102 protein-coding genes and 3 tRNA genes (2 of these 105 cut by a window edge) are annotated in these 115,343 nt (G+C 43.1%); 48 read left to right on the forward strand and 57 right to left on the reverse strand.

Translation table 11 applies throughout. The features are described 5' to 3' along the window. A protein-coding gene (locus LU276_RS06900; RefSeq protein WP_284673128.1) for a heavy metal translocating P-type ATPase crosses the window boundary here: on the reverse strand, window positions 1–2,289 show its 5' portion. It extends 291 nt beyond the left edge of the window; only the first 2,289 of its 2,580 coding nucleotides appear in the window; its start codon is at window positions 2,287–2,289; its stop codon lies beyond the left edge, outside the window. 295 nt (window positions 2,290–2,584) lie between these two features. Between LU276_RS06900 and mrcB the strand changes: the two genes are divergently transcribed. From mrcB to LU276_RS06925, 5 genes are all read left to right on the forward strand, one after another. Continuing rightward, on the forward strand, window positions 2,585–4,993 hold the full coding sequence (mrcB, locus tag LU276_RS06905) for a penicillin-binding protein 1B (protein ID WP_284673129.1): 2,409 nt from the start codon (window positions 2,585–2,587) through the stop codon (window positions 4,991–4,993). 158 nt (window positions 4,994–5,151) lie between these two features. Continuing rightward, a complete protein-coding gene (gene prmA, locus LU276_RS06910; RefSeq protein ID WP_284673130.1) occupies window positions 5,152–6,108 on the forward strand; it encodes a 50S ribosomal protein L11 methyltransferase in 957 nt (318 codons plus the stop codon). Between the two features lie 194 nt (window positions 6,109–6,302). After that, window positions 6,303–7,610 (forward strand): NCS2 family permease, encoded by a 1,308-nt coding sequence (locus LU276_RS06915; protein WP_284673131.1) that lies wholly within the window; start codon window positions 6,303–6,305, stop codon window positions 7,608–7,610. 266 nt (window positions 7,611–7,876) lie between these two features. After that, on the forward strand, window positions 7,877–9,475 hold the full coding sequence (gene purH / locus LU276_RS06920; RefSeq protein ID WP_284673132.1) for a bifunctional phosphoribosylaminoimidazolecarboxamide formyltransferase/IMP cyclohydrolase: 1,599 nt from the start codon (window positions 7,877–7,879) through the stop codon (window positions 9,473–9,475). Window positions 9,476–9,733: 258 nt separating this feature from the next. After that, window positions 9,734–10,048, forward strand: coding sequence for a CopG family transcriptional regulator (locus LU276_RS06925; RefSeq protein WP_284673133.1), 315 nt, complete (start codon window positions 9,734–9,736; stop codon window positions 10,046–10,048). Between the two features lie 60 nt (window positions 10,049–10,108). Here LU276_RS06925 and sppA read toward each other — a convergent pair whose 3' ends face one another. From sppA to LU276_RS06965, 8 genes are all read right to left on the reverse strand, one after another. Beyond that, on the reverse strand, window positions 10,109–11,134 hold the full coding sequence (sppA, locus tag LU276_RS06930) for a signal peptide peptidase SppA (protein ID WP_284673134.1): 1,026 nt from the start codon (window positions 11,132–11,134) through the stop codon (window positions 10,109–10,111). A 162-nt stretch (window positions 11,135–11,296) separates the two neighbouring features. Next, on the reverse strand, window positions 11,297–13,711 hold the full coding sequence (locus LU276_RS06935) for a ComEC/Rec2 family competence protein (protein WP_284673135.1): 2,415 nt from the start codon (window positions 13,709–13,711) through the stop codon (window positions 11,297–11,299). A 28-nt stretch (window positions 13,712–13,739) separates the two neighbouring features. Next, window positions 13,740–14,474, reverse strand: a complete 735-nt coding sequence (gene ispD, locus LU276_RS06940; protein WP_284673136.1) for a 2-C-methyl-D-erythritol 4-phosphate cytidylyltransferase — start codon at window positions 14,472–14,474, stop codon at window positions 13,740–13,742. 141 nt (window positions 14,475–14,615) lie between these two features. Then, the gene (locus LU276_RS06945) at window positions 14,616–15,017 is read right to left on the reverse strand and encodes an FtsB family cell division protein (protein ID WP_284673137.1); all 402 of its coding nucleotides are present in this window, start codon (window positions 15,015–15,017) and stop codon (window positions 14,616–14,618) included. Window positions 15,018–15,053: 36 nt separating this feature from the next. Beyond that, a complete protein-coding gene (eno, locus tag LU276_RS06950) occupies window positions 15,054–16,370 on the reverse strand; it encodes a phosphopyruvate hydratase (RefSeq protein ID WP_284673138.1) in 1,317 nt (438 codons plus the stop codon). A 102-nt stretch (window positions 16,371–16,472) separates the two neighbouring features. Beyond that, window positions 16,473–17,336 carry a 3-deoxy-8-phosphooctulonate synthase gene (kdsA, locus tag LU276_RS06955; protein WP_284673139.1) on the reverse strand — a complete coding sequence of 288 codons (864 nt, stop codon included), beginning with the start codon at window positions 17,334–17,336 and terminating at the stop codon, window positions 16,473–16,475. A 129-nt stretch (window positions 17,337–17,465) separates the two neighbouring features. Then, window positions 17,466–19,094, reverse strand: coding sequence for a CTP synthase (locus LU276_RS06960; RefSeq protein WP_284673140.1), 1,629 nt, complete (start codon window positions 19,092–19,094; stop codon window positions 17,466–17,468). A gap of 154 nt (window positions 19,095–19,248) precedes the next feature. Beyond that, window positions 19,249–19,818 (reverse strand): DNA-3-methyladenine glycosylase I, encoded by a 570-nt coding sequence (locus LU276_RS06965; RefSeq protein ID WP_373627752.1) that lies wholly within the window; start codon window positions 19,816–19,818, stop codon window positions 19,249–19,251. A 184-nt stretch (window positions 19,819–20,002) separates the two neighbouring features. Here LU276_RS06965 and LU276_RS06970 point away from each other — a divergent pair, with 184 nt between their 5' ends. The 7 genes from LU276_RS06970 to LU276_RS07000 all read left to right on the forward strand — a co-directional run bounded on the left by LU276_RS06970 (window position 20,003) and on the right by LU276_RS07000 (window position 23,280). Then, the gene (locus LU276_RS06970; protein WP_284673142.1) at window positions 20,003–20,317 is read left to right on the forward strand and encodes a rhodanese-like domain-containing protein; all 315 of its coding nucleotides are present in this window, start codon (window positions 20,003–20,005) and stop codon (window positions 20,315–20,317) included. A 158-nt stretch (window positions 20,318–20,475) separates the two neighbouring features. Beyond that, window positions 20,476–20,552 (forward strand) — tRNA-Pro (locus LU276_RS06975). Between the two features lie 70 nt (window positions 20,553–20,622). After that, window positions 20,623–20,699 (forward strand) — tRNA-Arg (locus LU276_RS06980). A gap of 27 nt (window positions 20,700–20,726) precedes the next feature. Next, window positions 20,727–20,802, forward strand: a tRNA-His gene (locus LU276_RS06985). A 222-nt stretch (window positions 20,803–21,024) separates the two neighbouring features. Continuing rightward, on the forward strand, window positions 21,025–21,834 hold the full coding sequence (locus LU276_RS06990) for a thiazole synthase (protein WP_284673143.1): 810 nt from the start codon (window positions 21,025–21,027) through the stop codon (window positions 21,832–21,834). After that, on the forward strand, window positions 21,831–21,956 hold the full coding sequence (locus tag LU276_RS06995) for a hypothetical protein (RefSeq protein WP_284673144.1): 126 nt from the start codon (window positions 21,831–21,833) through the stop codon (window positions 21,954–21,956). Before LU276_RS06990 ends, LU276_RS06995 begins: the two co-directional genes overlap by 4 nt. Beyond that, on the forward strand, window positions 21,934–23,280 hold the full coding sequence (locus LU276_RS07000) for a wax ester/triacylglycerol synthase family O-acyltransferase (RefSeq protein WP_284673145.1): 1,347 nt from the start codon (window positions 21,934–21,936) through the stop codon (window positions 23,278–23,280). Before LU276_RS06995 ends, LU276_RS07000 begins: the two co-directional genes overlap by 23 nt. A gap of 206 nt (window positions 23,281–23,486) precedes the next feature. On the opposite strand, the gene LU276_RS07005 is transcribed toward LU276_RS07000, so the two are convergent. Beyond that, the gene (locus tag LU276_RS07005) at window positions 23,487–24,320 is read right to left on the reverse strand and encodes an inositol monophosphatase family protein (RefSeq protein ID WP_284673146.1); all 834 of its coding nucleotides are present in this window, start codon (window positions 24,318–24,320) and stop codon (window positions 23,487–23,489) included. Window positions 24,321–24,524: 204 nt separating this feature from the next. After that, a complete protein-coding gene (locus LU276_RS07010; RefSeq protein WP_284673147.1) occupies window positions 24,525–26,618 on the reverse strand; it encodes a 1-deoxy-D-xylulose-5-phosphate synthase in 2,094 nt (697 codons plus the stop codon). A gap of 303 nt (window positions 26,619–26,921) precedes the next feature. Between LU276_RS07010 and ribA the strand changes: the two genes are divergently transcribed. The 3 genes from ribA to LU276_RS07025 all read left to right on the forward strand — a co-directional run bounded on the left by ribA (window position 26,922) and on the right by LU276_RS07025 (window position 29,254). Beyond that, a complete protein-coding gene (ribA, locus tag LU276_RS07015) occupies window positions 26,922–27,521 on the forward strand; it encodes a GTP cyclohydrolase II (RefSeq protein ID WP_284673148.1) in 600 nt (199 codons plus the stop codon). Window positions 27,522–27,592: 71 nt separating this feature from the next. Then, window positions 27,593–28,579, forward strand: a complete 987-nt coding sequence (gene hemF / locus LU276_RS07020; RefSeq protein WP_284673149.1) for an oxygen-dependent coproporphyrinogen oxidase — start codon at window positions 27,593–27,595, stop codon at window positions 28,577–28,579. A 228-nt stretch (window positions 28,580–28,807) separates the two neighbouring features. After that, a complete protein-coding gene (locus LU276_RS07025; RefSeq protein WP_284673150.1) occupies window positions 28,808–29,254 on the forward strand; it encodes a c-type cytochrome in 447 nt (148 codons plus the stop codon). Between the two features lie 86 nt (window positions 29,255–29,340). On the opposite strand, the gene LU276_RS07030 is transcribed toward LU276_RS07025, so the two are convergent. From LU276_RS07030 to accD, 4 genes are all read right to left on the reverse strand, one after another. After that, window positions 29,341–29,850, reverse strand: a complete 510-nt coding sequence (locus tag LU276_RS07030; RefSeq protein WP_284673151.1) for a DUF2726 domain-containing protein — start codon at window positions 29,848–29,850, stop codon at window positions 29,341–29,343. Window positions 29,851–30,005: 155 nt separating this feature from the next. Continuing rightward, entirely contained in the window at window positions 30,006–30,947 is a 942-nt protein-coding gene (locus LU276_RS07035) for an SPOR domain-containing protein (RefSeq protein WP_284673152.1), read from the reverse strand. Window positions 30,948–31,115: 168 nt separating this feature from the next. Continuing rightward, window positions 31,116–32,465 (reverse strand): bifunctional tetrahydrofolate synthase/dihydrofolate synthase, encoded by a 1,350-nt coding sequence (gene folC, locus LU276_RS07040; protein WP_284673153.1) that lies wholly within the window; start codon window positions 32,463–32,465, stop codon window positions 31,116–31,118. A 506-nt stretch (window positions 32,466–32,971) separates the two neighbouring features. Beyond that, entirely contained in the window at window positions 32,972–33,877 is a 906-nt protein-coding gene (gene accD, locus LU276_RS07045) for an acetyl-CoA carboxylase, carboxyltransferase subunit beta (RefSeq protein ID WP_284673154.1), read from the reverse strand. 332 nt (window positions 33,878–34,209) lie between these two features. On the opposite strand from accD, the gene LU276_RS07050 reads away from it, so the two are divergent. From LU276_RS07050 to LU276_RS07065, 4 genes are all read left to right on the forward strand, one after another. Next, window positions 34,210–34,326 (forward strand): 3-hydroxyacyl-CoA dehydrogenase NAD-binding domain-containing protein, encoded by a 117-nt coding sequence (locus LU276_RS07050; protein ID WP_284673155.1) that lies wholly within the window; start codon window positions 34,210–34,212, stop codon window positions 34,324–34,326. Between the two features lie 73 nt (window positions 34,327–34,399). After that, window positions 34,400–34,759, forward strand: a complete 360-nt coding sequence (locus tag LU276_RS07055; RefSeq protein ID WP_284673156.1) for a beta/alpha barrel domain-containing protein — start codon at window positions 34,400–34,402, stop codon at window positions 34,757–34,759. Further along, on the forward strand, window positions 34,669–35,394 hold the full coding sequence (locus tag LU276_RS07060; protein ID WP_284673157.1) for an oxidoreductase: 726 nt from the start codon (window positions 34,669–34,671) through the stop codon (window positions 35,392–35,394). Before LU276_RS07055 ends, LU276_RS07060 begins: the two co-directional genes overlap by 91 nt. Window positions 35,395–35,615: 221 nt before the next feature. Further along, window positions 35,616–35,891 (forward strand): hypothetical protein, encoded by a 276-nt coding sequence (locus LU276_RS07065; RefSeq protein ID WP_284673158.1) that lies wholly within the window; start codon window positions 35,616–35,618, stop codon window positions 35,889–35,891. Between the two features lie 100 nt (window positions 35,892–35,991). Here LU276_RS07065 and trpA read toward each other — a convergent pair whose 3' ends face one another. The 3 genes from trpA to LU276_RS07080 form a co-directional block, all read right to left on the reverse strand. Continuing rightward, a complete protein-coding gene (gene trpA / locus LU276_RS07070) occupies window positions 35,992–36,807 on the reverse strand; it encodes a tryptophan synthase subunit alpha (protein ID WP_284673159.1) in 816 nt (271 codons plus the stop codon). A 169-nt stretch (window positions 36,808–36,976) separates the two neighbouring features. Further along, window positions 36,977–38,176, reverse strand: coding sequence for a tryptophan synthase subunit beta (trpB, locus tag LU276_RS07075; protein WP_284673160.1), 1,200 nt, complete (start codon window positions 38,174–38,176; stop codon window positions 36,977–36,979). Between the two features lie 190 nt (window positions 38,177–38,366). Then, the gene (locus LU276_RS07080) at window positions 38,367–39,119 is read right to left on the reverse strand and encodes an SDR family NAD(P)-dependent oxidoreductase (RefSeq protein WP_284673161.1); all 753 of its coding nucleotides are present in this window, start codon (window positions 39,117–39,119) and stop codon (window positions 38,367–38,369) included. Between the two features lie 81 nt (window positions 39,120–39,200). On the opposite strand from LU276_RS07080, the gene LU276_RS07085 reads away from it, so the two are divergent. Continuing rightward, window positions 39,201–39,473, forward strand: a complete 273-nt coding sequence (locus LU276_RS07085; protein ID WP_284673162.1) for a hypothetical protein — start codon at window positions 39,201–39,203, stop codon at window positions 39,471–39,473. A gap of 432 nt (window positions 39,474–39,905) precedes the next feature. On the opposite strand, the gene LU276_RS07090 is transcribed toward LU276_RS07085, so the two are convergent. Together LU276_RS07090 and LU276_RS07095 are read right to left on the reverse strand one after the other, a co-directional pair. After that, window positions 39,906–40,562, reverse strand: coding sequence for a phosphoribosylanthranilate isomerase (locus LU276_RS07090; RefSeq protein ID WP_284673163.1), 657 nt, complete (start codon window positions 40,560–40,562; stop codon window positions 39,906–39,908). A 54-nt stretch (window positions 40,563–40,616) separates the two neighbouring features. Next, complete coding sequence (locus LU276_RS07095) at window positions 40,617–41,255, reverse strand: DUF4230 domain-containing protein (RefSeq protein ID WP_284673164.1); 639 nt, start codon at window positions 41,253–41,255, stop codon at window positions 40,617–40,619. A gap of 174 nt (window positions 41,256–41,429) precedes the next feature. Between LU276_RS07095 and LU276_RS07100 the strand changes: the two genes are divergently transcribed. Then, entirely contained in the window at window positions 41,430–43,157 is a 1,728-nt protein-coding gene (locus LU276_RS07100; RefSeq protein ID WP_284673165.1) for a proline--tRNA ligase, read from the forward strand. 104 nt (window positions 43,158–43,261) lie between these two features. Here LU276_RS07100 and LU276_RS07105 read toward each other — a convergent pair whose 3' ends face one another. The 4 genes from LU276_RS07105 to serS all read right to left on the reverse strand — a co-directional run bounded on the left by LU276_RS07105 (window position 43,262) and on the right by serS (window position 49,805). Continuing rightward, window positions 43,262–44,341: a type I glyceraldehyde-3-phosphate dehydrogenase gene (locus tag LU276_RS07105; protein WP_284673166.1), complete on the reverse strand. Its 1,080-nt coding sequence runs from the start codon at window positions 44,339–44,341 to the stop codon at window positions 43,262–43,264. Next, complete coding sequence (locus tag LU276_RS07110) at window positions 44,334–46,193, reverse strand: AAA family ATPase (RefSeq protein ID WP_284673167.1); 1,860 nt, start codon at window positions 46,191–46,193, stop codon at window positions 44,334–44,336. Before LU276_RS07110 ends, LU276_RS07105 begins: the two co-directional genes overlap by 8 nt. A 231-nt stretch (window positions 46,194–46,424) precedes the next feature. Continuing rightward, a complete protein-coding gene (tkt, locus tag LU276_RS07115) occupies window positions 46,425–48,425 on the reverse strand; it encodes a transketolase (RefSeq protein ID WP_284673168.1) in 2,001 nt (666 codons plus the stop codon). A 120-nt stretch (window positions 48,426–48,545) separates the two neighbouring features. Next, window positions 48,546–49,805, reverse strand: coding sequence for a serine--tRNA ligase (gene serS, locus LU276_RS07120; protein ID WP_284673169.1), 1,260 nt, complete (start codon window positions 49,803–49,805; stop codon window positions 48,546–48,548). A 269-nt stretch (window positions 49,806–50,074) separates the two neighbouring features. On the opposite strand from serS, the gene LU276_RS07125 reads away from it, so the two are divergent. After that, a complete protein-coding gene (locus tag LU276_RS07125; RefSeq protein WP_284673170.1) occupies window positions 50,075–50,728 on the forward strand; it encodes a YcxB family protein in 654 nt (217 codons plus the stop codon). 263 nt (window positions 50,729–50,991) lie between these two features. Continuing rightward, a complete protein-coding gene (locus LU276_RS07130) occupies window positions 50,992–51,462 on the forward strand; it encodes a Dps family protein (protein ID WP_284673171.1) in 471 nt (156 codons plus the stop codon). Between the two features lie 188 nt (window positions 51,463–51,650). Here the strand turns inward: LU276_RS07130 and gloA are convergent, their stop codons facing one another. The 11 genes from gloA to LU276_RS07185 form a co-directional block, all read right to left on the reverse strand. Beyond that, entirely contained in the window at window positions 51,651–52,181 is a 531-nt protein-coding gene (gene gloA / locus LU276_RS07135; protein ID WP_284674610.1) for a lactoylglutathione lyase, read from the reverse strand. Between the two features lie 52 nt (window positions 52,182–52,233). After that, a complete protein-coding gene (locus LU276_RS07140; RefSeq protein ID WP_284673172.1) occupies window positions 52,234–52,857 on the reverse strand; it encodes a carbonic anhydrase in 624 nt (207 codons plus the stop codon). Window positions 52,858–52,884: 27 nt separating this feature from the next. Then, entirely contained in the window at window positions 52,885–53,823 is a 939-nt protein-coding gene (locus LU276_RS07145; protein ID WP_284673173.1) for a hypothetical protein, read from the reverse strand. Between the two features lie 43 nt (window positions 53,824–53,866). Next, a complete protein-coding gene (aroB, locus tag LU276_RS07150) occupies window positions 53,867–54,988 on the reverse strand; it encodes a 3-dehydroquinate synthase (protein ID WP_284674611.1) in 1,122 nt (373 codons plus the stop codon). 142 nt (window positions 54,989–55,130) lie between these two features. Further along, the gene (locus tag LU276_RS07155) at window positions 55,131–55,661 is read right to left on the reverse strand and encodes a shikimate kinase (protein ID WP_418001292.1); all 531 of its coding nucleotides are present in this window, start codon (window positions 55,659–55,661) and stop codon (window positions 55,131–55,133) included. A 223-nt stretch (window positions 55,662–55,884) separates the two neighbouring features. Further along, window positions 55,885–57,189, reverse strand: a complete 1,305-nt coding sequence (locus LU276_RS07160; protein WP_284673175.1) for a type IV pilus secretin PilQ — start codon at window positions 57,187–57,189, stop codon at window positions 55,885–55,887. Between the two features lie 49 nt (window positions 57,190–57,238). Continuing rightward, window positions 57,239–57,934, reverse strand: a complete 696-nt coding sequence (locus tag LU276_RS07165; protein ID WP_284673176.1) for a pilus assembly protein PilP — start codon at window positions 57,932–57,934, stop codon at window positions 57,239–57,241. Further along, window positions 57,924–58,562: a type IV pilus inner membrane component PilO gene (locus LU276_RS07170; protein WP_284673177.1), complete on the reverse strand. Its 639-nt coding sequence runs from the start codon at window positions 58,560–58,562 to the stop codon at window positions 57,924–57,926. The genes LU276_RS07165 and LU276_RS07170 overlap by 11 nt, the downstream gene beginning before the upstream one ends. Continuing rightward, on the reverse strand, window positions 58,559–59,170 hold the full coding sequence (locus LU276_RS07175; protein WP_284673178.1) for a PilN domain-containing protein: 612 nt from the start codon (window positions 59,168–59,170) through the stop codon (window positions 58,559–58,561). The genes LU276_RS07170 and LU276_RS07175 overlap by 4 nt, the downstream gene beginning before the upstream one ends. Then, on the reverse strand, window positions 59,170–60,462 hold the full coding sequence (pilM, locus tag LU276_RS07180; protein WP_284673179.1) for a type IV pilus biogenesis protein PilM: 1,293 nt from the start codon (window positions 60,460–60,462) through the stop codon (window positions 59,170–59,172). Before pilM ends, LU276_RS07175 begins: the two co-directional genes overlap by 1 nt. A gap of 62 nt (window positions 60,463–60,524) precedes the next feature. Next, on the reverse strand, window positions 60,525–60,800 hold the full coding sequence (locus LU276_RS07185; RefSeq protein ID WP_284673180.1) for a hypothetical protein: 276 nt from the start codon (window positions 60,798–60,800) through the stop codon (window positions 60,525–60,527). A 298-nt stretch (window positions 60,801–61,098) separates the two neighbouring features. Here LU276_RS07185 and LU276_RS07190 point away from each other — a divergent pair, with 298 nt between their 5' ends. The 3 genes from LU276_RS07190 to LU276_RS07200 all read left to right on the forward strand — a co-directional run bounded on the left by LU276_RS07190 (window position 61,099) and on the right by LU276_RS07200 (window position 65,247). Beyond that, on the forward strand, window positions 61,099–62,757 hold the full coding sequence (locus LU276_RS07190; protein WP_284674612.1) for an NAD+ synthase: 1,659 nt from the start codon (window positions 61,099–61,101) through the stop codon (window positions 62,755–62,757). Between the two features lie 303 nt (window positions 62,758–63,060). After that, a complete protein-coding gene (locus tag LU276_RS07195; RefSeq protein ID WP_284673181.1) occupies window positions 63,061–64,404 on the forward strand; it encodes a serine hydrolase domain-containing protein in 1,344 nt (447 codons plus the stop codon). A gap of 87 nt (window positions 64,405–64,491) precedes the next feature. Then, window positions 64,492–65,247: an SDR family NAD(P)-dependent oxidoreductase gene (locus LU276_RS07200; RefSeq protein WP_284673182.1), complete on the forward strand. Its 756-nt coding sequence runs from the start codon at window positions 64,492–64,494 to the stop codon at window positions 65,245–65,247. Window positions 65,248–65,412: 165 nt separating this feature from the next. Here the strand turns inward: LU276_RS07200 and LU276_RS07205 are convergent, their stop codons facing one another. Both LU276_RS07205 and LU276_RS07210 read right to left on the reverse strand, forming a co-directional pair. Next, complete coding sequence (locus LU276_RS07205; RefSeq protein ID WP_284673183.1) at window positions 65,413–66,402, reverse strand: malate dehydrogenase; 990 nt, start codon at window positions 66,400–66,402, stop codon at window positions 65,413–65,415. A gap of 188 nt (window positions 66,403–66,590) precedes the next feature. Then, on the reverse strand, window positions 66,591–68,609 hold the full coding sequence (locus tag LU276_RS07210; protein ID WP_284673184.1) for a lytic transglycosylase domain-containing protein: 2,019 nt from the start codon (window positions 68,607–68,609) through the stop codon (window positions 66,591–66,593). A gap of 378 nt (window positions 68,610–68,987) precedes the next feature. Between LU276_RS07210 and miaB the strand changes: the two genes are divergently transcribed. Both miaB and LU276_RS07220 read left to right on the forward strand, forming a co-directional pair. Then, the gene (gene miaB / locus LU276_RS07215; RefSeq protein WP_284673185.1) at window positions 68,988–70,436 is read left to right on the forward strand and encodes a tRNA (N6-isopentenyl adenosine(37)-C2)-methylthiotransferase MiaB; all 1,449 of its coding nucleotides are present in this window, start codon (window positions 68,988–68,990) and stop codon (window positions 70,434–70,436) included. Between the two features lie 183 nt (window positions 70,437–70,619). Further along, window positions 70,620–70,868: a DUF2789 domain-containing protein gene (locus LU276_RS07220; protein ID WP_284673186.1), complete on the forward strand. Its 249-nt coding sequence runs from the start codon at window positions 70,620–70,622 to the stop codon at window positions 70,866–70,868. 101 nt (window positions 70,869–70,969) lie between these two features. Here the strand turns inward: LU276_RS07220 and ribF are convergent, their stop codons facing one another. Together ribF and LU276_RS07230 are read right to left on the reverse strand one after the other, a co-directional pair. Next, the gene (gene ribF, locus LU276_RS07225; protein ID WP_284673187.1) at window positions 70,970–71,944 is read right to left on the reverse strand and encodes a bifunctional riboflavin kinase/FMN adenylyltransferase; all 975 of its coding nucleotides are present in this window, start codon (window positions 71,942–71,944) and stop codon (window positions 70,970–70,972) included. A gap of 169 nt (window positions 71,945–72,113) precedes the next feature. Further along, window positions 72,114–72,746 carry a UPF0149 family protein gene (locus LU276_RS07230; RefSeq protein WP_284673188.1) on the reverse strand — a complete coding sequence of 211 codons (633 nt, stop codon included), beginning with the start codon at window positions 72,744–72,746 and terminating at the stop codon, window positions 72,114–72,116. A 222-nt stretch (window positions 72,747–72,968) separates the two neighbouring features. Between LU276_RS07230 and LU276_RS07235 the strand changes: the two genes are divergently transcribed. The 6 genes from LU276_RS07235 to LU276_RS07260 all read left to right on the forward strand — a co-directional run bounded on the left by LU276_RS07235 (window position 72,969) and on the right by LU276_RS07260 (window position 78,485). Next, window positions 72,969–73,322 carry a hypothetical protein gene (locus LU276_RS07235; protein WP_284673189.1) on the forward strand — a complete coding sequence of 118 codons (354 nt, stop codon included), beginning with the start codon at window positions 72,969–72,971 and terminating at the stop codon, window positions 73,320–73,322. A 39-nt stretch (window positions 73,323–73,361) separates the two neighbouring features. After that, window positions 73,362–73,712 carry a cell division protein ZapA gene (locus LU276_RS07240; RefSeq protein WP_284673190.1) on the forward strand — a complete coding sequence of 117 codons (351 nt, stop codon included), beginning with the start codon at window positions 73,362–73,364 and terminating at the stop codon, window positions 73,710–73,712. Between the two features lie 123 nt (window positions 73,713–73,835). Next, on the forward strand, window positions 73,836–74,843 hold the full coding sequence (locus LU276_RS07245; RefSeq protein ID WP_373627698.1) for a TAXI family TRAP transporter solute-binding subunit: 1,008 nt from the start codon (window positions 73,836–73,838) through the stop codon (window positions 74,841–74,843). Continuing rightward, window positions 74,843–75,355 (forward strand): DUF1850 domain-containing protein, encoded by a 513-nt coding sequence (locus LU276_RS07250; RefSeq protein WP_284673191.1) that lies wholly within the window; start codon window positions 74,843–74,845, stop codon window positions 75,353–75,355. The genes LU276_RS07245 and LU276_RS07250 overlap by 1 nt, the downstream gene beginning before the upstream one ends. Before the next feature lie 131 nt (window positions 75,356–75,486). Beyond that, a complete protein-coding gene (locus LU276_RS07255; protein WP_284673192.1) occupies window positions 75,487–77,454 on the forward strand; it encodes a TRAP transporter permease in 1,968 nt (655 codons plus the stop codon). A gap of 251 nt (window positions 77,455–77,705) precedes the next feature. Beyond that, complete coding sequence (locus LU276_RS07260; protein ID WP_284673193.1) at window positions 77,706–78,485, forward strand: glutaminyl-peptide cyclotransferase; 780 nt, start codon at window positions 77,706–77,708, stop codon at window positions 78,483–78,485. A gap of 46 nt (window positions 78,486–78,531) precedes the next feature. On the opposite strand, the gene clpB is transcribed toward LU276_RS07260, so the two are convergent. After that, window positions 78,532–81,105, reverse strand: a complete 2,574-nt coding sequence (gene clpB, locus LU276_RS07265; protein ID WP_284673194.1) for an ATP-dependent chaperone ClpB — start codon at window positions 81,103–81,105, stop codon at window positions 78,532–78,534. 224 nt (window positions 81,106–81,329) lie between these two features. On the opposite strand from clpB, the gene LU276_RS07270 reads away from it, so the two are divergent. Then, on the forward strand, window positions 81,330–81,884 hold the full coding sequence (locus LU276_RS07270; RefSeq protein ID WP_284673195.1) for a carboxymuconolactone decarboxylase family protein: 555 nt from the start codon (window positions 81,330–81,332) through the stop codon (window positions 81,882–81,884). A 179-nt stretch (window positions 81,885–82,063) separates the two neighbouring features. On the opposite strand, the gene LU276_RS07275 is transcribed toward LU276_RS07270, so the two are convergent. The 6 genes from LU276_RS07275 to LU276_RS07300 all read right to left on the reverse strand — a co-directional run bounded on the left by LU276_RS07275 (window position 82,064) and on the right by LU276_RS07300 (window position 87,720). Beyond that, window positions 82,064–82,342 (reverse strand): hypothetical protein, encoded by a 279-nt coding sequence (locus tag LU276_RS07275; RefSeq protein ID WP_284673196.1) that lies wholly within the window; start codon window positions 82,340–82,342, stop codon window positions 82,064–82,066. A 10-nt stretch (window positions 82,343–82,352) separates the two neighbouring features. Then, window positions 82,353–83,147 carry an ABC transporter ATP-binding protein gene (locus LU276_RS07280; RefSeq protein ID WP_284673197.1) on the reverse strand — a complete coding sequence of 265 codons (795 nt, stop codon included), beginning with the start codon at window positions 83,145–83,147 and terminating at the stop codon, window positions 82,353–82,355. A 15-nt stretch (window positions 83,148–83,162) separates the two neighbouring features. Further along, entirely contained in the window at window positions 83,163–84,074 is a 912-nt protein-coding gene (locus LU276_RS07285) for an ABC transporter permease (protein WP_284673198.1), read from the reverse strand. A gap of 118 nt (window positions 84,075–84,192) precedes the next feature. After that, on the reverse strand, window positions 84,193–85,203 hold the full coding sequence (locus LU276_RS07290; RefSeq protein WP_284673199.1) for an ABC transporter substrate-binding protein: 1,011 nt from the start codon (window positions 85,201–85,203) through the stop codon (window positions 84,193–84,195). Window positions 85,204–85,538: 335 nt separating this feature from the next. Next, complete coding sequence (locus tag LU276_RS07295) at window positions 85,539–86,570, reverse strand: ABC transporter substrate-binding protein (protein WP_284673200.1); 1,032 nt, start codon at window positions 86,568–86,570, stop codon at window positions 85,539–85,541. Between the two features lie 292 nt (window positions 86,571–86,862). After that, window positions 86,863–87,720 carry a hypothetical protein gene (locus LU276_RS07300; protein ID WP_284673201.1) on the reverse strand — a complete coding sequence of 286 codons (858 nt, stop codon included), beginning with the start codon at window positions 87,718–87,720 and terminating at the stop codon, window positions 86,863–86,865. Between the two features lie 227 nt (window positions 87,721–87,947). Between LU276_RS07300 and LU276_RS07305 the strand changes: the two genes are divergently transcribed. Then, window positions 87,948–88,754, forward strand: coding sequence for a methyltransferase domain-containing protein (locus LU276_RS07305; protein ID WP_284673202.1), 807 nt, complete (start codon window positions 87,948–87,950; stop codon window positions 88,752–88,754). Between the two features lie 14 nt (window positions 88,755–88,768). Here the strand turns inward: LU276_RS07305 and LU276_RS07310 are convergent, their stop codons facing one another. The 10 genes from LU276_RS07310 to ruvB form a co-directional block, all read right to left on the reverse strand. Continuing rightward, window positions 88,769–89,488, reverse strand: a complete 720-nt coding sequence (locus tag LU276_RS07310; RefSeq protein WP_284673203.1) for a 16S rRNA (uracil(1498)-N(3))-methyltransferase — start codon at window positions 89,486–89,488, stop codon at window positions 88,769–88,771. Between the two features lie 9 nt (window positions 89,489–89,497). Then, window positions 89,498–90,874, reverse strand: a complete 1,377-nt coding sequence (locus tag LU276_RS07315; RefSeq protein WP_284673204.1) for a 3-deoxy-D-manno-octulosonic acid transferase — start codon at window positions 90,872–90,874, stop codon at window positions 89,498–89,500. A 114-nt stretch (window positions 90,875–90,988) separates the two neighbouring features. After that, window positions 90,989–93,559, reverse strand: a complete 2,571-nt coding sequence (gene pepN, locus LU276_RS07320; protein ID WP_284673205.1) for an aminopeptidase N — start codon at window positions 93,557–93,559, stop codon at window positions 90,989–90,991. Window positions 93,560–93,826: 267 nt separating this feature from the next. Continuing rightward, window positions 93,827–94,561 (reverse strand): hypothetical protein, encoded by a 735-nt coding sequence (locus tag LU276_RS07325; RefSeq protein ID WP_284673206.1) that lies wholly within the window; start codon window positions 94,559–94,561, stop codon window positions 93,827–93,829. Between the two features lie 332 nt (window positions 94,562–94,893). Next, complete coding sequence (locus tag LU276_RS07330) at window positions 94,894–95,703, reverse strand: hypothetical protein (protein WP_284673207.1); 810 nt, start codon at window positions 95,701–95,703, stop codon at window positions 94,894–94,896. Then, the gene (locus tag LU276_RS07335) at window positions 95,700–96,803 is read right to left on the reverse strand and encodes a PilW family protein (RefSeq protein WP_284673208.1); all 1,104 of its coding nucleotides are present in this window, start codon (window positions 96,801–96,803) and stop codon (window positions 95,700–95,702) included. The genes LU276_RS07330 and LU276_RS07335 overlap by 4 nt, the downstream gene beginning before the upstream one ends. Continuing rightward, a complete protein-coding gene (locus tag LU276_RS07340) occupies window positions 96,779–97,387 on the reverse strand; it encodes a type IV pilus modification PilV family protein (protein WP_284673209.1) in 609 nt (202 codons plus the stop codon). Before LU276_RS07340 ends, LU276_RS07335 begins: the two co-directional genes overlap by 25 nt. Beyond that, window positions 97,359–98,120 carry a ComF family protein gene (locus LU276_RS07345; RefSeq protein ID WP_284673210.1) on the reverse strand — a complete coding sequence of 254 codons (762 nt, stop codon included), beginning with the start codon at window positions 98,118–98,120 and terminating at the stop codon, window positions 97,359–97,361. Before LU276_RS07345 ends, LU276_RS07340 begins: the two co-directional genes overlap by 29 nt. Before the next feature lie 5 nt (window positions 98,121–98,125). Continuing rightward, the gene (locus LU276_RS07350) at window positions 98,126–99,358 is read right to left on the reverse strand and encodes a phospholipase A (RefSeq protein WP_284673211.1); all 1,233 of its coding nucleotides are present in this window, start codon (window positions 99,356–99,358) and stop codon (window positions 98,126–98,128) included. Between the two features lie 403 nt (window positions 99,359–99,761). After that, window positions 99,762–100,748 carry a Holliday junction branch migration DNA helicase RuvB gene (gene ruvB, locus LU276_RS07355; RefSeq protein ID WP_284673212.1) on the reverse strand — a complete coding sequence of 329 codons (987 nt, stop codon included), beginning with the start codon at window positions 100,746–100,748 and terminating at the stop codon, window positions 99,762–99,764. 428 nt (window positions 100,749–101,176) lie between these two features. Here ruvB and LU276_RS07360 point away from each other — a divergent pair, with 428 nt between their 5' ends. The 12 genes from LU276_RS07360 (at window position 101,177) to LU276_RS07415 (ending at window position 114,954) form a co-directional block, all read left to right on the forward strand. After that, window positions 101,177–101,665 (forward strand): MCR_0457 family protein, encoded by a 489-nt coding sequence (locus LU276_RS07360; protein ID WP_284673213.1) that lies wholly within the window; start codon window positions 101,177–101,179, stop codon window positions 101,663–101,665. A 207-nt stretch (window positions 101,666–101,872) separates the two neighbouring features. Continuing rightward, window positions 101,873–102,877 carry a porphobilinogen synthase gene (gene hemB / locus LU276_RS07365; RefSeq protein ID WP_284673214.1) on the forward strand — a complete coding sequence of 335 codons (1,005 nt, stop codon included), beginning with the start codon at window positions 101,873–101,875 and terminating at the stop codon, window positions 102,875–102,877. A gap of 155 nt (window positions 102,878–103,032) precedes the next feature. After that, entirely contained in the window at window positions 103,033–105,366 is a 2,334-nt protein-coding gene (locus LU276_RS07370) for an NADP-dependent malic enzyme (protein ID WP_284673215.1), read from the forward strand. Window positions 105,367–105,461: 95 nt separating this feature from the next. Beyond that, window positions 105,462–106,634 (forward strand): tRNA nucleotidyltransferase/poly(A) polymerase-related protein, encoded by a 1,173-nt coding sequence (locus tag LU276_RS07375; RefSeq protein WP_284673216.1) that lies wholly within the window; start codon window positions 105,462–105,464, stop codon window positions 106,632–106,634. Next, window positions 106,627–107,400: a pteridine reductase gene (locus tag LU276_RS07380; protein ID WP_284673217.1), complete on the forward strand. Its 774-nt coding sequence runs from the start codon at window positions 106,627–106,629 to the stop codon at window positions 107,398–107,400. The genes LU276_RS07375 and LU276_RS07380 overlap by 8 nt, the downstream gene beginning before the upstream one ends. A 381-nt stretch (window positions 107,401–107,781) precedes the next feature. Next, window positions 107,782–109,167, forward strand: a complete 1,386-nt coding sequence (locus LU276_RS07385) for an APC family permease (RefSeq protein WP_284673218.1) — start codon at window positions 107,782–107,784, stop codon at window positions 109,165–109,167. Window positions 109,168–109,419: 252 nt separating this feature from the next. Further along, complete coding sequence (locus LU276_RS07390) at window positions 109,420–110,313, forward strand: LysR family transcriptional regulator (protein WP_284673219.1); 894 nt, start codon at window positions 109,420–109,422, stop codon at window positions 110,311–110,313. A 267-nt stretch (window positions 110,314–110,580) separates the two neighbouring features. Next, window positions 110,581–112,803 carry an NADP-dependent isocitrate dehydrogenase gene (locus LU276_RS07395; protein WP_284673220.1) on the forward strand — a complete coding sequence of 741 codons (2,223 nt, stop codon included), beginning with the start codon at window positions 110,581–110,583 and terminating at the stop codon, window positions 112,801–112,803. 66 nt (window positions 112,804–112,869) lie between these two features. Next, window positions 112,870–113,355 (forward strand): protein disulfide oxidoreductase, encoded by a 486-nt coding sequence (locus LU276_RS07400; RefSeq protein ID WP_284673221.1) that lies wholly within the window; start codon window positions 112,870–112,872, stop codon window positions 113,353–113,355. Between the two features lie 99 nt (window positions 113,356–113,454). Next, window positions 113,455–114,093, forward strand: coding sequence for a guanylate kinase (gene gmk, locus LU276_RS07405; RefSeq protein WP_284673222.1), 639 nt, complete (start codon window positions 113,455–113,457; stop codon window positions 114,091–114,093). A gap of 100 nt (window positions 114,094–114,193) precedes the next feature. Next, window positions 114,194–114,322 (forward strand): hypothetical protein, encoded by a 129-nt coding sequence (locus tag LU276_RS07410; RefSeq protein ID WP_284673223.1) that lies wholly within the window; start codon window positions 114,194–114,196, stop codon window positions 114,320–114,322. A gap of 8 nt (window positions 114,323–114,330) precedes the next feature. Continuing rightward, window positions 114,331–114,954 (forward strand): trimeric intracellular cation channel family protein, encoded by a 624-nt coding sequence (locus tag LU276_RS07415; RefSeq protein ID WP_284673224.1) that lies wholly within the window; start codon window positions 114,331–114,333, stop codon window positions 114,952–114,954. Between the two features lie 87 nt (window positions 114,955–115,041). Here the strand turns inward: LU276_RS07415 and hemH are convergent, their stop codons facing one another. Continuing rightward, window positions 115,042–115,343: the 3' portion of a ferrochelatase gene (gene hemH, locus LU276_RS07420; RefSeq protein WP_284673225.1), read on the reverse strand. 664 nt of this gene lie beyond the right edge of the window; 302 of the gene's 966 nt are visible here — the last part of the coding sequence; its start codon lies off the right edge, out of view; the stop codon is at window positions 115,042–115,044.

Here is a 115,343-nt window from a genome sequence, read left to right on the forward strand (position 1 = left end):
GGGTGCATCATTAATGCCATCACCCACCATGAGTACCGTATATCCTGACGCTTGCAACTGCTTGATGTGACTGACTTTATCTTGCGGTGTCAATCCAAAATACGCCTGCTCAATTCCCAACGATTTTGCCACCTCCACAGCACTTGGATTGGGGTCGCCTGTGAGCATGATGGGTGTGATATTTTGGCGTTTTAGCTCATCAATCATTGCATGAGCATCTTGTCTGATGGTGTCATTAAAATAAAATCTTGCCACCGTTTGCCACTCACCCTGAATCATACAGGATAACAACACCGACATATTCGCCTGATATTTTCCAAGATTTTCTATCAACATGGTGGGCAGTATGCCTTGTGGTTGCACAAACTGTTGATGACCAATGCGGTAACACACACCATCAATCCACCCCTCCACACCACCTGCCGTGTGGTGGATGCCATCTTTGACACTTGGCAAATGCAGTCCGTGAGCTGCTGTTAGTATAGCCCACGCTACAGGGTGCTTTGAGCCAATCTCAAGAGCGGCGGCGATTTTTAGAGCATCCGTCTTATCAATGACGCTAACCGTCTCCAAAAGGTTCGCCTGCCCAAGCGTTAGCGTGCCTGTCTTATCAAAACAAGCATGGCTTACTTCCGATAAGGTCTGAATGGTATGCCCACGAGTCGCCAAAAAACCAAGCGATGCCAAACGATTGGTTGATACCGTCAAGGCTATCGGTGTGGCAAGACTTAAGGCACAGGGGCAGGTTGCCACCAACACCGCCACTGTCGCCCATAACGCCTCATGCTTATCAATAAACCACCACACCGCAAACACAAGACATGACAACACCAACACTCGTGCCACAAACCATCTTGCCATCTTATCCGCATCTTGAGCGATTTTTGGTTTTTCGCTCATGGCTCGATTCATCAGTCTGTCAATCAAAGAGATTTGGCTGTCATCAACCTTAGCCGTAACAAGCATGATAAAAGGCTGGCTATCATTTTGAGCACCCCCCACAACCACATCGCCACGCTCCTTGACAATCAAATCACTCTCACCTGTTAGCAAACTCTGTGATACCGTCGCCGTCTCTGACAACAAAATACCATCGGTAACAATCTGCGACCCTGCATCAATACAGATGACATCGCCAATCTCCACCGACTGAGCAAGCAGTCTATCTTGGACTTCGCTTATCACTAGCTCTTGATTTGCCTGATGTTGTCGCCACCATGTATCAATGATGGATTTTTTATCATCTTGGCTTAGCGTGTCATCTTTAGTTAACTTAGCGACAAGATCGTTGTCATTAGTAATTTTTTGCACCAAAATGGGATTGATTACCACCAAATCAGATGCCATGTTTGATGCTTTTAGGCGAGCGTTATGTTCAATATAACGACCAGCCAACAAAAAGAAAATAAACATCGATACCGAGTCAAAATATGCTTCGCCTGTTCCTGTTAAGGTTGCATAGACACTGGCAGCAAAAGTGGTGATGAGTGCAATACAAACAGGCACATCCATGTTTACTTGGCGAGCCTTGATGGCATTATATGCCGATGCAAAAAACGGCACGCCTGAATAGAATAACACAGGTATGGTAACAAATAACGCCACATACCGCAGGAAATCTCGATGCTCCAACAAGATGCCTGTATATGCCCCAAAATACATACCAATGGAAAACATCATTGCCTGCATTGCCCCAAGTGCCGAGATTGCCAGACGAATCAGCATTTGCTTGTTTTGGCGTTTTAACATGGCTTCATGCGTATCTTGTCGATACGGCTTAGCATCATAGCCTACCGAGTGTACCGCCCTTAATATCTCACCAATACTACACCGATGCTCGTCCCAACTGACTCGCATACGCTGCTGAGTCAGATTGACCTGACACATTCGCACGCCATCTATCGCTCTTAAACGGGTCTCGATAAGCCAAGTGCACGCCGAACAGCGTAAGTTCGCCACCGATAATTCTGCGGTATTACCACCATCTTCTTGATAGACAAATTGTGCCTTAATATCATCATGATTATACGCATCAAAATTCATCACATCAGGCAGGCTAGCAGTTGGGCTAATCTCACGGCGGTCTAGATAGTACTGTTCAAGCTGTAAATCCACAATGCTTTGCGAGGCAAGCTGACAGCCCAAACAACACATCGGACGAGCTTTATTGAAAATCGTGGTATAAAAAGGCTCTTTTGGTAACACTTCACCACAATGAAAGCACGCATCTGTAGGAGGCAGGAGTAAAGACTGAGAAATTTCATCATCAATCTTATTATCGATGGTCATAATCATTCCAAAACAATCTGAAAAATCAGCCTAAAAGACATTCAAAAGCAATAAAAATCACCCTTAAGGCAAACAAAATCTATTTAAAGCCTTGTATCATTATAGCACAGTTATTGCACATTCTTGATGAGACAAAGTTGGTGAATTTTGTACATACACCGGTACGATGTTTAGAAGAGTTAGGCAAAAACCATCATGCACGCCATCAATCATTTTAATCAACAATCAATTAGTACTTGATAAAATATCAACAAATCGCTAGTATGTTTATCTCATTGATTATAAAGGTCTGTTTATGCTCACTAAGCCCCCCCATCTTCCACACAGCCATTTGGACAACCACACTCCAAAACAACAGCAAGGCTCGGTTTTAGGCTTTATCGTGCTAGTGGTCGTACTCGCCGCCATGATTTTACTTGGGCTTTATGTATTTTATTTAAACAGTGTCATCATCAATAAATTTGAAAATCGTCGCTGGGATATTCCTGCAACGGTTTATTCTCGCCCACTTGAACTCTCACCCAATGCACCACTTAGTCAGACCGACCTTGACAGCTGGTTAAAACTACTCAACTATACCAAAAACAGCACCAAACAAGGTGGTTATCAACAGCAAGGGGCAACCTACACGATTTACACTCGTGGTTTTGATTATGGCGATGGCGATATAGAACCTAAGCAGACCATCAAAATCAGCTTTTCTAATGGGAAAATTACCAGTCTTCAGACCAGTCACCCCACCACCAAAGGCATGCTACGCCTAGAGCCTGTCAATGTGGGCGGTATTTACCCCCAAAACAATGAAGACCGTATCTTACTTGACAAAGACAGCTTGCCCAAGCACTTAATTGATGCACTTATCGCTACCGAAGATCGTAACTTTTATGAGCATCATGGGATATCCTTGCGTGGTACAGCTCGTGCAATTTTATCCAATCTGACAGGTGGTCAAAGACAAGGTGGCTCAACCATCACACAGCAACTTGTCAAGAATTTTTATCTAAATTCAGAACGCAGTTTAAAGCGAAAAGCCAATGAAGCCATTATGGCACTACTGCTTGAACTGCATTATGACAAAAATGAGATTTTACTAGCCTATCTTAATGAGATTAACTTAGGACAAAATGGCAATCGCTCAGTAAACGGTTTTGGGATTGCCTCACAGTTTTATTTTAACAAGCCTCTTTCTGAGTTGCGTTTAGACCAATACGCTTTATTGGTTGGCATTGCCAAAGGCTCTAGTTATTACAACCCAAAAAAACACCCAAAGCGTGCCACCGACAGACGAAACACCGTCTTGCATAATATGCTCACCATAGGAAAAATCAGCCAAAGTGAGTATGATAATGCCATCCAAAAACCCTTAGATGTGGTAAAAACTCCGATTATCGCCAAAAGTCGTTTTCCTGATTTTTTTGATGCCATTTCTCGAGAGTTAAAAGCATATTATAAAGAAGAGGACCTACAAAACAGAGGGCTTCGCATCATCTCAACGCTTGACCCCATCGCCCAAAATCATGCCAATAACGCCGTCATCAATGGCACAAAAAACCCCTTACAAGCCGCCTTGGTCAGTGCCAATCCTAACACAGGTGAGGTGGTTGCGTTGGTAGGTGGGCGTGGTGATTTTACAGGTTTTAACCGTGCCATTGACGCTAAGCGACAAGTCGGCTCATTATTAAAACCTGTCATCTACCTAACCGCTCTGCAATCGGGACGCTACAACTTAGCCAGCAGTGTCGATGATAGCCCTACTAACTACAACATTGATGGGCAGTCTTGGACACCAAGAAACTATGGTGGCATCTCACACGGAGCAACGCCACTAACCAAAGCCCTTGCCCACTCGTACAATCAAGCAGCGGTCAATCTTGGCATGGAATTTGGATTGCATAATTTTCAAAAACAACTACAAGCACTAGGCATCAACCAAAGTTTACCACCCTACCCATCAATACTACTTGGAGCGGTAGATTTGACCGCCATGGACATACTGGGTGTGTATCAGATTTTCGCTACAGGTGGTGTTAGTACACCATTACACACCATCAATAAAGTCATTGATGATAAAGGCGTCATACTCCAAAACAGCGATCAACGCACCCAAATTCGCCTATCGCCTGAAGCCACTTATCTAACCAACTATGCCATGCAACAGGTATTCATTCAAGGCACGGCAAAGGCGGGTAATTTTAACAGCTCTTTAAATCTGGCAGGCAAAACAGGCACAACCAATGACGGTCGTGATGCGTGGTTTGCAGGATATAGTGGTAATTATGTCTCGGTAGTCTGGGTTGGACTTGATAACAACAAACCCTTGGGATTGACAGGTAGCTCTCACGCCCTACCCATTTGGCGACGCTTCATGCAGTCGCTCAACCATACACCCGTCCAACTTGACCAGCCTAGCGGTATCGAATGGCAATGGTTGGATAATGGCACAGGTCTTTTGTCCCAAGAATACTGTCAGCACGCCGTACGACTACCCATCATCCGCCAGTACACACCTGCTCAATACGCCAATTGCGTCATTGATGGATTTGGTAATGATGTGGCATATGTTGAAAATGGCTGGATAGATACAGACATGATTCATCAAGAGTATCACGATGGCTATGGCGAAGAGAGTGTCGCACCCCAAGAACATCGGCACGCACCAAATGAACAAATAGACTTAATAGAGAACGAGAGTATGGCATACTAAGCCAACCACCTTGTGATATATCCATCATGATGTCTCAATGCCGAACAACATCGTGATACAAATGGCAATACCGCAAGCGACAAAGCCTGCCATATCTGCTATAATAACCAAAATCTATCACAAACTTAGCTCTCACTCATCAATTTAAGGCGAAAATTATGTCATGGCAACAACTACACCTGCAATGTTCACAAGATAAAGTTGAGCTTGCCGAAGCTTTATTTTATGAAGAAGGGGCGGTTTCTATCATCCTAGAAGATGCAGGAGATGAGCCTTTATTTGAACCATTACCTGGTGAAGAGCCATTATGGGGAGATGTGGTCATGACGGCGATTTTTGACACCAACTCTGACGACCGTTTTGCTGGCACAGACTTTGAAGGCATGGCAAGTCGCATCGCTGCCGAAGTAGGTGCAACTCGTTTTTGGACAACTCGTCTTGATGATAAAGATTGGTCTCGTGAATGGATGGTTCATTATCAACCTGTTCAATGTGCAGGCAACCTATGGATTGTTCCTGAATGGCTAGACGCTCCTGACCCAACCGCCATCAATCTCATCTTAGACCCTGGTCTTGCCTTTGGGACAGGTTATCATGCCACCACTCGCCTATGCTTAGATTGGTTGTCAGCACAGGATTTAACCGATAAAATCGTCATTGACTACGGTTGTGGCTCAGGTGTGCTAGGTGTAGCGGCACTACTGCTTGGGGCAAAAGCAGTATTTGCGGTGGACATTGACCCACAAGCAATCTTAGCCACCACTCAAAACGCTAAACTAAATGGCGTGGCTGATAGACTCACCGTCTTTTTGCCAACCGAATTTAGCGACTATCAAAAAAGCCATCAGCTACAAGCAGATACCATTACTGCCAATATCCTAGCCAAGCCCCTCATTGAGTTTGCACCATATTTTAACTCACTCCTAAAAAATGGCGGTAGCATTGTGTTGGCAGGTCTAATCTCCAATCAGACCCAATCAGTCATTGATGCTTATACACCATATTTTACGCTTGATGATGCCTTTAATTATAAACATGCAGACGATCATCATTGGCACCGATTATCTGGCATTAAAAAACAACACCACCTTACGCATCATCATATTGGCTTTTAATCTGGGCATTAAAAGCCAAATTTTTTTCTCTAATACAGGCTTAAGATAAGCAAAAGCACACCTAATGACCACCTGCTCAACTTATTGTATTTTTAATTTGTCTTTATCTTGCCAATCTGTTACAATTCATCAGAAAAACAAAACATTTTGTTTTTCATTGGTTCTTTTAATTCGTCTTATCTGCTGGACTACCAATGAAAACTTTTTTAGATAACTTCTTTCATCTTACCGAAAAAAACACCACCGCCAAGACCGAGCTCATCGCAGGCATCACCACATTTTTTACCATGGTGTACATTGTCTTTGTCAATCCGTCCATCTTGGGCGTGACAGGCATGGATACACAGGTCGTCTTTGTTACCACCTGCTTAATCGCTGCCTTTGGTACGATTGGTATCGGTCTATTTAGCAACCTACCCATTGCTCTTGCCCCTGCGATGGGGTTAAATGCCTTTTTTGCTTTTGTTGTCGTCTCAAAACTTGGCTACTCATGGCAAACAGGCATGGGAGCAATCTTTTGGGGGTCGGTAGGATTATTCTTACTCACCATTTTTGGGGTGCGTTATTGGCTGATGGCAAGCATTCCTTTGAGTCTGCGTGTTGGTATCAGTGCAGGCATCGGGCTATTCATTGCACTCATCGGCTTTAAAAACATGGGGTTGATCGTACCAAATGAAGCAACACTTGTTACTGTGGGTAATCTACATTCACCAACACTCCTAATGGGCGTACTTGGCTTTTTTATCATCGTGGCAATGGCTGCCAAAGGTCGTCATTCTGGCGTACTTGTCTCCATTGTGATTGTTACCGCCCTTGCACTCATCTTTGATGATCGTGTTCAGTTTACAGGGCAGATTCTATCCCTACCACCTGCCTTAACCCCTGTGGTCGGACAAGTGGATATCGTAGGGGCGTTAGATGTGGCATTACTCGGGATTATCTTCTCGTTTATGCTCGTCAACTTATTTGATTCATCAGGTACGCTGATTGCTGTTACTGACAAGGCGGGTTTTGCCGATAAGGACGGCAAATTCCCCAAAATGAAACAGGCTTTATTGGTGGACAGCACCAGTGCCGTAGTTGGTTCATATATGGGTACATCTGCCATCAGTACTTATATTGAAAGTGGTGCTGGTGTATCAGTGGGTGGTCGTACAGGGCTGACAGCTGTCGTGGTAGGTGTTTTGTTTTTACTCACCATTTTCTTCTCGCCTTTGGCAAGCATCGTTCCTGCCTATGCCACCGCAGGCTCACTGGTCTTCGTTGGCATCTTAATGGCAAGCAGTCTTATTAAAGTGCGTTGGGAAGACTTGACCGAAGCCACGCCTGCCTTTATTACGGCAGCGATGATGCCATTTACCTACTCCATCACCGAAGGGATTGCTTTTGGATTTATTAGCTACTGTGTCATGAAAATCGCCACAAATCGTTATAAAGAAATCAATGCACCTGTTGCTGTGGTTTCCTTGCTATTTATCATCAAATTTATCTGGGTAGGCTAAGTTAGCCAAGAACAGTCGCAAGCAAAAAGTCCAGCCATCATTGACTGGACTTTTTTTATTAACAGGCAAACAAGCCCATCTAGCACACAATAAAAACATGGCATAAAACACAGAAAATTGCATATAAGCACTCATCACCCCTTTATAAAACCCCGTCAAAATGCTATTATTAAATCTCGTATATGCTTAAGCAGTAATTGGCATATTAAGCCAGATATTCAACTGGGTGTTTAACTGGATGTTCAACCATTTTTATAAGGTGAGTTATGAGTTTTAAGCGTTTTGCACTGCTGTCAGTGTCAGATAAATCAGGAATTATCGACTTTGCCAAAGGACTGATTGATGCAGGCTTTGGCATTTTGTCTACTGGGGGTACATTTAAACTATTAACCGAATCAGGCATCAATGCCATTGAAGTCTCATCGCACACAGGATTTAGCGAGATGATGGATGGTCGTGTCAAAACCTTACACCCAAAGATTCATGGGGGGATATTGGGTCGTCGTGGTATTGATGATGAAGTCATGACCGCTCATGGCATTGACCGCATAGATATTGTCGCTGTCAATCTCTACCCATTTGCCGCTACGGTTGCCAAGCCTGATGTCAAAATGTCTGACGCCATTGAAAACATTGATATCGGCGGCCCTGCAATGGTGCGTTCTGCTGCCAAAAACCACGCTCATGTCGGCATCATCACCAATCCTGCCGACTATGCTCGCATCTTAAATGAAATTAACAACACGGGCAATATCAGCTACGCCACTCGTTTTGATTTGGCGGTAAAAGCCTTTGAACATACCGCAAATTATGATGGCATGATTGCTTCATTTTTTGGGGCAAGATTAAACAGCACCGCCACCCACCCAAGTGAGGACGCCACACCAACGGCTGATTTTGCTCGCACCTTTAACACGCAATTAAACAAAGCCCAAGATCTACGCTATGGCGAAAATCCACATCAAAAAGCCGCCTTCTATGTTGAAGCAAACGCCAAAGAAGCATCGGTCGCCACCGCCAAACAACTACAAGGCAAAGAGCTATCTTATAACAACATCGCTGATACCGATGCAGCTCTTGAATGCGTCAAATCATTCGTCAAGCCTGCTTGCGTCATTGTTAAGCACGCCAACCCTTGTGGCGTAGCACTATCAACCGATGGCATCTTAACAGCATACAACCTTGCCTATGAGACCGATCCAGAATCTGCCTTTGGTGGTATCATCGCCTTTAACCGTGAACTAGATGTTGATACCGCTCGCACCATTGTTGAGCGTCAATTTGTTGAGGTTATTATTGCCCCTGCCATCGCTGATGGCGTACTTGACATCACAGGCACCAAGAAAAATGTGCGTGTGTTGGTTTGTGGTGAATTGCCAGAACCTACTGAGCGTACTGCACAGCTTGACTACAAGCGTGTCAATGGCGGTCTGTTGATTCAAGACCAAGATTTGGGCATGATTACTAAGAATGATTTGCGTGTTGTTACCGAGCGAGCACCAACAGAAGCCGAGCTTGACGACCTTATCTTTGCTTGGAAAGTGGCAAAATATGTTAAATCCAACGCCATCGTTTATGCCAAGAACCGTCAAACTGTCGGTATTGGTGCAGGTCAAATGAGTCGTGTCAATTCTGCTCGCATCGCTGCCATCAAGGCTGAACACGCAGGGCTTGCTGTTGAAGGTGCGGTCATGGCATCAGATGCTTTCTTCCCCTTCCGAGATGGCATTGATAATGCCGCTGCTGCTGGCATCAAGTGCATCATTCAGCCAGGTGGCTCAATGCGTGATGATGAAACCATCGCCGCCGCTAACGAACACGGCATCGTCATGGTATTTACTGGTATGCGTCATTTCCGCCACTGATTGATTATTTATCATCAGTCAATAACAAAATAAAAGTTCCGTCATACTGGCGGAATTTTTATTTTATTTTGTATGACAGTAATAGTCAAGCACCTAAAATAACAATCCAACTCATAAAATCATCTGTATACGCATTATAAAGTTAGTTTAAAATATTGGCACAAGTTTTCTTGTATAAGGAAAATTAAGGTGTTTTTGTCATCATTTTATGATAGAATGTAGCAATTTATTCCATCAAAACAAAATCAAGAAGACCCTATGATTTCCCCAAAGATTAAAAACAAATTTTCCAATCACCCAGAAGTCGTCATGCGTCCCGTGCATTTGCGACTGTCTGAAGAAATCATCAGTCATCTAGAAGAGACGGCTGGTACACATGGTTTTAATCGCATTCAAGGCTTAATTCGTCTATACATTCGTCAAGGGCTAGACCGTGATAACTGTAATTACAACTTAGCGGATGATGTGCTATTTATTGAAAAGTTACGCAAAAAAGGCGTCAGCCAAAAAATCATCGATGAAGCACTGGCTGATGTCAATAAAAACTGCGACTTAGACCAATCCATCACTTAGGCCATAAATCAATAAAAAACGCACTTTAATAAGTGCGTTTTTTATTGATGGCGGTGCTTGTTATTGCAACTGTGCATCTTGTCCCAAAATACCAATCTTAATTCCCTGCCCCAGACCTTTACCCATCTGCACCCCAAAACGGTCAAAAAACTGCTTAACAGGGTCAATATAGCTATAATTCACCGATTCCAGTTTTAGCTGTTTTTCTAGTTGCGACATACCACCAATCTTATCTGCCAAACCCAGCTCAACAGACTGCTTACCCGTCCAAAATAGCCCTGTAAATATCTGATTTTGCTCAGGGTTTTTTAGGCGATCTCCACGACCCTTTTTAACCGCTTCAATGAAATTTTGATGCGTATCATTTAGCAGACTCTGCACATGGGTACGCTCAATCTCATTCATCGGTCTTGACATGGATAAGATATCCTTGTATTCGCCCGCGGTTAAAGTACGATCAGCAATGCCCGCCTTATCCAACAGTCGCTCAATATTATACCCAGACATGATCACACCGATAGAGCCAACCAAACTAGATGGATTTACCCAAATCTCATCGGCCGCCGATGCGATATAATACGCTCCTGATGCACCTGTATCACCAATGATGGCGTAAAGTTTTTTATCAGGATACTCTGCTTTTAGCTCCATTGCCATCTGCCATACTTCATCAGACTGCACAGGCGAACCACCAGGCGAATTAATAGCCAGTGCCACCGCTTTGGCATTGGTATTCTCAAATGCTTCTTGCAAGGCAGCATTGATATGATGTGCACTGGTTTCACTATTTGGCATGATCGCCCCTTGTACATCAACCACCGCTAAATGTGGCTCACCAATACCCATTGGCACACCTGCTTTAGTGTTAGTTGTTGTACAGCCCCTACCCAAAAATAACACAAAAAACACCACATAAGCAAAAGTTAATAATTTAAAAAATATGCTCCAACGACGAGCTCTCTTTTGCTCTTCAATGCCCGCCATCATGGTTTTTTCGATGAGTTGCCATTCAGGTGATGTGGGCGATGACTTAGGGGTATTTGCTGAAGATGAGGGCGACTGATGAGGATTAGGTGGCCAAACCATGATGTTTTTTTCCTATAAATATATATTGATAGGCGATAACCGCCATTGTTTTGTGATATAAATGTTGTGATAATAAAGCACCCATTGTAACTCAAAAGCCTTAAATATCCTAGTATCTAGTAGATTTTAAACAAGCAACATTCGTTCATTCTACATACCCACCTAATCATCAAATAGCATATCAATGGCCTGTATGTCCGCCACCGCCATTGGATGAGACAGCCACGCCCCAGCTTTAGGCGAAGCAAGTGTTGCATCATTTTCACAAAGCCCACGCCACAGCACCCAAGTATTTTTGTGCGTAGAGCCATTGATGACAAGCCGAGAGACATGAGTTGACTCGTCTTGCTCATTATCTGGCAGGGAAATGGGTACATCTGATACCATCTCAATGGTACAGCCCCACACCGACTCATCATTGATATACTGCCAGCCTGTGATGGCACGCACAGATAACGCCTGAGATTGATAGGCTTGCCCTACTTGACAAGGCATAGCAGTCAGCTGACTGAGCGTCTCATTAGAACGCCCTGCCTGCCAATATTGTCCAATCGGAATGCTCTGTTGTAGTCGTGCGACTAATAATGGCAACTTTGTACTTGGAGTCTGAGTGATGACACCTGTTAGCATATTGATGCTGTTCCGCCGAAGCTCGCCAATTAAAACATCTGCCTGTCTCTCTCCAAGTGATTTTACCCCATAGTCCGATAGCAATAGCCATGCCCCAGATTCATGCTTAATCAGCACCGCTCCCAAATAATCATGCCCTGCATTCACCAAGATTGCCGCGGCACGACCATCTTTATTCAATGGTACGCCTAGCACATGATTGATGACCATAAAACATAGTGCCGATGCAGGTAGTAATAATAATGATCTTGGTAGCACTCTTGTCATCAGTGGGATAGATACAAGCACACATAATACAAACCCCGCCGCCCCAAATGGTGCATACAGCCAAGAATCACCCACGAGCAAGAGTTCTAACGCCTCATGTAGCCACAACAAAATTGTAGAAGACAGTCTCCATAGTACATCAGCAATGCTTGATGAAAATGTAAATATTGCCCCTGCAACCAAATTAATCGGAACGATAACAACACCAAAAAGCCCAACCACGACCAAATTAACTGGCACACTCCAAAGAGATACTTTGCCAAAAAATAAAATTGACAATGGTAGCATCGCCACAAATAGCCAGCATTGTAACAACAAAATAGCGCGAATTTTGGCAAAATAACCACAACCCTGCACCGTGCCATCACTCCAGACATTCTCATAACGCATGAGCAACAAGACCGCCACAAATGACAACCAAAATCCCGCCTGCCATAAAACATAAGGATCAAGCCATGCCATGATTAGCCCCACAATACAAAGCAAGCTCAAATCCGACAACGGTAGCACAAAATAGCGAGTTAATGCTAATGCCGCTAGCATATACACCGTACGCACGGCAGGCACATCAAATCCCGTGAACAAGGCATAACCCATGCTAGCAATCAACATAACAGTCAGCCGAATCTGCCATCTTGGCGTACGCATATAAACACTAGGGGCAATCTTATCCACCAACCATGTTACCAATGACGCCAGTATCAATGCCAAAAATACCACATGCGTACCAGAAATTGCTAGCAAATGTGAAATGCCGGCCAGTTGATATAAAGATTTTGTCTGTGTGCTAATGAGTGCTCTATCGCCTGTTAATAGGCTTAATGTCACAGCTTTTGCTTGTTGCTTAGCCAAACTTAAAGACTGCCAATCTTGATAAAAATGCACTCGTAGCTGTTGGCGTAGTGATTCAAGATGGCTCATTAGTGAGTTTGGTTGTATGACTTCCACCCTGTCAATGGCGATAACTTGTGCCATCGCATGAATATGTCTGGTGCGTAGCCAGATATTGCCATCAAAACCGCTAGCATTTTTTTGAGTGGCAATGGGTTCTAGCACAAGCGTCATGCGTGCTTTTATATTCGGTGCTAATTGATTAAGATTTATTAAATGCCCAGAAGGATTTACCCTTGCCGTCAAAAGCACCGTCATCTGAGCAGGCAAGGGTAAATCATCTGACGATATGCTGTTTGGCGTAGCATACAGTTGGTCATCAGCTTGCACATGAAAAGGGTTGGTTGCCATCAGTGCATCATCTGCATGGCGATTAAGTTGAAAAACAGGTTTGATATCAGTGATGACCGCCTTTTGGCGATAGTTACCACCCATTAAATCATCATATACAGTATCACTGATGTCATCTATATGCACCGTAGCAGTAACGGTGTGATTATGTGATATGGTTGATTGCTCAAATTCATGGTGTGCCATCATCGCACGAAAAACAAACAAACTTGTCAACACAACAAACAACAATGCAAATAACACACCCTTCATTGATTGAGCGTGTCTTAGCAACCAACCAAAACCAATCACCGTACACATCAGCAGTGCCGACAGTATGCCATTAGCATAAGGAGATAGTAGCCATGTTGATAAATCATCGCCAACCGCCACAGTTGGCATGACAGCAAGCACCCCAAGCATGATGGCAATTATCAACGCACTTAAAAAACTTGGCATATATACCTTACAACTTAGGACAACTCATCTATTCATCGGTTAATTGTTTGTGTATCAACCGCAGTAATGGCAAATCATCAGGATAAGTAAGCTTCATATTAAGCCTTGAACCCTGCACTATTTGCACCCTATACCCTAGCATTTCAAAGGCACTGGCTTCATCAGTGATATCAAGCCCCAACTCCGCTACTTTATCTAGCACCATCTCGAGTGTTTTTAGGCGAAACGCCTGCGGAGTTTGTGCCTGCCAAAGCGTGCTTCTATCCACTGTTTTTTCAATCAAACCTTCACAAGATACTTGCTTTAGCGTATCTACCACAGGTGTCGCCAGTATTGCCGCATCCGCATTGCACACTTCTAAGGCGGTCAGTAACGCTGTTAAATCCGCCTTTGGTAAACAAGGGCGTGCTGCATCATGAATCACCACCCAGTCATCATCACGCCCATCACGAGCACGGATCAACGATACGCCTGAGTGCACCGACTGCCAGCGCTCAAGACCACCAAAACCAACAAATAGCGGTCGCTGACGAGTCAGATTCAGCTTATCAAAATATGTATCATCTTTAGCAATGACCAAAGTCAAATCATCAATGCCATCACCATCTAGGCAAGCCAAGCTCTCTTCAAGCACTGTCTTATCTGTTAATAAAAGGTATTGCTTGGGCAAATCTGAACCAAACCTAGAACCCCTACCTGCCGCCACCATTAAAGCATGAACTGCGTCAGTGCTGTTATTGGTATTTTTTAAATCATCCAGCATATAAAACCACCAACCTTAAATCACATGGTTCATCATTGATAAGAACATACCACACACCGCCACCCATACATCTTCTAGAATACAAAAAAACAACAGCGAAAAAAATAAGACTGGCAACTTGCCAATCTTATATTATCCATGCTAATGATCCAAATCCGTTTCTACCAAGCCATCTACAGGCTCAACCGCATCCACTTCATCACTTGTAATCATCTGCCGACTATAAGTAATGGGTGAATTAGACAGCTGAAAAAAAGTCTCGCCAGACTTAATTAGCCCCAAATCAATTCTTGCATGCTCTTCTATGGCGGATGTTTGAGTTTTTAAATCACGCACATCAGCACGCAGTAGGCTGTTCTTTTGGGCTTGCTCGCTGTTAATACTTAGCTGTTTGGCGATTTGTTCATTGAGTAGATTTAAGTTAGCATGACCACTCTCGCCATGCCAATACTGATACTGCAAGAGAACCAGTACAACCACAGCAAAGACAATCAGGCATAAATAGCCCACCGTGCCAAGTCGCTTGGTTGTTACGGTGAGCATAGGTCTTTTTGTCGTACTTCCCACAACAGTACTCAATTAACCACGAAGTCCGATGAATTCTTCACGACCACGATAGCTTGCCGTTACCATCTGCTCAATGCGAAGCAGTTGGTTGTACTTAGCCACACGGTCAGAACGGCATAGCGAACCTGTCTTGATTTGACCTGCTGCCGTACCAACAGCCAAATCAGCAATGGTAGCGTCTTCAGTCTCACCAGAACGGTGGCTAATGACAGTGGCATAACCATGTTCTTTGGCAAGATAAATGGCATCTAGCGTCTCAGACAGCGTTCCGATTTGGTTATACTTAATCAAAATGGCATTAGCGATATTCTTATCAATACCCTCTTTTAGAATTTTTGGATTGGTTACAAACAAGTCATCACCAACCAACTGAATCTTATCGCCCAAAATACTGGTCAGATATGCCCAACCTTCCCAATCGGATTCATCCAAGCCATCTTCAATAGAGATGATCGGATATTGACGCACCAAGCCCGCCAAATAATCAGCAAACTGATTGCTAGTAAATGCTTTATTACCCTCACCCTCTAGCACATACTGACCGTTTTTGTAAAATTCACTTGATGCACAGTCTAATGCAAGATAAATATCTTTGCCTGCGGTGTAGCCTGCTTGTTCAATTGCTTTTAGAATAACGGTGATGGCTTCTTCATTTGAACGCAAGTTTGGTGCAAAACCACCCTCATCACCTACTGCCGTGTTCAAACCTTGAGATTTTAAGACTGATTTTAAGGCATGAAAAATCTCTGCTCCTGCACGCAAGCCTTCAGAGAAGCTGGTAAAATTCACAGGCTCAATCATAAACTCTTGAATATCAACAGTATTATCCGCATGAGCACCACCATTTAGGATATTCATCATCGGCACAGGCATTGTTAGTGCAGTCTGTCCACGCAGGTTGGCGATATATTGAAATAAAGGCAGGTTTTGAGCAGTTGCTGCTGCACGAGCTGCTGCCAAAGACACGGCTAAAGTTGCGTTCGCACCAAGATTACCTTTATTTTCTGTACCATCAAGCTCGATGAGAATCTTATCAATCTCTGCTTGATTGGTGATTAGCTTATCTAGCAGTGAACTTCTGATCTGACTATTGACATTGGTGATGGCCTTTTTAACACCCTTGCCTAGATAGCGAGCTTTATCACCATCTCTTAACTCTAGTGCTTCTCTTGAGCCTGTTGATGCACCGCTTGGGGCAGATGCACGACCTACCACACCATTTGCTAATACCACATCAGCTTCGATGGTAGGATTGCCTCGAGAATCCAAAATTTCACGAGCAACAATGTCTTTAATTTCTAACTGATTGTCATAGTTCTCAGCGTACATGATATGTTCCTTAGTTTGGTTAGGAAAATTTAATGATAGGTCAAACAAAATAAGTCATAGTATAACATAAATATTCACCCATGTTACCTATGTCAACCATGGTTAATATGTATTTAACGCCTCAAAGCCTTTAACCAACTCATCCAACTGCTTAATCTGAGACAAAAAAGACTCCAGCTGATTTAGATGCAAAGCACAAGGGCCATCGCATTTGGCATTATCAGGGTCTGGGTGTGCTTCCAAAAATAGTCCTGCCAGTCCTGTCGCCATGCCCGCACGAGCCAGCGTTGTGATTTGATGGCGTCTACCGCCTGCACTATCAGCTCGCTTGCCAGGCTCTTGTAGGGAATGAGTAACATCAAAAAATACCGGCACATTCATACCCTTCATGATATCAAAGCCAAGCATATCAACAACCAAGTTGTTATAACCAAATGAAGTGCCACGCTCGCATAAAATAATCTTATCATTGCCCGCCTCTAGGCATTTATTGATAATATGAGACATTTCATGTGGTGCTAAAAATTGGGCTTTTTTAATGTTAATGACCGCCCCTGTCTTTGCCATTGCACTCACCAAATCAGTCTGACGACTCAAAAATGCAGGCAACTGAATAATGTCTGCCACTTTCGCTACAGGGGCAGCTTGATAAGGCTCGTGTACATCAGTGATGATGGGAACGCCATATTTTTCTTTAATGTCATTAAGCCAAGTTAAACCTGTCTCAAGGCTAGGACCACGAAATGAATACAGGCTCGAGCGGTTCGCCTTATCAAAGCTTGCCTTGAATACATAGCCAATACCCAAACGATGACAAATATCAATATAAGTCTCTGCAATCTCAAAGGCAAGCTCTCGACTTTCTAGCACATTCATGCCACCAAATAGTACAAAAGGCTTATCGTTGCCAATCTCGATGCCTGCAACATTGATGTGTGATTGCGGTGTGGATAATGACTGTGTCATGACTATTTATCCTTTTCTTGCTTAATTTTAATGACCGGCTTGTTATTAAGCCACCCTAATTAACTCATTAAAGCTAGTTAATCACTGATTAAAAAGCATACCAATCATTCATTGACATGCTTGATTTGATTAGCCCTTGACATCCATGGCTGCTTTAATAAAGCCATTAAATAACGGATGACCGCCACGAGGCGAACTTGTGAACTCTGGGTGATATTGCACCGCCACAAACCAAGGATGATTGTCAATCTCAACCGCTTCAACCAAGTGCTGTTTGGCAGAATAACCTGAAATTTTCATTCCCGCTTGCTCTAATGGCTCAATGTAGCGGTTATTCATTTCATAGCGATGGCGATGACGCTCAGTAATGTTCACGGCACCATAAATCTTGGCAAGTTTTGATTCTGATACCAACTGTGCTTCTTGAGCACCTAGACGCATGGTACCACCCAAATCACTATCATCAGAACGGATTTGCAATTCGCCTTTTTCATCAAGCCACTCGGTAATCAAGCCAATGATGGGGTCTGTAGCCTTACGGTCAAACTCAGTAGAGTTCGCCTGCAAGCCCAAAACATTACGAGCAAACTCAATAACCGCAAGCTGCATACCCAAGCAAATGCCCAAATAAGGCTTGTTGTTCTCACGAGCATATTGAATCGCCATCATCTTACCCTTAGTGCCACGCTCACCAAAACCACCAGGCACAAGCACAGCATCGCACGCTTTTAGCTCACCCATTAGATTGGCTTCGGTCTCTAGTTTTTCGGCATCAATGTAGTGAATTTTCACTTTGGTTTTATTGTGAATACCTGCGTGCAATAAAGCCTCATTGACCGACTTATAAGCATCAGGTAGCTCAACATATTTACCCACCATCGCCACGACAATCTCGCCATCGGCATCAAACAGACCATCAATCACTTTATCCCAATCAGACAAGTCCGCCTCTGGTAACTCAAAGCCAAATCGCTCACATACCAAATCATCCAAATCTTGCTCATAAAAAGTGCGTGGAATCTCATAGATGCTACGAGCATCTTTACATACAGCAACGGCACGCTCTGACACATTGGTAAACATTGCTATCTTACGACGAGTATCTGCATCCACATCGTGTTCTGTGCGACACACCAAGATATCAGGCTGAATGCCAATGGATAGCAACTCTTTAACTGAGTGCTGAGTTGGCTTAGTTTTTAATTCACTGGCTGATGAGATATAAGGGAGTAAGGTTAGGTGCATGAGCATGGTATTTTCACGCCCAAGTTTCACCATAAGCTGACGCACCGCCTCCATAAAAGGTAGGCTTTCAATATCGCCTACTGTACCGCCAATCTCAATCATCGCCACATCATAACCTTCCCCAGATGCCAAAATGCGACTTTGGATCTCATCGGTGATATGTGGTACAACCTGTACGGTCTTACCTAAATAATCGCCACGGCGTTCTTTGGCAAGTACAGTCTGATAAATGCGACCAGAGGTAAAATTATTCGCCTTACTCATCTTTGAGCGTCTCAAAAAACGCTCATAATAACCCAAATCAAGGTCGGTCTCCGCCCCATCTTCGGTAACGAATACCTCACCATGTTCAAATGGACTCATCGTTCCAGGGTCAACATTAATATAAGGATCCATCTTTGTCATGGTAACTTTAAGACCACGAGCCTCAAGCACAGATGCCAATGATGCAGCCGCAATGCCCTTACCCAAAGATGAAACCACACCGCCTGTTACAAAAATAAATTTAGTCATAAGAATTCATCACTTACTGGTAAAACCGAATTTTACTAAAATTTGCCAAAAAAATATAGGGGCGAATAAAATTTTTTCTCCTTATTATAATCACACCCTTGATTAAAATCCATTTTTAGACTTGCAACTTTGTACATTATGATGACCAACTCAATCATTTAAAATCACAATCAGCCACATGGTCATTGACCATACCACACGCCTGCATATAGGCATAACAAATAGTAGGACCAACAAACTTAAAACCATCTTTTTTGAGCTGTTTTGATAAGGCGATACTGGCGGCCGTCTTTGTAGGAATCTCTTCTGCTGTTTTTGGATGATTAATCAAAGGTGTTCTATCTTGATGGCATACCACGATACCCCACACATAATCATTAAATGACTGGTTCTCTTTGATTTTTAAGTAGGCTTTGGCATTGGCAATGATGGCTTTTATTTTTAGACGATGGCGAATAATGCCTGCATTACTCATCAACTCATTGATTTTTTCATCATCATATTGAGCAATCTTAGACGCATCAAAACCATCAAAAGCCTGATAATAATTCTCCCGCTTCTTTAGGATCGTAATCCAACTAAGCCCCGCTTGCATACCCTCCAAGCACAACATGGCAAAAAGTCGCTCATCATCATGACACACCACACCCCATTCGTTATCATGATAGGCTTGATATAGAGAGTCTTGTCCACACCAGTTACAGCGTATTTTTGTTGTTGTCATATTCATTCTGGTTGTCTTGTCGTAGCTTTATGGTTATGGTAGAGTAAGCAACTTGGTGAGCATTGCACACCCATCTATTTGATATATTGTGCATCTTATCAGAATGTTTGGCAAGTTTATTGATTGTTGGCATCTAAAATTTTAATATTTTCAATCACTTAAACCACTAAAATCGGAGAAAATCATGATTAAAGAACTACCCATTGAGCAATTTAACCCCAGCGTAGATAAAATCATCTTAGATGTCCGAGACGCCCAAAGCTATCATCTTGGTCATATCGAGCACGCCAAAAACGCACCGATAGACGCATTGACAGAATACCTGCCAACTGACACGACGGCAGATATTTATGTGCTATGTGGCGGTGGCACAAAAGCAGCTCGTGCTTGTTCATATCTCAATGAACTTTACCCAACACGCAACATCATTCACCTGATTGGCGGTACTCGTGGTGCAATCGCACACGGCATGACCATCATCACCGAGACCAGTGAATAATCAATGAATTTTTATCCATAAAAAAGTTGTTATAAATCATAATGTTATAAATTTTTTATCACTTTTTTTAAAATTTTAATTGACACCTATGGCACTTAGCTGTATCATACGCACCACAACGACGGCAGACATCGAAAGATAATCTGCTAAGTTAAAAACGGAGTGTAGCGCAGCTTGGTAGCGCATCTGGTTTGGGACCAGAGGGTCGGGGGTTCGAATCCCTCCACTCCGACCATATTTAAAGCCTTAACGGCTTTTTTTGTTAGTAAATGTCGATTTATCATAACTAACATTAAGCCACTAGAGCGCCTGTAGCTCAGTTGGATAGAGCATCTGCCTTCTAAGCAGGTGGTCGCAGGTTCGAATCCTGCTAGGCGCGCCATTTGCCTGCTGCCAGTCAGTTAATATGGTGGATGTAGCTCAGTTGGTAGAGCCCCGGATTGTGATTCCGGTTGTCGTGGGTTCAAGTCCCATCATTCACCCCATATCTTAAAACCTGCCCACTATATAGTCGGCAGGTTTTTTATATTTTTATACTCACCACAACACCTTAAACACACATTGCATCTACCACCACACACATCCAACCTGTTTGAGTGATTCGGATTTCTTGGTAAAAACAGCCATAAAATTTAGCATTTTTACAAAAAAATCATCAAGAAATTTGCTATACTAATGCAAATTTTTAGAATCACTTAGAGTTTTTTATGAGCGAAATAACCCAAAACCCCTTGGCTAATGACACCTTCCATATTGGTTCTCGCACTTTTTCATCACGCCTACTTGTTGGCACGGGCAAATACAAAGATTTGACCGAGACAAGCAACGCCATCAAAGCCAGTGGCAGTCAGATTGTTACAGTTGCCATTCGTCGCACCAATATTGGTCAAAATAAAGGAGAGCCAAACCTACTAGATGTCATCTCGCCAAAAGACTACACCATTTTGCCAAATACTGCAGGCTGTTTTGATGCTGATAGTGCCATTCGCACCTGCCAACTTGCTCGTGAGTTGCTTGATGGGCATAATCTGGTCAAACTTGAAGTTCTAGGCGATGAAAAAACCTTATACCCCAATGTTACCGAAACTTTAAAGGCGGCTCGTGTGCTGATTGATGATGGTTTTGATGTCATGGTCTATACTTCAGACGACCCCATCATCGCCAAAGAACTTGAAAACATAGGCTGTGTTGCAGTGATGCCACTCGGTAGCTTAATTGGTTCAGGGCTAGGACTGCTTAATCGCCACACGCTAAGCCTCATCATTGAAAATGCCAATGTGCCTATTTTGGTCGATGCAGGCGTAGGCACAGCATCTGATGCCGCCATCGCCATGGAACTTGGCTGCGATGGTGTGCTGATGAACTCAGCCATCGCACACGCCCAAAACCCTGTGATGATGGCACACGCCATGAAAAATGCCATTCATGCAGGTCGTCAGGCTTTCTTGGCAGGTCGTATGCCTGCTCGCAAAATGGCTGTCGCCAGTTCGCCTCAGACAGGCTACTTCTTTCAATGATGAAAGTTTTAGCCATTTTGCAACCAACCGCCAATCAAGATTTAAACTTGATTGGTAACTTACCTTTACCGTTTAGACTGCGTCAACTAGGAAATCTGCGTGCGTCCTTTATCCCTTATTGATTTATTATTTTTGTTGTTAGAATCGGCAAAACAGCCTATGCATGTTTCAGGGTTGTGCTTATTTGACATACCACAATCTGCTGATGATAACTTCATTAATGATTTGATCACAAAAATCAAAAATAATCAATCCGCACCCAGCTTCCCATTTAATCAAGTCCTAAAAAACTATCTTTTTTGGAATACCGTTAAAACATTTGATATCAGCCATCATTTTAGACACATCAGGCTTGACACAGGAAGCGATGATGAGCTAATGACCTACATTTCACATCAGCACAGCATCATCTTAGACCGCAACCGCCCACTATGGCAGCTGCATTTTATTGAAGGGTTGTCAGCAAAGTCTGCTAACAGCCCTAAGCGTTTTGCCATCTATCTTAAGGCTCACCACGCCATGGCAGATGGTGTTGCTGCCATGCGACTACTAGAACGCTCTTTTAGTAGCTCGCCAGATGAACCATTTCAACAGCCATTTTGGTCATCAACCACCAAATATCGCACCGCACTTCCCATCCGCAAGTCCATCACATCCATCATCAAAGAGCAGATTGGCACCATCAAACCTGTTATGCGTGAGATCGTACGCAACTTTAAACATCGTCATTGCTCACATACCATCAGCACTTTTGATGCACCGCCCTCAATGCTCAACCAACGCATCAGTAACGAACGCACCCTAATCATTCATTCACTGAACAAACATCGATTCTTGGCAGTGGCTCAGCACCATTCGGTAACGACCAACGATGTTATTTTGGCAGTGTGTGCTGGAGCATTAAGAGATTATCTAAATCAAAAAAACGCCCTACCGAACAAGCCTTTGCTTGCATTTGTGCCCATTGGTTTGCGTCAAGATGACAGCAGTTTGGGCAATCAGTTGTCATTTTTATTGACCAATCTTGCCACCCATGAGCCAGACCCCATTATTCGCTTACACACCATCAGTCAAAGCATCAATCAAAGCAAAAAACGCTTTCTTCGCATGAATCCAGCACAAATCATCAATTACAGTGCTCTGACTTATGGCTGGGCAGGCATCAACCTTGCCACCAGATTTCACCCTACCAAACAAGCATTTAATCTAATCATCTCCAATGTACCAAGCGACACCCAGCCACTATATCTTCATGGGGCACGCCTGACAAGTATTTTTCCTGCTTCAGTGCTTTTTGATGGACAAGCACTAAACATTACGCTAACCAATCATCAAGATACACTAGACTTTGGCATCACCGCTTGTCGCACCGCCTTGCCCGATATTGAACAGCTACCCCACTTGATAGAATCACATCTGTCAATATATGAACAGCACATCAAGTAAGCAAGCAGTATCAACGCCATACACACCACACAAATCAAAAACCAAGCATATTGATTCTTGATTAGCAATACCAACAGTTTTTTAATACATAAAAATTGATACTTTTTAAAGGCAAATGGGCATTTTGTATTGACCACCTTAAAAGCTGTCATCTTAGCATAAATAAAAAAGCCGTCCCAAAGGACGGCTTTTTGTCTCATAAGTTATCAGTGAATCAAGGCATTTTCCCAAGTTGGGATGACAAGTTGCATCAGCGGTTTTAATAGCTTAACATTACACGCAAATACCGAACCTGTCTTCATTGATTGACTTGCTCCGTGATGATCCACCACCACGCCACGAGCTTCTGTTACAATCAATTCACCTGCTGCAACATCCCAAGGTTTTAATGACATTTCAAAATAACCATCAAAACGACCTGCTGCCACATAGCACAAATCCAGTGCTGCCGAACCCAAACGGCGAACCTGACCGCCGTTTTCACACACAGCCTGCAGACTAGCAAAATGCTGACGAGCGAAGCTGGTTCGTCTCTCGCCAACCATACGCTCATAAGGGTGCCCTGTGGTAAACAACCCGCCTGCAATCGTCTTTCTGTCTGAAACCATAATTCGGCGTTGGTTTAGGCGTGCCCCACGACCACGAGAGGCGGTGAATAATTCATCACGCACAGGGTCATAAACGATACCATGCTCAGTGATGCCGTTTTTTTGGACAGCAATGGATACACAAAAATGCGGCAAGCCATGCACAAAATTGTGCGTACCGTCTAGTGGGTCAATAATCCAACACCAATCAGCATCATTACCCTTACCTTCTTGTAGACCAAATTCTTCACCCAAAAACGAATGATTTGGATAACTTTCTTTTAATAAAGAGATGGTTAACTCTTCGGCATAACGGTCAATTTTTGTTACCAATCCGTCCAAGCCCTTAGATTCTACCGCCAAATCGATACGATGGCGATTTTCATGTGCACGCAAAATCTCATGACCGACTTTTTTTGCCACTTGGGAGGCAATCACCACCATAGGTTCCATAATACACCTTGTAAATTTTGATGAGTTTTATTGAATAAGTTAAAGAATGCTTTTGTATTCATCATACAAAAATAATCTGCCATTATACAAAAATTAAGTTTAAATTACCATAATTTTTGATGGTTTTTAGATGGCTTAAGTTTAAATAAATGCGCATACAACATATGACAATCAGAACTAATTATTCGCCATGCCGTAAGATTTTTATTGCTCTATTTTGTCACAGTCATTTAGTGCGGTTAAGTGTGCCAAAATCCCTTGTTCATCAAGTCCACATTCGGCAAGTTGCTCACCGTGCGAACCATGTGCGACAAATCTATCATCAATGCCAATTTGGGTAAGCTTACCCACAAATCCAATGCTTGCTAGGTACTCGCCCACCGCTGAGCCTGCCCCACCCATGATTTGATGCTCTTCTGCTGTGATGATATGAGTTACGCCCTGCTCTATCAGCTCACCAATCAGCTTCGTATCTAGTGGTTTGACCCACCGCATATCCACCACCGTGATGGGGGCTACTGTGCCGTGATGGAAATTTTGACTGGCTGACAGTGCATCATATAAACGAGTGCCAAAGACCAGTACAGCAAATCTTTTATCCGCTTTATTATTAAAATTATCCGATTGCCAAGCGATTTTAGCCTTACCAATGGCAAACTGTTCATTGCTTTGCTTATCAATTTCACGCCCCACTCCCACCCCTCGTGGATAACGAATAGCAGCCGTTCCGCCATGCTGATAGCAAGCGTTGAGTAAATGATAGCACTCATGCTCATCACTAGGAGTGGCAATAACAACATTCGGCACACATCTAAGGTATGCCAAATCAAACACGCCTGCGTGCGTGGCACCATCCTCGCCCACCAGCCCTGCTCGGTCTATGGCAAAGGTTACATCTAAGTCTTGCAAGGCAACATCATGGATAAATTGGTCATAGCCACGCTGTAAAAAAGTAGAATAAATCGCCACCACAGGTTTTAATCCACTTGTTGCCATACCGCCAGCTAAAGTTACGGCGTGTTGCTCGGCGATTGCCACATCAAAGAACTTAGCAGGATGGGCATGAGCAAACGCCACCATGCCAGAGCCTTCACACATTGCAGGCGTGATGGCAACCATCTTGTCATCGCAGGCGGTATCCATGAGCCATTCACCAAAAACATCGGAATATTTTTTAGCAATAGGTTTGGCAGTTGTCTGCTCTGATTTTTGGTCGGTTTTTGGTAGTTTACTAATGGCATGATAAGTAACAGGATCGTTTTCAGCTGGCAAAAAACCCTTGCCTTTGACGGTATGCACATGAATCAGTACCGCACCGCCCAATTTCTTGGCACGCTCAAAAACTTGCAAAAGCTTTGGTAAATCATGCCCATCAAAAGGTCCAAGATAAGTAAATCCAATCGCCTTAAACAGATTATCAGGAAATAGGTGGTCGTTGACTTTTTCGGCAATTTTATCTGATAAAGGCATGGGCGGAGCATTTTTACCCAAAAGATTCCCAATGCTCTTGCCAATACTACCACCTAATTTAGCAGGGATTTTCTCAAGTGTTTCTTTGGCATCTGTTGCCATGTGTAGATAATGACGAACACGGCGATCGTCAGCACTGATTTCACGCTTAGTCATCAAAATATTGCCATGCTTATCAATATCAAAGGCAAGCCCTCTTTGCCAAAGGCGTGCCAAATGACGACTAAATCCCCCAATCGCCTGCGAGATAGACATATCGTTATCATTGAGTACCACAGTCAAGTCAGCATTTTGTTGCACCGCATCATTCATCGCCTCAAATGCCATGCCCCCTGTCATCGCCCCATCTCCGATGACCGCTACTACTTTTCGGTTTTCACCCAATATGCGACTGGCAAGACTCATGCCAAGCCCTGCCGAGATAGAGGTAGAGCTATGCCCTACACCAAAGGTATCGTATTCACTCTCTGTGCGTTCAGGAAAAGCTGTCAATCCACCACGACTGCGAATGGAGGTCAGCCCATCTCGCCTGCCTGTCAGCACCTTGTGGGCATATGCCTGATGACCTACATCCCAAACCAGTTTATCATAAGGGGTATCATAGATTGCATGCAAAGCAACCGTTAGCTCCACCACGCCTAAATTTGCCCCAAAATGCCCTCCTGACACCCCCACCGAGTATAAAATATACTCACGAAGTTCATCGGATAATACACACAGTTCATCAATGCCAAACGCCTTTAAATCCGCAGGCGATTCAACCTGATCCAACAAAGGCGTGGTTGGGCGAGTGGTTGGAATTGCATTAAATACTTTTGGGTTAAACATCTGGCTATCCATTGGTTTTGGCATGATTGGCTACATTCCAATTTGTCAAGTGAATAAATTTCTATTATTTAGGTTGTTTTAATCATAATTTAGCAGAACTGCTGTAATTATCTTTTCAATCGTTAAAAGAGTATGGCATAATAGCATTTTTGGCAACATCTTGCGACTATTTTACAAGATGGGCTTTATTTTTGCTAGAAAAATACCATTATTTTTAGATAGATGGGCTGTTTTTCATCAGATTTTCACATAATTACGCCACATAAAATCATTATTGGCATATTGCCATTTTTGGGGTTTATTTTGTATCAATTCATCACCAAAGCCAAACTGCCTACCACCCATGGAGAGTTTGATATTCATGTTTTTGAAAATGAACTTGGGCAAGAACACATCTTGTTAAGCTATGGTTTACCCTGCAATAATCCTGCCACCATTCCTGTGGTGCGTATTCATTCTGAATGCCTAACAGGTGATGCTTTTAGCTCACTAAAATGCGACTGTGGTCCACAGCTAAACGCTGCCATGCAAGCGGTGCAAGCACATGGCTGCGGTGCAATTTTATACCTGCGTCAAGAAGGACGAGGAATTGGTCTGACCAATAAAATCCGTGCATACGCCCTACAAGACCAAGGGCATGACACCCTAGAGGCCAATCTGCTTTTAGGATTGCCAGCAGATGCTCGTAGCTATGAGATGTGCAAAGATATGTTGGAGCATGTCGGTGCAACTAAAATAACCTTGATGACCAATAACCCCAATAAAATCAAAGAATTAAAACAATTAGGTATTGAGGTTGTGGCACGCATTCCACTCATTGTCGGCGTTAATCCGCACAATCAAGATTATCTTAATGTCAAAGATACTAAGATGGGACACCTGATTCATCATGAACAGCCATGACAACTGGTAGTTAGCCCAACTGTTTTAGCACTTATTACAACATAGCCATCTTTAAATTCATAGGCCAATTTATGACACAACTTAGCACCACCATTGATTTTGAGACCAAACTTAATCAAGTTCGTCAATTTTTGACCAACCTACAAGCTCGCATCTGTCAAGCTCTAGAAGCTCAAGAGCAATCAGGTGGCATTGATGGTGGTAGTACAGCTAAATTTATTATTGATGATTGGGAGCGTCCTGAAGGTGGCGGTGGTCGCTCTTGCGTACTGTCTGATGGTCAGGTGATAGAAAAAGGCGGCGTGATGTTTAGCCATATTCACATCAATCACTTACCGCCATCAGCATCACAGCGTTACCCGGCTCTAGCGGGGGCAAAGGCACAAGCGATGGGGGTATCGCTCGTCATTCACCCAAAAAATCCACACATTCCCACCAGTCACGCCAATGTCCGCCTATTTGTGGCACAACCCACAGATGGCAGCGAGCCAATTTGGTGGTTTGGTGGTGGTTTTGACTTAACGCCTTTTTATCCGAATATTGATGATGTGGTGCATTGGCATAGGGTCGCTCATCATTTATGTCAGCCCTTTGGTAAGGATATCTACACCAAATACAAAGCATGGTGCGATGAGTATTTTTATCTAAAGCACCGTGGAGAGTGCCGTGGCGTGGGAGGTCTGTTTTATGATGATGTCAATACCACAACCACAGGTTGGGACTTTGATACCTGCTTTGCTTTTATGCAGGCAGTTGGTCAAGGTTATTTAGATGGCATTTTACCCATTTTTGATAACAATAAGCACAAGCCTTACACCCAAAACGAGCGAGATTTTCAGCTATACCGTCGTGGTCGCTATGTTGAATACAATCTAGTCTATGATCGTGGCACGATTTTTGGCTTGCAGTCCAACGGTCGCACCGAATCCATCTTGGTGAGTATGCCACCTTTGGTAAGTTGGTCGTATCGTTATGAACCTAAGGCGGGCACAAAAGAATTTGAACTCACCGATTTTTATCTAAAACCCAAAGACTGGCTAAATCTATCTTCTCAATAAACCAAACCCAATGAGTACCAACCCAAACTTCTGATGACTCATACTCTTAATAAGTCTCATCGGCTCATCGGATTGGTGATTTAACAATCAAATTGCAAGCAATCTAGATGATATATTGAACATAGCCAAGCATTGAGTATTGGTGGTTTATGTGTTATATTTCTTGCAATCATCTGACAGCTACTCATGCTGTCTAGCCACCCACTTTATTACTAGGGAAGTCAGATTATGAAAACACTTATCAAGACAGCCACCATCATCGCAGCTGCCACAGTTGCCCTTAGTGCCTGTAGCTCAACCACAACCCCTACCGATGTGCAAGCTCGTCAAGACATCATGCAAGATTGGCGTATCTCAAGCAATATCATGAAAGGCATGATGGACAAACCAGATATCTTTGATGCCAAAACCTTTAAAGAACAAGCTGATCTCATCAGTGCCAGCTCCAAAGAAGTATGGACGCACTTTGCCAATCCAGAAAATAAAGGTAGCTCACAAGACACTGTATGGTCAGATGCTCAAGGTTTTAAAGAAAAAGCCGATGAGTTTAACGCCGCCGCTGATGCATTAGTCAATATCGCCCAAAATGCCCAATCAATCATTGATGTTGAACCCGCTCTTGGTAAAGTTTTAGAAAGCTGTGGCTCGTGCCATAAGACCTACAAACAAAAATAATTAAGACCAAATAACTCACCATCATCCAAAACAACAGCCCTAAATCCAATGTGTATTTAGGGCTGTTGTTCAAGCAACGGTATAGATCAACCAAACAGTCGCAAGACCTCCATCACATCAGCACGAACCATCTCAATACTCGGCATTTTTTCAGCATGAAAACGAATAACAGGAATGCCTGCACTGGACAGAGCCTTGTCTTTTTTGGCGTCTTGTTTTTGGCGTGCTTGACTCTCATGCGTCCAGTCATCAAGCTCAATCGCTGCCAACACAGTCTGCATGTCTTTATCTATTAAAACAAAATCCACACTCTGACGACACACTCTATTAAACCAAAATTGACGGTCGCTCCCTGCTTCTTCACTAGGCTCAATGATACGAGACAACTGCACTTGACTAAAAATCAAATATTCAGGCAAAGCAAGTTGCAACTTTTTAAAAAACTGAACTTCGCTATCTGTCATGATAAGCATCGGTTCAAACGGCCAAATGGCAAGTTCATCACCCTTAATCGCTTTTTCTTTTTTGGGTCTTTTAAACCAAAAAATAATAAAAACAAATACCGCCACAGCACCAACCAACCAAAACTCACTCATCAAAACACCAACATAAATTCATAAAATTTAATATAATCAAATACTTATTTGACAGAAAAACGAAAAGCATGGATTGTACCGTGCTTTTGTCATTTTTTCAAGTCAAGCAAACATCTCTTTAGATGATTGATACATCCAAAACAGCATGACCAATATTATCTTTCCATTTTTTTAACCCAAGCACCGTTTGAATCTACTCGGGAATCCTGAGATATTTTTTGTTTTAGAGCGTTTGCCTCATCATAGGAATTTGCTGAGCCGACCAACACACGAATGCCACGATTGGTTTGGCTAGTGCTGACCTGATAGCCTGCGTTACGGTACTTTGTAACAATCTCATCAATTTTAGCCTTGTTTGGAGAGATAGAAACTTGCACGCTATAAGTTGCTCCTGTTGAGTTTTTGTCACTCGCCGGATCTTTATTATCTGCTTTGGCAGACTTGGCAGTCTCTGCTTGCTGGGCTTGACCGGTAGCACCTAGCGTGGCAGCCGGTATCTTGATGATACGACCCAAAACCAAAGCATCTCCTGGAGCCATATTATTCGCCGCTGCGATGGTTGCTACCGGCACACCATATTGACGAGATAAAAGCGTTAGGTTATCGCCCACCATCACCTTGTGCTGACTTGTTTTGTTGTTGATGGTTTGGGATTTTTGGGTTGACTCAAGCTTAGCATTTACGGTCTTGTTCAGCGTCTCAGGTTGTGTTCGTGCAGGCACAGCGATAAGCTCACTTTGCGATGCCTTATCAACACTGATTGGTTTGTCCGCACTAACTGGGGCGAACTCCTGCTTTGCCTTTTCTAGTGCCAATATGCGAGCCTGCTCTTGCTCACTAAGAAGTTCATCAGCCTCTTTTGCCATCTGCTGATTACGCATCTCTCGCTCTTTTTGTTTTTGAGCGAGTAATTTTTCTTCGGTTGCCAGATCAGCGGTCAAAGGTGCCACCGTAGATCCTGCCACGCTCTCTTGTCTGATGTCGGTGGTGTTTTGAGAAATGGTGTGGTTCGCCTCTTCATTTTGCATCACTGCAAACATAGCAACCGCACCACCCACCAATAACACCAAACCTAAAAGAATTTGTTTTGAAATCATAAACCACCTATTTGCCATGATGATATTAAGCCAGCTTAATCAAATTATCTCACAACTTGTTAAATTAACGCATAAAAATACAATGTTTATTTCGTATTGTCAATCAATGTGCATCAAAACCAGTGTTTTTTTCGTGATTTTAATACATCATAAAAGCCACTCATCTTCTCAATAAGATTTACCCAATATCGCCATTAGCACCTCGCTCACCGTATAAAACGAACCAAACACCACCAACAAATCCGATTCATCACTCGCCTGTATCGCCGTCTGAGTCGCCGTTTCTAGATGGTTATGCGTAATAATCTGTGCAGATTTTAGATGATGCTGCATCAGCTTGACAATGTCCACTAAAGGCATGGCACGAATATGATTGATGGCAGCCACCTGCCATGTCGCAACAGTAAAATCTCCATCATCTAAACGCTTTTGCACCAAATCAAGCACCGCCCCTGTATCCTTATCCCCAAGCATAGAAAAAACAAAGTGCAATTTAGCATTAGGGTGCGAGCAAATATGGTTTTGCCAATACGGTACAAATTGCTCTAGAAAAAAAGCCATGCCGTGTGCATTATGAGCCACATCAAACAGCCATCGTCTGGCATTTAGTTGTCTGACATCAAACCGCCCTGCCAAACTTGCCTTACTCAATGCCTTTGCAATCATCTTGGGGTGGATATCAAGTGATGATGCCAGTACCGCACTCACAGCATTCACCGCATTTAATAAAGACAAGTTTGGTTTGGGTAAATCAAGCGTAATACCACTTGATGAATACTGCCAGCTCTCATCTTGTTCAGAAAAATCATAATCAACGCCCAGCTGATAGACTTTTGCTTCATTGTCTTTAGCGACTTTAAGTACGCTTGATGGCAACTTTTTTGCCCCCAAAATCACAGGGATATTAGGACGAATGATGCCCGCCTTTTCAAAGCCAATCTGGTCAATATCATGACCTAACCAATCTACATGATCAATGTCAATGTTAGTGATTACCGCCACATCTGGGTCAATAATATTCACCACATCAAGCCTGCCACCCAAGCCAATTTCAAGCACCCACACATCTGCTTTTTTTTCTTTAAAGATTAAAAATGCCGCTAAAGTCGTCATCTCAAAAAAGGACAGTGATAAACCACACTCTAGACGCACTCGCTCAACATTTGCCAAAGCACGCACAAGCGATGGCTCATCAATATCCACACCATCTACCTTGATACGCTCAGTGAAGCTCACCAAATGTGGCGACTGATACAACGCCGTCTTATAACCTGCACTTTGGCAAATCTGTGCAATGGTTGCTGTGGTTGATCCTTTGCCATTCGTCCCTGCCACAGTAAAGACATGGGGGCGATGGGGTGAATCATCTTTGAATATACCCAATCGCTTGGCAACAGGCAATACCCGCTCAAGTCCCATGTCAATAGCAGAAATATGAATGCCTGCAATGTAGTCAAGCCATGCAGACAGACTGTCTTGTTCGGTGAGTTTTGGTGAGTTTTGGTTGCTTGTGTTCATCTTGTGTTTTGATGGTTTGTCATTTTGAGTTATTCATAAAGAAAACGCCTGCATTGCAAGCGTTTTTGATTGGATTATTATACCACAACAGCAAATAAAGCACAGCAAAAAATAGCTTGGGCAAGACCAAAGATATTGGCAATTACTTACCCACATCTTTGCCAGTGGTGGCAAACAATCCTTTCTTTACCGCTTTTACCACTTTTCATAAAAGAGCCAACATAAGCTAAGCTAGTATCATAAGACAACTTACTATACCCATCAACGGCTTATTCATTAAAATGATGCTATTTTGGCAATTTTGTGTATTATTGACCGCCATGCAATCTTTATGCCATTCTCAATCAGGCGTTATTCTCTGATGATTTAGCGATGAGATTTACCCATCATCATAACAAATAAATCAACAAACCTATCGCAAAGAGTTCCATCAAAATAGTTTTACAAAAACGGTTTGACAAAACTTTAAAAACCAAATCAATATACTTAATTTGGTTTTTAAAGTATCAGGCATTTGGCAATTTGCACAGCTTGGTTAGCAGGCGATGCACCGTCTCAACAAGCTGATGACGATGAACCACCATATCCACCGTGCCTTTTTCAAGTAAAAATTCTGCACGCTGAAATGGCTCATCAAGCACCTCACGCACAGTCTGCTCAATGACTCGCTTGCCTGCAAAGCCAATCATCGCTTTTGGTTCGGCGATATGCACATCGCCAAGCATGGCAAGGCTTGCAGTAACACCGCCATAGACGGGGTTGGTTAACACCACAATATACGGCACGCCTGCCAAACGCAGACGCTCGATGGCAGCAGAGGTTCTGGCCATTTGCATAAGCGACAACAAGCCCTCTTGCATTCTTGCTCCGCCGGAGGCTGCAAAACAGACCAAAGGTTTACTCTCAACAAGGGCTTTTTCGGCAGCTTGGACAAAGCGATCACCCACCACAGAACCCATTGAACCGCCCATGAATTTAAAATCAAAAGCACAAGCAATCAACTCAAGATTCTTAATTTTTCCCTGCATAACAACAAGTGCTTCAGATTCGCCAGTAGCTGCTTGGGCTTCTGTCATACGCTTCGGATAAGGCTTAGAATCCACAAAATGCAAGGGGTTGCCTGCTTGAAATTCCTGTCCAAGCTCACCCTCAACCACTTCAAAAAACCAGTTTAAACGCTGGCGAGCAGACATCGTTAAATGATGGTCGCAATCAGGACAGACATATTGATTAAAAATCAACGAGGTGTTGGTCGTTAGTGTATGGCAACTAGGGCATTCGGTAGATGGTTCAGTATCCACTGCAGACAGTTGGACGATGCGGTCTTGCTTAATAGATGGCACAGGTCGATCCAACCAGCTTTTGAAAGTTGCTGGAGCGTCTGTTTGAGTATTTGATGCAGTCTGACTCATTAAAACTCCTAATTTGAGTGAACTGTTGTATCATAGCATAAGAATACCAATTTGTATCGCTATTTTGATATTTTTTGTAATAATATTGGTGAAATTTGATACATGGCGGACAAGTGCTTGGTTATGTTAATCACCAATTACTGTTGAAACACATCTGTGATACAAACAACGCAAAAAACCCATGACAGGTGCAATCATTATATCATAAGATAAAGACCAATAAGCGAACACTAAACTCAAAATGGCGATACAGCAATTTTTTTGATTTAGTTAGGCAATTTTAGTTAAATAGTTTTGGTTAGACAATTTTATCAATTACTAGGAGTAAAATCATGACCATTCAACATCTAAGCGTTATCGGTGCCGGCGTATTGGGCTCTCAAATCGCCTTTCAAGCTGCTTATCACGGCGTTCAAGTGTCAGCTATGACATTAATGACGAAGCGTTAAATAACGCCAAAAAACGCTTTGAGACTTTGGCGGATAACTATATCAAGGCAAAGGGTCGGCAGGCGATGTGGTGGTGTCTGATGAGTCTGATTTAGCTCTACTACAGCAATGGGCGGACGCAGGTAATGCCGATAATACCTTATGTCTGATGCAGATTAATCACGCGGGCAAGCAAGTCTCTAAAGATGTCAATCCAAAACCTGTCGCCCCAAGTGCTGTTGCCTTAGAAGGCATGGCAGACAGGATGAATTCTCCTAGAGCCTTAACGCTTGATGAGATTGAAACAATCTTAATCAGTTTGCCACCACCGCCAAAATTGCCAAAAAAGCAGGTTTTAAAGGGGTGCAAATTCATGCCGCTCACGGCTATCTTATCAGCCAGTTTTTATCTCCACATCATAACAGACGAGAGGATGAGTATGGCGGTAGCTTAGAAAATCGTATGCGACTACTGATTAAGATTTATACCGATATTCGTCAAGCAGTAGGAGCTGATTTTTTGGTAGGTGTGAAATTAAATTCAGCGGATTTTCAAAAGGGTGGATTTGATGAAAATGACAGCATCGCTGTCGTTAAACACCTAAGCGAACTTGAGATTGATTTTATTGAGATTTCAGATGGTAATTATGAAAGCCCTGCCATGATGGGTGCTAAAGACAGTACCAAAAAACGAGAGGCATTTTTTATGGATTATGCCCAAAAAGTCAGAGAGATAAGCCTAGTACCGCTCATCATCACAGGTGGATTTAGAAGTCAGCAGGCAATGGATGAGGCACTAGCAAGCGGTGAGCTTGATTTGGTGGGTATTGGACGCCCCTTAATCATGATGCCTGATATACCAAAACAAATGCAAGCAGGAACTTATCAAACCATCAACATTAACCCTGTGCGTACAGGTATTAAAGAGATTGATAAAAATGTCGGCTCAGTACTAGAGCTGTCATGGTACATGGCACAACTTGGTCGAATAGTAGCAGGAAAAGAATCTGGCCCCAACCTTGATCCAATGCTAATCGTGCAAAGCCTAAAGGGAGAAGGTAAACAAAAACTCACCACAGGCAGAAGCTAATAATAACAGAAACCAATAATAAAAATCATCTAGGCAGTCATAGCAACTAGATGATTTTTATTATGCACAGATGAGTTTAAAGATTAACATTTCAATCAGCCTACTTTTACGCCACCACTTAAATTTGTATTTTTAAATGCTATTTTAGACATGATATAGCAATATTTACTAACGAAAATACATCAAAACGCATAAAAATCCCACATAATTTTGATATCAATTTGGTTTTTAGTCAAGCAGGTCAGTCCGTTCGGCTTTCCATCAGTATCAAACATCTCACCAGTAATGAGCAATATTATCAGCTATTCATAGGATTTATTTTTCTTTATCTGATTCTTTTGGCATTTGCCGTAGGTTATTTACGCTCAACATTCTTCTTTGGTTATGATATGATTAAGGTTGACAACAAGCCTTACTATATTTTGGCGGTCAATGGCGATGAGGATTTAATTTTGGGTGAAAAGGTGGAAGATAATAATTGTTTTGTGTTTTTTTAATCGCAAAACATTAAATCATTATAATGTGTACATTACACCAACGCCATACCTACCCTTTCATGCCAATCCATCATCAACAGATATGACCGCCAATCAAGAATCATTGGTCAATTGCTTGCCTTAATTCATCCATTTTTGCCAAAATGGTCTGAGTCGCCTGCTTGATTTTGGTAGCATCTTGTCCTACATCAGCAAAGTTTTTGACCAATTCACTACCCACAATCACGCCATCAGCAAACTGAGCAACCGCTTTGGCACTCTCACCATCACGAATACCAAAGCCCACACAAACAGGCAAGTCGGTATCAGCTTTAATCGCTTGCACTTGGCTTGCTACATCGCTTGTATCCAAGGCTTTTGAGCCTGTTACGCCCTTGACTGATACATAATAAATAAAGCCAGTGCCACGCTTTAACACTGCCTTTCGTCTGTCGCTTTGGGTGGTGGGGGCAAGCAAAAATATTTGATTTATCGCTTTGTTCATCAATTTTTGCGACAAAGTTTCATCGGTTTCGTTGGGTGGTAAATCCACCAAAAGCAACCCATCCACACCGTTTTGTTCGCATAATCCCAAAAAGTCGTCATAACCAATAATTTCTACAGGATTTAGGTAACCCATCAGTAGTACAGGCGTGGTTGTGTTGGTTTTGCGAAATTCACCCACCATCTGTACTGCTTGGCGAGTACTCGTGCCATTTGCCAATGCTCGCTCGCCTGCCAAGCTAATGACAGAACCGTCCGCCATGGGGTCAGAAAACGGCAAGCCAATCTCAATAATATCAGCTCCGTGAGCAACAAGCTTGTGCATCAAATCCACGGTAACAGTAGGATTGGGGTCGCCTGCCATGATATAGGGAATCAGGGCTTTTTTGTTTTGGGATTTTAGGGTATTGAAAGTTTGGGTAATTCGGGTCATTTTAAATTCTCTTTATAGCTGACATAGCAGCAAGTCGATGATTTTTTTGATAAAGGTACTACCAATTGGTTTTTGTCATCGCCATGAATAACATAACAACTGTCCATCACAGCATTTGATTTGCCAATCTGATGGCTCTTAGCAACCATAGATCTGGATTCATGTATACCTAAAGCTCAATCCCCTCAACTTTCATCACCGTATGCAAATCTTTATCGCCACGCCCTGATAAATTAATGATAATAGACTGATCTGTTCTCATCGTTTTGGCAAGTTTTAATCCATAGGCGACAGCGTGCGAACTTTCTAAGGCAGGGATGATACCTTCGGTTTTTGTCAAAATCCTAAAAGCCTCTAAAGCTTCATCATCATCAATCACTGCATAATCAACACGCCCTTTATCCTTTAAAAAGCTATGCTCAGGACCCACTCCTGGATAATCAAGACCTGCTGATATGCTGTGCGTTTCTATGATTTGCCCCTCATCGTCCGCCATCAAATAAGTGCGATTGCCATGCAGAACACCGATACGACCTGCATTTAGTGGAGCTGAATGCTTACCTGTATCTACGCCGTGTCCGCCTGCTTCTACACCATAAATCGCCACATCATCGTTCAAGAATTCATAAAACAATCCCATTGCATTAGAGCCACCGCCCACACAAGCAACTAACGCATCGGGATTTTTACCCTCTTTTTCAAGATGTTGCATTTTGGCTTCACGCCCAATGATTGCCTGAAAATCTCGCACCAACACAGGATAAGGGTGAGGACCTGCTACTGTACCAATCACATAGTAAGTACTATCCACATTGGTTACCCAATCTCGCATTGCTTCATTCATGGCATCTTTTAGTGTGCGAGAGCCAGAGGTTACAGGCACGACCGTTGCCCCCAAAAGACGCATTCTATATACATTCATTTTTTGGCGTTCTACATCATCCGCCCCCATATAGACCACACACTCAAGACCTAGCCGTGCCGCTATCGTGGCTGTTGCTACGCCATGCTGACCTGCTCCGGTTTCTGCAATGATGCGTTTTTTACCGACCAGTTTGGCAAGTAGTGCCTGCCCAATGGTGTTGTTGACCTTATGTGCTCCTGTATGGTTCAAATCTTCTCGTTTTAGATAAATTTTTGCCCCACCTGTTTCATCAGTTAAGCGTTTGGCAAAATATAAAGGCGTCGGTCTGCCAACATAATTCACCAAATCATCATGAAACTCTGCCCAAAACTCTGGGTTGTTTTTAACGCTTAAATAAATGCGTTCTAATTCTTCTAAAGCCGTCATCAAAGTTTCAGAAACAAAACGACCACCATAAATGTCAAAATGACCTGATGAATTAGGATATTGAGTATAGTCTACCATGTAGTTTTCCTTTATTTTTTACCAAGTGGCATCAATCAAAAATGCCATGATTTCGCTGTCGCAACTAATTTTTGTCATATTCATCATACCAGATGTTGAATGTGATGAGACACCCAGTATGGCCTAAGCCTACCAAACTTTTTGGTGCATTACCAACTGACAGATGGATATCTTTTTACCTTTTTATGCTCTATAAATCTTTCACCACCGTAAGACCTGCAAAAGTCTGTGCCACAGGCATGACCTCAAGGCGATTGATATTGATATGAGACGGTAGATTGATGACATAGTTTACCATATCGGCGATGTCATCAGGGCGGATATAATCCACTTTTTCATAAGTTTTTTTGACTTTTTCATCATCGCCTTTAAATCGCACATTGCTAAATTCTGTATCGCCACAAAGACCTGGCTCTATGTTGGTAACACGGATGTTTTTGCCAATCAAATCTGCTCGCAAGTTTAAACTAAACTGCTTCACAAATGCCTTGCTTGCCCCATAGACATTCGCCCCAAGATACGGATAAGTACCAGCGGTTGAACCAATATTGATAACCAGTCCGCTATTTTTGGCGACCATGTAAGGCAAAATGCTATTAGTCATATTCACAAGCCCTAAAATATTGGTATCAATCATCGTCTGCCAGTCCGTAATACTGGCTTTATCTGCCGTCTCCAATCCCAGTGCCAAACCTGCATTATTGATCAATACATCAATATTGGCTAAAATCGCTTTATCTAGACTATCCAAAGCAGACTTAGTGTCATCTAAATTACTAACATCAAAACATAAAGGCATAAAGTTATCGCCAAGCTTTGCCTTGATATTGCCCAATTTATCAGCTCGTCTGCCTGTCCCAATCACAGTATGGTTTTTACTGATTAAACGCTTGGCAATCGCCAAACCAAAACCTGATGTTACGCCTGTAATTAAAATATTCATGACTTTTCCTAATGGTTTAAATATTGATTTACTTTTTGAAACTGACAGGCTTGATATCTAAAATGCTAGCCTTATGACATTTTGACAATCTTACCTTTAAATAAAGTCGCTAACAATCCAATTGGTAAAAAGGCAAAAATAATGTACTCAATGATATGGCTTGGAAACATCAATATGGCTTTTGCACCTATGAACGCCCCTATCAATGCTGACACAATACCGATTGGCACAATCTTCCAAATAATAGATTTTGCCTTAATAAAATTTTTAATGGATGCGACAGTTCAATATAGCCTGCCACAAAAGAGGCAGCAACCAACAAACCCAAGCCAGTATAAAAATATTGTGCAATAATGCTACCATCTAAAAACATAATAATTCCTTATACAAATAATGGTGCGGACAATTGATGATGACAGTCTTGTGAGAAAAGATAACAGCGATCCGGCTTATGATATAGTCCGAATACTCTTATTAGCCATCTGTCAAGACCATTAAATTTAGGAGTAAATCCATTTTTGGTATGTAGTACTCTTTGGTTGTCAAATGTTATGATTTGCTTTGGCTTAAGATACAATTGAGTCCATTTTGACTGGTTGAGACTGATTTTTTTAAATTCTCCATCATCAAAAGCGAGATTTATCCATCTTTAGCCATCAAATACACAGCCAATATCTTACCATTATGTATTTTTTACAAACCCATAAATTTTTTATTAAAAACGGAAAAATTAGATAATATGTAATTATAAGTTATGTGTCAAGATAAATCTTACAACATTCTTACTTATTTATAACCACTCTTGACGCCCTTCATAAATGCTATCATTTTCTCTCCACACTTCACTCCTTTTTCTTTTTCAATACCCCCGCTGACATCCACGCCTGCAATTTTTGCCATCAAAGATTTATTATTGATGACATCGCCAATGTTATCAGGGGTCAATCCCCCTGCCAAATAAATGGGTAAGGGTGAGTCGTCTGGGATTTTTTGCCAATCAAATGCTTGACCTGTTCCACCAAATGCCGATTGGCTAAATGTATCCAAAATCACACCGCTCGCCCCACATTGTGTCAGCTCCTGAATTTGACCCAAAATGGCATCTTGGGTGTCATGACTACCCACACGAATGGCTTTTATCCAGCGTTTATTGATTAGACTAGCAAGTTGTTGGCATTCACTAGCAGTTTCATCACCATGAAATTGCACAATATCAAATGGCACAGATTTTGCCAGATTGACAAGTTCACTCTCCCCCATATTCACCACCAAAGCAACAAGAGTGGTGAAGGCCGGTACGACTTGGGCTAAAACTTGGGCAGTGGCAATGTCCACATAGCGAGGACTGGGTGGATAAAACACCAGTCCAATCGCATTGACATCAAGTGATACGGCAGTTTTTAGGCTACAAGATTGGGTAAGTCCGCAGAATTTTATTTGCATGGCTTGTTTTTCCGTGTTGTTATTTTAATTGTTGCTTAAATTATACTTGTTTTACTAGGGCATTTGGCAAGCACCCGTGCCTTGGCTGACAACCTCAACGCTCGCCCCTGTCATCATAAACAAGCCTTTGATTTGCTCGGCAGCGTTCGTTGCTGCCAATGTCAAGACATCACCTTGACAAGCCTTGTTTAACACTTCATTTTTGGCAGATATCCACGCTTGGGCTAGGACTTGCGAGTCATTATTCACCGCACCAAACAGCCCTGTTTGCCAGTCATACACCTCCAAATCATCCAAATACACCGCAAAAATTTCAGAAGGCGGTACACTAATCATAATGTGCATCTGTTTGCCATCAGCCCCATCACGCTCACTCACCTGCACCATCTCAGGGGTAATATTGGATAAGTCCACACCAGATAACACCCTACCTCGTGCTACAAACAACCCTTTTTGCTCATCTTGCCACAGTCGTTGCCAAGTCCCTGCCTTATTTGCCGTAATGACCGTATCAATACTAAATGCCACCGACTGCAATCGAGACAGCTTTTGAATGTCGGTAATGATACCATCTCTACTGATGGCGTTCACCTGACTGGCAGACTCATCATACATTTTGGCAAATAACCCAACCACAACACCAATCACCAACAAAAGCACCCAATAAAATAAAGGCAGTTTGGTTTTTTTCATCGTTTTTCTCTTTGTTACATCAATCATAGAAAATTTATCATAAAATCAGACAAACAGCCATTTTTTTAAAAATTTTTTAAAAATTAAGTTGCATAAAAGGCTAAGATTGCCTTAAGATAGCACATTTTAAGATAAAAATATCATTCATATTTTGCCATTTTGTTAAGGGTAGCCATGAAAGCCAGTCAATTTACTTTCGCCACTTTAAAAGAAACGCCAAGCGATGCTGACATCATCTCAAGCCAGCTTATGCTAAGAGCAGGACTGATTCGCAAACTTGCCTCAGGTCTGTATGTTTGGATGCCTACAGGACTAAGAGTGTTAAAGCGTGTCGAAAAAATCGTCCGTGAAGAAATGGAACGCATCAACGCCCAAGAATTGCTCATGCCAGTTACCCAACCTGCCGAACTGTGGCAAGAGTCTGGTCGCTGGGAAGATTATGGGGCAGAACTGCTTCGCTTTAAAGACCGTCATGGTCGTGATTTTGTATTAGGCCCGACCCACGAAGAGGTCATCACCGACATCGCCAGAAATGAACTAAAAAGCTACAAACAACTGCCCGTTAGCTACTACCAAATCCAAACCAAATTCCGAGATGAGATTCGCCCACGCTTTGGTGTGATGCGTGCTCGTGAATTTACCATGAAGGATGCTTATTCTTTCCATATTGACAAAGACAGCTTAGCACAGACCTATCAAGACATGTACGAGGCTTATGGTCGTATCTTTACTCGTCTAGGGCTAGACTTTCGTGCAGTACAGGCTGATACTGGCTCTATTGGTGGTTTTGCCAGTCATGAATTTCATGTTTTGGCTGAAAGCGGAGAAGATGACATCGCTTTTTCTAGCAAGTCAGATTTTGCAGCTAATATTGAGCTTGCCGAAGCAATTTGCACCAACGAGCGAGCTACCCCAAGCGAAGAACGCCGTGATGTTGATACACCAAATATGCCAACTTGCGAAGAGGTCGCCGAGCATCTTGGTATCGCTTTAGATCGCACGGTGAAGACACTCATCGTAAAAGGCTCATATTCAGAAGATAAACCTGATATGCCAAAGCTGGTTGCTCTCATCTTGCGAGGCGACCACACCCTAAATGAAATCAAAGCCGAAAAAATATCCCAAGTCGCCACTCCGTTCGCCATGGCAACCGAAGAAGAGATTAAAGAAGCAGGTCTGATTAAAGGTTATATCAGTGCTGATTTGGCAGAATTTGATATTCCTGTATTCGTTGACAGAAGTGCTGCTGCATTATCTGACTTTGTTTGTGGTGCAAATATTGAACATAAGCATACCGCAGGCATGAACTGGGAGCGTGATGCCACCATCACTGAAGTTGTGGATATTCGCAATGTCGTTAATGGCGATATCAGCCCAGATGGCAAAGGCGTCATCTCAATCAAGCGTGGTATTGAAGTGGGTCATATTTTTCAGCTAGGCGATAAGTACTCTGATGCACTAGGTTGCAAGGTGTTGGGCAAAGAAGGTAAGCCTGTAACTCTGATGATGGGGTGCTATGGTATTGGTGTTAGTCGCATCATCGCTGCTGCCATTGAACAAAATCACGATGACAATGGCATTATTTGGGCAGACACCCCTGACCCAGCCGATAGCATCGCACCGTTTAGTGTTGCTATCGTGCCAATGCGTTCAAAAGATGGCTTAGCAGAAGCCAAAGCAGATGAACTATATCAAACACTCAAAGAAAAAGGGGTTAATGTACTGCTTGATGACCGTAATGAACGCCCTGGTGTGAAGTTTGCCGATTTAGAGCTTATTGGCGTGCCACATCGCATTGTTGTCTCTGAGCGTAATTTGGCAGAAGGTAAGTACGAGTATGTCAAACGCACCGATGGCGAAAAAATCATGCTAAGCCTTGATGAAATTTTAATGAAATTTTGACAGACTGATTGATAAGTTGTCATCAACCCAATAAAGAACAGACCTTAAACGGTCTGTTCTTTATATTTTAATCTAGCACAATCAGTATCAAACTGCCCAACTTGTCAATCTAAGCATTCATGTTTTGCCAATATCGCACATATCTCAAGCAATCTATTGGCATAGCCCCATTCATTATCATACCATGCAAAAATCTTGATTTGCCTACCTGCCTGCATGAGCTGACCGCCATCAATGACCAGTGAATGATTATCGCCAATAAAATCACTTGATACCAACGGCTCGTCAGTATAGCCCATGATACCCAAAAGCCTGTCTTGACTGGTCTGCCTTAAAAACTCCGCCACCGTTTCCACATTGACAGCCTGCCCAACAGTGATATTCACATCAATGGCAGCCACATTGATGGTTGGTACTCGGATGGAATGTCCGTTAATCCGCCCCTTTAAAAATGGCAACACTCGTTCGGTGGCATTGATACTACTTGAAGTGGTTGGAATGATATTGTTACTGGCGGTGCGTGCTCGCCTAAGATCCCTATGGGCTTGGTCAAGCACATTTTGGTCGGCGGTGACTGCATGAATCTCGGTCATCATCACCGCATCAATACCAAATTGCTCATCAAATACTGACAATAGCGGTACAAGTGCCTGTGTGGTACAAGATACGCCAGAGATGATGGGCAGATGACGACCAAGCAGTGATTCATTCACGCCCATCACAATGCTAGCATCCACCCTATCAAAGGGTGCGGCCCCAACGATGACTTGATGAGCACCTGCCTTACGATGCCTACTGGCTTCATCATAAGAACGAAAACAGCCTGTACATTCAAGCACCACATCAACCCCTAGACTGCCCCACGGCAGATGGTTGGGATTACTTTCATTTAATAATAAAATTTGCCAATGCTTATCCTGATGACGCAGTCCAAAAAAGGATTGCCCACCTTGCTCGATCAAGTCCGCCTGTACACCCATTGCCAAGAGTCTACCATGTGTCGAATCAAACTTTAGTAGATGTAGTAGCGTCTCACCATCAGCAATATCATTGATCGCCACGATTTCAATCTGAGAAAACCGCTCGCTTTGTCTTAAAAAAGCTCGCAAGACATTTCTACCAATCCGACCGAAGCCGTTAATCGCCAAGCGAAGTTTTGGCGACTTTATCACAGATTCAGGCATCGCCAAGCTCCTTAGTACCAGATTTATCAATAAAAATCAAAGCAAGTCGCACTTCATTATAACCATAACGACCACCCCATTCTTCCACAATAGGGCTTAACAAAACCCCCTCATCAAAGCCACCTTGAGATTCAATCGCATCATAAGCGACTTGTACATCAGCGATGATTTGATTGCTTGGGCGAATGTGGGCATAATCAAACTCGCTATTTTTTCGATACAGCTCGTCAATATGCCTGATGATGGTTGAGATGGCAAGACTTCTTTTGTGAGCAATTTCATCAATACCAAGACCCTTATCCAGCAGTGCCTTAGTCTCTTGCAAGGTTTGACTTAATTGTGATTTTCGTACCAGATTTTTATCATCAATCTTTATAAACGCAGGGTCATTATCTCGTCTATATTTTCTTTCTTCATCTTGTTTTTTTTGTTCAAGCAGACGCATTTCATTCTGATAAACCGTCTCTTTTGAAGTGATGCCTTGACAAGCAATGACAAAATCAAGGTGCAGTTTATCCAGTGTGTTGTTATCCAACATCAAAAATTCCGCCTCTTGCTCGGCAGCAATTTCCCAAAAACGCTTATCTACTCGAAATACCCATTCGTCCAACAGCAGGCTTTTTTGATTAAAGCCTAGCAGTTTTAGCCCATCTAAAGAACGCAGTCGAGACAAGGCTACATAACCTTGACCTGCTTCAAAGGTGCGAGATAAATCAATCTCCGCCGCCTCTAAAGTCATGCCTTGCGACTTATGTATCGTAATCGCCCAAGCAAGGCATAATGGTATCTGGGTGTAGCTTGCGATGACCAACCCATCTTTATCCTCAACTATCCATTCTTCAGGCTCAGCCAACACCTCTCTGCCACTGTTAAGACGCACTAGCGGATATAACTGCTGAGCATTTGATAAAGACACCGAGTCATTCGGCGATACAAAATCCATAATCTCACCCATTGTGCCGTTAAATACGGCATTATTTGGGTTGTTTTTGACAAACATTACCTTAGCACCGATTTTTAGATGCAGGTTTTCAGAGACTCTTACACTTCGCTTTAGATTATCCACCAGTATTTTATCGCCAAAAGTATTCCCTTCATACCAATGGGATTTGCCATCTAGTTTGGCAAGCTCGGTTTCATTGATGTGATCCACATTGATGTTGTGTGTGTATAGACGAATGCGGTTGATGTCTATGCTGTGATGCTGTGCTGATTTCAAAATATTAATAGCATCACTGCTGACTTGTTGAGCTCGAATCTGATTGAGAATGTCGTTCAGTGACATACCAAATCTTGCTGATTCATCTTGGGCATCTTGACGATGTTGCTCGGTTAGATAGCACACCAAAAGCTCTGCTGCTACCCATGATTTGGCCATAAAAGCAAATTTTTCTTTATTACTTTCGCCTTTTTTGCCAACAGGGGGAAGCTGAAAAAAATCTCCCGAAAAAATCACTTGCATTCCCCCAAAGGGCAAATCATTCTTACGAATGACTTTTAAAATCTCATTGAGCAAATCCACCTGATTGGCATGAAGCATGGAAATTTCATCAACAATCAGCACCTTTGATGACACAATACGCTCACAAACCGATTGGCGAGACTTTAAGCGAGTAAAGTCAGCCACATCAAAGCTATCTTTAATGCCCATGCCCGACCATGAATGTATGGTCATGCCGTTCATATGCGTAGCGGCAATGCCTGTGCTTGCTGTTACCGCCACTTCAATGTTGCGTGCACGCAAATAGCAGATGTATTCATTAAGCAAATAGGTCTTGCCAGCCCCTGCCTGCCCTGTCAAAAAGACATTTTTTCCTGTTTTTAAGATTGTTAATGCGGTTGATTGTTTCATGTGGTTTTGCAATGATAAAAAAATAAAAAGTGCGATAATTTGGAAATACAAAAAATCAAACACCCTAGCATAGCATAGTTTTTGATGGTGCGGATAGTTTTGCACCTATTTTTAGCAAAATTTTTATTCAAATTGACAGCAATCTTCATGTTTTATTTAGTCACACTAAAAATGACATACTGCATTCACAGTATGTCATCGTATTTGGTGCAATTTAAGTCAAGCACTCAATTAAATCAGACTCTCTACCGCCGCCACTACTTTATCGGTGGTGATACCAAAGTACTCAAATAGATCTTTGGCAGGAGCAGATTCACCAAAGGTTGTCATGCCGATGACCTTGCCATCAAGCCCAACAAATTTATACCAATAATCAGTAATGCCTGCCTCCACCGCCACACGGCTACGGACTGCTGATGGTAGTACGCTTTCAATATAGTCTTTATCTTGTTTAACAAAAATCTCAGCACATGGCATGGACACCACACGCACGCCGATGCCTTTTTCACCAAGAATCTGATGAGCTTGCACTGCTAAATCCACCTCAGAGCCTGTGGCAATGATAATGGCTTGTAGGTCGCCCTTCTCTTTAACTAGTACATAAGCTCCTTTTTCAATCAAGGTGAGTTGTTCGTCTGTACGAGCTTGGTGTGCTAGATTTTGACGAGATAAGATGAGCGATGTTGGTGCATTGGCAGTTTGCAGGGAAATTTTCCATGCCACAGCAGTTTCTACCGCATCGCAAGGTCTCCAAGTAAAATGATTTGGTGTCTGACGCAAACTTGCAATCTGCTCCACAGGCTGATGGGTTGGACCATCTTCGCCAAGACCAATACTGTCGTGGGTATAGACATTGATAACACGCTGTTTCATCAGTGCTGACATACGTACCGCATTACGAGCATATTCCATGAACATAAGGAATGTGGCGGTATAAGGAATAAAACCGCCATGCAAAGCCACGCCATTGGCAATAGCCGTCATGCCAAATTCACGCACGCCATAATGTACATAGTTACCGTCTATATGCTCTTGCACACCTTTAGCACCGCTCCACAAGGTCAAGTTAGACCCCGTCAAGTCAGCCGAACCACCCAAAACTTCTGGTAGTAATGGAGCAAATGCACCGATGGCATTTTGGCTTGCCTTACGAGTGGCGATTGTCTCACCTTTGGCTTGGCATGCTTTGATAAATTCATCAGCTTTGATAACAAAGTCGCTTGGTAACTCGCCTGATAATCTACGCATCAACTCGCTTGCTTGAGTAGGATATTTGGCTTGATAATCAGCAAATTGAGCATTCCAATCACTCTCCAAACGCTCGCCTTTATCGCAGGCATTCCACGCTTCATAAATCTCATTAGGAATCTCAAAAGCATTGGCATTACCCCAACCCAACTCTGCTCGAGTCAGTGCAATCTCATCAACCCCAAGCGGTGCTCCATGACTGTCTTCTTTGCCTTGCTTATTCGGACTGCCCAGACCGATGACGGTTTTACAAATAATTAAGGTAGGCTTATTGGTTTCGGCTTTGGCTTGAATGGTCGCTTCACGAATGGCATCTGAATCATGACCATCTACACGCAGAACCTGCCAATTATAGCTCTCAAATCGTTTGGCAGTATCGTCTGAAAACCAGCCTCCCACTTCACCATCAATAGAAATGCCGTTATCGTCATAATAGGCGATCAACTTGCCAAGCCCTAGTGTGCCAGCAAGCGAACAGGCTTCATGCGACACACCTTCCATCAGGCAACCATCTCCCAAAAAACAATAGGTGTAGTGGTTAATGATGGCATTATCAGACTTATTAAACTGCCCTGCCAAAGTTTTTTCTGCCAACGCAAAACCCACTGCATTAGCAATGCCCTGCCCCAAAGGACCTGTGGTTGTCTCAACGCCATCAGCATAGCCATGCTCTGGATGCCCTGCAGTTTTGGCGTGTAATTGGCGAAAATTTTTGATGTCATCAATCGTCAAATCATAGCCGGTCAGATGCAACAAAGCATACAGCAACATAGAGCCATGCCCATTTGACAAAACAAAACGGTCTCGGTTTGGCCATTTGGCATTTTTAGGATTGTGATTTAAGAATTCACGCCATACCACATCAGCGATATCCGCCATGCCCATAGGTGCACCAGGGTGTCCTGAGTTGGCTTTTTGGACAGCGTCCATAGCAAGAATACGAATGGCGTTGGCATTGTGGCGTTGGTTTAAAGGGGTTGGCATATCGTTTTTCCAAGTTTTACAAGTAAAATTTGAATTATTATAGCACATTCCACCCCATTGAGCGAAACTTACCAATGAAAAAACCGCCCAATCCTAAGATTAAACGGCTTTTTAAAAACATTATTTAAGCACTTGCAGTCCACCCATGTAAGGTTGTAGCACTTTGGGGATATTGACTGTGCCATCTGCGTTTTGGTGGTTTTCTAAAATGGCAAGCAAGGTTCTGCCCACCGCAAGCCCTGAACCGTTTAGGGTATGTACAAGCTCAGTTTGCTTACCATCTTTGATTCTTGCACCCATACGGCGAGCTTGAAAGTCACCACAGTTAGAACAGCTACTAATTTCACGATAAGTATCCTGAGACGGCAACCATACTTCAATATCATAAGTCTTAATTGCCCCAAAACTCATATCACCTGTGCACAGTGTCATCACACGATACGGTAGCTCCAATGCTTGCAAGATGCTCTCAGCTTGTGCCGTCATTTCTTCTAAAGCCTGCATGGAAGTATTGGCACGCACAATCTGCACCATCTCCACTTTTTCAAATTGGTGCTGACGGATTAGCCCACGAGTATCACGCCCTGCCGACCCTGCTTCACTACGAAAGCATGGTGTGTGAGCGGTGAGTTTCATTGGCAAATCAGTTGGAGCAAGTATGACATCTCGCACGGTGTTGGTAAGTGGCACTTCACTGGTGGGTATCATATAGTAGCTGTCAGAGACTTTGAATAAATCTTCTTCAAATTTAGGCAACTGTCCTGTCCCTTTGAGACTCTCGGCATTTACCATATAAGGCACATACATTTCAGTATAGCCTTTGGCAATGTGAGTATCTAACATAAACTGTATCAAGGCACGATTCAGTCTTGCTAGCCCACCTTTTAGCGTGCTAAACCTTGCCCCTGTAAGCTTGCTTGCCAATGCAAAATCAAGCTGTCCTAAACTCTCACCAATATCGGTATGGTCTTTGATATCAAAATCAAACACACGAGGTGTACCCCATCTGCGAGTCTCTACATTGTCTGCTTCATCAACCCCAACAGGCACGCTGTCATCAGGTAAGTTAGGAATGGCAAGGCTTGCATTGGTGATGGTCGCCTGCAATTCTTTTAGCTGATTTTCGGCAGTCTTCATCTCATCACTGACTTTCTCCATTTGAGCAAGCAGTTCGTCAGTATTTTCACCACTGCGTTTTAATTCGCCAATCTTTTTTGCCCCTGCGTTCTTTTGAGCCTGTAGCTCTTCGGTACGAACTTGTAGCTCTTTACGCTTGATTTCTACATCTGTCCAAAAATCAATATCCAAATCATAACCACGAGTTGCAAGCTTTTGTTTTAAAACGGTTAAATCGCCACGAAGTAATTTTGGGTCTAACATAGATTGCCTTATCTTAAAAATCTTAAAAAAATTCTCAAAATTGCCCAACGAGCAATTCGGTAAAGTTATTCAACCAATACATTTAAAGTAAAAACTTCTTTATCATATCAAAAAAGCCGACACATTTCAGCAAATTTACAGCATTTTGACTATTTTTTATAAAAAATCCATCAACTTGATGTTTTTTTGGTTTTGTGGTTTATTTTTTGAGATAAAATCGGTAATATAAGCAAATATTTTTATCTATTATTTTGCACTAGGAATACATCATGAGCAAGGCTCTTTATCCTTACACCCTAAAACCCATCACCCTTAACATGACTGATGCCGAATTTCGTGGTGCTCAGCTTGCCCTATTTGAAAAAGGTGCAAGCAATTTTACCCTAAAATCCGTCCGCACCAAAGAATGGATTGTCATGGCGATTGTGTTGGTGGCAGCGATTGCTGGACTTGTTTTTGTCAGTGGTTATTCAACCATTATTTTTTGGCTGATGTTGGTACTTGTTGCATTGTATTTGGTGGCTCGCACGGCTGGACTAAAATGGTACATGAAAAGAGAATACGACAAACAAGTCAGTACCACACAGATGCCCAAAGAGATGGAAATGGTACAGCTTGGCGTGCAGTCGCACGGCTTAATCATGAGTATTCCTACCCCCAGCGATGTCATAAATAGCCCACAAATGCGTGGCATGCAGATGCGTTCAGCCCCCATGCAATCAGCAGTCATTCCTTGGAGTGCAGTTAGTAGTTGGGATGAGACTGATGATTATGTGTTTATGATGTTTGAAATGAAAGGTCAAAAGGGCAGTCAAATCATTCCAAAACGCCTAGAAACCCAAGGTCTGCCCATCAAAACCATCATCAAACACCTCAGCGACACCAAACCAAAAGGGCTAGAATCACTAACCCAACCGCTGTAACCGGCATTGTGTACTTAATAGGTTTTAAATTTACAGTTTTAAACTTCATAAAAACACTGGATATCTCTGGTGTTTTTTATTGACTTTTATTATCTTTAATTACCATCTTTTATTTAAAAAAATAAATCATTCTCGCCAAACAAATTGATAAAATAAAATATTGCGTTGTGATAATTCAATTGCCTTTATCTGATTATTTTGTTAGGATATATCTATAAACAGCAGGTATTTTATTCAAATTCTTTAGCAAAGTGAGGAAAATCATGAGCACCACTCAAATTGGTCTTGAAAAAGCAGAACTAACTCCTGTCATCAAGGCATTGAACAACCTATTGTCTAGCTATCATGTATTTTATATCAATGTGCGTGGTTATCACTGGAATGTCAAAGGCGAGCACTTTTTTACCTTGCATCCAAAATTTGAAGAGCTATATACTGAGCTACAACTACAAATTGACGAGATTGCTGAGCGTATCCTAACGCTAAGTGGCACCCCTTTGCACGCTTATAGCGATTTTACTCAATTATCATCTATCCAAGAAGATAAGAGCGTCTTTAATGGTCGTGGTTGCGTAGAGGGCGTGGTCAAAGGCTTGCAAGCCCTAATTGAAGAACAACGCAAGGTTGCTGCCATAGCTGAAGAAGCCAACGATCAAGGTTCTGTGGATTTGGTATCTGGCTACATCCAAGAACAAGAAAAGATGGTTTGGATGTATAATGCTTTCTTAGGTTAATGCTTTCTTAAACCAACGATTGATTAAGTCAATTGGGTAAAACCACCTAATATTTCAATAAAAAATATCCCCGCAATTGGGGATATTTTTTTGGTATGTTGGGCAATCAAATCAAAAAGTTTAAAACCTAATCTTAGATTTAAGAGCCTAATTTTGGCTTTGCTAGCTTCATACAAGCATTCGTTTTATTAGTACTTTAGCTCAATAATCTCAATCCAATAGCCATCAGGGTCTTTAATGAATGCAATCTCCTTCATGCTGCCATCTTCAGGGCGTTTTTGAAACACCACTTCATTGTCATCAAACCATTTTACCGCTTCTGTCAAATCTGGCACACTAAAACAAATATGTCCAAATCCACGAGGGTCGCTGTTGCCATCATGATAGCTAAATTCGGCATCATCTTCTGTGCCATAATTATGGGTCAATTCCAAGATACTGCGTTGGCGTGAAACATAAGCGGTTAGGTTTTCTGCATTTGGCAGGTTGTTGCGTTCTTCTTCGGTTAATTTCGCCAAAAAATACAAATCAAACTTTGCATCAGGAAACTGGCTATGGCGAAGTAGCGTCATGCCAAGCACACCTGTATAAAACTCCAGTGATTTTACAGGGTCTTTAATGCGAAGCATGGTGTGGTTATAAACAAAACCCTCAGACTGCACTGGAATATCTTTAACACCCGTAGCACTCAAAGATTGGGTCGGTTGTGAAATTGTCATCATATCTCCTTACATTCACTTTTCATTTAACAATCAATTAAAGTTTTACCATTTAGCTAAAAAAATTAACACGGCCTGTGGCAACATCATACTCTGCACCAATGATGGTCAATCGACCTGCATTTACCATATCCTCTAAAATACGAGAGCCGTGTTTGAGCTGACTTACCGACATACGCACATTGGCACGCACGGCACGGTCAATAAACTCATCTATATCAATCTCGCCATCGCCTGCTGTGGCTATCTCGTGCAAGTTATACACACTGGGGCGAATTCTATCTACAATGGACTGTAAGTTGGGCGAATAAAACTGCTCTGGATTGGTCAATGCCTCCACACAAGCGGTTACCGCACCACAGTGGCTATGACCAAGCACTACCACAAGCTCTGTGCCAAATTTATCGGCAGCAAACTCAATCGAGCCAATCTGACTTGGGGCAACCACATTGCCTGCCACACGAATCACAAATAAGTCGCCAAGCCCTTGATCAAAGATAATTTCCACAGGCACACGAGCATCCGAACAGCCCAAGATGATGGCATTTGGGCATTGTTCTTTAATAAGCTCAGGCGGTGGAATGCGTAAGAACTCAGTACTGGTAAGATTCGCCACATAGCGTTCATTGCCCGCTTTTAGCATCTCAAGGACGGTTTGGGCGTCTCTATTTTTCATGATTTTCCTTGTAATTCGTATTCAAAATTACTCACTACCAGGCACTTGCGATGTATTAACATTGGGTGTTGGTACAGACTTAGATTCATTTTTTTGCTCACTTTTAGATTCTAAAGCCGACTCTTCTACCTTTGGCTCATTTTTAGACGCCCTGCCCTCTTTTAATTCATCTGTCTTTGATTTAGAGACTTTGCCATCAAGCTGTAGCACACCAAAGACAGTTTGGGCGTCTTGACCTGCCTGCTGAATCTGCATGGTCTGTTCTTGTGATTGCTCATCACCCTCGTTAAGCTCCTCATCGGTGCTGGTGGTGTCCTGCACAGGAATTTCATTGCGAGTTACTTGCAATCTCACCTGTCTAACTTGGCGGATGGATAAATCTCGCACCGTCTCGCCACGCTCATAGTCATCAATGATTTTTAGGTAGTCTGTCATTGGCACAACACTCAAAGCGATACTGCCTGTCAGTCCAAAATCTACCGTTTTAGCAGCGGTATTAGCAAGTTCAACGCTATTAAAATTGCCATAAGTTAGAATATATCTGGGATTTTGATTGTCATCAAGATAGCGAAAATAAGCAAACTGGTTGCGATCAGTTGGGCGTAAGTCTAGGTAGTTGGTGATGATTTCATTTTGGCTGACATCCATGAGCTGAACGGTGTATTTTTTGCCTTTAAAATAATGCTTATCCTTAAATTCGGTCGGATAAGCACTCAAATCTCGCACCAAAATTGAAAAGTCAATGGGTGGCACTTCTTTGTTTAATTCCCCCAAAGTCTCAATATGTGCAGGCATCTCTACCGCTTGGCTCTTGTCTTGCTCACCACCATCAGTACTGGTGGTAGTCGGTGCACTGCTAGCAATCCACAAGATGAACCAAGCAAGCGACATCGTCCCTGCCAAAACCAACCAATATAAGGCTTGGCGACGAAAATACTTCTCTTTCATTGCGGCGGTTGTCGCCATAGTCATACCTTTTTAAATTGCTTTTTGATTATTGTAGCAAATTTCAACCGATTGATAAATAATCATCAATAGATGTCAGAACTTTGGTCAATTTTTGCACATCAAAATCCGCCGTTACAAACCCCTTGCCTATGCCATCAAGCAACACCAAACGCATTTTGCCCGCCTGCACTTTTTTATCATGCCCCATCAAGTCAAGAGCTGTCGCTACTTCTATCGCAGGTGGCTTAATGGGCAGATGAAATTTATGTAGCAATCTTGCTACTCGGCTAACAGACGCATGATCAACAAGCCCCATTTCACACGACATGGCAAGTGCTTGCATCATGCCTGCCGACACCGCCTCACCATGCAACCAAACACCATAGCCTTGATGCGTCTCTATCACATGCCCAAAAGTATGCCCAAAGTTTAGCAACGCACGAAGTCCTGATTCTCTTTCATCAGCAGCGACAACATCTGCCTTAAACTGACAACAGCGATGCACCATCTGCATGAGTATATTTCCATCACGAGCATTGATGGCATCACTGTGAGTCTCAAGCCAAGTCAAAAACTCTGCATCTAAAATCAAAGCATATTTCACCACCTCAGCAAGCCCTGCAGCAAACTCTCTAGGTGGCAAAGTATCAAAAGTAGTCATGTCTGCAAGCACCGCCACAGGCTGCCAAAACGCCCCAATCATGTTCTTACCACGAGCATGGTTGATGCCTGTCTTACCACCCACTGACGAATCAACTTGAGCAAGTAGCGTGGTTGGCACTTGAATAAAATTCACACCACGCATGAAACTTGCCGCTGCAAAACCAACCATATCGCCAATCACTCCACCACCCAATGCGATGAGCATACAATCACGAGCAAAGTGATGCTCAAGCAACACATCGTAGATATGATTAATGCTGTCTTGGTTTTTGTGGTGTTCGCCATCTGGCAGTACGCAAGTCGCCACCTTATAACTTGCTGCACTCAATATTTCTACCAATTTATCCAAATAAAACGGTGCAACCACATCGTTGGTAACAACAAGCACCTGCTTGGATTTAATAAATGGCATGATGGGTGTTGCCAAATCCAAATCGCCATTGGTATCTTTTTGGCTTGCGGTAATAAAGATGGGGTAATCGTGGCTTTGTGTATGTACAATTAAATCATGATTTGTCATCATAAACCTGCGTGATTGGTTTGGGTTATGGGTTTGTTGCTGATTGGGATTTTGGTGATTGCCTGCCGCCATCATTGCACCAAAATTGTATTGTATTAGACCATATTAATGATATGCCATAACGGCACAGTCATTTTAATATTTATCCATCTTGCTGCTCTTTGGCATAGTCTGCCAATCTATCTAAAATATCAGACACCATCTGCTTTGGATAAGCACGCCCTGTTGGTACGATGATGGTAGCAACCTCCTGATATAGCGGATGGCGTTTTTCATAGAGCTTATCTAAGACCGCTCGTGGATTTTCTGTTTGTAGTAATGGGCGGTTTTTGTCTTTTTTGGTGCGAAACAGTTGCGTATCAACATTGGCATCTAAATAAATCACCAAACCTGTTTTTAGTAGCTCTCGGTTCTTGGCACGACCAACTGCACCACCGCCTGTCGCCATGACAATATTTGTCAGGTCAGTCAGCTCCATCAAGGCACGAGTTTCTCTATCTCGAAAACCCTCTTCGCCTTCTTTGGCGAAAATCCACGGAATATCCGCTCCTGTCTGTGCCACGATATAATGGTCGCAATCTACAAAATCACGCCCCAAATGCTTTGCCAGTAGCTTACCAATGGTGGTTTTGCCTGCACCCATCGGACCGACCAAAAAAATAGGTGGTAGCATCTTAGCAAGCCCTTCACTCGTCTTTTCAACCACGACATCTTCAATGATGGCGTTATCACCTTCAAACATTCACAGCTCTTGTATTAATGATATCAAAATGCCCTATCATACAACCTTTGGTAAAATCTTGCTAGTATTTTATGTGCTTTTTTCGTGGTTGTGCTACTGTATAACATTGACTCTTAGACCAGTTGGTTAAGTTTTCATTGTTTGCACACAATCATCATGGCATGAGTCTGGGTGTAACAAAAATAAGCAATTCTTCTTTATTATCACGGCGATTATCTTGGCGAAATAACCTACCCACAATCGGTAGGTCGCCAAAAAATGGTACTTTGGTTACGCCATGTTGATTATTTTGCCGATAAATACCGCCTAGCACCACCGTTTGCCCATCATCAACGATGACATTGGTCTCAAGCGAATCTTCTTGAATGGCGATTGCCCCCAGATTGCTAACAGGCGTGCCATTTTTTACATTCAATTTGAGCGTAATTTTACCATCTGGAGTGATGGTTGGTGTCGCCTCTAAGACCAAAGCCGCTTCTTTAAAGACCACATTGGTTGCACCACTTGAAGTCTCTTCTTCATAGGCAATCTGCATACCCGATGAGATACGAGCTGTCTGCTTATCTGCGGTAAGAACCTTTGGTGTGGAGATGACCTCACCTCGCTGATCTGCCTGCATGGCGGACAGCTCTAAATCAAGCAAAGCATCAGGTAGATTGACCAATCCAAAAGCAATTCGTCCTACAGGATTGGGTGCACCCAAATTGACCGATAAGTTATCAGGTCGGATAGCGGTACTGCCACCGGTGCGTCTTAAATCCCATAAAGTATTGTAAGAGCTGCCGATTTGTAGATGATTACCATGCGACAAGACCCCAAAATTCACACCAAGCTCTCGACTAAATCCATCATTAGCACTGACAATTCTTGCCTCAATCATTACCTGCTTGACAGGCACGTCAAGCCTTTCAACAAGAGCTTGGATTTGCTCAATATTATCCTTAATATCCTTGATGACAAGCGTGTTGGTGCGAGTATCAACATTTGCCACGCCTCTGGCAGACAACATACCCTCTTTATTCTCACCATCGCTTTTGTAGGTGATTAGTGCTAACAAATTTTTGGCATCGGCATAATTGACACGAATGTACTGAGTATCCAAAGGAAGATATTGCTCTGCTTGTCGCTTGGCTAGGGTATTTTTTTGGGTAACTTGAGCAAGTTCGGTGGGCGATGATATGATGATGACACCATCTTTTTCCTGTTTGATGAGATGCTTGGTCTCAACAACAATGTCAAGTGCTTGCATCCATGGCACATTATTAAGACGCAGTGTCATATTGCCGATCACCCCATCACTAGCGACAATATTCGCCCCGCCTGCGTGTGCCAATACATCAAGCACTGCACGCACAGGCATATCCTGAAATGCCACCGAAATCCTATCACTGCCTTGTGGTGTATTAGCAAGCGATTCACCACATAACATCAGCACACATAGCAACCACAGCTTTTTCATTTGATTTGTTATCCTTTGCTTCTTATTGTCTTTTGCCATCTTAAGATGTCTAATGTGTTAAAGGCAGCTGATGCGTCTGCTCATAATACCGTCCATCTGCTTGCATCATCGCTTCGGCAATCACAACAAAATCCCTACCAACTTGACGAACCTGCCCATGATTTTGCCCCACATACTGCCCCACCTGTACTCGATGTACCAATCCATCAGCACTGGTGATGAGTGCTATTCTTTGTCCGTTTTGTTCAATAAAACCCTGATAGCGAAGTGTACTCATTGGATACCGCTCTAGCTCTTGGCGTATTCTATTTGTCTGGATGTGAACTTGCCTACCAACAGTAGGCGATTGACTGAGTCCGTTAGGTGTCATCAGATGAGCAGTCTGATTCATGGCAGAGACTTTTTTAGCATCAGCATCAGCTGATGTATTTAGCCCATTTTGAGACTGCATACCATCTGATTTTCCCTGCCCTAAGTCTTGTTTGGAAAATACCACCGCTCTTGGGGTGGCAAAAGGATTACTCTTAGCTTCATAATACGCCAACTGTCGCACCCCATTGATTTGCTTGGGTATGGGAATGGGCGTGGTGGTTGCATGAATATCTGCTAGCCTAACATCAACCTCATCAACGGTCGGTTTTTGACAACCTAACACATTGACCGCCAAGGCGGACAACACCAACAGGCAAGCATGTCTGATGAATAGCGGGTATGATAAGCGTACTATGATTGAATTATTGGACATCTTTTTTATTGTTATCTTTGGTGCGATAAGTCTTGGCGTGGACGGTCATTTGTAACTTAGTCGGTTTTGCCTGCTCGCTTTTACCCATGTCAAAATCATGTATTGTAATGATGATGGGCAGTGCGGTCAATTCACTAAACATCTTTGCCAATTGATGATAATCCCCCACCATCACCATCACAAAACCACGCTCTACGAACAGATCTTGTGGATCTTCTCTTTGTATCCTGATGTCATTCATCTGCACACCGGTTCGTGTGGCGATGGTGTGTAGTTGTTCGGTCAAAACCGACATATTAAAATGGCTAGGCATCTGCTCAAGCAGCACCGATAGCTCACCATTCATGGCGTGCGTCTGGCTTTGAATGACGGTTAGTTGCTGAGCTTTGGCATATTTTTGAGCATACTGATTAACCAATGTTTGTTCTGCCATCATCAATGCCTGATACTCTAGTGTGATGGGCTTAATCAGTAGCAACCAACCAAATCCAAGCACAAATACCGCTAATATTACCAAGACAAGTAGTCGCATCCATCTAGGTGCTGTACCAAAATTCTCCCAGTTAAGTTCGCCAAGTTGTTGCCAAGTCTGGGTGAACTTATCTTTTATGTTGTCATGCGTACTCATGGTAAGCTCTCCATCAGCTCACTTGATGCCATCTGCCCCAGCGATTCTTCTGATGACGCCCCTGCCAAATCAAGTTTTGCTGATAATACAAATCCCACCCAGCCATCCGATTGCTTAGAAAGACTGGTTACCAAGACATCACTAATGACAGGGTTATCTGTTTGCTGAAATCTTTGGGTAAATTGACTGACCATTGCTGCATCTTTGGCGTGTCCTGTGATGGTAAGCACGCCACCTGCATGACTTACCCCATCAAAATAAACCAATCCATGACTACTTAGCGATAAATGCTCAAATAATCTCACCATCGCCACACGATTTTTACCCAAATCATACACCAGTTTTGCTTGTTGTAGTAGTGCCTCTTGCTCGCTTTCAAGGGTTGCAATACTGGCAATTTGTGCATCAAGCATGCCCATGCGAGCCAAAATATCATCATTGATTGCCTGCTGATGGTTCAAATTTTGTTTATGATAAACATAAGTGCCAAACACAGCAAACAATGACAATGCCAATGCTGCAAGCAACCATCGCCGAAATTGCTCGTTTTGTTTTAATTGGCGTAGCTGTCGCCATGGCAACAGATTTATTTTTGGTATGGTATTCATCACACCACTCCTTCATCTGCTCGCATCGCTACACCACACGCCACCACCAAGGACGGCAACAGCGATAAGCTGTCATCACCCAAAGGGTAAGCAACATCCATATGAACAAATGGGTTGGCAAGCTGTACAGACTTATGGCTAATACGAGCAAATTCTTGCACCAACGACTCATCAGCCAGTCCGGATAATATCACCATATCTGTATTCATTTGCACACTTGACTCATGGGCGGTGAGTATCTTTAATAGCTTTTGTGCTTTATCTTGGCATGATGGATTTGCCGGAGTATCTAATTGTGTTGTCCAATCTGTCAAATCACAAACTGGCGTCTGTCCATCATGACACCCTGCTTGATCAGACACCCTACCCCCATCAAAACGAATTTCGTAAGTTTGAGTTACCATCTGCTTGGCATGGTCATCAGATGGCAACTGGTGCAACTTCACATCATCTTGAATGAACGAATCTTTGCGGTGCAACTGCAAAAAAGTATCAAAATCCATGCCCACATCACCATTCTCATCATCGCCATTCTCTTGACCTATTACCTTGCTCGGCTTAGCACTCAGCTTGGTTTTATCTTTGTTGCCATATATGTCATCAAGCGTATTGGTGGCATTTAGGTGTTCTTTGTGATGATTAAATCCTACAAATACACCATCTGGCTCAATCTGCACTGCATACAAATGCGTCTTAACATCATCAATGTGCAGTACACAAACATGACCCATCAAGGTCTGTACCGTATGACTAAGACCTCTTGCCAAAGCGTACTCTTGTACATCAAGCACATTTAACTCAAGTCCACAGCCAAGAGCAATTTCTACACATTCATCAATCATCTGCTCACGCATGACCACCAATAGCACATGCAATCCGGTCTCGTCAGCACCCACCACCCAAAAGTCAAAACCAACCTCATTAAGTGGATGAGAAATATACTGGCGAGCTTCTAGGCGAATATACAAATCTATGTCATCATCGCTTAATCCTATGGGCAAAACAAGCAGGCGAGTCATGATGGGTGCAGGCGACACCATCGCTACCTGTCCTGATGACACACCACACCGCATCAATAATCGAGACAGTGCCGAGCCCACCGCCACCACATTCATCTCATCACCATCTCTGATGAAAGACTCCACCCCAAAGGCTTTAACAAGAAATCCTTTGTGATGTCGCTCCAGAACCACTAATCGCACCGTGGATGCACCAATCTCTATGCCAATCAAAGGTGTGCTGGTGCGATAGATATTGATGGATGTCAAAGCATGACGAAATGCACTAAACATGGTCAATCCCTTACCCACAATAATCAAGACTATACTGATTTAGATAAAGCATTCTCTTTATCCTAGCCATTCTGATTTGGCAGGCGTCTTAATTGCTCTAGATATGCCTCTCGATGCTCATCATTACAAAAGAACCGCTCGCCATCATCTTGACCACCATTTTGCTCCAAGATACCTCGATAGGTCGCAAGCGAATGACCGCAGTGGTTGCAGATACGCATACTAATATCATCACCTTTTTTGGCAAAAAACTCTTTAGGTGGCTTAGGATACATGAACTTAAAAAAAATCTTCATCACAATCAAAATAATGATGACATTGACAATAAACGCAAACATACACTGTCCCAATAATGATTAAAATTTTTAAATAAATATTACTATACCATAAAACCCGACCAAAAACGCCAAAAGCGTAATTATTGTGCTATACTAAGGTATGCCAAGGAATCTAGCATCATATTTGGCTGATGCGTCGGCACTGTCAAACTTTTTAGTAGCGACAGACACAGCGAGAGTCATTTACCAATATCATCTGATTGCAATTCATACTCAAATTACGCCATGGCGTATTGGACTGAAAATTTGTTAAATTAGGATTATAACAATGTCAAAAACAAAAACCTTAGACCACGAAATGTCTATCCAAAGTGCCGGCACACCGCCAGGCAATATTACCTTTGCCATCATGCAAACCAACTTTTGGGTAGGTGATATTGCCGGTAATGTCAAAAAGATGAGTGCTTTAGCCCTTGATGCTAAAAGCAAAGGGGCAGATATCGTCATCTTTCCTGAACTGTCTTTGATTGGCTATCCGCCAGAAGATTTGCTACTGCGTCCCACGCTGTCTGAACGAGTTAAATTCGCCATGAACGAACTGGCCAAAATTGACGGCATTGTCATCATCTTAGGATATCCACACATCGACCAGCACGGTACTTTTAACTCAGCGGCGATTTTGCAAGGTGGTAGCCAAAAAGGCTTTTATCATAAGCAATGCCTGCCCAATTACGGTATTTTTGATGAGCATCGCTACTTTAATAAAGGCTATAATCAGGTCTTGTTTGATTATAAAGGAGCGACCATTGGACTGTTGATTTGCGAAGATATTTGGCACGACAAACCCATCGCCACCTTGAAAGAAGAAGGGGCGGATTTGGTCGTGGTTATTAACGCTTCACCTTTTGAAGTAGGCAAACAAGAAAAACGCAAAGAGCTTTTGGCATGCCACGCCAAAACGCACGAACTACCCATCATCTATGCCAACACTGTCGGTGCTCAAGACGACATCGTCTTTGATGGCGGTTCGCTATTGGTTCAGGCAGATGGTAGTGTTGCTCACGAAGGCTCAAGATTTTTAAATCAGCTCATCATGGCACAGTTTGACCCAAAAACCAAGCGTTTTGATGAACAATTAAAAGCTCCGCTTGTTTTATCCGAAGAATCTGAAATGTATCAGGCTTTGGTTGTTGGTCTGCGTGATTATGTCAATCGCTCTGGTTTTAAAGGCGTGATTGTCGGTTTATCAGGCGGTATTGACAGTGCATTAACCTTGTGTATGGCGGTTGATGCTTTGGGTGCGGATAAAGTCTATGCCGTGATGATGCCTTATGAATTTACCTCCAATATGAGCCTTGAAGATGCCGCTACCCAAGCTGCTCGCTTAAATGTTTCGTACACCGTTTGCCCAATTCATGATGCAGTAGAAGGGCTTAGAGCCACACTTGCACCACTGCTTGCCAACAGTGCTCCTGATAGCACTGAAGAGAATCTGCAGGCTCGTGCTCGTGGTACTATTTTGATGGCATTATCCAATAAATTTGGGCATATGGTCATCAGTACTGGTAACAAATCTGAAAATGCTGTTGGGTATTCAACGCTATATGGCGATATGGTTGGTGGTTTTGATATGCTAAAAGATGTCTATAAGACCGATGTATACCGTCTAGCCAACTACCGCAACCGCCTAGAAGACAATCCTGTCATTCCTGAGCGTGTCATCACTCGTGCCCCATCTGCCGAGTTACGCCCAGGTCAGACCGACCAAGATAGCCTGCCTGATTATGAAGTTCTGGACGCCATTTTGCGTATGTATATCGATGAAGATTTGGGTTATAAGGCAATCTGTGCGACAGGCTTTGAACCCAATTTAGTAGAAAGAGTGCTACACATGGTGGATAATGCCGAACACAAACGCCGTCAAGGGGCAATCGGCACCAAAATCAGTCAAAAATCATTCGGTCGAGAGCGTCGCTACCCATTGGTCAACGGCTGGTCAATCACTGGGGAATTTTAATCTCCTTATCAATACAATAAAAAGCATCGAGATATTCGGTGCTTTTTATTATCACGCCATCAAACAGCATAAACCAAACCATCAGAATGATTGTTGCAATGGGTGCAACAAGTCTGTTAGTCCTTTCACTCACTCCCAACAAAAATCTACGGTTCATATTTGTAATCCATCAATATTTATTCTATATTATTAAAAGATGAAAAACATTCTATGTTGACAATTTCATTATTGATGCAACTAAATCTTCGTAGTCAATACATTGATTAAGTTTAAATACACATCGTAATAATTAGGATAAAATTCATGAAGCACTTTAAATTAACCAAAATTTCCATTGTAACCGCAATCTTATTTTCAGCGACTTCAGTTATGGCCAATTCAAACACATCAGCCCAATTAGACGGCACACAATCTGACCCCATCACACTTGGTATCATGCAAGGGTTTCCACCACCTGCCGATAAAACCGTTAATCTTGCCAATGCACAACAATTTCCTCAAATCCGTTGGGCATTTAGCAATGTTCGCAGTATCACCCCCACTAAGGTTGTCTCCGCTGCTCGTGAAGGGCAATATCAATTTCCGACTGCGATTGATGACAACATTGGCAAAATCATGTTCACCCCACAGTTTTTACCCAAAGACCAACGCCAGCCTTTGACCGTAGAAGATGCTTTTGCTCGCAAAGTCTATGGCGATTCAATGATAGTATTACACAAAGGTCGTATCGTCTATGACAAGACCTTTAACAATGCCTACAACCCCATTGATGGCACACACCTGCTCATGTCAGTTACCAAAAGTTTTACAGGCACGCTTGCCGCTCAGCTGATTCATGAAGGCGTGATTGATGACACCAAGCCTGTCACTCACTATGTGCCAGAACTTGCAAGCTCAGCATGGGGAGATGCTACCGTGCGTCAAGTGCTTGATATGACCGCATCACTAGATTATAGTGAAGACTATGCCGACCCTGATGCAGAGATTGTCGCTTTTGGTAAAGCAACCACACCTGGTCTGCAAGAAAAAGACTATGATGGTCCAAAAAATACCTATGAATTCTTAACAACAGTGGAAAAAGAGACACGCCCGCACGACACAGGATTTGAATACAAAACCGTAAATACTGATGTCATGGCTTGGATCATCGCTCGTGCCACAGGCAAGAGTGTGGATGTGCTATTCTCGGAACGATTCTTTAAGCCAATGGGGGCAAATGTCGATGGCTATATGCAGATTGACGGTGCTGGCATTCCTTTTGCAGGCGGTGGCATGAGTATGAATCTGCGTGATATGGCAAAGTTTGGCGAAATGATGCGAAATGGCGGACAATTTAACGGCAAACAAATCATTGCAAAAGAAGTTGTGGCTGACACCATGCGTGGTGGCGATCGTGCCAAATTTGCCACAGGTGGCTACCCCAACCTAAAAGGCTGGAGCTATCGTAATATGTGGTGGGTAACACACAATGACAATGGTGCGTATATGGCTCGTGGTATTCATGGTCAAGCCATCTACATTGACCCAAAAGCCGAAATGGTCATTGTTCGTTTTTCATCCAACCCTGTGGCAAGCAATGCTCATAACGACCCTTGGTCGCTACCTGCTTATCAAGCGATTGCTGATTATTTGATGAAAAAATCTTAATAACCAAACCAAAAGCAATGCCAAAATAGTCGGCATCATACCAAGGTGGCAATCTTACCACCTTTTCATAAAATCAAGGAGATAGTCATGCGTTTACAAGACAAAATTGCCATCATCACAGGTGCAGGCTCAGGCTTGGGTGCTTATACCGCCAAAGCTTTTGCCGAACAAGGAGCATCTGTCGTCATCGCTGATATTAACAAAGAGGCAGGACTTCAAACCGAACAAGAGATTCTTGCAAATGATGGTAAGGCAGTGTTCATACCACTTGATGTAACCAGTGAAACTTCATGGGCATCACTGGTGGAACAGACCATTACCACTTTTGGCAAGCTCGATGTACTGGTCAATAGTGCCGGTATTGTCATCTCTAAGCCAATTGAAGACAGTAGTTTAGAAGATTTAAAAAAATCTTTCGCCTTAAATGTCGAAGGTCCATTTTTAGGCATCAAAGCAGTTGCTCCTGCCATGCGTCAAAATGGCGGTGGCTCTATTGTTACCATCGCCTCTATGTCAGGTATTTTGGGACTAAGCCGCGCTGCACCTTATAGCACCTCCAAAGGAGCTGTACGACTGCTGTGTAAATCAGCAGCGATGGATTTTGCCAAAAAAGGGGATAATATCCGTGTAAACATCGTCAACCCTTCTTATGTTCGCACACCCATGCTAGAATCAGTATATAGCGATGAGCAAATCAAATCGCTTGAGAGTTTTGTACCTTTAGGGCGTTTGGGTAGCTTGGATGATGTCGCCAACGCAATCATTTATCTTGCTTCTGACGAGTCGTCCTTTGTTACTGGTTTTGATTTAAATCTTGATGGTGGTTTTACCGCCGGTAACTAACCCCAAAACCGCCCAAAAAATCCTTGGGCGGTTTTTTATGTCCAATACAGCAAGTGCCAAGTTTTTATAAAATCAGCATACTCTGTAAAAATTGTATGAAAAGTCGCATTTAATAATACAAAAAACACCCCATTTATAGGGGCGTTTTTTGTTTGCAGAGCAAAATTAACCGAATAGATGATCAATGGCTGCACGCTCTTCTTCTAGCTCATTTAGCGTGATGTTGATACGCTCTTGGCTAAATTCATCAATTTCCAAACCTTGAACGATGGTGTATTCGCCATTCTCGGTAGTTACAGGGAAACCGAACATGACACCTTCTGGGATACCATAAGAACCATCAGATGGGATACCCATTGTTACCCACTCACCATTTGTGCCAAGTGCCCAATCACGCATATGGTCAATGGCAGCATTAGCAGCAGAAGCGGCTGATGACAGACCACGAGCTTCAATAATTGCTGCACCACGCTTACCAACAGTAGGCAAGAAAGTATTAGCATTCCATTCTTGATCGTTAATCATGTCTTTTACAGATTCACCGTCAATGGTTGCATAGCGGTAGTCAGCATACATGGTTGGGCTGTGGTTACCCCAAACGGTAAGTTTTTTAATGTCTTTGACTTGTTTGCCAACCTTCTTCGCTACTTGAGTTAAAGCACGGTTGTGATCTAAGCGTAGCATGGCAGTGAAGTTCTTAGCAGGTAGATCTGGTGCTGACTTCATGGCGATATAAGCGTTGGTGTTAGCAGGGTTACCCACAACCAATACTTTCACATCACGGCTAGCCACATCATTTAGAGCTTTACCTTGCACAGTAAAAATCTTAGCGTTTTCTTGAAGTAGGTCAGCACGCTCCATGCCTGGACCACGGGGTCTTGCACCAACCAATAGTGCATAATCAGCATCTTTGAACGCCACATTTGGGTCATCTGTACCAATCACATCAGCCAGTAGTGGGAATGCACAGTCATCAAGCTCCATAATGACGCCCTGTAGGGCTTGCTGAGCTTTTTCATTAGGAATTTCTAGAAGTTGTAAAATCACAGGCTGGTCTTTACCAAGCATCTCACCTGATGCGATACGAAATAGTAGGCTGTAACCAATTTGACCTGCGGCACCAGTTACCGCAACACGGACAGGTTGTTTGCTCATGACATTATCCTTTTTATAGAAAAAGTGAATTTTGGGTAATTTTGTAACTTCAAAACCATTTCAAAAATCACAAAATTGTCTTAGTGTAGCACTTTTGATGGCAAATCGCAAAGCCAAAACCGCTTTATTTTTTAAATAAATTTTGGCTATTTTTATCAAAATTAGTATGCCGTCATCAACTACCGATATCAATAGCGTGGCGACACCACCCCCATGCGTTCAGAGATGGGCATATTATTACCCAATAACACTCCATAAATCGTGGCGTTCTCCATCACATGCTTGACATAATCACGAGTCTCAGCGTATGGAATTGCTTCAACATATTGGTCAGCAGCGATCGTACCATGTGCCGGTAGCCACTTTCTGGCAGGTGTTGTGCCTGCATTATAGGCGGCGGTAGCAGGGGCGATTTGCCCATTAAAATCACGCATCTTATCCGACAGATACCAAGTACCGTAACGAATATTGGTATCTGGGTCTTTGGCATCACCACTAGCACCAATCTTACGAGCAATCATCTTGGCGGTATCTGGCATGATTTGCATCAATCCCCCTGCCCCCACGCCTGAGCGTGCACTTGGCTGAAAACGACTCTCTTGACGCATGATGCCATACGCCCACTCAGGAAAAATACCAACATTACGACTATATGCCATCACACTATTTTGGTAAGGCACAGGGTGTGATAGTGCTGCAGCTCTTAGGTTTGGCATATTGTCAATGGCATAAATACTGCGGTGATACTCTCCCATATCGTGTGCACGCTTAGCAGCAGCAAGGGTTAGCGTATTGTCATTGGCATCTCTGGCTTTTTTGACCGCCCAATTCCACTCACGACCAATGTGTTCTGGATTGACATTATTATCCATCATGATAAAGGCACGAGCAAAATGCGGATTATTCATCACACGCCAAGCATCTTGGCGACTGATGTTCGGCAAAGTATTGCCACCTATCTCCGATAAACTTAGTCTTTGCCCAAGCCTGTCTTTAGCAAGCAATCCATAATAATCAACACCTGTAGATAAGGCTTGATAGATGCGTTGTGCTTCTGCTTGCTTACCTGTTTGTTCGTATCCACGAGCCAACCAGTATTGCCATACTCGTTCGCCCTGATGCACAGCATTCATCTGACCAATCGCCAAAATAACATCTTGCCACTGACCAAAATAAATCGCCGCTTGTGCATAGTCTTCTGCTTCTTCTAGATTAAAAGGCTCTCCCATACTGGCTCTAAACCAATGTACCGCATCCACACTAAAGCCATCATCAGTATTCATGTTCATGCGTTTGACCGCAATGCTACGATAAGCATAACGCCTTGCCATGTCAGAAAGCAGTTTATTGGCTCTGGCATTATCTTGGCTGATGTCATAATTTAACTGCAAGATGGCTTCATTATACGAACGATGGGCAAGCTGACTGATGGCATAAACATAAAGATACTGGTTCACCTCGCTGTATTCTTGCGTGCTAAATTGCCCAAAAAAGCCATTTGGGTTATCAGCAATGCCTCGCAAAATCTCAAAAGAAATGGGCAATCCCAAACGAAAAGACAGGCTTAAAATCTCACTGGCTTTATCTAGCGGTGCTTGACGACTAGATAACTGACGGCGGTCGATACGCATCATGCGAATGAGTCGCTCATGGTGGTCGGTGCGATTGATACGAGAGTTTTGTGCCATTTCATTGGCTAATTTTTCACACAAAGAATGTCTGGTGTTATAAGTATTGAGCCAGATATTGGGTTTTTGCTCCAACGCCCGATATGACTCACTGCCTTGATTATGACCAAGTGCAATCGCACACGCCTCAGAAGCATCAGCGTTTTCAATAGATCCTGCCACCTCACGCACAGCCGAATAATCGCCTTTACGAGCCTTCGTCTCAGCGTAGTCAGCTGCCAATTTTTCCGCCATGACATGACCTTGATACTTATTTGCAAAGTTATTCACCGTCTGCGGTTCTTGTGATGATAGATTGTAATTCAAACGCCAATATTCAGGATAAGCGGCAAACAGCGTACCTTGCATACTCTGCTCATATTGATATAAGGCGGCAGGGTTTGATTTTTGGCGTTCAGCCTCAATGAACTGATAAATACTGCCATCGTTGACATCATCTTGGGCACACGCCACCTGCATCATCAGACCGCAAAGCACGGATATAAAGGCGATTGATTCATGTTTTTTTGTTAATGTCATTGCAAGCACCCTTTTTATTAAAGACCGTAAAAATTACAATTTTAAATATTAAACACATCTTAGAAACTGGGCATTAATTCTACCCAAATCCAGCAGCCCAATGAATAAAAATCCAAGCAGATGCAATTGGCATAGCCTAACAAACTCACCTAACAACCATGTATAAAAGTTGTAAAATTCACTCAGTTTAACCAAAATATGATGAAATCTTGACCAATTTTAGCCATCACTTTGACAACTTGACCATTTTACCAACCCAAGCATCAAATCGCCACAATTTCGCACCATCATTCACAAAAAATCCCTACCACCACCCAAAGCATGATATAATAATGAATTTAACACTGACGCATTGCCAGCAAACCCTTGGAGAAAACCATGACCGTTGCTACCTTCAATCCAAAAGCATCACACTCAACCACCCAAAAAACCACACCTGTGGCAATGAGTACCGCACACCCCCCAAGCACCGCCAAAAAAGTGTTCATCGCAACCCAAGGCTGTCAGATGAATGAATACGACTCCGAGAAGATGGGCGATGTGTTAGGGCAATCACACGGCATGATAATCACAAAAGACATCAACGAAGCCGATGTGCTAATCATGAATACCTGCTCAATTCGTGAAAAGGCACAAGAAAAAGTATTCTCCGAGCTGGGCAGATGGCGTAAATTAAAAGAAAAAAATCCCAATCTTGTCATCGGCGTGGGTGGCTGTGTAGCAAGCCAAGAAGGCGATAATATCCAAAAACGCGCCCCATATGTGGACATGGTCTTTGGACCGCAGACCTTGCATCGCCTGCCAGAATTATACGAACAATCCACCAAGCAGTCCATAGAAACCCCAAAAAACCGCATTGGCGTGGTTGATGTATCATTCCCAAGCATTGAAAAATTTGACTTTTTGCCCGAGCCAAAAGTTGATGGCTATAAGGCATTCGTCTCCATTATGGAAGGCTGTTCAAAATACTGCTCATTTTGCGTTGTGCCTTATACTCGTGGCGAAGAGCTGTCTCGTCCGCTTGACGATGTCTTAGCCGAAATTGATAGCCTTGCCGAGCAAGGTGTGCGTGAAATCAATCTGCTTGGACAAAATGTCAATGGCTACCGTGGCGAAAAGGACGATGGCACGATTTGCCGTTTTAGCGAGCTACTTCACTATGTGTCGCACATTGACGGCATCGAACGCATTCGCTACACCACAAGCCACCCACTTGAATTTACCGATGACATCATCGATGCTTACAAAGTACTGCCAAAGCTAGTCTCTCATCTGCACTTGCCTGTGCAAAGCGGTTCAAATAATATCTTAAAAGCAATGAAACGCAATCACACCATCGATGTTTATGTCAATCAAATCGCAAAACTAAGACAGATTCGCTCTGATTTGCATCTGTCTAGCGATTTTATCATCGGTTTTCCAGGTGAGACAGATGAGGATTTTAATGACACCTTGCAGCTTGCCAAAGAGCTAGATTTTGACCATTCTTATAGTTTTATTTATTCAAAGCGTCCAGGTACACCTGCATCGGATTTGCCTGATGATGTCAGCCTTGACACCAAAAAAGCACGCTTGGCTGAATTTCAAGAAGTCATTAAACATTCTACTTTTGCCAAGACGGCAGCAATGGTTGGGAAGACGGTGCGTGTACTGGTCGAAGAGCGTGCTAACCGCCGTGATGGCTACTTGCATGGCACAGCAGATAATACTCGCTCAGTCATCTTTAAAGCTGGTGATGAACTGCTCGGCAAATTTGTCAATATTCACATCACGCACGCCATCAGTATGCACTTGGTTGAGGGCGATTTGGTAGAAGTTTTAGGCTAATTAACGCATTGATAGCGAACAAACCGCAATGAAATGCCTACACTTAAGCAATATTTATATGCAATGCAATCAAACAATCGTGCTATAATCAAACAATCAGTATAGGCGAAGTCGTGCTTATGTCGAGCTAACCCATTTAAGGCTAAATGGACAACCAAATAACCTCAGATTAAGGAGAAAGTCATGCTAGGTGATATTGACTATACCATCAACGAACTGTTTAAGCAGTTAGGTCTTGATAGCTCAGATGAAGCCATTGAAGCATTTGTCTGCACCAATCAACTACCCCAAGAAGTGCAGTTAATTGAAGCACCTTTTTGGACCGAACGCCAACGCAATTTTTTAAAAGAAGAATATAAGCTAGATGCTGTCTGGTCGCTGACCATCGATGAGTTAAACACTCGCCTACATCAAGATGCCATGTCAAAGTAAGGTTTTATCTTACATACATCATCTTAAAAAACGCCTGATTATCTAATAATTAGGCGTTTTTTATTTTTGATGAAGACATCTAAAATAGCAATTAAAAAACCTCAAGCCACCGCATCACGCCACGCCAAAAGTGCTGATACATCATCAGCAATGCCCGCTTTTAATAGCTCTAGACTGCCGTATTTTTTTTCGCCATGTAGATAAGTCAAAAAGACCACCTGCAAGGTCAGACCATACAAATCCCCAGCAAACTTGGGCAAATGCACCTCAAGACGGTATTCTTTGCCATTGATGGTTGGTCGCATACCAACATTCACCGCACCAAATAAGCTACCCTCATGCACGCCTGCCACACCACCTGATAAACCAAACTCACCCCAATCTGCCTTCTTGCCACCTTTCATGACAAATACATCCGCCCCATAGACACCCAGCAATGCAGGCTTAGGACGATTTAGGGCAATATTGGCGGTCGCAAAATTTAGCGTGCGTCCTATTTTATCGCCATGTACAACCTGCCCTGTAATGGCATAATCTCGCCCAAGTAGCTCTTTAGCAAAAGGCAAGTCTTGCTTGGCAAGTGCCATTCGTACTGCCGTAGAACTGATACGCTTATCACCTGTCATCACAGTAGGTAGGCTATCCACACCAAATCCCAAACCCCTTAAAAAATCTGCATCACCTGCTCTATCATGCCCAAAACGAAAATCATCGCCAAGCACCAAACACTGTGCATTTAATGCTGTCAAAAGATTGGCAAAACACCTAGCAGATAGCGAGCGAAACTTGTCATCAAATCTTGCCACGATTAAATAATCAACACCAAGTTGCGACATCATCAGTGCTTTTTCTGCCAAACTTGATAAGCGTGGCGGCGGATTATCGGCACAAAAAAACTCTCTTGGTTGTGGCTCAAAAACCATGATGGCCGATGCCAGATTATTTTGGCGAGCCGTCTGTAACAAAAGCCTTATCATAGACCGATGCCCAAGATGCACGCCATCATAATTACCAATCGTTAAGGCGATGGGTGGCAGTACAGCAGGAGAAGATAAGTCTAATGAGATGATTTGCATGATGATTTGGGTAAAATTTTATTATTGATATCAGCCAAACAGCAGCCAAAAAATAGCGAAAGCAGATGGTAATATTGTGGCAAACTGGCTATTTTAGCATAATTTGTTCAACATAACTTATGATAACCATCTGGCTATATCTGGTCGGCTTATGACTGTCTAAATCGCCCTATTGTTTTTGCGACATGGCGTCAACAAAGATATCTGCTTTATCAGCAGCAATCTCTTTGGCGGTTTTAGCGTGAATATCCAACCCTTTAATGATGGGCAGACTCATCACATCAACACGCTTTCTTACCGCAAGACTGACAGGCACCATACGAGCAAACTCAAATAAATGTAGCCACATCTCCTCACCACCCTCAAAGCTCTCTTCATCATCTAAGCGGATAGCGGCGATTTGAGATAAATCTTTGATAATCTCTCTTTCTTCTGCCGATAGACTCACTCCCGCCACACCAATACCTGTGATATAACCACCTGCCCAGTCTTTAAGTGCTAACACTCTTTTGGCCAAATCATGCTCATCATCAGGCACGAGCGGTTCGTAGCCATAAGCATCGTCTTTATCTTTTAGGGCAAAGCTGACATCTTCAGCATACTCAGTTAGTAGTGCCAGTGCTTTTTCGCTAGGCGGAGCAAAACTTAGCTCTTCAAGCAATCTTGCCCAACCTTCTTCATCGGTAGCATGACACACGGTCATCACACCTGTCATAATCCCATGCAACTCACTAATAGAGACATCTGTCCAATCGGCAAGTGCTTCCATCCAATCATCAAAACCTGATAAAAAATCACTCATCTGTTACTCGCTATTTATTGTGGTTTATTGACAAAAATTCGTCCAATAATACACCGCCCACTTTATCGTCCATGCGATATTGTTGGGCGATATTGGTTAAAGTTGCCATTATAACATTTTTTCATACAAAATAGTTTGACAGCACCCAAACTGATGGCGATAATATAGTTTATAAAAAAGCAAGACATCGCGCTTGCCATACTCTCACCATAAGGAAAATTTATGCTAGCCCAATTACAAGCCCTTGAGCAAACCATCGTAGAGATGAAAAAGCAACACACGGTTACTGCCACCGAACTTGCCAACCTAAAGCATAAAATTGCCAATGACACCAAACCTGCTCTCATCAGCGATTTACAATTACGCTTAGATAAAACCAACCAAGAACTTGAACAACAAATCGATCGTGCCAATACCCTAGAACAATCTCGCAATGCTCTGCAAGCACAGATTGAGATACTGATTGAACAAAACCAATCTTTAAATGCCTATAATCAAGAATTAAAAGACAAAAATGCCCTTGCCATCTCTCGTGCCGAAATCATTCAAGAATGGCTAACCAAAATCGACAGCTAGTCCCATTTTGTCAATTTTAGATTTTATAAAGGAACAATAATGACAACCACCACTCCAAATCACGCTGAGCTTATCATAAAAGAACCGACCCAGTACAAGCCTGTGCATATCAGTATTGCAGGTACACCGCATCGCATCATCTGCCCAACTGATGCCATCAAATCTCTAGAAAAAAACGCCGAACAACTCAACGAAAAAATCCGTAACATTCGCCGAGAAATCACAGGAAAAAACCCAAATAACGAAGAACTTTTGGTACTTGCCTGCCTAGAATTGTACGACCAAATCCAAGCCCTAACCGATGAAGTCGCTGCCTACAAAGAGCAAGAAAACCAAGCCATCTCTTTGATTAACAAAATCAACAAAGAAGCTTACTCCATACTTAGATGATGGATTACTCTCTCAATCCATTGAAAAGATTTTATCAATTAGTTATACTTTCGGTTGGTTATATCCAACAAATCTTGGTGGCAAAGCGTGCCACCAATCACAACCAAAACTCAAGGAAAGCACATGAAAGTAACTCTCAAATCTTTAACGCTAGCGGTCTCTTTAGGACTATCTGCCATGCTAATTGGTGGTTGCAGTAATGACAAAGCCGAACCACAAGCAGACCAAACAGCAGCTGTACAAAGCGATAAATTGGAAACTAAATTTGTAACTGTAGGTACAGGCGGTGCATCAGGTCCTTATAACATCATTGGTACAGCATTGACCGAGTATTATGCCAAGACTTTTGGTGTCAATGCCAAAACTCAAACCACAGGAGCATCGGTTGAGAACATCAATCTGTTGTCTCAAAAGAAACTTGAGATGGCATTCGTCATGAGTGATGCTTTAAGCGATGCAGTCAATGGTCAAAACAAATTTGTTACCAATGTTGAAGGCATTTCTCAAATCGCAAGCCTATACCCAAATTATGTACAAATTGTCGCTTCTGGTGCTTCTGGCATTAAGTCTATTGAGGATTTAAAAGGCAAGCGAATCGCCGTTGGTGCTCAAGGATCTGGTGTTGAAGTAGCTACTCGTGCCCTACTTAAAGGATTTGGCATCACTTATGATGACATCGAAGTTGACTATTTAGGCTATGCAGAAGCTGCCGATGGCCTAAAATCTGGCAAACTAGACGCAGCATTCCTAACCAGCGGTCTACCAAACTCATCACTGATGGAACTACAGCAAGGTTTTGATCTACAAATTGTCGGTGTACCTGCTGACAAACTTCAAGAGATCGCCAAAGATAAAACCTTCTTTATCCCAATGGATATCCCTGCTAACACCTATGGCAACGAGACTGCCATACCAACTGCTGCCATCTTAAATGCTTTAGTGGTTCGTTCAGACATGAGTGATGATGATGTTTATAAGCTGACAAAAGCACTGTTTGATAACATTGAAACGCTAAAAAGCGCTCACCAAGCCGCCAATGACATCAGCGTAGAAAACGCTCAAAAAGGCTTAGTTGCACCACTACACCCAGGTGCAAAACGCTACTATGATGAGCAGGCTGACAAAAAATAATGCTCAATCACACCAACAAAACAACCGTCATAATGATTATGATGGTTGTTCTGTTTGTATTGATGACAACCGTGCCAATCAACACAGTCGCCATGCTACATATTAAAGACATCTCTTGTCGGTTACCTGATGTTTTTAGTCTAAAATGGCGACATTCTGTTGAAAGGCAGTACTGGCAGGAAGTGTATCAACTGCATTATCCAAACATCGCCCTAAACAAGACTTACCTACAGACCTTTGGGGCAGGCACACCCAGTCTAGGAAGTACTGTTGATGCCCCAGATGGCTATGTTGGTCAAGCTGTTCATCTAACCTTAAAAGAACTCAACTGGCTAGTCTCAGCCAATATGCAAGGCGAGATTATCTTGGGTGATGGCATTGATGACGCACAAACTTGGGCGGTGTATCAGCTGATTGAACAGCCAAGCGAAGTGCGGATTTTGCCACAAAAATTAACCTTTTGGCAAAATCAATCCATACCAACATGCCAATCGCTAATTACCAGTCCTTAAAACAGTTTCATCAAGCTAAATTCATTGTTACACAAGACCAATTACCAACCCAATCGTCATCAGCTCAGTTGATGATACGCTCTATTGTAGATGCCCTAAATTGTATGTTTTAATCTTTGTTGGACATTGTCATGAACTCACACTCATCCACACCCCCATCAGATGCACAAGAGATTTTAGAAAAGTACGACCGTGAATCTGTTACCAGAAATAACATGGGAAAAGCGACCAGCTATATCATCGCTGCCCTTGCCATTGCTTATTCTATTTTCCATCTATATATCACATTCAATCCTTTGCCTGAGCTGATACAACGCTCAGTTCATGTGGCAGTTGGGATTGGCTTGATTTTTTTGATTTATCCTGCCACCAAAAAATCTGCACGCAATAAAGTTGCTCCGTTTGACTGGATTTGGCTCATCGCTTCCTTATCAACCGCAGGCTATTTGATTTGGCAATACCAAGACATTGTCAGTGTGCGTGGCGGCATACCCAATCAGCTTGATGTCATGTTCTCAATCATTGCTGTACTGGTGGTGCTAGAGGGTGCAAGGCGTATTACAGGTTGGATATTACCAATTTTTGCACTGATATTTTTAGCATACCCATTCATCAGCCATATGGATTTTATGCCTGACCGCCTGCTGACCCGAGCATATGATATGGGAGATATTTTTGGGCAGTTATACCTAAAAACCGAAGGTCTGTATTCAACTGCCATCGGTGCTTCAGTAACCTTTATTTTTCTGTTCATTTTATTCGGTGCGTTTTTGGCTCGCTCTGGCATGGGTCAGTTATTTAATGACTTGGCACTTGCATTGGCAGGTCATAAACAAGGTGGTCCTGCAAAAGTTGCCGTCATCTCAAGTGGTTTTATGGGCTCGATTAATGGTGCTGCGGTAGCAAATGTTGTCGGCACAGGTGCGTTCACCATCCCCCTTATGAAAAAAGTTGGCTATGATAAAAACTTTGCAGGTGCAGTTGAAGCCAGTGCTTCAGTTGGCGGACAAATTTTACCGCCCATCATGGGAGCAGCCGCCTTTATCATGGCAGAAACCACAGGGGTGAAGTACAGTACGATTGCCTTGGCTGCCACACTGCCAGCCTTGCTATACTATTTGGGCGTGATTGCACAGGTGCATTTTCGTGCCGGTAAAAACAACCTAACTGGCATCTCTAAAGACAATCTGCCACAAGTCAAAGCCGTGCTAAAAGCTCGTGGTCATATGCTACTTCCCATTGTTTTTTTGGTTTATTTATTAGCAAAAAATATGCCTGTTGGCTATGCAGCGGCCTACACAATTGGTGTTACGGTCATCGTAAGCTGGTTGCGTCCTGAAACTCGCATGGGGCTATCAGACATCGTTGCGGCATTGATAGATGGTGCCAAACAATCACTGTCTGTCATGGCAGCGTGCGTGGTCGTAGGCATCGTCATCGGTGTGGTAAATTTAACCAGTTTTGGCACGGTAATGACTTCATCAATCGTTACCTTAGGTGCAGGGTCATTATTTTTGACTTTATTGCTCACCATGATTGCCTCTATGGTGCTTGGCATGGGACTACCCTCAATTCCTGCCTATATCATCACCGCCACAATGGCAGCACCTGCTCTTGCTAACTTTGATGTTCCTGTACTGGTGGCACATATGTTTGTTTTTTATTTTGGGATCTTTGCCAATATCACGCCACCTGTCGCACTGGCCGCCTTTGCTGGTGCAGGTATCTCTGGTGGCGACCCCATGAAAACAGGCTGGCAGTCTTTAAAACTGGCATTAGCAGGCTTTATCGTGCCATTCATGTTTGTGTACAATCCGAACATGATGATGATAGACACCACCGATATCGCTGTTACCGCCAAAGAGTTCGCCATGCCTGCTTGGCATGTCATCATCAGTGTTGCCATCACTTCTATCATTGGCGTACTTGCTTTGTCATCGGCAGTTGAAGGCTATTTCAAGGCCCCCATGCCAATTTGGCAACGCATCATCTTGGCGGTAGGTGCGTTTTGTTTGATTATTCCTGAAACAATCACAGACATTATCGGCATTGCTATTGTGGCAAGTATGATTGTGCTAAACATAAAATCCGCCAAATAAGACTCTCAACAAGCAGTTATTTCATCTAACAAAATAGCCAAGTTGTCTAACTTGGCTATTTTATGCTCTTTTGATAAGCGTACTTGATAAGATGCGTACAAGAGACGACGATATCACAACGATGTTTTTAGATTAACGCTTAAACTGGTACGCCCTAACACAGACTTCATGTCTCTTGTGCCAAAATCTCTTGACGCTAGGCTGATTATAGGGTATTTTGGGTAAATATATTGTTTTATCATTTGACTTTTATGACACACCGATTTTTTGCAATATTTTATAAAATCGCCCTGATTGCTTTACTCGCACCACTTCATCAAAACGCAAGTGCAAACACCGCCACACTCATCGCCACCCATCCAAGTGATGACAAGGCTTTTGTGCAAGGTCTTGAAGTTCTAGATGGCAAAAAATTACTCATGGCAACAGGTCTATATGGCAAATCAACCATTGGTATCTTTGACCTAGATACACAGCATCACACAATAAAAGACACCCTACGGCATGAATTTTTTGGTGAAGGGGCAACCATCACGCCTTATGGGATTTGGCAATTAACATGGCGAGAAAATGTTGCCTTTTTACGCAATTTACAAACCTTTAAGATTGTGCGTAATGCACACTATGCAGGCGAAGGTTGGGGTCTAGCTTATGATGGCACAGCCGATCGTCTTTATATGTCAGATGGTACAGACAGCCTACAAATTCGCCACGCCAAAACTTTTGAGCTTATCAGCACCTTTCCTGTACGGTATCAAGGGCGAAGCCTAAAGTTTATCAATGAGTTAGAATTTGCCAATGGCTTTATTTACGCCAATATCTGGCAGACCAACCTCATCATAAAAATCAACCCAAAAAACGGAAATGTCGTCCAATTTTATGATTTGACCGACATATTACAAAATGCCAATTTCACCCAAGAACAACGCCAAAAAATAGATGTTCTCAATGGTATTGCCCATATCAACGGCAATCGTTTTTATGTTACAGGTAAGTTTTACCCTTTAATCTTTGAGGTGGAGTTACCTTAGTCATGATAAAAAACAGACCAAAAGCGGTCTGTTTTTTAAGGTAACATCAGTTAAGGCATAATTTTTCAAAAACAAGCTGTTTGTTATTCACGCCTACTACAATGGTATCGCCAGAAACAAACTCTCCTCCTAGCAGTTTTTGAGCAAGAGGATTCTCAATTTCTTGCAAAATAGCTCTTTTTAACGGTCTTGCCCCAAACACAGGGTCATAGCCCACCGACACCAACTCATTCATCGCTTCTTCTGAGATCATAAGTCCTAGCTCACGCTCTTTGAGTCTGGCTCTTAGGCGGTCAAGCTGAATAGTGGCAATGCCTGCCATGTGCGATTGACCCAGTGGATGAAAGACCACAATCTCATCAATGCGATTGATAAACTCAGGGCGGAAATGAGCATTCACCGAATCCATGACCGCAGATTTGATTGCTTCGTATTCATCGCCTGCCATATCAAAGATTTTTTGGCTACCAAGGTTTGATGTCATGATAATTACAGTGTTTTTAAAGTCCACCACACGCCCTTGAGAGTCGGTCAAACGCCCATCATCTAAGATCTGCAATAAGATATTAAACACATCTGGGTGAGCTTTTTCTACTTCATCAAAAAGCACCACACTATAAGGCTTACGGCGAACAGCTTCAGTCAGTACCCCACCTTCTTCATAGCCAACATAGCCTGGGGGAGCACCCACCAAACGACTGACGCTGTGCTTCTCCATAAACTCGCTCATGTCAATACGCACCATGGCAGTTTCATCATCAAACAAAAAATTAGCCAATGATTTAGTCAGCTCAGTTTTGCCCACGCCTGTCGGTCCTAAAAATAAGAATGAACCGCTTGGGCGATTGGGGTCGGATAGCCCTGCACGGCTACGGCGTACAGCATTGGCGACCGATTTGACCGCTTCATCCTGACCAATCACCCGCTCATGAAGTGCCATCTCCATGGATAAAAGCTTCTCACGCTCGCCCTGCATCATCTTGGCAACAGGAATTCCTGTGGCTGACGAGACCACTTCGGCGATTTCATTATCCGTAACCTTATTTCTAAGCAGTTTGGGTGCATCTGCTTCATCATGCTGTTCATCAGTCAGGCGTTTTTGTAGCTCTGGAATCACGCCATACTGTAGGCGACCTGCTTCAGCAAAATCGCCTTCTCGCTGAGCTTTTTCTAAGGCGATGCGTGCTTTATCAAGCTCAATTTGAGCGTGTTTTGTGCCTTCCACTAGGGCTTTTTCTGCTTTCCAAATCTCTTCTAAGTCGTTATATTCTTTACTTAGTTCATCAATTTGGGCTTGTAATTGCTTCACCTGTGCTTGACTGCTTGCATCATCTTCTTTTTTGACAGTTTCCAACTGCATTTTTAGCTGAATGATGCGTCTATCAAGTTTGTCCAAACTTTCAGGCTTACTATCAAGCTCCATTTTGATACGAGAAGCCGCCTCATCAATCAAATCAATCGCCTTGTCGGGCAATTGACGATCGGTGATGTAGCGGTGCGACATCTTAGCGGCGGCGATGATGGCACTGTCTAGGATTTTAACCCCATGATGTAGCTCATAACGCTCTTTTAAACCACGCAAAATAGCAACCGTATCCTCCACACTTGGCTCATCAACCAACACCTTTTGAAAACGACGCTCAAGTGCTGGGTCTTTTTCGATATATTGGCGATATTCATCAAGAGTGGTCGCTCCCACACAGCGAAGCTCGCCACGAGCTAAGGCAGGCTTTAGCATATTGCCAGCGTCCATCGCTCCGCTGGTTTTACCTGCCCCAACCATGGTATGTAGCTCATCAATAAACAAGATGATATTGCCATCTTGTTTGGCAAGCTCGTTTAATACCGCCTTGAGACGCTCCTCAAACTCGCCATGATATTTCGCCCCAGCAATGAGCGACCCCATGTCAAGCGATAACACCTCTTTGTTTTTTAGACTCTCTGGCACCTCGCCATTGATGATACGCTGAGCAAGTCCCTCAACAATCGCAGTTTTACCCACCCCAGCCTCACCTATCAACACAGGGTTATTCTTGGTGCGTCTGGATAAGACTTGCACCGTACGGCGAATCTCATCATCTCGTCCGATGACAGGGTCAAGCTTGCCCTCTTTTGCTCTTTCGGTTAGATTGATGGTGTATTTTTCTAGGGCGTTTCTAGTTTCTTCAGCATTGGCAGTCTTCACGGCATCTCCCCCTCTGATGTGATTGATGATGGTTTGTAATTTTTGGGTGTTGAGACCTGACCTATCCAAGATGGTCTTGGTATCAGCAGTTTGAGCAAGAGCAAACAACAGCCACTCACATGGCACAAATTCATCGCCTGCCTCATTGGCAAACTTTTCGGTCAAATTCAAAACCTGTGCCAAGTCAGGGGCGATACTTGCCTGACCTGTAGGATTTGATAGTGTTGCTAAAGCATCAATCTTGTTATCAAGCTCGCTTTGTAATACTGTCAAATTCGCCCCTGCCTGAGTCAGCATGGCACGATAAGCATCATCTTGAGTCAGCACTGATAAAGCATGCACGGCAAAGATAGCAGTATGACTGCGACTCACCGCAAGCGACTGAGCGGATTGCAGGGTCTGTTTAAGTTTATGGGTATATTTATCAAAGTTCATTGAGTTTCCTAATGGTTTGATGTGCAGTCAAATTGACTTGCTTTGTTGTCAAATATATGCTAGGCATTTTGATTTTTTCAATAAACAATGACTGATAATGAATAAATAATTTTATAACTAATTGATTTTTAATATAATTTATAAATTTTTTAACACCCCTTGTAATTTTTTGGGTCATTCCCATATATAAAGAAAGTCTGTCTTTTTTATATTGGAGAATAAACATGACTCGTCTCACTCTACACACCCTAGACACCGCCCCAGAAAATGCTAAAGAACGCATGGAAGCTGTACAAAAAACCAATGGCTTTATTCCAAATCTTATCGGCGTGCTTGCCAATTCACCACAAGCACTGGAAATGTATCAAGAAGTGAGCAAGATGAATAGCAAAAACTCGCTCACACCAGAGGAAATTGAGGTAGTGCAGATTACCGCCGCTGTGCATAATAACTGCGACTTTTGCGTAGCAGGACACACAAAAATCGCCGAAGCACGCCTAAAAATGTCACCTGCAGTCGTAACAGCACTGCGTACTCGCACCAGTATTGATGAAAATGCAAAATATCAAGCCTTAGCCCAATTCACCATGCAACTTATTGACAAGCGTGGTCAAGTGTCTGATGAAGAACTAAAGACTTTTAAATCAGCAGGTTATAACGACCAAAATGTCCTAGATGTCATCATGGGTGTGGCACTGGCTACACTATGCAATTATGCAAACACCGTTGCCAAAACCGACACCAACCCAGAATTATCCGCTTTTGCACCAAATCGTTAATCATATCAGTTTTAAAACAAAATAACCTGTTAAAACAATAGGTTATTTTGTTTACCATGGCAAAGCATATCAAATTAAAATCGCAATCCTTCAAGCAACACCAACCTTGAAATATCATTTCATTCATCAAATGCCAACACAATCATCCCTAAACAGACCATGCTTAACTTTTTAGATATTTAGCTTGGGTGAAATAATTTAAAAGAATAAACCAGTATCAAACCAATCACCCATACCACTGCCTGAAAAATCAACACAAAGCGTTTTTGCCCCCTTGTGGCGGTTGCCATCTTATTGCCAGTTTTGATACTGATAAAATCCGCAAGCACCGAAAGCACCGCACACAGAGCAAATGCGTGATAGGCATAGCCATTGTTTTGTGTAATGCTAATCGCCACCGCCATCACACCCACAAAGAATAAGGATAAGGATAATATATTCGCCAATCTTTTGTTCATGACCATCTCCTTAGCCTAATAGCAACGCATCATCAGCAACCTTTTCACCACGAGTACGCTCAAACATATTCAATAAATCCTGTACCGTCATGCCGTGCCGTTCATCGCCTGACACATCAAGCACCACACGACCTTGGTGTAGCATCACTGTGCGTGTTCCGTGAGTGAGTGCCTGCTGCATTGAGTGCGTTACCATCATGGTGGTCAAACCATTTTCTTGGACAATTTTATCCGTCAGTTCAAGCACAAAAGCAGCCGTTTTGGGATCTAATGCAGCCGTATGCTCATCAAGCAAGAGAATTTTAGATGGTTGCAGGCTTGCCATAAGCAGGCTTACTGCCTGACGCTGACCGCCTGATAACAGCCCCATGCGGTCGGTCAAGCGGTTCTCCAGTCCAAGTTTTAAGATAGAAAGTTTTTCACGGAAAATCTCACGATTTTTGTTGTTTAATGCCGATGCCAAACTCCTAATACCACCACGCTTAAATGCCAATGCCATATTCTCTTCAATGGTCAAGGCTTCACAAGTACCCGCCATCGGATCTTGAAATACTCGTGCCACTAAATGACTGCGTTTGTGCGTAGGCAATCTAGTAACATCTTTATCATGAATCACCACCAAACCAGAGTCAGGCTGTAACGCCCCACTGATGGTATTTAAAAAAGTAGATTTACCTGCACCATTAGTACCAATTACGGTAACAAACTCACCGGCTGTAATATGCAGGCTGACGCCTTGTAAGGCAGGATTTTCAATCGGTGTACCTTTGTTGAATGTCAAACGCAGGTCTTTTGCAATCATCATAAGCCCATCACTCCGTTAGCCATTCACTGATTTTTTATTCAATTTTGCCATCAATTTACTGCGAAATTTTGGCAACATAAGCACAGACACCACCAATAGTGCCGTTACCAAGTTTAAATCTTGAGCACCAAAGCCAATGCTACGCAAGGTTTGGTTTGATAAGGCGATTTGAATGAATAGCTTATAGAACACCGCACCAATCACCACCGACAGCGTAATCCAAAACATTTTTTTGGCTGTCAGTACCGTCTCGCCAATAATCACCGCGGCCAAACCAATAATGATTGTGCCAATGCCAATAGAGATATCCGCCGCACCTTGTGTCTGGATAAATAAAGCCCCTGACAAAGCAATCAAGCCATTGCTGATTGCCATGCCAAGCACAATCATCAGTGAGGTGTTGATGCCCTGTGCCTGTGCCATTTTTAAGTTTGAACCTGTGGCACGCATGGCAAGCCCTGTTTGGGTACCAAAAAACCAATCCAAAAATAACTTAGCAACCACCACCACAGCCAAAGCAACAAGCACTCGCATCCAAGGGCTATTTTCTCCACTGCTAACAGCACTAAATACAGTCGTCTCCCCCAATATCGCTAAGTTAGACGCACCCATGATACGCAGATTGATTGACCACAACGCAGTCATAACCAAGATGCCTGCCAGTAGGTGTAAAATGCCCAAACGAACATTTAAAAATGCCGTAACCACGCCTGCTACCATGCCGGCAACCATACCAAAAATACAAGCTACCCAAGGATTAAAACCTGCAAGAATGGCAACCGCTGCAACCGCCCCACCGAGCGGAAAACTACCATCTGCCGTCAAATCTGGAAAATCCAAAATGCGAAAAGAAATCAGCACACCCAGTGCCATCAACGCATAGATAAACCCATGTTCTAACGCCCCAAAAAAGGCAAGTAACGACATAATTTTTGCTCTTGTTTATTTAAATTGGTGCTAGCTCACGGCTTTTATGGGCTAGCACATACAACAACCCAACACAAAGTATCTCTTAGCCCAACAGCGAAGGCGATGCTAAGTACTGCTACTCAATAATCTTTTTGGCTTTATCTAAGATACTCTGTGGCAATGTTACACCCTGCTCTACTGCGTGCTTTGGACTAACATGCAAATCAAGCTCGCTAGCACGATAGATGGCTATCTCGCCCGCTTTCTCACCTTTTAGAATGCGTGCTGTGATTTTGCCTGTTTGGATACCCAGTTCATGATAGTTCACGCCAAGTGCTGCGATTGCACCTCGTGCTACTGTATCAGTATTTGAACCAATCAATGGCAACTTAGCCTCTTTAGCAACTTTAGCAAGTGCTTCATAAGAGCTTAATACATTGTTATCTGTCGGGGTATAAATAACCTCCACACGACCGACTAGGCTTTGGGCAGCCATGGCAATATCGCTTGCTTTTTGGGCAGGTGCTTCAATGATATTTAGACCCATAGGCATGGCAATCTCTTTGAGTTTTTTTAGCGTAACAGCAGAATTTACCTCACCTGGGCTATATACAAACCCAATATTCTTGGCATTTGGCACAATCTCTTTAATCAACTTAAGCTGCGGCTCAAGTGGCAACACATCAGACGCACCTGTTACATTCGTACCAGAACCCTCAAGAGTACCCACCAGTTTTGCCTCAACAGGGTCAGTAACCGCTGAAAATACCACAGGAATGGTATTGGTCGTAGCGACGATAGACTGAGCTGATGGGGTGGCGATGGCGATGATGACATCAGGATTATCCGCAGCGAACTGCTTAGCAATTTGTCCTGCAGTAGCAGTACTGCCTTGTGCAGATTGGAAGTTTACCGTTAAATTCTCGCCCTCTTTATAGCCTGCATTGCCAAGCTCCTCGATTGCACCTTGACGCACTTCATCAAGTGCCGGATGCTCCACAATGGCAGTAATGGCAACGGTTTTTGTGCTTGTCTGGGTGTCAGCGGATACTTCTGTCTGATTACCACCGCAGCCAAACAATGTTGCTCCTAGCAGCGTAACGCCCATCAATTTAGCAAGTCCATTGATGCGATTTGAATGTAACATACTCATCTCCAAAGTTGTCATCCCATACATTAGGGGAGATTATCAATAAAAAATAATTCATCATAAACAAATTGTCATCAGATTTCAATCATTGATAACAAAAACATCATAAAAAAACCATCACCCATGAGTAATCATCACTTTTAATTTTAGACTACATTAACCAAAAGTTGTTATACCACCTTGCATCTCAAGTGCATCTTTGCAATTAACTTACCAGCTTATCACCACCAAATTAAGATTAAGAAAATACGCTTGATACCAACCCAAAACCCACAACCCCCCCAATCATAGTAATGATTAGGGTTGTGTTTATTGATGATACCAATTAGGCTTTATTGTTTCGGTGTGACATCAACATCAATAGCACCTTTTTTAACTTCATCACTTAAAGCCACACCCTGCTCATTAGCGTGTTTTGGGCTAATATACAAGGTCAGTGCATTCATGACCTGTGGTTTGATTTCACTAGGCTGTTTACCGTCTAGTACTTGAGCAACCATCTGTGCTGTTACCACACCAAAATCAAAATCATTCACCCCTAAAGCAGCAGTTGCACCACGACGCACCGAAAATTCATCTGATGCAATGATGGGCAAATCAAGCTCATTGGCTACATTCACCATCGCTTCCATCGCAGTGGCAACATTATTATCCAATGAAGTGTAGATCAAATCTGCACGGCCATCTAGAGCACGGGTCGCACTTGCCACATCTGCTGAACGATTGGCCGGAATATCCACCAGAGTCATGCCATATTTTGGCAAAATTGCCTGTAGGCGTTCTTTTAGCGATACCGAATTGGCTTCACCTGGACTATACACAAAGCCGATACGCTTAGCATCTGGTTTGACTTTGGTAAACAGTTCAATCTGTGGCTCAAGTGGCAGTTGGCTTGATAGACCTGTAATGTTTGCTTGTATGGCAATGTTGTTATGGTCAATGAGTTTGGCGGCGACAGGGTCAGACACCGCTGTGTAGATCAGCGGAATCGCCTGTGTGGCAGCAGCTAGACTTTGGGCGGTTGGGGTTGAGATAGCAACAATCGCATCAGGACCATCTGCAGCAAACTGCTTGGCGATTTGCCCTGCAGTCGCCATGTTTCCTTGTGCTGACTGGAAATTAACCGTTAAATTTTGACCATCTTTGTAGCCCAAATCCCCAAGCCCTGCAATGACACCATGACGAATATCATCTAGTGATGGATGCTCAACAATGGCACTGATGGCAATGGTTTTGGGTGCTTTGGTTGCAGTCTCTGCCGACTCTGTCGCTTTTGACTCCTGAACTTTAGCTTGATTGCAGGCAACCAAGGCGGCCGCCGTCAATGTCACAGCGGATAATTTTAAGACATGAATAGATTGCATCTTTTTCTCCAAAAGAAATTCATCACAAGATGGGTTTGGCACAATGTTTGGTTCGTTGTGCCAACATTACTGAATTAACCAATATTGATTATTTAGATGATACGCCATTGTATCACATTGACTGCGTTTTGTAACTTAGGACTTAGGCAACTTCTCTCACTTTCAGCTCATCTGATTAAATTTGCCCAAGTCTTTTTTGCTCTTTTGCTTAATCGCTCTCTCACCCACCCAAAAAAAATCCCAAATCATAATTTGGGATTTTTGGTGCAGACGCCAAGATAACCACCAGTCATCAGTAAGTATCATCACTCTCAACGATGGTTAACTCTACATTCTCATCTACCACAGGTTTAGGCGTAGGAGCATTTTCGGCAGGTTGTGGCTGTGTTTTTGGTTTAGGTGATTGAGCTTTTGATTGCCCTGCTTTTGCTTCGGCAGTCTCTTGGCGAATTTGTACCTGTGGCACTTCTTCATCATAAGATTGATTAATGCGTGGCGTAGCGATTGGTTGTACTGGCTCTAAGCGTACTGTTGGGGCGTTTTGAGCATTGGTGCGTGATTCGCCTGCCATGCTGTATGCTGAAGCGGTCAGCGTATCTGCCAGTAAATTGATGATGGCATTATCTGTACCGATGATTGCTTTGTTGTTGTCAATGGTATAAGCAAATCTCTTAACCACCACACGATTATCACCCACAAGCATCGCCCCCACTTCGACAGCCTGTTCATCAAAGCTGAATTGATTGGTTAATCTAAAGGTCTTGTTGGCATAAGCAATGTCTTGTGCCGATAAGGTAAAATGCACATCAGCATGACACATTGCTCCAGAAGCAGCAACATTTTTTAGGTCAATGTCAATCTCACTTAGTTTTTGGCGTACTTGCTGTTCAAGTCCTAAGCGAGTTGCATTGTTGTAGTTTTGGATTGATAGCATCGCACTATCTAAAAGCCCCATTTGGATTGCATCCACCAAACGATTACGCAAACTTGGCTCATCACAAACCGCTTCAATCTCTTGAACGACAGGCTCAACCACTTCAATCTCAGCTTCTATAGGCTGTTCTTGCTTTTTATCGCAAGCACTTAATGCTACGATTGATACGCCCATCGCAACAGTCGCTGCCAACTTAAATGCATTGTTTTTTATCATCTTTAGTACCCAATTTTTTATAATAAAAATAACCACAGGCGAATTGGCAATGGTTTTATGATAAAATACGCAAAGACCAGCTGTGAAATCTGATGGATAAATTTTTAATATAAGATATTTTATTCATTATATCACAGCTTATTTAACTTTTTAAATAAACAAAATCACGAAAGTTGGTCAACAAAAGACAAGCTTCCCTATTCTTTTTTTACAAAATACCACATAACATGACTCGGCACGCCACATCGTCAAACACACCCATCATAAGCGACCGCAACTTTGACCCCATCGCCGACCACTTTGCCAAAAAAGTCTATGGCGGTCTAAAAGGTGCCATTCGCTTGGCTGTTTTAAAGCAAGATATTACCGAAGCTACCCAAATACTCACCACAAAACTGGGACGACCTTTAAAGGTGCTTGATGTAGGTGCAGGGCTAGCACAGATTAGTCTTATGCTTGCCAAACAGCATCACTGCACCATCAGCGACATCTCTGGTAATATGATTAATAAAGCCAAGGAAGTCGCACACCAAGAAAGCCTAGACAATATACGGTTTTTGGTTTGCCCTTATCAAGAGCTTGGCGAGCATATCAAAGGCGAAAAATTTGATTTAATCTTGTGCCATGCAGTGCTTGAGTGGCTAGCAGAACCACAACTTATCATGGATTTTTTTGATGAATTTTTGGCAACAGGCGGTCTGCTTTCATTATGCTTTTATAACCCTGCTAGCTTGGTTTATCGTAATTTGGTAATGGGTAATTTTTATCAGCTTGACAAGCCAAAACCTGCCGATAACAAAAGCCTAACCCCAAACAGTCCTGTTGGCAATGACAAGGTAGAATACTGGTTATCATCTCGCCATTATCAAGTACTGATTCGCTCAGGAATTCGGGTTTTTTCTGATTATGCACCGCTTAAGCGTGGCGGTCTGACCAACCCCGATGATGTCATTGCGATGGAGATGCGGTATTCTAGAGAGCTACCATTTCGCTTGATGGGTCGGTATTTGCACATCTTAGCAAGCAGAACATAGGTTTTTAGTGGCAATCATAAAAGATAGCGACCAAGCACCGCATTAACCGCACTCTCGGTACGCAAGATTCGATCGCCTAGTCCCACCGCCGATACCCCAACAGAACGCAACAGGTCAATCTCATAAGGAATAAAACCACCCTCCGCCCCAATCGTTATCAGCGTCGGCATACCCTGATTCGCACAGAACTCACCAAACCCTTCTGAATCATAAGGGTGGAATACCACCGCCCGCCCTTCATCCATCAAAGATGGCAATTCATCTTGCACAAAGGGTTTAAAGCGTTTGGCAAAAGTAATTTTAGGTGGCACGGTATCAACGCCCTGCTCCAATCCATCTACGATAAAATCATCGATGCGTGCAAGCATTGGCGAACCCCAGTAGCTTTTATCTGTACGATAGCTATTAATTAAAATAATGTGTGGCACACCGATTGCCGTCATGTCCATCACTAAACGGCGTAATACCTTTGGTCGTGGCAAAGCAAGCATGACGGTAACAGGTAGCTTCTTAGGTGGCGTTTTATTCAGCACCACTTCATCTAGCAATACTTGATTGTCATCTATCAGCACAATGCGACCCACCCCAAGCCGACCACCTAGCACACCAAGCCTTAAACAATCCCCTATCTCTGCTTTGAGTACAGATTTGATGTGATTGACCTGCCTTGTCTCATTGATGACAAGTCGTCCTGATACATCAATATTATGCTGTTTTAATAAAATGATATTCATAAGTTTTGATTAATCTCTTTGATTGGTTGTGCTGTCTGTGATTGATAGATGTATCAAGAGCTGTTCGGCCTGTTTGGTAGCAGCGTTTTCTTTGGCAACTACTAACTGCCTACCTGCCATGCCTGCCTGATGAGCTGCATCTTCATCAAATAGCCACGATGCCACCGCATCAGCCAAACACTGAGACGCACTATCTGTTATGGTCAGGGCTGACACTTTTGATAAACCATCAACAAGCTCTTCACAGTTTTTGATGAATTTGCCCATTACGACAGGTTTGGCAAGTGCCGCAGGCTCAATCGGATTATGCCCACCGACATCAACAAACGAACCACCAACCACCGCCACATCACACACCGCATACCACGCCAACAGCTCTCCCATGCTATCTGCCAGATAAACTTGGGTATCTGGCTCAATTCGTTCTCCTTTTGAGCGTCTATGCGTGATGAATGTTGATGATTGGCACAAGGAAGCTACCTCATCAAACCGTTCAGGATGGCGTGGCACCAAAATCAGCAAGGTGGCTGGGTCGTGTTCTATCAGTTTTTTGTGAGCTTGTATCGCAAGCAGCTCCTCTGCATCATGTGTACTGCCGACCAACCAAATAGGTCGATGACTAACACCTTGCCACATCTGTACTTGCTGTATCAGTCTTTGGTTGTCCGCACTTAACTGATGAACGCTTGACCACTTTAGTGAATCCATCACTGACACCTTGACCTTATCCGCACCAAGCCTGACAAATCGATCTGCCGATGCTTCGTCTTGAGCAATGATGGCGGTCAAGTTTTGCATCATGCTAGTACTTAGTTTGGGAAATTTAGCATAAGATTGATAGGATTTTTCAGTTAAGCGAGCATTCACCATCACCGCAGGAATCTGCCTCTGGCGTAGCTCATATAGTGTATTTGCCCATAATTCTGTCTCAATAAACAGTGTCATAACAGGTTGAATATGCTCAATGAATACCTGTATATTTTTTAAGTTATCCACAGGGACAAAGCTGTGATTAACTCTCGTTCCCAATAGCGGTTCAAAAAGCACAGAAGCACGGTTAAATCCTGTCTGTGTGGTACTGGTGATCCATAGATTAAATCCTTGATTTAAAAGAATTTTTAACATGGGATAAGCAGTATTTAGCTCGCCCAAGCTTACCGCATGACACCAAATAACCCTGCCATGACAACCACTCTTATTTACTTTTTTTTCAAGGTTATCCACAGGGATATGCACAGCAGTGGGTGCAGGTAAATAGGTTTGCCCAAACCGTTCTTTAACCTCTCGCATATAGGTGGGTAGGTGTTGTGATTTTTTATGCACCATGTAGCGATATATCGGCATGGCAAGGCGAATGGCAATGGGGTAATAAATGGGTGGTTTCATGACGGCATCATCTAAGATATTAAACTTATTCAGCGATATCATATTGTAAAAGAATCAAAAAAATACGGCAAGCCATCGCCTGCCGTATGATCAAAAAAACGTCACATCAACAAATTAGACACTAAGCATGCTATTAATAAACTCAAGGACATTTTTTGATTTGGCTGTTTTTTGCAATTCAATCAGTTTGCTCTTAGCATACGCCCTGCTGTCGTCTTGAAGTGTATACCAACGATCCAATCGAGCCAACATGCGTGATGCTACCGCAGGGTTGATGTCATCCAACTTGGTGATGGCATCTAAATATAGATTTAGCCCTTCTTCACTCCACAGCTGTACAGGTTTGGCAGACAAGCCGCCTAGCGTCGTACGCACACGATTAGGCACTGCCCAATCATAATCCTTGCGACTCATAAGAGACTCAACGAATGCCACATCACGACTACTTGATCTTGCTTGAATCAAGAACCAGTCATCAATCACCAACTCCTCATCCTTAAATCGCTCATAAAAGTCAGCAACAAACTCATCAGCATAAGGCAAATCAAAAGCTATCATCGCCGACAATGCCCCTTGTCGCTCGCTCATACAGTTCGCTTGTTCATACTGCTCTTTAGCCCACGCCTCTGTCTCTGGCACCTTCGCCAACAGTAATAGTTCTAACAGCACATTTCGTAGCAAACGGCGTCCTCGTGCATCAGGCGTATCTTCATAAGTCTCTATCGGCAACGAGCGATACCAGTTCATCGCCTCATCTTTTAGGGCGTGTGCGATTTGTTGCTGTAGGGCATCACGCACTGCCTTGACTGCTTTAGGGTTATAATCTTTATCATAAGACATCGCAAGCTCCGCCTCGCTTGGTATGTCAAAGAGTCTAGCAGTCAACATAGGGTCTGTTGTTATCAGCTTAGGAACGACAGTGCGTAAAGCATCAGTCAGCAGACTCACTTGGTCAGATTTACCCAATAGCAAGCGATTAACCAAAGTCTGGATTGCCTGCCAGCGGTTAAAGCCTTCGCTTTCAAAAGCAACAAGCTTCATCAAATCCTCATCGCTGTATTCAAAGTTGAGTTTTACAGGAGCAGAGAAGTTGCGTAACACTGAAACGATCGGCTTTGCCCCATCAGACAGACCGATACCATCAAAAACAAAACTGTCCACCTCTTTGGTCAAAAACAGCATTTTTTGTGCCAAAAGCTCACCTGTGTAGCTATCAAAAATAGCAGTATCCACAGGAATTGGCAGGGCAATCGGAGCATCAAAACCTGCTACATGACGGGTCTTTTGTGATAGATTGACAACAACTTGACCGTCCTTAAATTCAAAATCACCTGATAGCTCTGGCGTGCCTGGCTGACCATACCATTTTAAAAAGTCCATCACCCTCTCATCGCCGACCGACATGGCAGACAAGAAGTCCTCGATGGTAACCGCTTGTCCATCATAACGGCGAAAATACTCATCTGTACCTTGTCTATATTTATCTTTGCCAAGGAAATTGGCAATCATGCGAACAATCTCCGCCCCCTTTTCATAGATGGTCATGGTGTAGAAATTGTTAATTTCCACAAAACTCTCAGGGCGTACACAGTGTGCCAAAGGACCTGCGTCCTCAACAAACTGATGTGCTCGCAAGAACGCCACATCTTCGATACGCTGTACCGCTTTTGAGCGAAAGTCCCCAGAAAAGCTTTGGTCTCTAAAAACAGTCAGGCCCTCTTTTAGGCTCAACTGAAACCAGTCTCGGCAAGTAATACGGTTGCCCGTCCAGTTATGAAAATACTCATGGGCAACAACTGATTTAACACGAAAACTGCCTTCATCGGTAGTGGTTTGTGGACTTGCTAGCACACATGAAGTATTAAAGATATTTAAACCCTTATTTTCCATCGCCCCCATATTAAAATGCCCTGTCGCCACAATCATGTAGCGGTCTAGGTCATAAGCACAACCATAGTTATCCTCGTCCCATTTCATGGCATCTTTTAGGGCTTGCATGGCGACATGGCATTTATCCAAATCCTGCTTCGTAGCATAGATTTCAAGCAACACCTCTCGCCCTTCACTGGTGGTAAAATTGTCTTGCATGACATCAAGATTGGCAATCACACAAGCAAACAGATAGCTTGGCTTTAAGGTAGGGTCGTGCCATACGGCAAAATGACGCTCGCCTAAATCACCTGATTCTATCAGGTTGCCATTACCCAGTAGGGTTTTGTATTTTTTATCCGCTTCAATACGAGTGGTAAATTCAGCCAACACATCAGGATGGTCAGGATAAAAGGTAATTTTTCTAAACCCTTCAGGCTCACACTGTGTAACAAACATGGCATCATCGCCTGTGCCGGCCTGATATAATCCTTCTAAAGCTGTATTGGTTTGCGGATAAATTTTGACGCAAGTACGCACCACGGCCTCATCTGGCATGGCGTCAATGACTAGCGTTTCATCATCTAGCGTGTAGGCATCTGCAGATAATGCCACATCATTCACAAAAATGGATTGTAGCTGTAATTCACGCCCAAACAGCACAAACTTGCCTTCATGCTGACGATGCACTGTCAAGGTCGCCTCAACTTGGGCATACTCATCAAACAACCCAATATCTAAATGAATCTGGCTGACTTTGTAGGTAGGTGGCGTATAATCTTTTAAATAAACTTTTGTTGGGGCTTGATTGGTCATACTTACTCCTTTTTTTTAATAAACACGCCATAGTACCAAAATTCTTAGCAGAAAAAAAGTCCAATTTGCCGTAATTTTCATGACAACCAATCATTTGCCACATAACCAGTCTAGACTTTAACCCAAGACAATCCAATCATCATAAAAGCTGTGAGCATAGTCGCCATCAAGTGCCTGCTCAATCAAACACAATATTTGTTAAAAATTTTATCCACAAAAAAATAACCCTAAACACAGTTAGGGTTATTGTTGTTAATCAAAATCAGATTAGAAGCGGTAAGCCACGCCCACTTTTGCGATTGGGTACCAGTTTGAATACTCTTTGCCTTCGATGGCTTGAGCAGCTGCTTTGTTAAAATCAGCATTGGCTGATTTGATGTGAACATCAGACTTACCTAAGTAAGTTGCACCCACTTCACCAAACACACCCCAGTTGTTGCCAAGGTTAGGACGGAAACCAACTGTTAGGTAAGGGGCTAATTTATTACGATGCTCAATAGTACCTTCAACAGTGCCCGTTACATCATATTCAGTTCCGTTAACGGTTTGCTTGCCAGTAGCGTTATTGGTTTTTACTTTAATGTGGTTATCAGGAACGATAACGCCAGCACCTACAGTAAACCAGTTCGCTGCTGGGCGAAGTTGTACGCCCAAATATGGGTTAGAAAAATCAGTTTCTACATCATATTTAGTGCCATCAACTGAAATATTATCTTTGGTGAATTTTGCAACATCACCACCAGTCCAGCCAGCTTGCAACTCAACACGGTCATTGACTGACCAAGCGACATTCGCACCATAACCTAACGATCCCGCTTCAACGCTCACTGCCACTGGTTTGGTTGCGGTTTTTAATAAAGTTTTTGTGCCATCAATAACAGCTACTGTTGTCTTTTTTGCACCGGTAACAACTACTGTACCAGCATCAGTAACGACATTAGCCATTGCACTGGTAGATAGTAGAACTGCAGCACCAATTAGTGATAATTTCATGGTTTTCATGAGTTTGTCTCCTAAAAATAAAAATTCATTGGGCTAAAATCGCCTCAATGACGCTTGTGTTGTTATTGGTGAGCGTATTAAAAACGATTTTTGTCGCTTTGTCTACCTACGATTTTACTATTTTTGTATCAGTTTGTAGAGATACACCACAGCTCTTATCATATTTGCAACAAAAAGATTGATGGTTCACACAAAATGTACAAAACCAAGTCCATCAAAATGACTCAACCTGATGGATTGCATATGAAGAATGGGCATATGACAGTATCAACACGCCACTTCTTTTATCATTATCACACACTCGCCAATTACAATCTTTTTTTTGGCAAACCTCATTCATCACCACTTTGACCAATACTCCTAACATCATACCATTTAATAAATGTCAGTGTTTGTGTTGACGGTGATTGATGGCTAATTGGCGTGTCTTGGTTGATATTGTTCATAGCGGTTGATGGTGCATCAAGTGCCAGATATGCTAGATTGTCATTATCCTGCATGGGATTTTTCGCCCTGCGATAGATAAATTCTTGCACCAACACCTGATGAGCAACCCCTTGTTTATTTAAGCACGCCTTAACCGTTTCATATACACCCAAACAGCTTGTCGCCTGCTTTGTGGCGAGTGAATGAATGGTAAATCTATACGCATCTGGCGGTACTTTTACAAAACCTTGCTCATTATTGCTGACTATTTTTTTAGAATTGGCAACCTGCCTTTCGTCTTTTGATACCGTCTCATCGTCCATTGATTGCACAGAAAGCCACAGCCATACTTGTCCATCAGTACAGCTTATCTGACCTGTCATCATCAAGCCAGATGAAGCAAAGTTATCCACACCACGCTTAGGCTCATAACACAGCTGAGCTGATGTTTGTTGATTAAAATCACCCTTATTAAGATGGTGTGCCACTAAAGTGTCAATAATACCGCCATCACTCATCAGACGCTCTTTTATTGATGGTTGGCGAAGTAGCATTAATGGCGTATCTGCCATTACAAATAATTCTTCAACTGAAGTTTTAGCAAAAGCATAACGGACATCCGTCATACTCTGGCGTATCGCCAAAGCAGATAGACCCGAAATCAATAGCACCGCCACCAAAACCAATATCAGCACATAGCCTTTTTGAGCATTCACGGCAACACCTTTTGATTAAGAACAACCCCATCAATCGCACCACCATTCGCCACATTACCCATCACATTTCTGAGTCGTACAGAAAAATGGTATAGCCATCTGTCATGACTGGGCGAATCCTGCTGTAGCACCACCTTTTTGCCAAAAATTTCAAAATCTCTTGGTGCGTCATCACGAGCTGACGGCGTGGGTGAATAACCTAAAAATGCCACATTCATCATCACAATAGGCTCATCTTGATTGGCGTGATTGGCATACTCAGTAATTGGCATAAATCTAATACCGTCTTGACTTGCCACACCAACCTCCACCCAAAGACCCTCAACATGACTGGCAATCACATCACCTTGACCACCCATACCCATGATGGTATTGGCAGCTTTGTTTGATGAATCTGTATCAATGATGGCTTTAATGTATGCAGACGACCCACGACCTAGTCGTCTATCACGCGTGCCATCTCGTGTGATACTTTCTGGAACAAAGCGTGCGGCATCACACCGAAGGTTCATCACACCATCGTTATTTTGGACAAAATATCTTTCAATGACCACTTGCCCCTCAATATGTCTCATCTTGCCACCCTTTAAGCGAGCATTTCGTGGCCCTAATGCCATCTCGCCCTCGCAGTCCCACATATCTTGTGGTGCACGGTAGATGATGGTAAGCTGATGAGTGGGCATGGTTGTGCGGTTATTCTTTGGCTGAACATCAGCCCTGCTCAAATATCGTGCAAGATTAGACACGCTGTGGCTTTGATGGGATAACTGATCAATATGCACAAGAACACCCTGCGGATTGGGCTGTGATAATACCTTATCATCAATACCAAGCCCTGCCAGTCTTAGACTCTCGGTCAACCCCTGCACCCCAAAAATCTGATGTTGCAACCGATAAGTCAAATTCTCCTGAGCAACAATGCCATTTAAACTCATGACATAGGCTTGAGCAACCATCAATACCACCATTGAAGCAATCAACAGAGCAATCATCATCTCAAGCAGGCTCAATCCACAAGAATTGCTTAATCTTCGCCCAACTCTTAATCTTGTCTTTGCTGTGGTAAACTCCACCATCAATGCACCACCATCATCACACACTTTGCTCCTGCATTGATACCACCTGCTTTATTCATGCAGCCTTGTTCGCCCTTTATTGCCTTGGTTTCGCCCCATACAGCCACCAGACAGCGTCCGTCTGGGCAAGGCAAAACATTCATACGAACGCCATGAGTGGCAGCAACCTTAGCCGACTGTACTGCCTGATACTTAACTGACTCTTCTGGCGTGCAGACTCTTTGATGGCAATGGGTGTTTAAGGTGTCTAGAGCTTGGCGATAATTGCTCATCATCTGTCCACTGACATCACCCAAATTCCTATTGAGCTGAGCAAACAAAGCCTCATAAGCCCGCCCAACCGATTCATCATGTCCTTGTAGTATTTGAGCTTGGTTGCCAAGCAATGATACGGCGTGTGTGCGTATGGCGGCATCTTGGCTGGTATGATATGCTCGCATCTGCACCGACAAAAACCCAAAAAACACCATTGACACCAACAACAATGCCACCATCACCTCAATGAGTCCAAAACCAGATTCTTTTTGCATTCTCTCAAGCCCCATACTCAATCCATACTGACTTAGATGGTCATAAAACTTAAATGTGCGAAAACTGAGCACTGCCATGTGCTATGCACACCGCCAACACTTTAATATCTAAAGAACACGCCCAAATTGTCGTGGCGGCCGCCTTAAGTGTCGCCCCTGTGGTTACCACATCATCAAACAAAATGATTTGTGATACAGGCGGTGTATCGGTCATGGCAAAGGCATCTTGGATATTGCTCAATCTTGACTGCCTATCTAGCCCTCGCTGATGTATCTTATCATCCACTCGGCAAAGCCCTTGCCAAATCGGCAGACCCCAATGATGCGACAAGGCTTTAGTAAGCATCGTTACAGGGTCAAAGCCACGCCGAACCAGACGCTTATTGGTGGTAGGAATCGGCACAATCACTGTATTATGCTGATGACAACCAATGGGCTTTGGTAACTGATGAATGGCATGAAGCAACACCATAAAAGAAGGCAGACTTTCATGGTCTTTAAACCGATTGATGGCGTAATTGATGGGGTATTGATAAAAAGTGGCACAATATAAATAAAATGATGGCTGAATCTGGCGATGACCACCCGCCATTGGTGCAGGCAAGTCAGCCTGCAGGAGTATGGGCGGTAGGTGCCATCTCATGAGATGATGACAGGCAGAACAAAGAATGGGTAAATCCAATCTGTTGTCTTGATATGATGTTATCGGCTCATGGCATAAGGCACACAGACCATGCCATTTGCGAATTTTTTGTGCCAAAAAGTATGGTGAAAAACGCACCACTTGAGTACGTTTTTTTGCATTATTCAAGCGTTTTATAAGCCCATCCAGTCATTTAGCATCACACCAACACCAATAGAGGTTGCCTCGTGATTATAGTCAATCAGTGACTGACCATAGCCTTGGAATAGCTGTACATAGCCACTAATCCCCTTACCAATGGGGTGTACATAGTCAAGCTGCAACGCCCCTTTTCCTGTTTTTGGGTTAAAGCGTGCTGTACCTGAGATGTTTTTGTCATTATTTAGATGATATAAAAATTTCACATCACCATATCCGTAATAATCCAAGATATCTGGGTTGTCATCAGGCTTTGAACCCCCCTCTTTTAGGATACGCCCCCATAGGCGTGGCATCACAGTTAATTTACCCCACTCCATGCCAGCCATCACATAACCACGATTCCACGATCGAGACCAAGGATTATCCTCACCATTGGAATGATGCACCGCACCCACACCAAGCATTCTAAGCCTACCCCCAAAAGGCAAATCCGCCACCACAGGCTGAGTTAAGAATATCTCAGGTTCATAATCATGTGCACGAAATGGGCGAGAATTATCCTCATTATAAATCTGCCAATGTGCCAAATGCGTATAACCAAACCACAAATCCGCATTACTACCAAACACATCTTCTGCCATCTTAGATTTGACAGATATTTGATATTTAAGCTCAGGAGCACGCTGATCATTAGATGTATAATGCCACGCCTCTTGAGTTGGCGTACCTGGACTGCGATTTGGCTTGCCATGTAAATACATGGGTAGAATATACACAGGATTGTGTGGACGCACACGCCATAATCCCTGCTCGCTATTTTTATCCAAATCATAGCTGATAGACAGCGGTGTATAACGCTCTATTGTCTTATCGTTCATTTCAACACCGTCATTAACGGCATTATACGCTGTCTCGTTCTTGGCAAATATCACCTGTCGGTTGCCTTTCACCACGCCTTTAACCGTCTCCCCCAAGACAATGGCTTGTTTTTTTTGTAAGACAGATGGCAATTTGCCCTGTGCTAATGAGTCAAAGCAAGCTAAACGAGCCGCATCGTTCACCACTGCCGCACAATCATGAAACAACGCCTCCCCTTCTGCTCGAGTCTTAATCGGTCTACTGCTGTCATCAGTTGCGACCGTTGCAACATTAGAAGAAGAGACGCCGTCCGCTGTCTTTTCAGAAACAACATCATCTGCCATCGCAGTCATGGCAACGCCCAGTCCCAAACCAAGTACACTTTTTTGTAAAACTTTATTTAACATCTTCACAACCATCATTAAAAAAAGACCAACATACCAAGCATGATAGGTCAGAATATACCAAGTAGCAAAAAGCCACCAAGCAAAAAACAGTAACAATAAAAAGAAAGTAACCTAAGTCAAACCATCAAAACCCACTCAAACCTTAGGTCTTGATGCTCAATATAACCATCTTGATAGCGACCCACTATAAAAAACACACTCACCACAGCCATAAACAGTCGCACACTCACGCTTTGCACCACACACGCCTTCTTGCTTGTTGCACTCTTTATGGAATAAATAGTTATATATTAATTGCTTATATTTTATCTTAAAGTTGAATGTTTGAATATGTCATTTTGCAAATCTTAAAACAAGCCCTGCCAACAATCCGCCATTTAACCGCCATCAAAATAAAACTTCATCAAGATAAATTAAGTCCCAACGCTTTATCCAATAAAATCCGCCCCTTTGGTGTACGCTGGATATAGCCTTGCTGAATCAAATAAGGCTCGATCACATCCTCAAGCGTACCCCTATCCTCCGCCATCGCAGCAGCAATCGCCTCCACACCAGCAGGTCTTCCATCAAAACGCTCAGCAAGCATCAGTAGATAACGACGATCTAAGTGGTCAAGCCCCTGCTTATCCACCGAAAGCATATCCAAAGCCGAGCTTGCAATCAGCTTAGTAACCACACCATCGCCTTTAACCTCGGCATAATCTCGCACACGGCGAAGCAGACGGTTGGCAATACGAGGCGTGCCACGACTTCGGCGTGCCACCTCAATCGCACCATCTTTATTCATGGCAATACCCATAAGCCGTGCCGCACGCTCAACAATGGTGGTCAAATCTGCCACACTATAAAACTCAAGCCTTTGTACAATACCAAATCTATCACGCAACGGAGCGGTCAATAGCCCTGCCCGTGTGGTCGCTGCCACAAGTGTAAACGGTGGCAAATCAAGTTTAATTGAGCGTGCCGCAGGACCTTCACCAATCATAATATCCAGTTGATAGTCCTCCATCGCAGGATATAAAATCTCTTCAATGACAGGACTTAGACGATGAATTTCATCAATAAATAATACATCACCTTCTTCTAAATTGGTGAGCATCGCCGCCAAATCCCCTGCTCGCTCAAGCACAGGTCCTGATGTCGAACGCAGATTGCCACCCATCTCACGAGCTATGATGTTTGCCAGTGTGGTTTTGCCAAGCCCTGGCGGACCAAAAATTAGCGTATGATCAAGAGCTTCGTTACGCTTTCTGGCCGCCGTGATGAATACCTCCATCTGCTCACGCACTTTAGGCTGTCCGATATAATCAGACAAAGTGGCAGGGCGAATCACACGATCAAAAACATCGTCTTTTTTTGGATTAGGGTCAATTAGGCGGTTTTGGTTCATTATGTTATCATCATGATAATGCAAAAAATCAGAGAAAATTACTCATCAAGCATCGTTAAAAAATTATTAAAAATGCGGATTATTATAATGGATTTTTATAATTTTGTCGCCCATTTTAGTGCTTGGTTTGGTTTTTGGGGCTTATAAGAATAGGGTTTTTATTTTATTTTTTGTGTATTATTGTAATCATGCGTTAATCATGATGTCAGTGCATGATGGGTGCAGTTTTCATAAATTCTTAAAAAAATGATTGTAATATCAATTATTTGTAATTACTTTGTGTTTTTTTTCATCCGATAGATTTACGCATTTATTGCTAAAAACCACCCAAAAAGAACAATAACACAACACTTTAATCAAGGATTTATATGACTTTTTGGGCATAAACATTTATGATATGCACATATTCTCTTGGTGTGTTTCTTGATATGACGAACTTTGATATAACGAACTTTGATATAACGCACAAAGCAACAATTTTTAGCATTTGGTTTTTTGATACCCATCTTGATAAAACCATCAAAATAGCTACCCACCTACCTTTATTGACAGCCTTGTTGTGCGTCTGCATCGCTCATGCCAATCCTGATTACACAAGCCCCATGCGAGGCAAAATCTACAAGACCTCCAGCACCACCTTTACTGTTTCTGAATATGAGCTTGCTTTGGTGCAGGTTCTGTCCGAAATTTGTCCGCCCATGCTAAACAACAATCAGCGAGTTCGCTTTGCTCGTGCTTATAATCAGCAGTTGCGTTCATTCATGCCAACCTCCGCCAACCCAAATGATACTCTGCGTCACCTGCACACCCAGCGTGATTATCGAGCCGCCCTACAAAGCGTGCGTGCGTGGACCGCCAGCTATCCTGCCGCCCAAAACCGCAGGCTATGCCTACAGTTTGCAGAAGTAGAATTTTGATGCGATGATGGTTTAGTACTTACTTTTAAAAATCACACTTAAAAAAACAAGCCAGTCCATCTCACTCCCTTTTTACACCAATTCCTCTCTCAAAAATTACCCCTAATTTAAAAGTCAGCTTGGATTGACTTTTTTATTCCTCAAAATTTTGATAAGATGAACACATAGCCACCTATCAATGTTCACAACAAAATCGGAATCATAACCATGACCAATCACACCTTTAACCGCCAGTTTCCTCTTACTCGTCTACGCCGTCTGCGTGTTACAGACGGTATTCGTGAGATGGTACAAGAATCCCATCTTAAGCCCTGCCATCTCATCGCACCGCTATTTGTCATTGAAGGGCAAAATGAACGCCAACCAATCAAAAGTATGCCTAATGTTGAACGCTTATCAATTGACTTAACCATTGATTATGTCAAATCGCTATATCGTGAAGGCGTGCGTATGGTGGATATTTTCCCTGTAATCAACCCTTCGCTAAAAAGCCCAAATGGTGAAAATGCTTACCACCCAGACACCTTAGCTGTGCGTGCCATCAAGTCAATCAAGGATGCCTGCCCCAATATGATTGTCATGACCGATGTCGCTTTAGATCCTTATACCACACACGGTCAAGACGGTATTATTGATGAGACAGGTTATGTGATCAATGACATCACCACTGAAGCATTGGTTAAACAGACGCTTGCTCACGCTAATGCTGGGGCAGATGTCATTTCACCATCAGACATGATGGATGGACGCATTCGTGCCATGCGTGAAGCACTTGAAACTGACGGTCATCACAATATTGCCATCATGGCATATTCTGCCAAATACGCATCTGCCTACTACGGTCCATTCCGTGATGCGGTGGGCAGTGCCGGTAACCTAAAAGGTCATAAAAAACAATACCAAATGAATCCTGCTAACCGAGCCGAAGCCCTACACGAAGTCGCTCTAGATATCGCAGAAGGGGCCGATATGGTGATGGTAAAACCAGGACAACCTTATCTAGATGTTGTGCGTGAAGTTAAGGATAACTTTGGTGTGCCGACATTTGCTTATCAAGTCTCTGGCGAATACGCCATGCACATGGCTGCCATCCAAAACGGTTGGCTGACCGAAGCGGTAATTTTAGAAAGCCTGCTTGGGTTTAGAAGAGCGGGCTGTGATGGTATCTTATCTTACTTTTCACTCAAGGCGGCAAGAATGCTAAATGAATGAATACCACTTCCAATCAAGAAGATTTGCATTAAACACTCATTAATCAAGCCCTAGCACCGACCCCAAAATCATGTTAGAATAGAACAATTTTTCAGCCAAAGACTTTTGGTGCATTTTAACCAACAGGTCTTATTTTTCACTTGATGGTACTTCTTATGACACAAATTTCAACCCAACAAAAAACAGACGACACCGCCTTTGATAACGACATTGAAGCACAGCGTCAACAGTTTGAACAAAACGCCCTGCACTACCACGAATACCCAAGACCAGGTAAAATCTCTGTTACTCCCACCAAACAAATCGCCAACCAACGAGACCTAGCTCTTGCTTACTCGCCAGGGGTTGCCGTGCCTTGTCTTGAAATCGAAAAAGACCCAAAACTTGCCTCAAAGTACACCGCTCGTAGTAACTTAGTTGGCGTAATTACCAACGGTACTGCCGTACTTGGTTTGGGCAATATCGGTGCATTAGCATCCAAACCTGTCATGGAAGGTAAAGGCGTGCTATTTAAGAAGTTCGCTGGGATTGATGTCTTTGATATCGAAATTAACGAAACCGACCCCGATAAATTCATTGAGACAGTAGCAAGTCTTGAGCCAACCTTTGGTGGCATCAACCTAGAAGACATTAAAGCCCCAGAATGCTTTAAGATTGAGCGTGAACTGCGTAGCCGTATGAATATTCCAGTATTCCATGACGACCAACACGGCACCGCCATCATCTCAGCTGCCGCCCTACTAAATGCCCTACAGCTTAATGGCAAAAAAATCGAGGAAATCACACTGGTTTGCTCTGGTGCTGGTGCTGCTGCCATCTCATGCCTTGATTTGGCAGTTGCACTTGGTGTAAAAAAAGAAAATATCTATGTGCTAGATTCCAAAGGCGTCATTAGCACCAGTCGTGAAAAACTAGATGAGTCCAAAGCTCGTTTTGCCCGTGCTACTGACAAGACCACACTAGCAGAGGTCATGGTAGGTGCTGATGTTTTCTTAGGTCTGTCAGGTCCAGGTGTTGTTACTCAAGACATGGTTCGCTCTATGGCAAAAGACCCTATCATCTTTGCTTTGGCTAACCCAACCCCTGAAATCATGCCAGAGCTTGCCCATGCGGTGCGTTCAGATGTCATCATGGCAACAGGTCGCTCGGATTACCCCAACCAAGTCAATAACGCCCTATGCTTCCCATACATTTTCCGTGGTGCGTTAGATGTTGGTGCAACAGTGGTAAACGAGGAGATGAAACTTGCCTGCGTACACGCCATCGCTGCTATGGCACATACCGAAGCCACGCCATCTACCGACAGCCAAAAAGATGAGACATCAAAAAGCTTTGGTCGTGATTATCTTATTCCTGGACCACTAGAACCAAATCTTATCTTAGAAATTGCTCCTGCTGTTGCTCGCGCAGCGATGGATTCTGGTGTGGCAACATTGCCAATTAAAGACTTCGATGCGTATCGTCAAAAACTCTTTGAATTCGTCTACAACACCGCACTGGCGATGAAACCTGTTTTCAATAAAGCCAAAGCCGACCCTAAACGCATCGTCTACGCTGAAGGCGAGGACATCAATGTTCTGCGTGCGGTACAGGTTGTGGTGGATGAAAAAATCGCCAAACCTATTCTTGTCGGTCGACCCGATGTCATCAATAAAGAGATCGCCTCTCTTGGTCTGCGTTTGGTTGACGGCAAAAATATCACCATCATCGACCCAAACAATAACCCACACTATGATAGGTACTGCGATTATTTCTACAAAACCAATCAACGCAACGGCGTAAGCCTAGAGCTTGCTCGCCGTGATGTTCGACGCAAGACTACGCTCATCGCCTCACTCATGGTGGAGCTTGGCGACGCTGACGGCTTAATCTGTGGTACATTTGGTTTTTATCATCTACATCTACACTATCTAAACCAAGTCATTGGCAAAAAAGAAGGGGTTCAGAACTTCTATGCCATGAGTGGCGTACTGATGCAAAACCGCAACTTATTCATCGCTGATACCTACATCAATGAAGATCCGACCGCCGAAGAGCTTGCTGAAATGACTGTAATAGCAGCTCAAGCAGTGCGTCGCTTTGGCATCACACCTCGTGTGGCTCTGCTGTCGCATTCAAACTTTGGTGCATCAGACAAAGAATCTGCCATTAAAATGCGTAAGGTACACGAACTACTTACCCAAATGAATGTAGATTTTGAGTTTGATGGCGAAATGCACGGTGATGTCGCCCTAGATGAGCGTATGCGTGAACACAACTATCCATTTAGCACGCTAAAAGGTGCGGCAAACTTACTGATCATGCCAACCTTAGACGCTGCCAATATCGCCTTTAATCTGCTAAAAACAGCCACAGGCTCAGCCGCCCTAGGGCCTATCCTACTCGGTGCGGATAAACCGGTGCATATCTTGACACCATCAGCGACTGCTCGCCGTATCGTAAATATGACAGCCTTGACAGTAACAGATGCACAAGACATGGCAAAATAAACCCACTCGTATCATTAAAAGCACTCATCATTGAGTGCTTTTTTTATGGGTCAATTTAGGATAAAATGATGTTAGTTGGTTAATTGAGAGACCCCATGAAAGTCTATTTAGTCGGTGGTGCGGTGCGAGATGCACTACTTGGTCTGCCCGTCAAGGATAAAGATTTTGTTGTCGTGGGGGCGGATTTTGATACAATGAAGTCGCTTGGATTTAATCAAGTGGGGGCAGATTTTCCTGTATTTTTGCATCCTGATACCCATTTTGAGTACGCTTTAGCCCGTGTGGAACGAAAAAACGGATTGGGCTATCAGGGATTTTCTACTGACACAAAAGGCATAAGTCTTGTTGATGATTTGTTAAGGCGGGATTTAACCATTAACGCCTTAGCAGTGGAGGTGGTAGGGCTGTTTGATGACAAGCCAAAAACAGGCGAAGTGATTGATTTTTATGGTGGATTAACTGATTTACAAAACAAAACACTACGCCACATCTCTCCTGCTTTTAGTGAAGACCCACTACGCATTTTACGCACGGTAAGATTTTTGGCACGCTATTTTGCACACGGTTTTAAAATCGCTGACGAAACAATCGTACTCATGCAAACAATGTCAAACGATGGCGAGCTATCTCACCTTAGTCGTGAACGCTTATGGGCAGAAAGCGTAAAGGCAATGGAGAATGGCACAGGGCATATTTATTGGCAGGCATTGAAAGATTTGGCGATTTTACCCCATTTTTTGGCAGAATTGGATGCGTGCTGGCAAAATGACACGGTTTTTAAACAAGCGATTGATGATCTAACTTTGGCAAAAAATTGCAACATAGCAGTACAGTTTGCTATTTTATGCAGCGGTTATTTGGGTGATGACAATTTAAATAAACAGTTAGTCGCTAAAATCGCCCACCAATTAAACACACCCAAATACCCTATCCAAATCGCCAACTTATTGACAGAGTTTGATGATATTTTTAATCAAAAAATCAATGCAACTGATGTGCTTAATCTGATAGAGAAAACCAAAGCTCATCAAGGCAACACACAAACCCTAAATGATGTATTGACCACCATCTTTATCATTCATCGTGGCTTAATAACCAATCAAAATAAGATAGCCCAAATGATACATCAGGCAATCAAACTCTATAAAAGCGTAAGCATCAATGACATCAGCCCCCAGCTAACAGGCAGGGAAATTCATATGGCGTTAAGTAGCGTAAGACAAGACAAAATCAAGCATTTAATCAACGAGTATTTTTCTTATGAATAATAAAGTTGTTCTCGTTACAGGCGGAGCAAGGCGTATCGGTCATGCCATCAGTACCGCCTTTCATCATCAAGGCTATGATGTCATTATCCACCACCATCATAGCCATGCAGATGCACAGGTGCTAGCGAACACACTCAATGCCGTCCGCCCTAACTCCGCTAAGATTATCAAGGCAGACTTATCCATCATCAACAACCATGTTGCCCTTGACGCCTTTAAAAAACAGACCATAGAACTATTTGGCAGGCTTGATGTACTCGTGCATAACGCTTCTAGCTTTTATCCGACCGCCTTAGATGACGGTTTTAACACATGGCAGGCAGATTGGGACGATTTATTTTTAACCAATGCCAAAGCACCATTATTCTTAAGTCTTGCATTTAAAGATGAACTTGCTCAGCGACAAGGAGTTATCATAAGTTTGCTAGACATTCATGCTCGTGATAAACCTTTTATTGGCTACCCCATCTACAATATGGCAAAATCTGCTCATCTTGGCATGGTGCAGTCTCTCGCCCTAGAACTTGCACCATGCGTGCGTGTCAATGGTGTCTCTCCAGGAGTGAATATTTTTCCTGATGACAACCAAAATGCATCACTAAATCCATCCACCAAAGATGCACTCATCCAGTCCGTCCCACTAGGTCGGATAGGCACTCCTGCCGACATTGCACAGGCGGTCGCATTCTTAGCACACACTCCTTACATCACAGGGCAAGTGATTGCTGTGGATGGTGGTCGCAGTTTGACACTCAAAGGTGGATAATTTTTAGCCTACCACTATCCACCAAGGTGAATATGGTCAAACTACCAAAAACATTCAGACAAAGGTATATCTTTTACACCATACTCTTACCCAATTTTTACCTAAAGTAAAAAATTATATTGGCATGCAGTCATTTTTAAGGTAGAATGCACCCTTTAATCTTTTGTTTAACAATACCCCAAACTATCCATCAGGCTTTTTGGGTTTTATTTTGTAAAATTTTCGGAGTTGATAGCTTAATCAAATCTCAAACACGCCCGCTAACAGATTTTTAGCTTTGCTAAATTTGCAATCTGCCAAAAGTAAGTTTGATAACAGTATTAGCACCCCAACGCCTTTCTCTGTTCTGCGTTTACGCACGCTTTTTGGAGGACTCTACCGTTGAGTACACCTACTACTAATGTTGCTAAGTTGCAACGAAATCTTGGACTCTGGCATGTCATCATTATTGGCTTAGCCTACATTCAGCCGATGACACTTCTTGATACTTTTGGCCTAGTTTCTAATGAGAGCGGCGGACATGTTCCAATGTCGTATTTATTCGCATTGGTTGCTATTTTGCTCACTTCTATCAGCTATGGGCACATGATTCGTGTCTATCCTTCATCAGGCTCTGCATACACCTACACCCAAAAATCCATTAACCCTGCGATGGGCTTTATGGTGGGTTGGTCAAGTTGGCTAGATTATCTGCTATCGCCGATGGTTAACATCATCTTGGCAAAAATCTACCTAGATGCCCTATTCCCCGAAATTAACAGTTGGGTGTGGGTCATTGGACTTACCGCCATCATGACAGGCGTTAATATCTTTGGTTCTAAGGTGGTGGCATATTTTAACAGTTGGATTGTATTCATTCAGCTTGGTATTATTGCCATCTTTGTCTATCTGACCTACGATGCATTAGCAGGCGGCTTGAACGCTGATGGTCTTATCAGTCCAGAGAATGCCTACCAGTTGTGGAGCATGACACCTTTTTGGGATAGCATGACTTCAGTAGGAGCTTTGATTACTGGTGCAACCATCTTGTGCTTCTCATTTACAGGCTTTGATTCACTGTCAAATCTTGCCGAAGAGACCAAAGATGCCAAAAACACCCTGCCAAGAGCGATGATTCTAACCACGCTGATTGCAGGTGTTGTGTTCATCATCAGTACTTATTTCATGCAAATCTATTTCCCAAACAACCCTGCTACCTACTTTAAGTTGATTGATGAGACTCAACCTGAAATTTTAGAAGCCGTCGGTGGTGCCGCCTTTAAAGGTTGGGTGCTAAGCTTTGCCATCATCACAGTTATGGCGTCTGGTATTTCAGCACACGCAGGTGTATCTCGTTTGATGTATGTCATGGGTCGTGATGGCGTGATCAGCAACAAAATCTTTGGTCAAATTAGCCCACGCTTCTTTACGCCAGTGAATAATATCTTAATTGCAGGTGCAATTGCTCTAACAGCAGGCTTTATCAGCTTAGAATCAGTAGTAAACTTGATCAGCTTTGGTGCATTAACCGCATTTAGCTTCGTCAATTTGTCGGTGATTTTCCGCTATGCTTTCCGTGATAAAAAAGTCAATACCGCCAAAGACATTCTAAGCTATATCATCGTTCCTGTACTTGGCTTCATCAGCGTGTTTTTGATGTGGATAGAAGTGGATCATCAGACACTAAAAGTCGGTTTGGTATGGGCATCTATTGGATTTGTGTGGCTTGGCATCAAAACCGCAGGCTTCAAAAAACCTGTCCCCCAATATCGTGAAGAAGATGTATAATCATTCCTTCATACAAAAACCCCATCTCATGATGGGGTTTTTACTTTCCAAGAGCAGTTAAATTACCACAATAAACAAGCATAATCTTACCATCTAAATTTCATCATCTATCAGTACGCAACAAGATGGTGTATGATGCCCAATCTAGTTTTACTTGACTAGCCTTTTTAATCTAAGTGCTTATTCAACATAAAAAATTCTAACAATCTATGCTAAAATGATGAAAACTTTTATCAAGACCGTTCAGCCATCATGCTAGAAATCCGTCATTTACAGATGCTCTCAACCCTTGCCCGTCACGGCTCTCTTGCGACGACCGCCAACGAGTTAAACCTAACCGCATCCGCCATCAGCCATCAACTAAAAGAGTTGGAGAATTACTATGGCATCACACTGGTCAATCGCCGTAGCCGTCCTGTCAATTTTACGCCTGCAGGTCGCCTTATCTTACAGTTGGCGGATAATATTCTCCCTCAGGTAGCACGCACTAAGTCCGACATCAAGCGACTGGCACACGGACAATCAGGACAACTTAGATTGGCAAGTGAATGCCACAGTTGCTTTGATTGGCTGATGCCAATTTTAAATATCTATCGCAAAGAGTACAGTGATGTTGAGCTTGATTTTGCCACAGGATTTGAGCCAGATCCACATCAGATGCTCATCGATGGCGATATTGACCTGCTAATCACAGCCAGTCATTTGCCGATTGAGGATATTCATTATCAGCCCCTATTTACCTACGAAAGCCGTCTGGTACTCTCGCCCGCTCATCGCTTAGCCAGCAAAAACACCATTCACCCAAACGACTTGGCAACCGAAACCCTAATCGCCTATCCTGTAGAACAAAAACGCCTTGATATCATCGCTAAGTTCTTAGAACCAAAAGGCATTGAACCCAAAAGTATTCGCACCACCGAACTGACCGCCATGCTCATTCAGCTGGTCGCCAGCGAACGAGGTGTAGCAGCCCTACCTGACTGGGTGGTGTCAGAATACGAAAAAAAAGGTTGGGTGGTTAGTCGCCCTTTAGCTGATGGCGTGCATTGTCAGCTGTATGCAGCAGTGCGTTCAAGCAGTCTTAATATGGCATATATGCGTGGGCTTTTAGCACTGTTTGATGACATCAAAAAACCCACCACCTAAATAATCAGTCCCAATGATGCTTTTTGACTGTTGATAAGGCTGATGAGACTAAATTTAGCTAAATGTATATATTTTTTAAATAAATGGTAATGGTATTTTTATCATGCAAACAATATTATTACTTTAGCATCATCAATGATATAATGACAACGCAATAAATGGACTTAGTTACAAGTGCAGATACCATCACTTGTGATGACGCTGGATATTTGGTTGATACCAATCACAGCATTCCCCCTATTTACAACATGACAATCTGGAGTTTTTATGAGTAAATCTACCATCATCTATACCTATACAGATGAAGCCCCTGCCCTAGCAACGCATTCTTTATTACCAATCGTTCAAGCCTTTACCAAAAGTTCTGACATCAATTTTGTAACTAGCAACATCTCACTTGCCGGTCGTATTCTGTCTCAGTTTCCTGAATACCTAAGCCCAGAACAACGCACTACTGATGCACTTGCTGAACTTGGCGAACTTGTAAAGCAGCCAGACGCCAATGTCATCAAACTGCCAAACATTTCTGCGTCTATGCCACAACTACTGGCGACCATCAAAGAACTACAAAGTGGCGGTTATGCCGTGCCTGACTATCCAGCAGATGCAACCACCGATGAACAAAAAGACATTCAAGCACGCTATGACCGTGTCAAAGGCTCAGCTGTAAACCCAGTTTTGCGTGAAGGCAACTCTGATCGCCGCGCTCCAAAAGCGGTAAAGAACTTTGCCAAAAAATTCCCACACTCAATGGGTGCATGGACAACCGACTCAAAAACCCATGTCGCTACCATGTCAGATAATGACTTTTTTCACAACGAAAAATCATTCACCGCACCTGTTGCAATGAATGCCAATATCATCTTTACTGACAATACTGGCAACCGCACCGAACTACGCAAGCCTGTGGCACTACAAGCAGGTGAAGTGCTTGATGCAACCGTCATGAACAAAAACGCCTTGATTGCGTTCTTAAGCCGTGAAATCCAAGATGCCAAAGAAAAAGGCGTGTTATTTAGTTTGCACATGAAAGCCACCATGATGAAAGTCTCCGACCCCATCATCTTTGGTCATGCGGTTAAAGCGTTTTTTGCTCCAGTGTTTGAAAAATTTGGCAACGAACTAAACAGTGCCGGCATCAATGTCAATAATGGGCTAGGCAACCTATTTGCCAATCTAGACAAACTAGAAGCCAATACTCGCACCGATGTAGAGACCTTGATCGCCAAGTCATTCTATGAAGGCCCTAGCATTGCGATGGTAGATTCCAATAAAGGTATTACCAACCTGCATGTGCCAAGCGATGTGATTATTGATGCGTCAATTCCTGCAATGATTCGTACCTCAGGTCGTATGTGGAACGCCGATGGTGAACTTCAAGATACCAAAATTACCATTCCTGACAGCACCTACGCACCGCTATATGAAACCGTGGTTGCATTCTGCAAAAAGCATGGTGCATTCGACCCAACTACCATGGGTACTGTGCCAAATGTTGGTCTAATGGCTCAAAAGGCTGAAGAATATGGTTCGCACGACAAGACCTTTGAAATCAAAGGTGCAGGCAAGGTAGAAGTGATTGACGATGCAGGCAATGTGTTGCTATCGCACGAAGTGCAAGACGGCGACATTTGGCGTGCCTGCCAAACCAAAGACGCTGCCATCAAAGATTGGGTACAACTTGCAGTGAACCGTGCTCGCCTTTCAGACACGCCTGCGGTATTTTGGTTAGATGCCAATCGTGCACACGATGCCGAACTCATCAAAAAAGTTAACACCTATCTTGGCGAGCTTGACACCGATGGTTTGGACTTACGCATCTTGTCTATCGCTGACGCTACCCAATTCACCCTTGAGCGTCTAAAAGATGGGCAAGACACCATCAGTGTAACAGGTAATGTACTGCGTGATTATCTAACCGACCTATTCCCAATTTTAGAGCTTGGCACATCAGCCAAGATGCTATCTATTGTGCCTTTGATGAACGGTGGTGGTATGTTTGAGACTGGTGCTGGCGGTAGTGCACCAAAACATGTTCAGCAGTTCAACGAAGAAAACCATCTGCGTTGGGATAGCTTGGGCGAGTTCTTGGCACTGGCGGTATCACTAGAGCACACCGCTCAAAAAACTGGCAACGCCAAAGCTCAAGTATTAGCTAACACCCTAGATGCTGCTACCGAAAAACTACTACTAAATGACAAATCACCGAAGCGTAAAGCAGGTGAGCTTGACAACCGTGGTAGCCACTACTATCTGGCAAAATATTGGGCAGAGGAGCTAGCAGCTCAAAGCACTGATACGGCATTGGCAGCGGAATTTGCTCCAATTGCACAAGCATTATCAGAAAACGAGACTGCCATTATTAACGAGCTAAATGGCGTACAAGGAAAACCAGTTGATACCAAAGGCTACTATGCTGCCGACCGTGATGTATTAACTGCTACCATGCGTCCAAGCGAGACCTTTAATCGCATCATTGCACAGCTATAAACCCAACCACAAAAAATGCCATCTAACTAGGTGGCATTTTTATTCTTAACACATAAAACACCTATTATGAAAAAACTTCTAATCAATCTTTGTGGCTATCTGCTGATATTCTTGGTAATATACAGTGCCGTTAACTTTTGGCGAGCTCCCGCCATGCCACAAGTTCCGCAACTGACCTATCTTCAGCACCAGACACCAATTGATGTCATCGCCCAAAGCCATAAAGAACCAGTATTGCTCTACTTCTGGGGAACTTGGTGTAGTATCTGCCGATTCACAACACCCAACATTCAGCAGCTACATCAGACAGGCACACCCATTGTCTCTGTGGCGGTCAAATCAGACAGCACCGATGAGCTTAGTACTTACCTACAAACTCACGACTATGATTTTATCGTCATCAATGACCTAGTAGGGGATATCTTTGCCGACTGGCAAGGTAAGGTCGTGCCAACTTTTATCATTTTAAAAGATGGTGAAATTAAACAAAGTTTCACAGGATTTGCCCCACTTTGGTCATTAAAAGCTCGGTTGTGGTTTGCTCGTTTATAAATGTCAACAAAACTTCATCACACGATAGGCTTGTGTTATAATGTTTGTTTTAATGGCATACTATACCCCTTTTATCATTGACGGTTATTCAAGAGCATCATGAATACACACAGCACAAACACCCAAGGCACACTATTTATTATCACCGCCGCATCAGGTACGGGCAAAACCAGTCTGGTCAAAGAACTGCTAGCAAGCACCGAACAGCTAAAAGTGAGTATCTCTCACACCACACGAGACCCCAGACCTGCCGAAATAGATGGCGTACATTACCACTTTACAACCAAGGACGACTTTGAGCAACTCATCAAAAACGGTGCGTTCTTTGAATATGCCAAAGTCTTTGGCAATTACTACGGCACTTCCAAACAGGCTGTTGATGACCTACTTCATCAAGGAATTGATGTTATCTTGGAAATTGACTGGCAAGGGGCTTTGCAGGTCAAAGAAAAGTTTGAACACGCAGTGATGATTTTTATTTTACCGCCAAGCAAAGATACTCTAAAACTCCGCCTATCAAATCGTGGTCAGGACAGCATTGAGGTTATCAATACTCGATTGGCAGGTGCTACTCATGAGATGCAACATTATCATCACTTTGATTATGTGGTCATCAATGACGATTTTAACCAAGCGTTAACCGACTTACAGTCCATCATTACTGCCAATCGACTGACACTCGCCAAACAACAAAGTCGCCATCACACGCTCATCAGCTCCCTATTATCACAAGACTGATATATTCCTAATTGCCATCAGCATTTTAGAGAACCTTGTTCTTGATGAACCGATGGCAAATTCAGGCATTTGTTACCATCATTGATGCCACACAAGAAAGATGAGTGGCATCAATGATGGTGTCTATCAGACTTGCTCGCACCGTCCGCCATCAGCTGAATCGGCAGCAATGGCAAAGATAGGTTTAATTCGCTTTGTCCGTACCATTTCAAACACTCTGATTATTTAAGACAACATATGTTACCAACCCCTGAACTGATGATTTATCTGCTTGATATGGTGGGTATCATCGCTTGCTCTATCGCAGGCACAACCTTAGCCCTGCACCGAAAATTTGACTTTTTTGGTTGTATTTTGGTCTCAATGGTCAATGCCATCGGCGGTGGAACGATTCGTGATGTCATGCTAGACCGCCACCCACTATTTTGGATGACCGATCTGAACTATATTATCATCATCACATTGACATCGCTCATTTGTCAGATGTTTTTTAGCTATTACCAAAAAATTGATTGGACGCTCAAATTCTTTGATGCAGTGGGTCTGGCCGCATTTAGCATCATCGGATTAAAGGTTGGGCTGTCTTTTGGAGCCCATCCATTCATTGCAGTCATGATGGCGGTATTAACAAGCATCGCAGGTGGCATCATGCGTGATATGATTTGCAACGAAATTCCACTGGTATTACAAAAAGAAATCTACATCAGTGCCAGTATCATCGGTTCAGTGGTGTACTTTCTTTTGGGTTATTTAGGTGTTGTCAATGGCATTCAAGACACTTTAGCCTTAGGCATCATCTTTGGGGTTAGAATGCTTGCCATTCGTTTTGACTGGCATCTACCATCCATTCGCCTGCTATGATTGTTTGTTTAAGTCTTTATCAAAAAACCTGCCGATACGACAGGTTTTTTGATAAAAGAACCAAGTTAATCGTAATCAAATGCCAATTTATGACAAATAACGCCCCACCAAACTTACCAATAACTGAATGTGTCGCTCATCGGTGTTTAAGGCAGGGATATACTGATAGGACTTACCGCCTGCATTCATAAAGTTATCACGGTTCTCTACCGCAAGTTCTTCTAGGGTTTCAAGACAATCAGCACTAAAGGCAGGACTTAGTACTTGTACGGACAGCCCTTCTGCACCCCATTGGGTTAATAGTTCATCAGTATAGGGTTTTAGCCACTCCTGTGCCCCAAAACGAGATTGAAAACTAATCGCCCACTCATCATCATTAAGACCTAGCT

This window comes from Moraxella haemolytica, from assembly GCF_030177935.1.
In the GTDB taxonomy this organism is placed as follows: Bacteria; Pseudomonadota; Gammaproteobacteria; order Pseudomonadales; family Moraxellaceae; genus Moraxella; species Moraxella haemolytica.

Coding starts and splice junctions, on each gene's coding strand:
- LU276_RS07005 (WP_284673146.1), bottom strand. CDS start 24,320: ATGGAACCTATGGTGGTGATTGCCTCCCAAGTGGCAAAAAAAGTCGGT.
- clpB (WP_284673194.1), bottom strand. CDS start 81,105: ATGAACTTTGATAAATATACCCATAAACTTAAACAGACCCTGCAATCC.
- LU276_RS06970 (WP_284673142.1), top strand. CDS start 20,003: ATGATTAAAGAACTACCCATTGAGCAATTTAACCCCAGCGTAGATAAA.
- LU276_RS07185 (WP_284673180.1), bottom strand. CDS start 60,800: ATGTTTGCGTTTATTGTCAATGTCATCATTATTTTGATTGTGATGAAG.
- eno (WP_284673138.1), bottom strand. CDS start 16,370: ATGTACGCTGAGAACTATGACAATCAGTTAGAAATTAAAGACATTGTT.
- LU276_RS06965 (WP_373627752.1), bottom strand. CDS start 19,818: ATGACAACAACAAAAATACGCTGTAACTGGTGTGGACAAGACTCTCTA.
- serS (WP_284673169.1), bottom strand. CDS start 49,805: ATGTTAGACCCAAAATTACTTCGTGGCGATTTAACCGTTTTAAAACAA.
- LU276_RS07175 (WP_284673178.1), bottom strand. CDS start 59,170: ATGAATACCATACCAAAAATAAATCTGTTGCCATGGCGACAGCTACGC.
- LU276_RS07300 (WP_284673201.1), bottom strand. CDS start 87,720: ATGATAAAAAACAATGCATTTAAGTTGGCAGCGACTGTTGCGATGGGC.
- LU276_RS06935 (WP_284673135.1), bottom strand. CDS start 13,711: ATGCCAAGTTTTTTAAGTGCGTTGATAATTGCCATCATGCTTGGGGTG.
- LU276_RS07275 (WP_284673196.1), bottom strand. CDS start 82,342: ATGAACAAAAGATTGGCGAATATATTATCCTTATCCTTATTCTTTGTG.
- LU276_RS07035 (WP_284673152.1), bottom strand. CDS start 30,947: ATGATTTCAAAACAAATTCTTTTAGGTTTGGTGTTATTGGTGGGTGGT.
- LU276_RS07030 (WP_284673151.1), bottom strand. CDS start 29,850: ATGAGTGAGTTTTGGTTGGTTGGTGCTGTGGCGGTATTTGTTTTTATT.
- LU276_RS06915 (WP_284673131.1), top strand. CDS start 6,303: ATGAAAACTTTTTTAGATAACTTCTTTCATCTTACCGAAAAAAACACC.
- LU276_RS07210 (WP_284673184.1), bottom strand. CDS start 68,609: ATGACATTAACAAAAAAACATGAATCAATCGCCTTTATATCCGTGCTT.
- LU276_RS07245 (WP_373627698.1), top strand. CDS start 73,836: ATGAAAGTAACTCTCAAATCTTTAACGCTAGCGGTCTCTTTAGGACTA.
- LU276_RS07155 (WP_418001292.1), bottom strand. CDS start 55,661: ATGCTACCACCTATTTTTTTGGTCGGTCCGATGGGTGCAGGCAAAACC.
- LU276_RS07375 (WP_284673216.1), top strand. CDS start 105,462: ATGAAAGTCTATTTAGTCGGTGGTGCGGTGCGAGATGCACTACTTGGT.
- LU276_RS07255 (WP_284673192.1), top strand. CDS start 75,487: ATGAACTCACACTCATCCACACCCCCATCAGATGCACAAGAGATTTTA.
- gloA (WP_284674610.1), bottom strand. CDS start 52,181: ATGACAATTTCACAACCGACCCAATCTTTGAGTGCTACGGGTGTTAAA.
- LU276_RS07410 (WP_284673223.1), top strand. CDS start 114,194: ATGAGTGGCATCAATGATGGTGTCTATCAGACTTGCTCGCACCGTCCG.
- LU276_RS07145 (WP_284673173.1), bottom strand. CDS start 53,823: ATGGCGACAACCGCCGCAATGAAAGAGAAGTATTTTCGTCGCCAAGCC.
- LU276_RS07220 (WP_284673186.1), top strand. CDS start 70,620: ATGCTAGGTGATATTGACTATACCATCAACGAACTGTTTAAGCAGTTA.
- LU276_RS07400 (WP_284673221.1), top strand. CDS start 112,870: ATGAAAAAACTTCTAATCAATCTTTGTGGCTATCTGCTGATATTCTTG.
- LU276_RS07350 (WP_284673211.1), bottom strand. CDS start 99,358: ATGTTAAATAAAGTTTTACAAAAAAGTGTACTTGGTTTGGGACTGGGC.
- LU276_RS07305 (WP_284673202.1), top strand. CDS start 87,948: ATGACTCGGCACGCCACATCGTCAAACACACCCATCATAAGCGACCGC.
- mrcB (WP_284673129.1), top strand. CDS start 2,585: ATGCTCACTAAGCCCCCCCATCTTCCACACAGCCATTTGGACAACCAC.
- LU276_RS07095 (WP_284673164.1), bottom strand. CDS start 41,255: ATGAAAAAAACCAAACTGCCTTTATTTTATTGGGTGCTTTTGTTGGTG.
- purH (WP_284673132.1), top strand. CDS start 7,877: ATGAGTTTTAAGCGTTTTGCACTGCTGTCAGTGTCAGATAAATCAGGA.
- accD (WP_284673154.1), bottom strand. CDS start 33,877: ATGAGTCAGACTGCATCAAATACTCAAACAGACGCTCCAGCAACTTTC.
- LU276_RS07390 (WP_284673219.1), top strand. CDS start 109,420: ATGCTAGAAATCCGTCATTTACAGATGCTCTCAACCCTTGCCCGTCAC.
- LU276_RS07415 (WP_284673224.1), top strand. CDS start 114,331: ATGTTACCAACCCCTGAACTGATGATTTATCTGCTTGATATGGTGGGT.
- LU276_RS07310 (WP_284673203.1), bottom strand. CDS start 89,488: ATGAATATCATTTTATTAAAACAGCATAATATTGATGTATCAGGACGA.
- trpA (WP_284673159.1), bottom strand. CDS start 36,807: ATGACCCGAATTACCCAAACTTTCAATACCCTAAAATCCCAAAACAAA.
- LU276_RS06945 (WP_284673137.1), bottom strand. CDS start 15,017: ATGCTCACCGTAACAACCAAGCGACTTGGCACGGTGGGCTATTTATGC.
- LU276_RS07270 (WP_284673195.1), top strand. CDS start 81,330: ATGACTCGTCTCACTCTACACACCCTAGACACCGCCCCAGAAAATGCT.
- LU276_RS07260 (WP_284673193.1), top strand. CDS start 77,706: ATGACACACCGATTTTTTGCAATATTTTATAAAATCGCCCTGATTGCT.
- LU276_RS07195 (WP_284673181.1), top strand. CDS start 63,061: ATGAAGCACTTTAAATTAACCAAAATTTCCATTGTAACCGCAATCTTA.
- LU276_RS07165 (WP_284673176.1), bottom strand. CDS start 57,934: ATGTCCAATAATTCAATCATAGTACGCTTATCATACCCGCTATTCATC.
- LU276_RS06990 (WP_284673143.1), top strand. CDS start 21,025: ATGAGCGAAATAACCCAAAACCCCTTGGCTAATGACACCTTCCATATT.
- sppA (WP_284673134.1), bottom strand. CDS start 11,134: ATGGTTTGGCCACCTAATCCTCATCAGTCGCCCTCATCTTCAGCAAAT.
- LU276_RS07200 (WP_284673182.1), top strand. CDS start 64,492: ATGCGTTTACAAGACAAAATTGCCATCATCACAGGTGCAGGCTCAGGC.
- LU276_RS07340 (WP_284673209.1), bottom strand. CDS start 97,387: ATGGCAGTGCTCAGTTTTCGCACATTTAAGTTTTATGACCATCTAAGT.
- kdsA (WP_284673139.1), bottom strand. CDS start 17,336: ATGACACAGTCATTATCCACACCGCAATCACACATCAATGTTGCAGGC.
- LU276_RS07315 (WP_284673204.1), bottom strand. CDS start 90,874: ATGAAACCACCCATTTATTACCCCATTGCCATTCGCCTTGCCATGCCG.
- LU276_RS07050 (WP_284673155.1), top strand. CDS start 34,210: ATGACCATTCAACATCTAAGCGTTATCGGTGCCGGCGTATTGGGCTCT.
- LU276_RS07190 (WP_284674612.1), top strand. CDS start 61,099: ATGTCTATCCAAAGTGCCGGCACACCGCCAGGCAATATTACCTTTGCC.
- ispD (WP_284673136.1), bottom strand. CDS start 14,474: ATGCTGGATGATTTAAAAAATACCAATAACAGCACTGACGCAGTTCAT.
- LU276_RS07125 (WP_284673170.1), top strand. CDS start 50,075: ATGAGCAAGGCTCTTTATCCTTACACCCTAAAACCCATCACCCTTAAC.
- LU276_RS07230 (WP_284673188.1), bottom strand. CDS start 72,746: ATGAGTGATTTTTTATCAGGTTTTGATGATTGGATGGAAGCACTTGCC.
- LU276_RS07025 (WP_284673150.1), top strand. CDS start 28,808: ATGAAAACACTTATCAAGACAGCCACCATCATCGCAGCTGCCACAGTT.
- prmA (WP_284673130.1), top strand. CDS start 5,152: ATGTCATGGCAACAACTACACCTGCAATGTTCACAAGATAAAGTTGAG.
- LU276_RS07010 (WP_284673147.1), bottom strand. CDS start 26,618: ATGTTTAACCCAAAAGTATTTAATGCAATTCCAACCACTCGCCCAACC.
- LU276_RS07380 (WP_284673217.1), top strand. CDS start 106,627: ATGAATAATAAAGTTGTTCTCGTTACAGGCGGAGCAAGGCGTATCGGT.
- LU276_RS07250 (WP_284673191.1), top strand. CDS start 74,843: ATGCTCAATCACACCAACAAAACAACCGTCATAATGATTATGATGGTT.
- LU276_RS07205 (WP_284673183.1), bottom strand. CDS start 66,402: ATGAGCAAACAACCTGTCCGTGTTGCGGTAACTGGTGCCGCAGGTCAA.
- LU276_RS06960 (WP_284673140.1), bottom strand. CDS start 19,094: ATGACTAAATTTATTTTTGTAACAGGCGGTGTGGTTTCATCTTTGGGT.
- LU276_RS07100 (WP_284673165.1), top strand. CDS start 41,430: ATGAAAGCCAGTCAATTTACTTTCGCCACTTTAAAAGAAACGCCAAGC.
- ruvB (WP_284673212.1), bottom strand. CDS start 100,748: ATGAACCAAAACCGCCTAATTGACCCTAATCCAAAAAAAGACGATGTT.
- LU276_RS07130 (WP_284673171.1), top strand. CDS start 50,992: ATGAGCACCACTCAAATTGGTCTTGAAAAAGCAGAACTAACTCCTGTC.
- hemB (WP_284673214.1), top strand. CDS start 101,873: ATGACCAATCACACCTTTAACCGCCAGTTTCCTCTTACTCGTCTACGC.
- LU276_RS06925 (WP_284673133.1), top strand. CDS start 9,734: ATGATTTCCCCAAAGATTAAAAACAAATTTTCCAATCACCCAGAAGTC.
- LU276_RS07110 (WP_284673167.1), bottom strand. CDS start 46,193: ATGAAACAATCAACCGCATTAACAATCTTAAAAACAGGAAAAAATGTC.
- LU276_RS07325 (WP_284673206.1), bottom strand. CDS start 94,561: ATGAAAACCATGAAATTATCACTAATTGGTGCTGCAGTTCTACTATCT.
- LU276_RS07395 (WP_284673220.1), top strand. CDS start 110,581: ATGAGTAAATCTACCATCATCTATACCTATACAGATGAAGCCCCTGCC.
- LU276_RS07080 (WP_284673161.1), bottom strand. CDS start 39,119: ATGAATATTTTAATTACAGGCGTAACATCAGGTTTTGGTTTGGCGATT.
- LU276_RS06995 (WP_284673144.1), top strand. CDS start 21,831: ATGATGAAAGTTTTAGCCATTTTGCAACCAACCGCCAATCAAGATTTA.
- LU276_RS07105 (WP_284673166.1), bottom strand. CDS start 44,341: ATGCCTGAATCTGTGATAAAGTCGCCAAAACTTCGCTTGGCGATTAAC.
- LU276_RS07160 (WP_284673175.1), bottom strand. CDS start 57,189: ATGAAAAAGCTGTGGTTGCTATGTGTGCTGATGTTATGTGGTGAATCG.
- hemF (WP_284673149.1), top strand. CDS start 27,593: ATGACACAACTTAGCACCACCATTGATTTTGAGACCAAACTTAATCAA.
- LU276_RS07295 (WP_284673200.1), bottom strand. CDS start 86,570: ATGCAATCTATTCATGTCTTAAAATTATCCGCTGTGACATTGACGGCG.
- LU276_RS07280 (WP_284673197.1), bottom strand. CDS start 83,147: ATGATGATTGCAAAAGACCTGCGTTTGACATTCAACAAAGGTACACCG.
- gmk (WP_284673222.1), top strand. CDS start 113,455: ATGAATACACACAGCACAAACACCCAAGGCACACTATTTATTATCACC.
- aroB (WP_284674611.1), bottom strand. CDS start 54,988: ATGACAAATCATGATTTAATTGTACATACACAAAGCCACGATTACCCC.
- miaB (WP_284673185.1), top strand. CDS start 68,988: ATGACCGTTGCTACCTTCAATCCAAAAGCATCACACTCAACCACCCAA.
- LU276_RS07290 (WP_284673199.1), bottom strand. CDS start 85,203: ATGTTACATTCAAATCGCATCAATGGACTTGCTAAATTGATGGGCGTT.
- LU276_RS07285 (WP_284673198.1), bottom strand. CDS start 84,074: ATGTCGTTACTTGCCTTTTTTGGGGCGTTAGAACATGGGTTTATCTAT.
- pilM (WP_284673179.1), bottom strand. CDS start 60,462: ATGTTTAGTGCATTTCGTCATGCTTTGACATCCATCAATATCTATCGC.
- LU276_RS07170 (WP_284673177.1), bottom strand. CDS start 58,562: ATGAGTACGCATGACAACATAAAAGATAAGTTCACCCAGACTTGGCAA.
- LU276_RS07235 (WP_284673189.1), top strand. CDS start 72,969: ATGCTAGCCCAATTACAAGCCCTTGAGCAAACCATCGTAGAGATGAAA.
- LU276_RS07140 (WP_284673172.1), bottom strand. CDS start 52,857: ATGAAAAATAGAGACGCCCAAACCGTCCTTGAGATGCTAAAAGCGGGC.
- trpB (WP_284673160.1), bottom strand. CDS start 38,176: ATGGTAGACTATACTCAATATCCTAATTCATCAGGTCATTTTGACATT.
- tkt (WP_284673168.1), bottom strand. CDS start 48,425: ATGCCAACCCCTTTAAACCAACGCCACAATGCCAACGCCATTCGTATT.
- LU276_RS07240 (WP_284673190.1), top strand. CDS start 73,362: ATGACAACCACCACTCCAAATCACGCTGAGCTTATCATAAAAGAACCG.
- pepN (WP_284673205.1), bottom strand. CDS start 93,559: ATGACCAATCAAGCCCCAACAAAAGTTTATTTAAAAGATTATACGCCA.
- ribF (WP_284673187.1), bottom strand. CDS start 71,944: ATGCAAATCATCTCATTAGACTTATCTTCTCCTGCTGTACTGCCACCC.
- folC (WP_284673153.1), bottom strand. CDS start 32,465: ATGAACACAAGCAACCAAAACTCACCAAAACTCACCGAACAAGACAGT.
- LU276_RS07090 (WP_284673163.1), bottom strand. CDS start 40,562: ATGCAAATAAAATTCTGCGGACTTACCCAATCTTGTAGCCTAAAAACT.
- LU276_RS07370 (WP_284673215.1), top strand. CDS start 103,033: ATGACACAAATTTCAACCCAACAAAAAACAGACGACACCGCCTTTGAT.
- LU276_RS07360 (WP_284673213.1), top strand. CDS start 101,177: ATGACGAACTTTGATATAACGAACTTTGATATAACGCACAAAGCAACA.